Source organism: Streptomyces sp. NPDC002889, assembly GCF_042888425.1.
GTDB lineage: Bacteria > Actinomycetota > Actinomycetes > Streptomycetales > Streptomycetaceae > Streptomyces.
The window spans coordinates 114,395-203,466 of the sequence record NZ_JBIAPT010000016.1 but is presented as its reverse complement, the minus strand read 5'-3'; the positions used below and the strand labels follow the sequence as shown (position 1 = coordinate 203,466).

Here is an 89,072-nt window from a genome sequence, read left to right as displayed (position 1 = left end):
GGGTTCCGGGTGGAGCCGGGTGAGATCGAGGCGGTGCTGGCAAGGCACGGGAGCGTCGGTCAGGTCGCGGTGATCGTCCGGGAGGACCGGCCCGGCGACAAACGCCTCGTCGCCTACATCGTCCCCGTCGGCAAGGTCGACGACGGCCTCGGGCATACGCTGCGGGAGTACGTGGCCGAGAGGTTGCCCGATCACATGGTGCCGGCTTCCGTCGTGGTGCTGGACTCGCTGCCGGTCACGGTCAACGGAAAGCTGAACCGGGCTGCTCTGCCAGCCCCCGATCTCGAGGGCCTGGGCGGCCGGGCTCCCTCATCACCCCTCGAAGAGGCGCTGTGCGGGCTGTTCGGCGAGGTGCTGGGCCTGGAATCGGTGGGCGCCGACATCTCGTTCTTCGAACTGGGCGGTGACTCGCTGCTGGCGATGAAGCTGATCGCCAGGATTCAGACGGTGCTCGACACCGAGGTGAGCATCCGGGCGCTCTTCACCGGACCGACCGTCGAGGCGGTGGCACGATCGCTGAGCGGCGGCACCGGCGCCGACGACATCGGCCTGATCCTGCCGCTCAGGACGGAGGGCGAACAGCCGCCTCTGTTCTGCATCCACCCGAGCTCGGGACTGAGTTGGTGCTACACCGATCTCGTCGGACACCTTCCGCCCGATCGTCCGGTCTACGGTCTGCAGGCACGCGGCTACGGCGCCGACGAGCCTCTGCCGAAGACGCTGGAGGAACTGGCCGCAGACTACGTCGAGCAGATACGCGCCATCCAGCCCACGGGGCCGTACCACCTGCTCGGCTGGTCCTTCGGCGGAACCACCGCGCACGCCATGGCGACCCACATCCAGGAACAGGGTGAGGAAGTCGCCCTCCTGGCCGTCCTCGACGGCTACCCCCTCCACGCGGAAGCGCCCGAAGGCGGTCCCCACACCCAGAAGCGGGCGAAGGTCCGGGTTCTCTCCGAGATCCGCAGGATCAACGACAACAACGTCCAGCTGCTGAAGACCTTCACACCGCGCCCCTTCCATGGTGACCTGCTGCTTTTCGTCGCTGCGGAAGGGCGGCCGGACCACTCGCCCGCGGCTGCGGCTCCGGACAGCTGGACCCCGTACATCAAGGGAAACATGGACAGTTTCCAGATCAATTCCGATCATGATGGAATGCTGTCGGCGAAACCTGTGACGGAGATTGGACGCCTGGTTTCCGAAAGGCTGCGGGAGCAATAGAGAATTGTCAGAGCCAGGAACTCAGCGGGAGATCAAATGGAAGACACAGTGGGCTTGGTCGAAGGCCGGGATACCGGTCGTGGAAGACGGGTGAGCAGGGTCGGCATTCTGGCCGTCGCCGTTGTGGCCGCGGGATTAATGACCGGGGCCTGCTCGGATGGCTCGTCCGCCAGGAACGAGACCGCCCCGAGCAAGCCGGCGTCACCATCCGAGGACAACCCGAAGAGGGCCAAGGCTCAGGCCTTTGTCGACTGCCTGCGGAAGAACGGCGTGCCGAACTTCCCCGACCCCCAGCCCAACGGAGCGATCCTGCTCGACTCGAACGGCGGGATCAACGTCGAGGGAGCGGAGTACAAGAAGGCGGAAGCGTCCTGTAAGTCGCTGGCGCCCGCGGGTGGACACGCGCCCCCGCCGCCCGGTAGCCAGACCGCCGACCTGAAGAAGTACGTCACGTGCATGCGGGACAACGGCCAGCCGAAGTTCCCCGACCCCGTCAAGGGCGGCTTCGGCGGGGTCGACACCAGCACGCCCGCGTTCAAGGCCGCGCACAAGGCCTGCGAGAAGTTCTCACCCCCCGGTGCGCCCCCTCCGGGGAGCTAGCAACCCCTCCCGGAAGCCGGTGACGCCGAGGCGCCGGGTACTGACCTGTCGGCCTCGTAAGGCCCCGGTCCACCGCACTGACCCAGTGCGGTGGACCGGGGTCTTTTCGTCTGCCCAAATCCCCCTGAATGCTCGCCCGGAGAAGTGAAACCTTGGCGAAACCGCTGCTCTCGTAGAAAGGACACATGCCGGAGATCCAGCGAGCAATGGAGACGAAGATGGTAGTGACCGCCATCCATGGCGCCGACGGGAAAGCGGAGCGGAAAAGGCGTCTGCGCCGGAGCAGCGCGATGGCCGCCCTGCTGATGAGCGTCGCGCTGGTCGCCGGGGCCTGCTCCAGCAGCGACGAACCCGAGAAGGCCGTGGCGGACGTACCCGGGAAGACGTCCGAGACTCCCAAGGCCACAGGGAAGGCCGACGTCCTGGCCTATGCCAAGTGCATGCGCAAGAACGGCATGCCCGACTTCCCGGACCCGCAGCCCGGAGGCGGCCTCGGCCTGCCGCCCGGGACGGACCCCAACTCGCCCGAGTTCAAAAAGGTCGAGGACAAGTGCAAGCACCTCATGGGCGGCGACCAGGAAAAGGTGAACGGGGACGACAGCTGGTCCGCGGAGGACAAGCTCAAGTACTCCAAGTGCATGCGTGAGAACGGCGTGCCGAAGTTCCCGGACGCCGACGCGAACGGCGGCTGGAAGTTCCCGGAGAGCGGCGGCGACGTCGATCCTCAGTCGCCCCAGTTCAAGAAGGCAGAAAAGGCATGCGAGAAGTACCAGCCGCAGAACGTGCAGAGGACGGGCCCCAGGAGCGGTTCGTGAGTGCTTCGCAGACTCTTGAGGAAGAGGAGGCGGCCGCTGCCGGCCCTTCCGAGGACAAGGTCGCTCGTCCGCGTCCCCGGCGGCGCGGACGGACTGTGGCGATCACCCTGGCAGTCCTGGTGGCGGCAGGTGTGGGGGTCGTCATCGCCGATCCGTTCGGCGCCCGGCCCAAGGACACCACGATCGCGAGCAGCGTCCCGACCGGGCTGGCCAAGGTGACCAAGGGGACTCTGTCCGCCCGGACCCTGGAGAACGGGACGCTGGGCTACGCAGGCGACTACCAGGTGGTCAACAAAGCCAGCGGAACGGTCACCAAGTTGCCCGGCGTAGGTCAGGTGATCAAGCAGGGCAAGGTGCTCTACCGAGTCGACGGGAAACCGGTGATCCTGCTCCACGGCGCCTATGTGCCGGTCTACCGGGCCCTGTCCTGGGGGACCGAGGGCGCTGATGTGAAGCAACTGAACGCCGCACTGGTCGCCCTCGGATACGCCACCAAGGACGAACTCGACCCCGATTCGGACTACTTCGGCCGGCAGACCTACAACGCTCTCGTGGAACTGCAGGACGACGTGGGCCTCGAGGAGACAGGAGATCTGCCCCTCGGCCAGGCCGTGTTCCTGCCGGCCAAGGAGATCAGGGTCACCAAGGTCACGGCGGTACCCGGCGGCACGGTGGCGGGTGGCGCGAGCGTGATGCAGGCATCCTCCACCGACCGTGAGGTCACCGTCGAACTGAGCGCGAGCCAGCAGGCCGATGTGGCGGTCGGCGACAAGGTGACCATCACCTTGCCCACCGACAAGACCACCGAGGGCGTCGTGTCGGTGGTGGGCAAGGTGGCGACGAAGGGGACGAGCAGCACGACCATCGATGTCCGGATCAGGCCGCTGAAGCCGAAGGAGACCGGCCAGCTCGATCAGGCGCCCGTACAGGTGTCCATCGTGACGGAGACCGTGAAGGACGTGCTGTCGGTGCCGGTGAACTCGCTGCTGGCACTGGCCGGCGGCGGATATGCGGTCGAGGTCGTCGAGGACGCCGGCGACCACCGACTGGTCGCGGTGAAGCCGGGGTTGTTCGACGACGCCGCGGGCAAGGTCGAGGTGACCGGCACCGGTCTGACGGTCAACCAGAGCATCGTGGTGCCGTCCTCATGACCGAAGTGGAGACGCAGACACGGGTGGCCGGCGGCCGGCAGCTGGGTGAGCCGGTCCTGCAGCTGGACAACGTGAGCAAGGTCTATCCCGGAGTGACGCCGGTGGTGGCGATGGACCGGGCCAGCTTCACCATTCGCCGGGGCGACCTGGTGGCGATCGTGGGCCCGTCGGGGTCGGGCAAGACGACCCTTCTGCAGGTGATGGGCACCCTGGACCGTCCCACATCAGGGACGGTCAAAATCGTCGGCGAGGACGTCGCCAAGATGTCGGACTACGCCTTGGCGGGACTGCGGGCCACTCGGATCGGTTTCGTGTTCCAGCAGTTCTTCCTGGCCGAGCACGCCACGGCTCTGGAGAATGTCGCCGACGGGATGTTGTACTCCGGTGTCAGGCACGGTGCCCGGATGAAGGCCGCGGCCGACGCGCTGGCCCGGGTCGGGCTCGCGCACCGGGTCGACCACCGGCCGCCCCAACTGTCGGGAGGCGAACGGCAACGAGTCGCGATCGCCCGGGCCCTGGTCGGGAACCCGGCGATCGTGCTGGCCGACGAACCCACCGGCAACCTCGACAGCGTCTCCGGAGCCGCGATCTTCAAGCTGCTCAAGGACCTCAATGCCGAGGGCACCACCATCATCATGATCACGCACGACCGTGAGCTGGCCGCACGGCTGCCCCGCCGCATCGAGGTTCTCGACGGCCGCATCGTCGCCGACGTCACCGCCGAGGAGCAGCCCTTGGACACCGAAAGGCATCTGCCATGACGACCATGGCTCCCGGCCGGCTGCATCCGGCCGACATGGCCCGGACCGCCGGCGTGGGGTTGCGCACCCGGCGGATGCGGGCCGCCCTGTCAGCGCTCGGCATCTCGATCGGCGTCGCCGCGATGGTGGCGGTGATGGGGTTGTCCGCCTCGTCCCAGGCCGGCCTGCTGGCCGAGATCGACAAACTGGGCACCAACCTGCTGACCGTGACCCCGGGCCAGCTGCTGGGCGGCGGGGACGCCAAACTCCCCTACGACGCTCCCAAGATGATCGCTCGGATCGGACCGGTGGAGACGGTCCAGAGCACCGGCAAGACCAAGGCCAACGCCTTTCGCACCCCGTACATCAACAGCATCAACACCAACGCGATCACGGTGAACGCCGCCACCTTGGACCTGCCCGCAGCGGTGCGTACGAGCGTTGCCCGGGGCCAGTACCTCAACGCCGCCACGGCTGAGCAGCCGGTCGCCGTGCTCGGCTCGGCCGCCGCCAGGCGTCTGGGCATCGCCAAGATCCATCCGGGCGCACGCATCTGGGTCGGCGGACAGTGGTTCTACATCGCGGGGGTCCTGAACTCGGCGACCCTGGCGCCCGAGCTCGACTCCTCGGTGCTGGTCGGCTACCCGGCCGCGCAGAAGTACCTGCACTTCGACGGTCACCCGTCCATGGTCTATGTGCGGACCGACCAGGACCAGGTCAACGAAGTCCGCAACGTACTGGCCGCGACGGCCAATCCGGCGAGAGCGAGCGAGGTCGATGTCAGTCAGCCTTCGGCCGCTCTCGTGGCCCGTGCCGCCACGCAGTCCGCGCTGAACGGACTGTTCCTCGGGCTCGGGGCGGTGGCGCTGCTCGTCGGCGGCATCGGAGTCGCCAACACCATGGTCATCTCCGTCCTCGAACGACGCTCCGAGATCGGGCTGAGGCGCGCCCTCGGGGCGACCAAGGGAAACATCCGCCTGCAGTTCCTGTCCGAAGCGGTCCTGCTCGCCGCGATGGGCGGTGTGGTCGGGGTGGCTCTGGGAGCCCTCGCCACGACCGTCTACGCCCACATCAAGGGCTGGGCCACCGTAGTGCCGGTGCTCGCCTGGGGAGGGGGACTCGGCGCGGCAGTCGCCATCGGGGCCATCGCCGGCCTGCTTCCCGCACTGCGTGCGGCCCGTATGCAGCCCACGGAAGCTCTCAGAACCACATAGCGTCGGACTGCCCGGCAACGCGGAGACGGAGTCTCGCGGGGCCGGGCATCGGCATGCCCAGGTGTCCAACTGCCGATATCAGCCGGTTGGGAGCCGGCGACGCCAGGCTCCCGCGGGGCGATCGTTCGTGTCGCCCACGGCCGATACTCCCCCGAAACCGCCGTTCCCGTAGACAGTCGCGTACCGAGAATCGGAACGTGGAGGAAGACATGCATCGCGTACTTTGCCTTTTCGTCCTGGGTGCCGCTATTTTGGCGAGCGGCTGCTCCAGCAGCTCACCCGGCGTACCTGGGCAGCGGAACAGTCCTCCTGCCTCGACTTCGCCCGGAGGCCCGGCAATTGATCCGGTCGCCTATTCCGAGTGCATGCGTTCGCACGGAGTGCCGAACTTCCCTGACCCGGACGACTTCGGTGGCTTTCAGATCGGATCCGAAGCCGGTATCGACCCTCAATCGCCGCAGTACCGGGCAGCATACGAAGCATGTGAACGTCCCGCCTAGAATGCGGACGTTGCGGTGCACCCAGGTTACCCGGAGTGGACGACGCGTTGGTGGGCACATGCAGCGAATACTCCTCGGATGATTTCCCATGTGATGGTCGCTCGAGGGATGTTAACTTCGGATAAGGGCCGAACGGCGGGCATTTGAGTGTGACTCATGGGAGCTGAACTCCTCGCCGGCCGCTTCGAATTCTTCACTTACCCGAGGAGTCCTGTGTTGTCAGCAGCCCCGGTACCACCGTTAGCCCCTCACTCACTGCTCGTCTTTCTGCTTCAGGTTGCCGTACTCCTTCTCTCGGCCATCGTCCTCGGCCGGCTGGCCGGACGCTTCGGTATGCCGGCCATCGTGGGCGAACTGACCGCGGGCGTGCTTCTCGGCCCCTCGCTGTTCGGGTGGCTGGCGCCGGAGGCCGCGGGATGGCTGTTGCCGTCCAACCCCGCGCAGGCCCATCTGCTCGACGCAGTCGGGCAGATCGCCGTACTGTTGCTGGTCGGACTCACCGGCATCGAGCTGGACTTCACCATGCTGCGCCGCCGCGGCAGCACCGCGCTGCGGGTCAGCCTGTCCGGACTCATCATCCCGCTCGCGCTCGGTATCGCCGTCGGCTACCCGCTGGCGAAGCTCCTCTACACCGGTACGGCCGACACGACGGTCTTCGCGCTCTTCCTGGGCGTGGCCATGTGCGTCAGCGCGATCCCGGTCATCGCCAAGACACTGATGGACATGAACCTGATCCATCGCGACGTGGGCCAGTTGACCCTCGTGGCGGGCATGGTCGACGACGCCTTCGGCTGGTTCATGCTGTCGGTGGTCTCCGCGATGGCCGTCGGCGGGCTGACCACGGGCAAGGTCGTCATGGCGCTCGTCTGGCTCCTGCTCGTCGTGCTGATGGCGGTGGTGGTGGGCCGGCCCCTCGTCCGGACCGCCCTGCGGTGGAGCAACGGATCCGAGGAGCGTACGGTCGCAACGGCCGCCGCAATGATCCTTCTCGCCGCGGCCGGCACACAGTCCCTCGGGCTCGAAGCGGTCTTCGGGGCCTTCGTCTGCGGCGCCCTCATCGGCTCCAGCGGTGAGTTCGCCCAGGCCCGGACCGCCTCGCTGCGCACGGTCGTCCTCGCCTTCCTCGCCCCGCTCTTCTTCGCGACCGCCGGCCTGCGGGTCGATCTCAGGGCACTGTCCGACCCCAAGGTGCTCGCCGCGGCCGGGATCGTGCTGACGGTCGCGATCGTCGGCAAGTTCGCCGGCGCCTACCTCGGAGCGCGGCTGAGCCGGCTCAGCAAATGGGAGGCGCTGGCGCTCGGCGCCGGGATGAACGCCCGAGGCGTCATCGAGGTGATCGTGGCGATGGTCGGCCTGCGGCTGGGCATCCTCGACACCGGCACCTACACGATCATCGTCCTCGTCGCTGTCGTGACCTCGGTCATGGCGCCGCCGCTGCTGCGCGTGGCCATGAAGCGCGTCGAGTACACCGAGGAGGAGCAACTGCGCTTGCATGCGCGAGCCGAGAACGCGGCACCGCGCGAGAAGACGGCCCACGTTCCCGTACGGAGCGAGTGAGAGGGCGGGCCGCGGGGTGGAGGCCCGAAAGTACACGTCGGCGTCGGCGGGTTCTATGTCCCAGAGCGGTCGGCCGAACCAGGTCCTGCCGAGGCCCGAACCCGGACAGTACGTCGGTCTCGAACCGCTAGCTCCTCAACCGGCGCGGTCGCCCAGTGCGCACGCAGGTCCCGAAGGAGGAGGAGCCCCCGGGCCACAAGGGAGGGACCCAGCAGAGCTCAAGAGAACTCACGGGATGTCGCACATCAAGCCGTGGCGCTCTTGTACTGGCCGAGATGGCGGAAGCGGCCACCGGACGCCTGGAAAAGATGCAGCCCGTCCACGTTGTAGGGGGTGCTCGATGCCGTGTAGTGCAGCCGTTTGGTGATCCCCCGGTAATCGGTGTCGCGCAGCCGCTCGACGATCGCCCCCCGTTCTGCGCGGGATGCGCCCAGTGTCGTCATGGCACGGGCGACGAAGTGCGTCGCGTCGTACGCCTCGGCGGAGTACCAGGGCGGGGCGGCGCCGTCGAAGCGTTTGCGGTAGGCAGTGACGAACGACCGCGCTGCCGCCACGCGGGTCGGATCGAGGAAGGCGGTGGAGAAGACCCATCCCTCGCCCGCGTCGCCCGCCGAGGTGAGGAAGCGGGGGTCGAGGGCGCGCTGAGTGGCCAACCGTGTACCGGAATAGCCGGCGGATCGCAGCTCACGGGCCAGCTTCGCGGCGCGCGCATACCCTCCCGCGAACACCACGGCGTCCGCTCCCGAGTCGGTCAGCGTCTCGGCGAGGGCACGGAAGTCGTCGGCTGCGTCGTCCTTGGCGGCGACGGTGCGCCGGGTTGTGGTGTGCTGCCCGGATCGCATGGCCTCACCGATGCGTCTGCAGATCTCCCAACTGAAGCCGCCCTCGGCCGCGTCGTCGATCAGCACCGCCTTGCGTGCCTGGGCCGTGCGGACGAGGTAGGCGATGATGGGATCCGCCAGGGTGCCGTTGGACGGGCGGGTGGCCGCGTACACACGGTAGGTGATGGTGGACACGTCGTCGAGTCCGACCGACACGGAGACCATGGGGAGCAGCGCCTGCTGGTACAGGCCGAGGACGGCCTTCGCACAGGCATCGGTGGTCGGCCCGATCACCGCGCGGACCCGGTCGTCGGCCGCCAGTTGCCGCGCGACCCGTGCCGCCCGGGTCGTGTCGCCCGCGTCGTCGTGCACCTGGAGGGCCAGCTCGAAGCCGTGGTCGGCGCGGGAGTTGAGGTGTTCGACGGCGAGCCGGACGCCGTTCTCCTGCGCGCGGCCCACCGTCCGGTGGCTTCCGCTCAGATCGGCGTGCAGGGCGACGATCAGCCGCGGAAGCCGGGTGCGACTTCCCAGCGTCGAGGCGCGGCCGGGGCGATCCGCGGTCCACCAGGCCGCCGTTCCGCCCGCCGCCAGGACCCCGAGGGCCGAGCCCAGCATCAGGAAGCGGCGTCGCGTGGAGCCCTTCGGCCCCTCCACGCCGGGTACCGGATCGTCGCCTGGCCGCGCACCGGCCGCCGTCGGCCCGGAGACCTCGGTCGCCTCGACGGCCGGCAGGGCAAGGACGGCGGCCGAACGGCGCGCGATCAGACGGGTGAGCGACTCCGGCAACCAGCCCCCGCTCTCACCCTCGCGGTCCCGGCCGTGGGGCTCCGCCCCGCCCAGGGCCCGCCGCATCTCAGCCACCGTGGGGCGGGAGCCCGGGTCCTTCCCCAGGCAGTCCCGCAGCAGCGGCAGCAGTGCCGCCGGAACGCCGTCCAGGTCCGGCTCGTCGTGGACCGTACGCACCAGCACTTCGGCCGCAGACCCCCGGCCGAAGGGGCGTTCGCCCGTCACGGCGAACGCCAGCAGACAGCCGAGCGAAAAGACGTCACTGGCCGGCCCGATCTCCCTGCCCCTTCCCTGGGCCTGTTCGGGGGAGAGGAACCCGGGGGAACCGACCACCATCCCGCTGGCGGTGAGCGCGGTGTCCTCCGGCGTTCGGGCGATACCGAAGTCGATCATTCGCGGTCCGTCGACCGCGAGCAGCACATTGCCGGGCTTGACGTCCCGGTGCACCAGACCCGCCCCGTGCACGGCGTCCAGTGCCTCGGCGAGACGGGCTCCCAGAAACCGGACCGGGTCGTGCGGCAGCGGCCCGCACTCCTCGACCGCCTCCGCCAGCGAGGGGCCCGGCACGAATGCCGTGGCGAGCCACGGCGACTGCGCGTCCGGGTCCGCCTCGAGCAGCGGCACCACCCAGGGGTTGGAGACCCGGCCCGCTGTCTCCACCTCACGGCGGAAACGGGCACGGAAGCCCGGGTCGTCCGCGTGCGCGGCGCGGATGACCTTCAGCGCGGCGAGCGAACCTCCGGTGGAGCGGGCCAGATACACCACACCCATGCCGCCCGCGCCCAGCCTGCGCAGCAGCCGGTAGCCCGCGATCCTGACCGGGTCGGCGCCGCGCAACGGCTCCATCAGCGCGCCATCAGGTGGACACCTGGTACGGCGCTGTGCCCTGGTACCGGAACCGGCCGCCGGTGACCTTCCACAGAAAGACCCCGCTGCCGTCGACGACCAGGGCCCCGGTCTTCTTGTCGAACGCGAAGTTCTTCGTGATCCCCTTGTACGTGGCCGAGCGGAGCGCCGTCGTCAGATTCTTGCGGGTGACGCCCTTGGCGGGCAGCGTGCTCAGAGTCTTCGCTGCCAGGCGGGCCACGTCGTAGGCCTCGACGGCATACCGCTCCGGCTCGGCACCGAAACGCTTGCGGTACGCGGCCGCGAACGCCTTGGCCTGGGGAGCCACGGAGGAGTCCATGACGGGGGCGACGATCACCCAGCCCTCGGCCGCGTCCCCGGCAGCGGACAGGAACCGGGGGTCGAGCACCCCCTGGGCGGCGGTCCGGGCCCCCGGGAAGTCACGGTTCTTCAGCTCCCGGGCCAGCAGCGCGGCCCGGTCGTGGTAGCCGGCGAAGACCACGGAGTCCGCGCCGCCGGCGAGAAGGGCGTCGAGGGTCGGCCCGAAGTCGGTCCGCAACGCGCTGACCACCTTCGGCACGGCCGGCTGTCTGTCGTCCCGCAGGACCTGGCTGAGTGTGCTGCTGATCTCCCAGGCATACGCGTCCGCCGCCCGGTCGTCGACGATCCCGATCGTGCGCGACTTCGCGGTGCCGCGCAGATACACGCTGAGGTAGAGCGGCAGGATCGTGTCCGTCACCCGGGCGTGGAGGAGGGACCGGCTGCCCATCGCCCGCAGCACGGTGGCGCCGGGCGACACCGCGATGAGGGGCAGCAGCGCGGCGTCGTACGTCGAGAGCGAGGCCTGGGCGGTCGCGTCCGTGGTGGGACCGATCACGGCCAGGACGGAACGGTCGGCGACCAGCTGCTTGGCCACAGCGGGCGCCTTGGCCGGATCGCCGCCGTCGTCCACGGTCTTCACGGCGAGAGTGAAGGGCCTGTCCTCACGGGAGTTGAACTCGTCGACCGCGAGCCGCAGCCCCCTCTCCTGAGCCCGGCCGACCAGCCTCTGATCACCGGTCAGGTCGGCGTGCAGCCCGATGGTGTGCGAGGGCCGGGCGCCCGTCGAGGCCGAGCCGGAGCCGTCGCCCCTGTTCTCGCCGTCACCGGAAAGCGCCGCCCGGGCGGCCAGGCCACCCCCGACCGTGACAGCCGTTACGCCACCGGCCAGAAGGAGGAAGCGGCGTCTGCCGAGGGCGCGGCTCTGCGGTGGGGGAACCGGCGCGGCTGCGCCGTCCGCCGCACCGGAGGCGCTTGCCGCGGGGACGACCTCGGTGTCTTCGATGCCGGGCAGCGCGAGCCCGGCAGCCGACCGTTCGGCGATCAGCCGGATCAACGGCTCGGGCAACCAGGCGGCTTCGTCGCCGGGGACGTGGCCCTCAGGCGCATGGTCGGCGTCGCCCTGAGGCATCGGACGGGTCGCACCGGGCCCGCCCGAGGACTGAGGACGCACCCGCAGGGCCTCCCGTGGGTCGGGAGGCGAGACGCCCGGCCCGGGAAGGAGGGGGGTGGTGGACGGGTCCGCCCCGGGTACGCCGTCCTGCTCCGAGCCGGCCTGCACCACGCCGTCCTGGCCGGAAGCGGCGGCAGGGCTGCAAGCGGTGGAGGCGGCCGAGTCGGGCCCGGGGGCGGCGATCGCGAGGCCCTCCGACAGCCCCTCGGCCGTGGGCCGTAGGGACGGGTCCTTCTCCAGGCAACCGCCCACCACCTCGGCGAGCTCCTCCGGAACACCCTCCAGATCCGGCGCGTCGTGCACCGCGCGGAACAGCAGCGCGTCGAGTGAGCCGGTACCGAACGGAGGGCGGCCGGTGGCAGCGTAGGCCAGGACGCAGCCCAACGAGAAGATGTCGGCGGCCGGTCCCAGGTCCTGCCCGCCCTGGGCCTGTTCCGGTGACAGGAAGCCGGGGGTGCCGACCACGATGCCGGTCGACGTGAGCGCGGTGTCCTGCGGATCGCGGGCCACACCGAAGTCGATCAGCCGTGGTCCGTCGAGCGCCAGCAGCACATTGCCCGGCTTGACGTCCCGGTGCACGAGACCGACGGCGTGGAGGTCCCGCAGCGCCTGAGCGAGCCGGGCGCCCAGCACCCGGAGGCTCCGCGGGGGCAACGGCCCATGCGCGGCAACGGCTTCACCGAGCGAAGGCCCCGGCACGAAAGTGGTGGCCAGCCAGGGCGCCGCCGCCTCGGGGTCCGCGTCCACCAGGGCTGCCACCCACGGGCTGGTCATCCGGCGGGCCGTATCGACCTCGCGCCGGAACCGCTCCCGGAAGTCGGCGTCCTCGGCGTACTCGGCCTGGATCACCTTCAGCGCGACCAGTGATCCGCCGGCCGAGCGTGCCAGGTACACCACACCCATGCCGCCCGCGCCGAGTCGCCCGAGCAGCCGATGGTCCGCCAGCTTGGCCGGGTCGGACGTACGGAGGGCTTCCATCACTTCCCCTTCAACTGCTGCTGGATGCGCGTCAGCATCTGCGCCAGGGCGCCGGCGCCCAGTTGATCGAGTTCCGGCTGGGTGTACCCCTTCGCGCCGGTCACGGAGACGGCCACGACGACCGTGCCGAGCCGGGCAACCGTCCACCGGTACGGCTGGATGCCGCCGCCTTTCTCGACGTACGCGCCGTCTTCGAGTACGTAGTCGTCGGCGTACTGCTGCTCGCGGGCGCCGAAGGCGGTGCCGAGCGACATCAGGCCCGTGATACGCTCGTCGGTCCGGGGCTGCTGTTCAGGGCAGCGCAGAACTTCCTCGAGGGTGGTGCTCAGCTGTTCGTCGGCGCCGAGGACGGAGGCGTGCACGGTGGCCGTGGCTGTCACCTTGACGGTGCCCTTGCCTCCAGCACCGGGCAGTCGGCTGTACCGGGACACGCTGGCCAGTACCCCGTGGGGGAGCCTCTCCCGCTGCCAGCGGCAGCTGCCGTCCAGCACGGCCCACGTACCCGGAGTGCTCTTGGCCGGATTCTGGGCGACGAAGCCCCGGCCCCAGTCGCTCGGGGCGAGCACGACGGAGTCGACCAGTCTTCGCGCGTCCTTCGAGGTCCTGGGGACAAGCGCGGCGTCGGGTGTGAAGCCGGAAGCGGCGTTCGAGCCATCCGAAGGGGTTGCCCCGGTTCCCGGCGAGGCGCTGTGTGAGGGCGACCCGGTCTGCCGGGAAGCCCGGCCGTCCGCCGTGCCCGCCCCCTTGGTCGAACCTCCGGAACCGCCCGCACAGCCGGCCAGCAGACTCCCCGCCACCAGAAGGGCCACCCAACTCCCCAGCACGCCTCGGGCGTTGCTTTTCACTCAGTCCCCCGAAACCGCTCGCGTCGTCCGACTCCCCGAACGTAGACGGCTGAGAGGGAAGCAGCCTCAGTAGAAACACGTAACCGGTTACGTATTCCTCTGCGAGACGGCACTCGACGACCCATCAACCACGCCCGTCCGAGGGGAGGGGCACTGTTGGCCGTTCCGGCACCGTGCGGGACGACCGAAGCCGGGGGCGCAGCGTGTCTCGGACCGTACTCACACGGCACGTCGCCGGGGGCTCGGACCACCCGCCGACAGGGGCGGTCACCAGCAGGCAGCACCCGTCCCTGTCCCCGCTGACGGCCATCGGCTGTGATCGTCGGCGAACTCCGACGCCGGTCCAGGACCTCTGCCCGGTAACGATCCGGAAGCCTGTCCACATCGGTGACGTCCGGGCCCTTCTCCGCCTGTGTCTGCAGCTGGTACGCGGCCGACAACCGGGCCGGCCCCCGCTCGTGGGAGGCGCTCAGCCGACCCGTCGGGCGCGGGACCACGACCTCGTGTGATCACTCACGATCCGGCTCCCAGCCCTATGCGGGTCATGAGGCCCGCCAGCGCCGAGCGGGACGGTACGGAGGCCTTGCGGTAGATCGCAGACAGGTGCGTTTCGACTGTGCGCCGACTGAGGTGGAGCCGGGCGGCGATGTCCTGGTTGCTCAGGCCTTCCGCCACCAGTCCCGCCACCTCGAGCTCACGCGGCGTCAGTTCTGCCAGCTCCGCCGGAACTGCCGGCGTCTCCGCCATCACCTGAGGGCGGATCAACTCGGCCAGGTCCACGAGCAGGCGTGCGCCGCCGCCGACGGCGATCCGGTGGGCGCGGTGCCACATCGCGGCGGCGCGCGGGCCCTGACCGGCGCGCTGCACCAAGGGCGCCGCACGCAGCAGGGAGTATGCCTCCCACAGGGGCTGGCCGCAGCGGGCGTATTCCTGTGTGGCCGCGTCGAGGAGGCGTACGGCCTTGCCGGTGTCGCCGCGGTGCTCGGCCAGCGCGGCGTCGGCTCGCAGCGCGGCTGCGCGCTGACCGCGGAGGCCGAGCCGGTTGGCCTCGCGCGCCGCCTGTGCAGCCCAGCGTCCGGCCTGTTCGATGTCACCGGCGGCGAGGGCCGCGTTGGCGAGGGTGTCCAGCTGGCCCGGCCGGACCGACGGTTGCAACAGGGGAAGTCCGGGGCCCCCGCCGGCCGTCATGATGGCCTCCTGGGCGCGGTGCGGGTCGCCGCTCACGTACGTCGCGTGCCCGAGCATGCACCAGGCCAGGGCGGACCACCAGCCCTTGCTCCCGCTGGTTGCTGCGACGGCCTCTTCACCGGTGGTCAGGGCGCTGTCGTCCCCCAGCGGACGGGCCAGCAGCAGCACCAGCGTCTTGATGGCGAGAGTGAACGCCAGGAGGTCACGGCTGCCCGCGGCCCGCGCGATGGACTCCGCTTCCTCGGCCGCCTCCAGCGCGGACGGCAGGCGGCAGGTGGTGAGGTGGACGAAGGCCCTGCTCGTCAGCAGGTGCGGCAGGACATGGAGCTGTCCACTGCGGCGGGCGATGTCGAGGCCCCGGGTGATGTGCCGTTCGGCGTCGGTGTAGCGCTCCAGCAGGGTTTCGGCCCAGGCCAGCCAGACCAGCGACTCGCACAGATCCGTGAGGCCGGGGTCCGTCAGCGCGTCCGCGAGTCGGCAGGCGGCGTCCGCGAACCGGGCGGCCGCTTCCGTCTCGCCCTCGTAGGCCTCTCCCAGGGCCGCCAGGGCCAGGGCCGCCGCTTCACCCGTGGGGTCGTCGTCGGAGCGTGCGACGGCGACGGCTTGTGCCACGTCCGCGCGTACCTCGGGATAGGACGCGGTCAGCAGGGCGGACATGCCGAGGGCGAGCCTCAGCGAGACCGCTTGGCCGGGGGACGGGCCCGGATGGCGGGACAGCTCCCGGCGCAGCAGGGCGGTGGCCTCCGGGGAATGGCCGAGGTGCCGTTCCATGACGGCGCACTGGGCGATGGCCTCCGTACGCAGTTCGGGATGGTCCTTGCCCGATGCCTCGATCAGGGTGTGCAGCAGGTCCCGGCTCTCCCTGAGGTTCCCGCTGACGCCGAGCGCACGGGCACGCGCCAGGACGAGTTCGCCGCGCCGACGGGTGTGGGCGGGTGTGTCCGGCATGCGTCTGAGGACGACGTCCAGCAGGTGGGCGGCGGTGGCCGGCGCGGTCGACGCGAACTGCGCAGCGGCTTCGCTCAGTACGGCCGCGGCCTTGGGATCCCAGTCGGTCAGCGACCGTTCGACATGGTGAGCCCGCTCGGTGGCGGGAGCACCGTTGCGGGCCAGTTCCTGCGCGGTGCGGCGATGGACCTCGGCACGGCGGTGCGGGGCGATGTTCTCGTAGACCAGTGCCCGCACCAGCGGGTGGCGCAAGGCCCACCGGCCGCCCGGCCCGGCGCGCAGCACATCGCGCACCGCCAGAGCGCCGGTCTGGTCCTCCACGTATCGGACCGGGAGCCCGGTCGCCACGGCCAGCATGGCGGACGTGGCATGGTCGCCGAGCGCCGCCACCGCTTCGACGATGCAGTTCTGCGGCTCGGTCAGCGTGGTCAGTTCGTCGAGCAGCAGCGCCGCGAGCCCGCTGGGCACGCCGACCGCGTCTGTGGCGTCGGCATGGGCGGTGATGCTCCGCAGCGGCGCCCCGTTGCGGTACGCGTGCAACAGCGACAGCAGGTACAGAGGGTTGCCCTCGCTGGCGGCGTACAGCTGCTTGGCGTGGTCCTCGGGAACGTCACATGCCAGCGTCCGGATGGACTCCTGCTCGGGAAGCGGCTTCAGGGCGACGTGCAGCACGGCACCGCTGTCGGCACCGCGCGCCAGCGCCGCGATCAAGGACGTCGGTGTCTGCCGGGAACGCCGCGCCACGACCAGGAGGACCCGGCTGTGCGCCGGGTGCCGGATCAGGTGGTCCACGAGTTCGCGTGACGCGGGATCCGCCCAGTGCAGGTCGTCGATGGCCAGCACCAGGCCGCGCTCGCCCAGGCGCGCGAAGAACGCGGCGATCGCACGATGCGTCCCGAAGCGGGCAGCGGCGCCTCCGTGGGACGCGTCGCCCGGCAGGTGCCGGATGTCGTACAGCACCGATGCCGCTTCGGCGAGGGCTGGATCGGCGGCCGGTGGGCCGGGAGCAGCATCGGCGAGCGCGTCGGTGAACGCCTGGAAGGGAACGTGCTGTTCGTACTCCGTCGCCCGGCCGCGCAACACCGTGAAACCGGCCTGCTGAGCCCGGGCGCACGCTTCGCCGAGCAACCGGCTCTTGCCGATGCCGGGCTCACCGGCGATGTCGACGACCGCGGGCACTCCCGGCTGCCCCAGTCCGGCGAGCACGGTGTCCAGCTGTGCGAGTTCGGCGGATCTGCCCACCAGTGCTGCGTTCGCGCCCCCCACCGGCACACTTCCCCCTGTTCAACGATTCCTGTCCCCACCGACCACCCTACGGTCAGGCGCTGACACGCATGAGCCGCAGGGTGGCCGAAAGCCGAAACCCTGCTCATCGTGTTCGGATGCATCGCATACATCGCCCTGATGGGTTCACCGGGTTGTTGGGCGTTGGCGCGGGTGCTGGAGGAAGGCGATGAGAGCGGCTGTGAGTTCGGCGGGTGCGTCTTCTTGGACGAGATGGCCAGCACCGGCGATTGGCTCAAGTCGCGCGCCCGGGATGCGGGCAGCGAGCTCGCGTCCCTTTGCCACGGGAATCCAGGTGTCGTCCTGGCCCCAGCACACCAGTGTCGGGATGCTGATCTCGCCGTACCGGTCCTGCACCTCGTCGGTGCAGAGCTGGTCGGCCTGGGCGATCTGCCGGTAGAAGGCCGCCTGGCCGGGGTCGCCGAGCCAGGGCTGGACGAGCCGGTCGAGGACTGCCGGGTGCAGGCCGGGGCTGCTGGCCGAACTCATGTACTCGCGTACCAGTGCGTGGTGCAGTGTGGGCGGCAGTTGCTCGAAGACCTCTGAGTGCTCGCCGACAAGCCGGAAGAACGGGGACCCCCACGGCGCCAGAGCAACCGGGTCGACCAGAGCGAGCGCGCGGTAGCGGGCGCCGTGCAGCAGATGCGCCCGCAAGGAGACGGCACCGCCGAAGTCGTGGGCGACCACCAGGGGTTCCTCCAGGCCCCAGTGTGCCAGTAGCTCGGTGAAGACCCTGCCCTGAGCAGCCAGGGAGACATCCTGGCCGGCGGACTTCTCCGATGTCCCGTAACCGGGCATGTCCCACACGAATACCTGGTGATGGCGGGCGAGTGATCGGGCGACAGCGCGCCAGACATACGAGGAGAAGGGTGTGCCGTGGAGGAGCACGACCGGGTCCTGGCCGGGTTGTCCGAGACTCTCCCAGCGGACGTCGCCCGACGTGCTGCGGAATGTCTCGGCCAGCTGCCATTTACTCACGGGTGCTGTTCCTCTCGGTTGTGCCTCCGGCCCAAGCGGGATGATCAAGCCGGGTTCGGTCCGGACACCGTCACAGGTCTCGCGCCGTGCCCGGACAGGCGGGCGCGCTCGCGGCGTTGGGCGGCCAAGCCACCACCCGCCCGCGCACTACACCCTGTGCAGGCCGTGTGCTCGGGACACGGGCGTCTGGCTCTCACCGCTGCCTCCCCCGGGTCTGCCGCGGGGGGCAGGAGGGTGATCGTCCGTCAAGCTCCGTTGTCAGTGCCTCCCCATAGTGTGGAGACATCACTCGGGGAGCCTCGGAGAAGGAGCAGAAACGTGTCCGCCAACAAGATCCAGCACAAGGTGAATCACGTCGCGCTGGTAGTGGACTGTTCGGGTTCCATGCATCAGCACCAGAGTCAACTCATCCGTGTCGTGGACGAGTTCGTGGCAGGCTTGAAGGCCGAGTCGGACAGCCTCGGTCATGAGACCCGGATCAGCCTCTATTCCTTCGACCATAAGGTGGAGAACCTGGTCTGGGACATGGACGTGAAGCATCTGCCGTCCATGCGGGGGCTGTACAAGGTCAACAATGGCGCTACCGCCCTCATCGAAGCCTCTCTGAAGTCACTGGACGACCTGGGCCACATCTGGGAGGCGTACGGCGAGCACAGTTTCCTCCAGATCGTGGTGACGGATGGCGAGGAGAACGCCTCCGGCGGCGACAGACGGCACGACGGCGACATGGCCATCCTCGGCCCCTGGCTCGACAAGATCGCGGCGAAGATGGGCGCGCTTCCGGGCCACTGGACTTCCGCGATCCTCGTTCCGAACTCCCTGGCGAAGCGAACCGCCCAGAACTACGGCTTCCCGGCCGGAAACATCGCCATCTGGGATGCGGATTCCCAGGAGGGTGTCGAGGAGGCGATCGGTACCGTGCGCGCTGCCGCCACCAGCTTCCTCCGTGGTCGCGAGCAGGGCGTGCGCGGCACGAAGAACCTGTTCGCGGTCGGCCAGGACATATCGGTCGACGACGTGCGGGCGAACCTCGAACCGGTCCCGGCCGACAAATATCGGCTCCTGAAGGTCGACACGGAGGTCGAGATTCGATCCTTCGTCGATTCGCATCCGGGCGTGACGTACGAACGCGGGTCGTGCTACTACCAGCTGGGCACCCGGGTTCAGGTTCAGCCCGACAAGGAAGTCATCGTGGTCGAGAAGGACACTGACCGTGCATACACGGGCGACGCGGCACGCAGTCTTCTGTTCGGCACGGGTATCCAGGGGACCGTCTCCGTGAAGGCGGGGCGTAATCCCAAGTTGGAGGTATACGTGCAGAGTCGTTCGGTGAACAGAAAGCTCAAGCCTAAGACGCGTCTGCTCATCATGCTCTGAAATTCACGAGAAGGGCGTAGAGCAGGTGGTCCAGGACCAGTTGCGAAGGGTCGGGGACCTAACCCGATGTCGGTTCCGCGAGCACGGTCGTGCACGGCCTGGCCGCCCTGGCGGAGATCAAGACAATCGCCGCGATCACCACGAGCGGCACCAACGGAACCGGCTGTCCATGTGTCCCCCCAGCTCGCCGAGGTAGGCAGTGGCGGGGAGCACTAACAATCCAGCACATGCTGTGTCGTCTGTTTCCGTTACGCAGCGCAGCCGCGCGCTCGTGAAGGTGACCGTGTTCGCCGACATGGGCGGTGCCGGGTGTGGGCGGGGCCTTGTCGCGCCGCGCTGCGCATTCTCCCCAGGAGTCGGGAGAGGGTGCTGGAGGGCCTTCGCCAGAGCTAAGTTGATCAAGTGGATCAGGTTGCTGTCTACAACCAGTCGCGCTTCTTGAAGATGAGGTAGAGGCTGAAGCAGACGACCGCCATCAGCAGGATTGCGAAGGGGTACCCGCCCGCCCACTTGAGTTCGGGCATGTCTTCGAAGTTCATGCCGTAAATGGTTCCAACGAGTGTGGGAGCAAAGAGAATCGCCGCCCACGAGGAGATCTTCTTGATCTCCTCGTTCTGCTCGAAGCCCGCCTCCGCCATCGCCCGCATCTCTTCGTTCTGCTGCTGCGTCACCAGCGTCGCGTTGACCGTCAGGATGTCCGCCAGTGCCTGGCGGAAGCCGTCCACCCGTTCGCTCGTGTGCGTCACGTGGTCCGCCACGTCACGCAGGTAGCGCTGGAGTTCCTCGTCCGTGCCGTACTTGGCGAAGCCCGCCATCAGGCCGTGGAGCATCGCGACCAGAGGGCGGGTGGAGCGCTGGAACTCCACCATTTCGCGGGCCAGTTCGTAGATGCGGCGCGAGACCGCCGGGTCGCCGCCGAAGACCTGGGTCTCGATTTCGTCGATGTCGTTCTGGACGCCCGCGACGACCGGGGCGTAGCCGTCGACGACGGCGTCGAGGATCGCGTAGAGCACCGCCTCGGGGCCGAGCGCGAGGAGTTCGGGGGTCTCCTCCATGCGCCGGCGGACGGCCGACAGGTCGGGGGCCGCCCCGTGGCGGACCGTGATGACGAAGTCCCTGCCGACGAACACATGCAGTTCGCCGAAGTCGACCTCCTCCTGCGCGTCGAGGTAGCGGGCCGCGCGCAGCACCACGAACAGGGTGTCGCCGTAGCGTTCCAGCTTCGGGCGCTGGTGCGCCTCCAGGGCATCCTCGATGGCCAGCTCGTGAAGGTCGAACTCGGCGGCGAGGGAGTGCAGTTCGGACTCCGTCGGGCGGTGCACCCCGATCCAGGCCATACCGTCCGGGTACTCGCGCAGCTGGCGGTAGGTCTCCGCCAGCGAGTCGGGGGTCGCGACACGGCGGCCGTCGCGGTACAGCGCCGCCTCGACGACGCTGCCCTGCTCCTTGTGCACCGCCCCGGATCCCGGCTCCTGAGCGGCCGGAGGTGTGGGCAGCTGAGGTGCGCGTGGTGCGGGGCGCTGGCGCCAGTGGTGCCGCTTCGGGGGCCGTGGCATCGCGGACCTCGCCTCCCACCTCGGAAAACTGCTGCTTGCGGAACGTCGCAGGCAGGATATCCGGGTCCTGGGCCCGAACTTACCGGGTACCTTCAGGACAGAGCCTGTCCGCAAGGCTGAGTAGCGTACGCAGCATGGCGACGAAGACGACCCACCCCGTCCTGAGCAACCGTGCACTCAACCGCGCCACGCTGGCGCGTCAGCTCCTGCTGCGCCGCGCTCCCCGGTCCGAGATGTCCGTGGCCGGCGCCGTCGAGCATCTGGTCGGCCTCCAGGCACAGAACGTCAAGCCGCCGTACTACGCGCTCGCCGCGCGGCTCGACGCATTCGACCCCCAGGAGCTCTCCGCGCTGATGGAGTCCCGCGATGTCGCCCGGATCGTCACCCTGCGTTCCACCATCCACACACACACCGCCGAGGACTGTCTCGCCCTGCGGCCCTTTGCCCAGGCGGGCGGTCCCGACCGGGAGCTGAGGCTGTTCCGCGGTCGCCTGGACAGCGTCGATCTCGACCGGCTCGCCGCGTACAGCCGGGAGCTCGTCGAGGAACGCCCCCGCCCGGTCAAGGAGCTCCGGGAGGCCCTGCTCAAGGAGTGGCCCGGCACCGACCCGCTCGCGCTCACCGTCGCCGCGCGCTGCATGCTGCCGCTCGTTCAGGTCACTCCGCGCGGGCTGTGGGGCAGGAGCGGCCAGGTCACGCTGACCACCGCCGAGCGGTGGTTCAGCCGTCCGCAGGCGCCCGCCCCGGAGCCGGATGCGATGGTACGGCGCTATCTTGCCGCGTTCGGGCCGGCCTCGGTGCAGGACATGCAGACCTGGTCCGGGCTGACCCGGCTGCGGGACGCCTTCGAGAGACTGCGCCCCGAGCTCGTCACCTTCCGGAACGAGAAGGGCGTCGAGCTGTTCGACCTCCCCGAGGCGCCCCGGCCCGACGCCGACACCCCGGCCCCGCCCCGCTTCCTCCCCGAGTTCGACAATCTGCTGCTCTCGCACGCCGACCGCAGCCGGGTGGCGGCGCCGGACGTCAAGTCCCGTACATGGAAGGGAAACCAGGCCTACCGCGTTTTCCTCTTCGACGGCTTCCTCGGCGGGCTCTGGCTGCTGGAGGAGACCAAGGACCGCGCGGTGCTCACCATCCAGCCGTTCCTGCGGCTCACGGGTGCGCAGCGCTCGGCCGTGGCCGAGGAAGGGGAGGCCATGCTCGCCACCATGACCTCGGCCACCACCCGCGAGGTGCGGTTCGCGGAGTTCGCCGCATAGCGCTCGAGGGCTCGGCGCGCGGGGCTGCCGGCTCGGTAGACCGGGCAGCTCACCGCCGGCGCATCCCGACGGGTGCCACGGCTGGTCCGGCGGTCCGGCAGGCCGTGCGCGTACGCAGTCGGGCGGGGCAGCCCAGCGAACGCGGTAGCCCTGCACCGGGCGCGCGGCTCAGGGCAGCAGCCCCGCCCGCCGCGCCGCCGCCACCGCCCCCGTACGCGTGTGCGCGCCCAACTTGCGCATGGCCGAGCTCAGATAGGCCTTGACCGTCTCGGGCTTCAGACCCAGCCGCTCCGCCGCCGTCGCGTTCGTCGCCCCGCCGGCGACAGTGGCCAGCACGTCCAGCTCCCGCGGCGCCAGTGCCGCGACCGGATCGCGGTCGCGCGTACCGCCGGGAGAACCCGCCGCCGCCAGCCGTTCGCACAGGGCCAGCAACTCGGCGCGCAGCGCCCTGTCGGCGATCCGCGGCGCCAGCGCGCGCAGCTCGCCGTGCACCTCACGGACGTCCTCCAGGACTCCCGTACCACCGGCGACCGGCTCGCGGGCCGCGGCCAGCAGCCGTTGTACCTCGTCCCGTACCACCAGGGACTGCTCCAGGTCCCGTGCGACGGCCACGGCGGCGTCCAGGGTGCGCTCGCCCAGCGGGACCGGGGTACGCAGCGCCCCGTACAGCACACCCCGCACCCTGTGCCGTACGACGACAGGCACGGCAACCACCGAGCGCAGGCCCTCTGTCGCGACGGCGGCGTCGTATTCGTGGCTGATGTGCCGCGCCGACGGATAGTCGGTCACCGCGCACGGCCGGGCCAGCGCGATCGACTTGCCGCCCAGCCCGTTGCCCGGGCAGATGGCGAGGCCACGCAGCGCGCCCGTTCCCGCCCCGTGGAGCTCGGCGATGCGCAGGGGCCGGCCGTCCTGCAGCAGCCCGCCGAACGCCACGGGCAGACCGGTGGTCCGCCGCAGCCGCAGCAGCGCCGCCCGCATCTCCACCGCTTCGTCGGCTCCGCTCACGCGTTGATCCTCCTGCCGGTACCGATCGCTACCCGCTCGGGGTGACACAAGCACCCCCGTACGGGGGTAGTGAGACCTGCGTCACCGATTACACGATGTCGAATGCCGGTCCCGCAATGAGGAGGACATATGACGTCTGGCAGCGCGACGGAGAGGTTCCGGGCCGCGCGGGACTTCCTGCTGCAGCACCGGGAGGACTACGCGGCGGCGTACGAGGGCTTCGCCTGGCCGCGGCTGGAGTACTTCAACTGGGCGCTCGACTGGTTCGACGTCATCGCCGAGGGCAACGACAGTCCGGCGCTGCAGATCGTCGAGGAGGACGGCCCCCGCTCCCGGTTCTCCTTCGCCGAGATGTCCACCCGCTCGAATCAGGCCGCCACCTGGCTGCGTGCCCAGGGCGTGCGCGCGGGCGACCGGATCCTGGTCATGCTCGGCAACCAGGTCGAGCTGTGGGAGACCGCCCTCGCCGCGATGAAGCTGCGCGCCGTCATGATCCCCGCCACCCCGCTGCTCGGTCCGGCCGACCTCCGTGACCGGGTCGACCGCGGCCGGGTGCGCCATGTGATCGTGCGCGGCGAGGACGTGGCCAAGTTCGACGAGGTGCCCGGTGACTACACCCGGATCGTCGTCGTCGGCGGCGAGCGGCCCGAGGGCTGGCTGCCGTACGAGGACGTGTACGCGAGCCCCGGCACCTTCGAGCCCGACGGGCGGACCCGCGCCGAGGACCCGCTGATGCTCTACTTCACCTCCGGCACCACGGCCCGGCCCAAGCTGGTCGAGCACACCCATGTCTCGTACCCCGTGGGCCATCTGGCGACGATGTACTGGATCGGTCTGAAGCCCGGCGATGTGCATCTGAACATCTCCTCGCCCGGCTGGGCCAAGCACGCCTGGTCGAACCTCTTCGCCCCGTGGAACGCCGAGGCCTGCGTCTTCATCCACAACTACACGCGGTTCGACGCGGCCCGGCTGATGGCGGAGATGGACCGCGCGGGAGTCACCAGCTTCTGTGCGCCACCGACCGTGTGGCGGATGCTGATCCAGGCGGACCTCAGCATGCTCGCCACCCGCCCGCGCGAGGTCGTCGCGGCCGGAGAACCGCTCAACCCCGAGGTCATCGAGACCGTACGGCGCGAGTGGGGTCTGACGATCCGCGACGGTTTCGGGCAGACCGAGACGGCGGTACAGGTCTCCAACAGCCCAGGCCAGCTGCTCAAGGCGGGCTCGATGGGCCGGCCGAGCCCCGGCTACAGGGTCGAGCTCCTCGACCCCGTCACCGGGCAGCCGGGCGCGGACGAGGGGGAGATCTCCCTCGACCTGTCCGCAGCCCCGGTCGGGCTGATGACCGGCTACCACGGCGATCCGGAGCGTACGGCCGAGGCGATGGCCGGCGGGTACTACCGCACCGGCGACATCGGCGCACGCGACGCCGACGGGTACATCACCTACATCGGGCGCTCCGACGACGTGTTCAAGGCATCCGACTACAAGATCTCGCCGTTCGAGCTGGAGAGCGCGCTGCTGGAGCACGAGGCGGTCGCGGAGGCTGCCGTGGTGCCCGCGCCGGATCCGGTGCGCCTCGCGGTGCCGAAGGCGTACATCGTGCTCGCCGAGGGCTGGGAGCCGGGCCCCGACACGGCGAAGCTGATCTTCGCGCACTCGCGGGCGGTGCTGGCACCGTACAAGCGCATCCGCAGGCTGGAGTTCTCGCAGCTGCCCAAGACCGTCTCCGGCAAGATCCGCCGGATCGAGCTGCGCGAGCTCACGGCACGGGGCTCGGCAACCGAGTACAACGAGGGGGACCTGCGATGACGACCCTTTCCTACGCGCACGGCACCGGCGCGACGGAGCTGCTCGGCGACACCATCGGGCGCAACCTCGACCGGACGGTCGCCGCATGGCCGGACCGCGAAGCGCTGGTGGACGTTCCCTCGGGGCGGCGATGGACGTACGCCGAGTTCGGCGCGGCCGTCGACGAGCTGGCGCGGGCCCTGATCGCGAGCGGTGTCGCCAAGGGCGAGCGGGTCGGCATCTGGGCGGTCAACTGCCCCGAGTGGGTACTGGTCCAGTACGCGACCGCCCGCGTCGGCGCGATCATGGTGAACATCAACCCGGCCTACCGGGCCCATGAGCTCGAGTACGTACTCAACCAGGCCGGGATCTCAACTCTCGTCGCCTCGCTCGCGCACAGGACGAGCGACTACCGGGCCATGGTGGAGCAGGTGCGCGAGAGGTGCCCGGCGCTGCGGGAGAGCGTCTACATCGGCGACCGGAGCTGGGACGAGCTTCTCGCGCGCGGTGCGGCCGGACCACAGGAGCAGGTGGCGGCCCGCGAGGCATCGCTCTCCTGCGACGACGCGGTCAACATCCAGTACACCTCGGGCACCACCGGCTTTCCGAAGGGAGCCACCCTCTCCCATCACAACATCCTCAACAACGGCTATTTCGTGGGGGAGTCGATCGCCTACTCGGAACAGGACCGGGTCTGCATCCCGGTCCCGTTCTACCACTGCTTCGGCATGGTGATGGGAAACCTGGCGGCCACCTCGCACGGCGCCTGCATGGTCATTCCGGCACCGTCCTTCGACCCGGCGGCGACGCTGCGCGCCGTCCAGCAGGAGCGCTGCACCTCCCTGTACGGCGTACCGACGATGTTCATCGCCGAGCTGAACCTCCCCGACTTCACCATGTACGACCTGAGTTCGCTGCGCACCGGCATCATGGCGGGCTCACCGTGCCCGGTGGAGGTGATGAAGCGAGTGGTCGCCGAGATGAACATGGCGGAGGTGTCCATCTGTTACGGCATGACCGAGACCTCGCCGGTCTCCACCCAGACGCGGCGCGACGACGACCTGGAACGCCGCACCGGCACGGTGGGCAGGGTGCTTCCGCACGTCGAGGTCAAGGTGACGGACCCGGTGACGGGTGTGACGCTGCCCCGCGGCGAGGCGGGCGAGCTGTGCACCCGCGGCTACAGCGTGATGCTCGGCTACTGGGAGGAGCCGCAGAAGACCGCGGAGGCGGTCGACGCGGGCCGCTGGATGCACACCGGCGATCTGGCGGTGATGCGCGAGGACGGCTGTGTGCAGATCGTCGGCCGGATCAAGGACATGATCATCAGAGGTGGGGAGAACATCTACCCGCGCGAGATCGAGGAGTTCCTGTACTCCCACCCCAAGATCGCCGACGTCCAGGTGGTCGGCGTGCCCGACGAGCGGTACGGCGAGGAGATCCTCGCCTGCGTGATCCCGCGCGACCCGTCGGACCCGCCGACGCTGGAGGACATCACCGCGTACTGCCGCGAGCAGCTTGCCCACTACAAGATCCCGCGCGGGCTGGAGATCCTGGACATTTTCCCGATGACGGTCAGCGGCAAGGTCAGAAAGGTGGAACTGCGCAGCCGGTACGGCCCCGGGAGCGGGGAAGGCCGCGGCACGCCCTAACTGCCCGAGCCGCCGCCGCAGCCGTGGATGTCGGTGCCGGTGGATCCGCTGCCGGAGGCGCTGTTGAACACGGCGAAGCCGGTGTTCCGGCTGCCGCCGCCGAGCAGCCCGCCGTCCCGCGCGAAGTGGGGGACATGCAGCGTCAGCGCCCGGTCCCCGTACAGGGCCACGGACATCAGGACGCGCTGCTCGCCGGGCCTGCCCCGCAGCGGCCGCTCCTCCACGGGGTGTCCCTCGCGCAGGGCGACCAGTAGCCGGCGGGCCGCGCGGGTCTGCCGCGGCACCGCCCACAAGGCGGCGGCGACCACCACGGGGACCGCTGAAATCCCCAGCTTGAGGGGCGGGTCGGTGGCGGTCGCCGGGGTGAGGAGCAGTCCGGCCGTGATCGTGACGGGTACGGCGCAGAGCAGGATGCGGGACATCCGCCAGCGGGCGTTCGTGCGCAGCAGTCCGGCGGCGGCGCACTCGTCGCGCAGCGAGTTGAGCGCCTTCTGCACGCGCGCCGTGCTCACGAGCATCCGCACGCCCAGCGGTCGGCGCAGTGAGGTGTGCACGGCGAGCTGCAAGCGGTCGCGTACGGCGACGGGTGCCCAGCCGTCGGTCCGTAGCGTCCCGTGCCGCCCGGTGGTGACGACGCCGCGCTGCTGGAGCGCGACGAGGGCCACGACCACGGCTGCGCGGCGGCCGCCGCGCAGCAGGGCGACCGACTGCGCTCCGGGTGCGGCACAGGGTGTCGGCGTACCCGGCCGCAGCACCGCCGCGGCCACCGCCAGACACACCGCTGCCGCGCCGATGAACCACCACATGTCCAGGGGCATTGCGCCCACCTCCCCCCGAGCCGCGCCCATGCCGTGCAGATGTTGTGCCCGGCCGGGGGCGGGTGCGAAGCACAAAGGGGAAGGTTCAGAGCTTTATTTGAGCCTTGGACCGGTTCGCGGCGGTACGCGCCGAGCTCGCGCCCCCGAGCATCAGGCGCCGACGGAGATCAGGTCGTCCGCCGGGCCGTTCACCGGCTGGGGGCAGCCGGTGAGGTCAAGGACGAACAGCGGGATACCGAGGGCGTCGGCGCGGGTCCGGGCGTCGTCCGCGTAGCCCGCGAGCGAGAAGAAGACGCTTGCCGCCGAGGCGCTCAGCCCGTTCAGCCACAGGCACTCGATGTCGCGCAGGGTGGCGGGGCGGGTGGACGATTCGACCTGGGCGACCAGACCTGGTCCGCGCAGATCCATGCCGGAGGCGGGCCTGACGTCCGGCTGGACCACATCGCGGAAGCCCAGCCACTTCAGATAGAAGGCGGCCGCTGTGACCGCGTCGCGTGCCGTGCGGATGGTGACCGGCCGGAAGGAGGGACGACGGGCCGCGACGGCCGTGCGGGGCAGCGGTATGTGGGTGGGGCCGTCGGCCGGATCCCGGCGTTCGGCGGGCCCGGGCGGTGGTGGCGCGGACGGGGAGGCCGGGACGGGGGGCGCGCCGGCCGGCCGGACCCGTATGCGGAGCACGGTCCCGCAGGAGCAGCCGAGCTCGGGCTGGGGCCACTGGTCCTGACGGTCGCACTCAAGGCAGCGCACGGTCACCCAGTCGTCCGTCCAGGTGCGGTGCGTGATCGGCTCGGGGGGAGCGTCGCGCAGCAGCGGGGGTGCGAGCGGGGCGCCGCACGCGCACGGGAAGACGGGCGGCGCGTAGAGGTGGTCCCGGCGGCACGCAGGGCAGCGCACCGGCACGCTCTCGATCATCATGGCCCCTCCCCACCGCTCTCTCCGGGCTGCGGTCCATCGTCCATCAACGGCGGGGACTTGGCGAGGCACTTCGGGGACTCGGCCGGTTCCCCCTCCCGCTCCGGTCCTGACGGTCCGCCCCTGCCTTGACGCCGTACCGGCGGCGTCCTACATTTCTTTCCGTATAGCAGAATTGAATTTCCGTATCCCGGAATCAGTTGGAATCGAAGCTCTCAGGTGGCGCGACAGAGCCCGATCCGCCAGGCCGAAGCAGGAGCACCCCATGCCTCGTATGACCGCCGCCCGCGCGGCTGTTGAGATCCTCAAGCGTGAAGGCGTCACCCGCGCGTTCGGTGTGCCGGGCGCGGCGATCAACCCCTTCTACAAGGCCCTCCAGGCCAGTGGCGGCATCGATCACACGCTCGCCCGCCATGTCGAGGGCGCGTCCCACATGGCCGAGGGCTACACCCGGGCCGCCGCCGGCAACATCGGGGTCTGCATCGGCACCTCGGGCCCGGCCGGCACCGACATGATCACCGGCCTGTACTCGGCGATCGGTGACTCGATTCCGATCCTGTGCATCACCGGCCAGGCCCCGACCTCCGTAATCCACAAGGAGGACTTCCAGGCCGTCGACATCGCCTCGATCGCGGGGCCGGTCACCAAGGCCGCGACGACGGTCCTGGAGGCCGCGCAGGTCCCCGGCGTGTTCCAGCAGGCGTTCCATCTGATGCGCTCGGGCCGCCCCGGGCCGGTCCTCATCGACCTGCCGATCGACGTCCAGCTCACCGAGATCGACTTCGACCCGGACACGTACCAGCCGCTGCCGCTCTTCAAGCCGTCCGCGACGCGCGCCCAGATCGAGAAGGCGATCTCCTTCCTCCTCGAGTCGCAGCGCCCGCTGATCGTCGCAGGCGGCGGCGTCATCAACGCCGACGCCTGCGAACTGCTGGTCGAATTCGCCGAGCTCACCGGCACCCCGGTCGTCCCGACCCTGATGGGCTGGGGCACCATCCCGGACGACCACGAGCTGTACGCCGGCATGGTCGGACTGCAGACCTCGCACCGCTACGGCAACGCGAACTTCCTCGAGTCCGACTTCGTCCTCGGCATCGGCAACCGCTGGGCCAACCGTCACACCGGTTACAAGCTGGACGTCTACACCAAGGGGCGGAAGTTCGTCCACGTCGACATCGAGCCCACCCAGATCGGCAGGATCTTCGCCCCCGACTACGGCATCGCCTCCGACGCCAAGGCCGCGCTGGAGCTGTTCGTCGAGGTCGCCCGCGAGCTCAAGGCCGCCGGGAGGCTACCCGACCGCAGCACGTGGGTCGCCGCCACCAACGAGCGCAGGGCGACGCTGCAGCGCCGTACACACTTCGACCATGTGCCGCTCAAGCCGCAGCGCGTCTACGAGGAGATGAACCGAGCGTTCGGCCCCGAGACCCGGTACGTCACCACCATCGGCCTCTCCCAGATCGCCGGCGCGCAGATGCTGCACGTCTACCGGCCGCGCCACTGGATCAACTGCGGCCAGGCCGGCCCCCTCGGCTGGACCATCCCCGCCGCACTCGGTGTCGCCACGGCCGACCCCGAGTCCCCGGTGGTCGCCCTGTCCGGGGATTACGACTTCCAGTTCATGATCGAGGAACTGGCCGTCGGCGCGCAGCACCGGATCCCGTACGTCCACGTCCTGGTGAACAACTCCTACCTGGGCCTGATCCGCCAGGCGCAGCTCGGCCTGGACATCGACTACCAGGTCACCCTGGAGTTCGAGAACATCAATGCCCCGGAGCTCGGCGTCTACGGCGTGGACCACGTCAAGGTCGTCGAGGGACTGGGCTGCAAGGCGATCCGGGTCACCGAGCCGGACCAGCTGTTGCCGGCGTTCGAGCAGGCGAAGAAGCTCGCCGCCGCGTACCGGGTCCCGGTGGTGGTCGAGGCGATCCTGGAGCGGGTCACCAACATCTCGATGAGCACGACGGCGGACATCAGCAACGTCGTGGAGTTCGAGGAGCTCGCGACCGAGCCCGGCCACGCGCCCACGGCGATCAAGCCGCTCACGGTCTGACGCACAACGCGGACGGAGGGCCGGTCGACCCGAGAGGGCAACCGCCCCTCCGGCGTGGTCACGTGAGCTGAGTCGAGGTGCTCGTCTGCAATGGCCTCGTCGCCAACGCGGCACGGAAACGGGGCCGTTGAGCGTTCCGGGGGGCGGGTGCAGGGTGCGCAGTACAGAGCCTCGCTCCCGGCGATCAGCGGGCTCATGGCCTTCCGCGGCTGAGGGTGTCCGGCCGCATGCGGCAGCGAACGCGCATGCTCGCCGGTCAGCCGCGCGGCGGCGGTGTGACGGACAAGGGTGACTGGTGGGCCAGCGATGTCTGTGCAACATCATTAAGATTCCCACCAGTTGAACGCCGAAGAGGCGCTGCCACCCGGGGGACTCCTGTGCGATCTGTGAATCGGCCCACCACGTACTTGATGCTCGCGTCCGCCACCATGACCGTGCTTGCGGGGTGCACCAACAGTTCTTCCGGAGAAGAGGGACAGCCGGCGCCGCCGACGACCGGCCCCAGCGCGAAAGCGTTCGATCCTCCGCTCACGTTCGGCAGGGACGTCGAGCTGGAGCGCGAGGAGGAGGAGCAGACACGGGACGTCGGCTTGCGCGGCCGCACCGCCTATGTGCTCGAGGACACCGCTCTTGACGCCTACGACACCAGGACCGGACGGAAGCTCTGGTCCGTCTCGGACCCGGAGACTTTCGACACCGGCGCAACACAGCGCACTGCCGACAAGGAGTCGGCCCCGCTGGTCTTCGTGGAGCAGGGCCGGCACACCGTCGTGCTCTTCGCTTTTCAGAACACCACACAGGGCACCGGTACCGGCGTCAGCCGGACGTCTGTCCATCTGCGTGCCGTGGACGCGGACACAGGCAAGGTGTCGTGGACTGCGGAGCTGCCGGTGCCGGCCGCGAAGGACGTCGGCATCTCCTCCCAGGCCGTCGTCGGCGCGGACGGGGAAACCGCCGTCGTCGCCGTCCGCACGACCTCCAGCGACCCACACGACGACACCAGCACTGCCATCACCTACGGCGTCGACCTGAATACACACCGGGTCACATGGGAGCAGAAGGACTTCGAGGCCGCGGCGGTCGACAGCGGGGGCGTCGTCGGAGCGCAGATTCCCGACACTGCCGAGGTCGACTCCGAAGGCTGGGTCGCTACGGACGACGCACCCATCGCTCTCGTGGGCCGTAGCGTCGCCGACGGAGCCGTCCGCTGGAAGGATCCCCGCGAACTGTTCGGGCTCAAGGTCGAGCGGGTGGGAGGCGGCCTGTTCAGGGCACGGGTCAACGTGGAATTCAAGGAGCACCCGGCCGACTACCAGCTGCTCGATGTGAGCACGGGCAGGCTTCCGGCCGGAATGACCGCGGGGAGCTTGGCCGCGCTCGACGGCGAATGCGTCCACGACCAGCGCTCGGTCGTCGTGTGCGCCGGCGAGAGCGTAATGAACGCATGGGACACCCGCAGGCACAAGATGCTCTGGACACTCTCCGAGGACGACGCCTCGCGCAACGTTCCCACGCTACTCACCGCCTGGCACGGAGCCGTCTACGCCTGGAACGACGACAACGCAGGCTATGTCGTCCTGGATGGCACGACCGGCAAGGACCGCGGGACCTTCGAGGGCGCACACGTGTACCTCGTGAACGAGTACGGCGGCCTCGATGTGGGTCTCACCGCCTATCCGGCGACCGGCTGACATTCCTCGACCCAACCCGCGGGCAGGCGGCGGCCCTCCCGTGGGGAGGACGGGAGGGACGGCGCGCCAACCGGGCGTCGCCGCAGCGGGCCGGGGTGCGCACAGCATGCAGGTGATCCGGGCACCGGGGATAGAGGCGTGACCGAAGAACGTCGGCATATGCGCGAGTGCCCGCCCCTGACGGCGGGGCGGGCACGGTACCTGACCTGATGTCAGGATGGCCGGAGGAGGCTTCCTATCCCTGCTCCCAGGGCCAGACCGCGTTCCGTCCGGCGTCCAGCAGCGGGATCATCGCGAACGCCGAGTCCGTCAGCCCGCCCATCGCGTGCCGGTTCCCGCCGCCCGACGGCATCGCCCCCGCCTTGTAGCCGGCCATGTTCCACATGTACACCGGCACATGCTGCGGAACGAGGTCGTCGATCCGGGTCTCGGGCATGCCGCCCCACTGAGCCCCGTGGCAGTTCGACGGCAGCCAGCCGGGGCGAGTCTGCTCGTCGGTGACGATGACGACCCGGTCGTGCCGGTCATAGTGCTGCTTGACCGCGGACGGGATGTCGGTGCCGCTGATCTGCCCGAACCGCTCGATCAGCCGCAGCACGCTGCCTCCCTTGGGGACGTCCATCGCCTTGCTGGTCATACCGAACTCGACCAGCGTGGGCGCGGCCGCGCGCGCCGCCAGGGCCGAACCGAACACCGCGGCCTGCTCGGCGAGCGGGATGTCCGACCGGTTCGCGGTCGAGTAGCCGTAGCCCGGGAACATGCTCGGGGAGCGGTCGACCAGGATCAGCGTCCGCCCGGGCAGAGCGGGCACGTTCGCCAGCGCGTGCCCGAGCGCCTGCTCCAGCGCGTGCGCCCACCGCAGCGACGGAGCGTGCTTGTACGCCGCCCAGAACCGGAACGGGAACACCCGCGAGCGGCGCACCTCCTCCGCGTCCGAGATCTTCGAGGCGACCCGCGCCGCGACCTCGTCGGAGACACCGGCCTCGTCGAAGTTCCGCAGGTTCCGGATGAGCGCCATGAGGCCCATCGACGGAATGACGGCCTCCCATGCCGCGGCGTCCATCGGACCCTGCAGCCAGCCGGCCAGAGCCTCCCACGTCATGCCGGCGTCCTGGGGCAGGCCGCGGTCGAGCAGCAGCCCACGGCGGTCCGCGACCGGCACACTCATGAGCGCGGCGCGCTGCCGCAGCATCACCAGCCGTGCGGGGATGTCCTCGCCGTTGCCGTGGCGGCGGTCGAGAGCGTGGCGGAAGAGGTCGCCCTGCCAGGGCCTGTCCGGGGCGGGCGACGCGTGCACGAGGTTGAGGACGTCGCCGAACCGGTAGCCCTTGGAGTCGGTGTCGTACTTGAGGAGGCTGTTGTGCGCGAGGAAGCCGTCGGCAATGAACGTCCGCGCAGACGTACTCATCGTGACGTTCTCGCGCATGCCCAGCGGTTCCACCGCTGTCACATTCGCCCAACTGGATCCGGGCGCGACATGCGGGCCCTTTGATACAAGGTCCCCATCGACCCACAGCCGGTCCCGAGACAGCCGTATCGGCTGCACCGTGCCGAGTAGCCGCATGGCCTCGTATCGACCGCCAAGGATCTTGAGTACCTCCTTCGTGTGTCGATTCCCCTTGGGCTCGTACTGCTGGATTGAGAACTGAAAACCGAGGTGCTTGAGGATCACCTTCGAGTGCTCCAGCGTCGGGCCCACGTTCTGGCCGACTCCGACGGACTTGTGATTGATGTAGCCCTCGCCGTCAAGGTATCCGGCGAGCCAGCCGGCCTCATACGAGTAGTCCACCGCCCAGGGCGCCCCGAAGAAGACGAGCTTGTCCGCTACCTTCAGATCACCGGCACGTCGCCACTCCCGGTTCCGGGAGTTGTTCGTCACAACGAACATGTGGTCAACCGATACGGATGTCTCGCCGCGATCCGTGACGACCTTGACCGTCTCCAGCATGGCGTTCCGTGTCGCTGTCACCACGGAGACTCGCATCTTGGCCGACTGCCCCTTGCCTTTCCCGCGCACCTCTTCGTCGAAGCCCACGAGTTCGTCACCAACGAGGAGCTCACCAGCTCGAACCCATGTCAGGTCCCGCTTGAGCACGAGCGTGTCAGGGGTGACGCAGCGTTCGCTGTACAGCCGCCGTACGGCGTCGGCGATGCCGCGCTTCACCGGCTTCGGGATGTTCCGGCCGTAGCGCGAGGTCCAGTAGCCCAGGAGCTCGCCCGGCTCGTCGGCACGCTGCAGGACCGAAGCGATGACCTGCCGTGAGTGGCCGTGCGCCGCACGTGTGAGCCGCTCCGCGGTGAACTCGGCCGCGCCGACGAGCGCCGCGGTGCGCATGTTCCCCTCGCCGCGCAGCCACTTCAGCAGGCCGGCGGTCCACTCGGGATCCTCGATCGCGAGCCGGCGGACGAGACCCTCGAAGCGGTCGTCACGCTCGGCGCCCTTCTCGTAGAAGGTGTCGACGCCGACGAGGTTGGACACGGCGAGAAGGAAGAGTTCGCTCTTGGCATCCCGGAGATGCCCGGTCGCGCCCTCGTAGGTCGGCGTGGTCCGCCCGGTCGTGGTCACGGGCGAGCCACCGGCGGGGCGGGTGGTGCGGGTGTTGAAGCGTGCCACGGAAGGATCCCTCGTAATGGAGGGGAGGCTCAGCATGGGGGCGCCCGAGATCGAGGTCGGCGACGGAGACATGGATGCTGGGCCGCTGCACCGCAGTCCGGCCGGAGCCGGACCGCCGGGATTCGAACCCGGGTCCTCTTTTTGACAGAAAGAAGTATCCGCTGCCTGCGCACCGGGCGCCCCGATGCTGTGCCTCCCGAGATCAAGGACGGCCTGCGGCGCGATTCACCCAAAGAAGTAGCCGCCGGCCTGCGCACCGGGAGGTGCGAGATTGTGAAGTTGTGCGCCCAGAGGTCAAGTTCGGTGCAGGTACGTAAGGTGCTCTGCCGATTGAGCTACGGCAGCCTTTCGGCGCCGGTGGGACTCGAACCCACAACCACCCCATTAACAGTGGAAGTAACCCGCTCCTTCGCACCTGGGCACCGTCACCGTAACCGTGAAGTCCGTTCGTGCGCACGTGAGTTTTGACTGACGGGGCCCATGACGTTGCTGCCGCCCGACGGTGCGAGGCCGGCGTGCCGGAACGTTCGCGCCGCCGGGCGGGATCCGTGGGGTCCCGGGGACCGCGGCGGGGCGATGGGCTCTCCGGCCGGCCCTTCCTTCATGTCAGGAAAGGGGCGGGGAGGCCCGAACCACCGCACTGGCTCGCACGCCGCCGCGGTCCTCCAGGTGTCCTCGCCGCAGGCCGTCGTTCATGCGGCCGACGGTTCGGACGGCGTACGGAAGGCGGACCTTCCGGTCGACTCCCGTACGCGGCCAGGGCGTTGCATGATGCTGCTGCCCGAGAGCTCAGTCCTCGCGCAGGGCCCGGACCGCCTCCTCCACGCGCTTGCCGTAGTCGGCGTCCGCGGCGTGGAAGTGGGCCAGGTTCTTCTCGATCACGTCGTCGCGGGTGACCTGGGACAGGCCGCCGGCGATGTTCGCGACCAGACGCTGCTTCTCCTCCTGCGACATCAGACGGTAGAGCTCGCCTGCCTGGAAGAAGTGGTCGTCCTTGACGTGTTCAGGCGCGGGGTGGGTGCCCGTCCAGCCGTGGACGGCCAGTGGGGCCGACAGTGCGGAGTCCGTCTGGGCCGGGCCCGCGTACGAGTTGGGCTCGTAGTTCTTCTCATGGCGCGAGCCGTTGCGTGTGGCCATGAAGCCGTCGCGCCCGTAGTTCTCGGCAGATCCGCCCGGCACGGCCCTGGGCGCGTTGACCGGCAGGTGGGTGTGGTTCACACCGAGGCGGTAGCGATGGGCGTCCGCGTACGCGAACAGCCGGCCCTGGAGCATCCTGTCCGGCGAAGGGCCGATGCCGGGAACGAAGTTGTTGGGCGAGAACGCGGCCTGCTCGACCTCGGCGAAGACATTGTCCGGGTTGCGGTCGAGGACCAGGCGGCCCACGCGCTGCAGCGGGTAGTCGCTGTGCGGCCACACCTTTGTCAGGTCGAACGGGTTGAAGCGGTATTCCGCGGCCTCGGCCGCCGGCATGATCTGGACGTACAGGGTCCAGGACGGGTTCACCCCGCGCTCGATGGCCTGGAGCAGGTCCGTCTGGTGCGAGTCGGCGTCGCTGCCGACCACTTCGGCGGCCTGCTCGGACGACAGGCAGCGGATGCCCTGGTTGGTCTTGAAGTGGTACTTCACGAAGAAGGCCGCGCCGGCCGCGTTCGTCCACTGGTAGGTGTGGGAGCCGTAGCCGTTCATATGCCGGTACGAGGCGGGGATGCCGCGGTCGCCCATCAGCCAGGTGATCTGGTGCGTCGCCTCGGGGGCGTGCGCCCAGAAGTCCCAGACGTTGTCAGGCTCCTGCTTGCCCGTGAAGGGGTCGCGCTTCTGCGAGTGGATGAAGTCGGGGAACTTGATCGGGTCCTTGATGAAGAACACCGGGGTGTTGTTGCCGACGAGGTCGTAGTTGCCCTCTTCGGTGTAGAACTTCAGCGCGAAGCCCCGGGGGTCGCGCACCGCGTCGGCGCCGCCGAGTGAGTCGGCCACGGTCGAGAAACGCAGGAACGTCTCGGTCCGCCTGCCCAGCGCGGAGAGGAAGTCCGCCTCGGTGAAGCCGGTGACGTCGTCGGTCACTTCGAAGTATCCGTACGCGCCGCTGCCGCGCGCGTGCACCACGCGCTCCGGAATACGCTCACGGTTGAAGCGGGCGAGCTTCTCCAGCAGGTGCTGGTCCTGCAGGAGGAGCGGGCCCCCGACGCCGGCGGTGGCGGAGTTCTGGTTGTCGGCGACAGGGGCGCCGGACTCGGTCGTGAGCACGCGCTTCGACATCGTGGCCTTCCGTACGGGAGTTGCACTGGTGACGGTCCGAGGAGCGTAGATACGCCCCAGAGGAAACGTCAACAGTTTGTTGAAGTTGAGAGATGGGGTTCCGGCCGGCGCCGACGCCTGGGCGCGACAGGACAGGTGTCGGCGCCGGCACCGACCGGAAGCTTGCCGGGGCCTTGCACGGCCCGGGCCTTACCGGGGCCCTGGTTGGCCAGCGCCTTGCCCGGTCCGTGTAGGCCGGGGCGGGGGCCGTCGGTGGTTGCTGCCCGGTGGTGGGTTTCCATGGGGCAGGCCACGGGGCCGGGGTTGACCAGGGTCTTGCCCGGGCCGGGGCGGGGGCGTTGGTGGTTGCTGTTCGGTGGTGGGTTTCCATGGGGCAGGCCCACGGGTGGCGCCAGGTCAGACCTGGGTGCCGGAGAGGCGCTCGACGGAACGGAGCAGGGCGGAGTGGTCCAGGCCGCCGTCGCCCTGGGCGCGGAGGGAGGCGACCAGTTGGGCGACGACCGCTCCGACGGGCAGGGCGGCGCCGACGTTGCGGGCGGCGTCGGTGACGATGCCCATGTCCTTGTGGTGCAGGTCGATCCGGAAGCCGGGCGTGAAGTCCCGGTTCAGGAAGTTGTCCTTCTTACGGGTCAGCACCGTGGAGCCGGCCAGGCCGCCGTTCAGGACGTCCAGTGCGGCCTGGAGGTTCACGCCGGACTTCTCCAGGAAGACCACGGCCTCGGCACACGCCTGGATGTTGACCGCCACGATCAGCTGGTTGGCGGCCTTCACCGTCTGGCCGGAGCCGTGCGGGCCGCACAGCACGATGGTCCTGCCGAGGGCCTCGAGGATCGGCAGGGCGCTGTCGAAGTCGGACTGCTCGCCGCCGACCATGATGGACAGCACCGCCTCGATGGCACCGGCCTCACCGCCGGAGACGGGGGCGTCGAGCACCCGGATTCCCTTGTCGGCCGCGACCTTCGCCAGGTCGATCGAGGTCTGCGGGGTGATCGATGACATGTCGATCAGCAGCGCGCCGGACTTCGCGTTGTCCAGGATTCCGTCGGGGCCGTAGGCGATGGCCTCGACCTGGGGCGACGCGGGCACCATCGTGATCACCACATCGGCGTCCTTGACCGCCTCCGCGAGGGAGGGGGCCGCGGTGCCGCCGGCCGCGGCGAGGCGGTCCAGCTTGTCCTGCTCCAGGGTGTAGCCGGTGACGGAGTAGCCCGCCTTCAGCAGGTTCTCGGACATCGGGGAGCCCATGATGCCGAGGCCGATCCACGCAATCCTGGGTTGGGTCGGGTGGGGCGAATCCACACGGGCCGGGCGGGCGGGGTCTGCGTGGGTGCTCATGAGGGTGCCTTCCTAACGGCATCAATACGTCAGCGAGTTCAGCGAGACCGGCGGGCCGCGCGGGCCTGGGCGGGCAGCCACTCGAACGACTCGGCGCTCGGACGGTCGCCGGCCTTGTACTCCAGGCCGACCCAGCCGCCGTAACCGGCCTTCATCAGCTCGTCGAGGAGCTGCTCCAGCGGGAGCGAGCCGGTGCCGGGAGCGCCCCGGCCCGGGTTGTCCGCGATCTGGACGTGGCCGGTCTTGTCGGCGTACGCCGCGATGACCTGGCTGACGTCCTCGCCGTTCATCGACAGGTGGTAGATGTCCAGCAGGAACTTCGCGTTCCCGAGGCCCGTCGCCGCGTTCACCCTGTCGACGACCTCGATCGCGGCCGGGGCGCTGACCAGTGGGTACAGCGGCGACTCCGGCTTGTTCAGCGTCTCGACCAGCAGGATCGCCCCGATGCGGTCGGCCGCGCGGGCCGCGAGCGCGAGGTTTTCCAGGGCGAGGGCGTCCTGGATCTGTGGGTCGAGGCCGTCGACGCGGTTGCCGTACAGCGCGTTCAGCGCCCTGCAGCCCACCGATGCGGCGAAGTCCGCGGCCACCTCGATGTTGGCGCGGAAGCGGTCGGACTCCTCGCCGGGTACCGAGAGCGCGCCGCGGTCGGGGCCCGGCAGCCGCCCGGCGTAGAGGTTCAGGCCCACCAGCTGGGTTCCCGCGTCATCGAGTGCCTGCCTGAGTGCGTCGAGTTCGGCCTGAGGCGGGGTGGGGGTCTCGGCCCAGGGCCACCACAGCTCGACCGCCGTGAAGCCTGCCGCCGCGGCTGCGGCGGGGCGCCGAAGGAGCGGGAGTTCGGTGAAGAGGATCGAGAGGTTCACGTCGAAGCGCTGGTCCGTGACTGCGTCTTCCGGGAAGCGGGCCATGAGGGCTGCGCGCTCCTTCCGTATTGCGGAAGTTAGTTTCTGCCTGATGGAAGACTGCCCGGGCGGGGCTGACCTGTCAAGGCCGGCAGACAAAAAAGGGCGCCTCCCGTGCCGGGACAGATGGCCTGCTCAACAGGCTTCTGCCGTCCCGGCACGGGAGGCGCCGCGCGGATACGCGCGCTACGGCTACAGCGCGTCCACCGCGCTCACCTTCCAGCCGTCGGAGGTGCGGGTCATCGTCATCCGCACCCGGTTCAGATCGACACGTGGCCCCGTGACCTGCGTGCTCGTGGTCACCTGGTTGACGAAGAGCAGCACGACCGCCTTGTCCGCAGACGCCGACACCACCGAGGCGGCAGGTGCGCCCCCGGCCGGCGGCTTCACCACCGTCGCCTTGACCACCCCGTGGTACTTGGCCGCGGTCGGTGCGACCACCGCCTTGGTGGTCCGGCCGTACTCGTCACGGAACGAGCCGGTCAGATGGCCGCGCGCCGCGGCGAAGTCCCGCTCCAGCCGCCGGTAGTCGTACGAGAGCACGGACGGCGCCGCCTGCTGCGCCGCGGCCAGCGCCTGCACCCGCGCCGCGTCCGTACGCCGTCCGTCCACGTACTTCCACCCGAGCACAGCGGCCGCGGCCAGCATCGCCGTCACCAGTACGGCCAGCGCGACGCAGAACCGTCCACGCCGCCGGGCCCGAGCCGCTCCGGCCACAGGCTCCCCGGCCTGCAGAACCGGCCCGGCGTGCTGCTCCTCAGGCCGTCGCCCCTGGTCCGCGTCGTCGGGCGCCTCCAGCGGCACCGCCGCCCGCTCCACCCGGTCCGGTCGTTCCACCGTCACCACATCGGGGACCGCGACCGGCCCCGTACTCACGTCGGTGCCCCGCTCCGCCACGCCGACGGGCATCCCCGTTCCGGGCCCGACACGTTCCGTGCGCTTGGCCGCCGCACGGGCGGCCGCGGCCATGGAACGGCGGCCGGGAGATGCGACGCCGGAGCCTCGTCCAGTCGGGTTCGCCACGGTCCTGCTCCTCACTGCTGGTGTCACTGGTGTCTGCTCGGGCGCGCCGTCAGCCGACGAACTCGACGGCGGACGTCAGCCAGCGGCCGCGTTCGAGTACGAGATCGAGCTGCAGGCGATAGGTGCGGGCCTGGCCCTCGGGGGCGGCGGTGTTGGTCACCTTGCTGTCGGCGACCACGAGCACGCGCGCCGTGCGCTCGTCGGCACGCGTGATGCCCGCCTCGAGCACCTGCCCCTGCGACACCGACTTGTTGGCCGCGACCAGCTTCGTCAACTCGGCCGTCTGCGCCGCGAACTGCTCCTTGAACTCACCGGTGGCGCCCCCCAGCACATTTGCGCTGTCCTTCTCGTAGCGCCGGTAGTCGAGCGAGGTGAAGTTCAGCGCGGACTGCCGGGCCGCGGCCAGGATCTCCTGGTGCCGGTGCGCCGCGGCCCGCTGCTCGTACACCTGGACACAGAGCCAGCCGCTCAGCGCCGTCGTCACGACCGTCGCCACCGCGAGCATCGCCGGCAGTGCCCTGCCGCGCCGCGCGGCGGCCGAGGTCCTCGTACCGAGCAGACGCAGCCACCGGGTCAGGCGCGCGAGGATGCTCCCGTTCATGCCATGGGTCCAACGAGCAGCCATTGCCACGAGTCCTTTCCGAGCAGGCTCTGTTCGCCGCCCGTCGAGCCGATCTCGACGAGCGTTCCGTCCGGGCCGGCGACGATGCCGGTCTCCGGGTCGTACGGGGTGACATACGAGGCGCGGCCCGCGCCCGAGCCCGTGGAGGCACCGGGTGCGTTCTGGGCGCCGCGGACCGAGGTGGCGCTGCCGCGCGGGGCGGTGCAGCGCGCGTTCGTGTTCGCGGGGCGCCGGGATGTGTCCGAGGGGTCGCGCCGCTGGGTGCCGTATCCCTGGCGGCACGGCGGCGGATCGTCGGCGCCGGTGACCATGCCGAAGTGGGTGGTCCCGTCGCCCGGGATCACGGTGGAGCTGCCGGCGACGACCACCGGGAAGGTGACCAGGGCCTGCTCCACACCCGGCAGCCGTGCCACCGTGATCTGGCCGCCGCTGATCAGGTTGCCGAGCAGCACGGGCAGATGGGTCTTGTTCGCCTTGAGCAGCGAGTTCACCTCGTACGCGGCCGACGGGGTCGAGTCGACCAGCCTGCGCAGGTCGCCGTCGCTCGATTTCAACTCCGCGGTCAGGGCGGCCAGATCATGCGAGAACGACGTGATCGCCGACCCCTTGTCGGCCTGTGTCTTCAAGACCGTGCGCGAGTCCTCGATCAGCGACGTGGTCTGAGGCAGGGAGGCCGACGCCGACTCCACCAGGTTGTTGCCGGAGTCCACCAGCCGGCTCAGATGCGGGCCGGTGCCGGCGAAGGCCTTGCCGAGCTCGTCGACCGTGATCCGCAGATCGTCCTTGCCGACGGACTTGACCAGCCGGTCCAGACCGAGCACGAGATCCGTGGTCGGCAGCGGCACCCGTGTGTCGGCTCGGGCGATCACGCTGCCCTCGTCCAGATATGGGCGGCCGCTGCCGCGCGGCTGCAGATCGACGTACTGCTCGCCGACCGCCGAACGGTTCGCCACCACCGCGAGCGTGTCTGCGGGTATCCGTTCCCCGTCCTCGATGTCCAGCATCGCCGAGACCCCGTCGGCGCCGGCCAGCCGCAGCTCACCGACCCGGCCGACCGGAACCCCGCGATAGGTGACCTCGGCGCCGGGGAAGATGCCTCCGGACTCGGCGAACTCCGCGCGCACGGTGTAGCCGCGGTCGAGGAGCAGATCCGCCAGGCCCGTGTAGCGGGCGCCGACGTACGACACGCCGACGGCGGTGACCGCGGCGAACGCGAGCAACTGGGCCTTGACCGTACGAGTGATCACGGTTGCATCCCCTTCAGCAGGAGCTCGGCGAGAGCGAGATCGACCCCGGCCGGGAAGCGGTCGCCGTCCTTGTCCGGGCTTCCGTAGGCGGCGTAACTGCCGGTGCACACCGGCGGGCACAGAGGAGCCTCACCACCGGACGGCGCCGAGGGTGATCCGGGTGACCGCGGCGCCCCCGGGCCCTGCGGCAGCCCGGTGGGCAGCGGGACGCCCGGTACGTCGGGCAGCTCCGGAACGTCCGGCACCTTCGGCGGCTCGGGCACATCCGGTGCGCCCGGCTTCTCCGGCGGCTTGTCCGCGAGGTTGCCGTAGACGCTCGCCAGGTCGAGATCGGCGGTGATCGAGAGATTGACGTAGTCGCCCTTGATGGCGTCCGTCACATTGCGCGGGAACGGATAGGTCGTCATCAGCTCCAGCGCGTTGGGCAGATCGTTGCCCGCCTTGTTCAACTGCTTCAGGATCGGCTGGAGATGGCGCAGATTGGCGACCACGTCGGCCCGTGAGCCGTTGACCACCTTGGTGCCCGTCGTGCCGAGCTTCGACAGCGAGGTGAGCATCGCGGTCAGATTGCGCCGCTGGTCGGCCAGCACCTTCAGGGCGCCCGGCATGGTGTCGACCGCCGTGGCGATGGTCTTCTTCTCCTTGGCGAGCCGCTTGGACAGCCGGTCGATCCCTTCGAGTGCGCGCACGATCTCCTTGCGCTGCCCGTCGAGCCCGCCCAGGAAGGTGTCCAGCTCGGTGAGCAGGGACTTCACCCGGTTCTCACGGCCCTCCAGAGCCTTGTTCAGCTCCACGGTGATCGTCTTCAGCTGGGCGACCCCGCCGCCGTTGAGCAGCGCCGACAGCGCGGAGAGCACCTCCTCGATCTCCGGGTTGCGTCCGCTGCGGGCCAGCGGGATCCGGTCGCCGTCGGCGAGCTGGCCGGCGGGGGCCGTGTCCACCGGGGCGGACAGTGCCACGTACTTCTCGCCGAGCATGCTGGTCTGGCGCAGCTCGGCGATCGCGTTGCCCGGCAGCCGCACCGTGCCGTCGACCCGCAGCCGTACCCGCGCGTGCCAGCCGGCCAGCTCGACCTTCTCGACCGAACCCACCGTGACGTTGTTGACCTTCACGGCCGACTGCGGCACCAGGTCGAGTACGTCCCGGAACTCGACAGTGACGCGGTACGCGTCACTGTCGGTGGCCGCGCCGCCCGGCAGCCCCACCTCGTACAGGCCGTTGAACTCGCAGCCGGTGAGCACCACCGAGCCCAGCGCCGTCCACACGGCCGCCGCCCTGCCCCTGCGCAGCGCAGTCATGACGCCCTTGCTCCTCATGCCCCGGCCTCCAGGATTCCGCCGAGCGTCCGGTCGACCGGTCCGGTGCCCGACACCGGTGCGGTGTGCGGCAGTTCGGGCAGGGTGTCGAAGAGCTCGTCGAGCTCCTTGCAGTCGGGGTTCCTGCCCCCGGCGTCCCCGGTCGTGCGCAGCAGCGAGCACAGCAGCGCGGCCGGATCCTGGGACTGCTCGAGGTTGTTACGGGTGTCGAGCGTCCCGGACGAGGGGTTGTAGGCGTTCTGCAGATTGGACAGTCCGGCCGGTGCGACCTCCAGCAGTTCCGCCAGGGCCGCCCGCTGGGTGACCAGCACCTTGGTGACCTTGCTGAGCCCCTTCACGTCGGACGTCAGGGCCTTCTTGTTGTTCCGTACGAACGTGGACACATCGCCGAGCGCCTTGCCGAGGTGGCGCAGCGCGGCGGCCAGGTCCTTGCGTTCCCCGGCGAGCTGGTCGGCCACCTCGGCGAGACTGTCGTTGAACGACCGGACGTTCTTGTCGTCGGCGGCCAGCGCCGCGGTGAACACCTGCAGATTCCGTACGGTGCCGAACAGGTCCTTCCGGCCGTCCGACAAGGTGGTGACCGCGAGCGACAGGTCCTCGACCGTCTGGTGGAGCTTCTCGCCCTGGCCGCCGAGGTTGTCCGCGCTCACCCCGAGCAGCCGGGACAGCGAACCGTCTGCGTTGGCCCCTTGGGGGCCGAACGCCTCGGCCGTGGTGTGCAGACTGTCGAAGACCCGGTCGAGCTCGACCGGCACGGCCGTACGGCTCTCGGGGATGACCGCACCGTCCTCCATCGCGGGCCCGCCGCGGTAGACGGGCAGCAGCTGTAGGTAACGGTCGCTGACGACCGAGGAGTTGATGATCGCGGCCTGGGCGTCGGCGGGGATCCTGCGACCCGAGTCGTACTCCAGCTCCACCCGCACCCTGCGGCCCTGCGGAGTGATCTCCTTGACCTCGCCGACACGGACCCCGAGGACGCGCACGTCCGAGCCGGGGTGGATGCCGACGGTGCGGGGGAAGTAGGCCGTGACCCGGACCGGCGTCGAGCGGGGCCACAGGACGACCGCCGTCGTGCCCGCGACGAGGGCGAACACCACGGCAAGTGCCACGCGCCTGGTGGCTGTGCCGCGTATCTTCGACCGAAAGCGGCTCATCACGAACCTCCCTTCCGCGGGACCACCGGGGCGGCGACCATGTTCTGGATGTAGCTGTCGAACCACCGGCCGTTGCCGAGGGTGTTGGTGAAGACCCGCACATAGGGCGCGAGCAGCTGGACGCTGCGGTCCAGGCTCGCCTGGTTGCGTTCGAGCATGGCGACCACCTGATTGAGGCCCTTGAGCGCCGGGCCGATCTCCTTCTCGTTGTCCTCGACCAGACCGGACAGCTGGATGCCGAGTGCGGCCGAGCTCTTGAGCAGCGAGTGGATGGCCGCCCGCCGCGCGGCTATCTCCTTGAACAGCTTGTCGCCGTCCTTGATCAGCGCGGAGAACTCGCCCGAGCGCTCCGACAGCACACCGGTCACCCCGTTGGCGTGATCGAGGAGTTCGCGCAGCGCCTGGTCTCGGGAGGCCACCGTCCGGGAGATCTTCGACAGCCCCTTGATGGACTGCCGGACCTCGTCCGGGGAGTCCTCGAACGTGGCGGAGATCGTGTCCATGGCCTTGGCCAGCCCGTCCGTGTCGACCTTCTCCGTGGTCGTCGTCAGATCGCTGAACGCCGCCACGACGTCGTACGCCGGAACCGTCCGGTTCAGCGGGATCTCACTGCCCGCCGCCAGTTGCCCCGGGCCCTTCGGCTGCAGCGCCAGGTACTTGGCCCCCAGGATCGTCTTGACCCTGATGGCCGCCCCGGTCCTGGTGCCGAAGTCCGGCTCCCCCTTGACCCGGAAGGTCACCTTCACATGGTCACCGTCCAGGTCGACCTCGTCGACCTTGCCGACCTTGACCCCGGCGATCCGTACCTCGTCCCCGGGCTTGAGCCCGCCCGCCTCGGAGAACGCCGCGCTGTAGGTCTCGCCGTCGCCGATCAACGGCAGGCCGTCGGCGTTGAACGCGGCCACGGCGAGCAGCGCGAGCGTGGTGACGCCCACGGCTCCGATGACCACAGGATTTCTCTCGCGGAACGGAATCATGAGCACCTCGCCCGGGCGACATGGAGCTCGGGGGTGATGACATCCCGGGTCTTCGGAAGCACGATCCGGCCGTCGAAGTCGCAGAGGTAGAAGTTGAACCAGGAGCCGTACGAGGCGGTCCCCGTCAGCTTGTCGAGCTTGTTCGGCAGCCGTTTCAGCACGCCCTCCACGGTCTTCTCGTTGTCGTTGAGCGTGCCGGTGAGCTCGGTCAGCTCGGCGATGTCGTCGCGGAGCGCCGGCCGGGCGTCCTCGAGCAGACCCGAGGTGGCCTCGGTCAGCCCGTCGATGCCCGCCAGGGACGCACCGATGGGCTTGCGGTCGGCGGACAGCCCGGAGATCAGCCGCTGCAGCTGCTTGAGCAGCCCGGAGAAGCGGGCGTCCCGCTTGTCCAGGGTCTGCAGCACCGTGTTGAGGTTGTCGATCACGGACCCGATCAGCTCGTCACGGTCGGCGAGCGTCGTGGTGAGCGACGCGGTGTGCGCGAGCAGGCTGTTGACCGTCCCGCCCTCGCCCTGGAGGGTCTTGACGATCTCAGTGGCGAGCTGGTTGACGTCCTTGGGGCTCAGCGCGGCGAACAGCGGCTTGAAGCCGCCGAGGAGCGCGTTGAGGTCCAGCGCCGGCTTCGTGCGGGACAGCGGGATCACCCCGCCGGGCCTCAGCCGCGTGCCGTCGCCCGCGCCCTCGGTCAGCGCGACATAGCGCGAACCCACCAGGCTGCGGTAGCGGATGACCGCGCCGGTGCTGGTCAGCAGCGGCCGGTCACGGCGGACCGTGAACGTCACCTCGGCCAGCGTGCGGTCCTTGATCGCGATGTCCTGCACCTCGCCGACCCGGACACCGGCCACCCGGATGTCGTCGCCCTCCTCCAGGCTGGTCACATCGCTGAACACCGCCCGGTAGGTGTCCTCGGCAGCGAACGAGACGTTCACGATGGTCGCCGCGAGCAGCGCGGTGGCCAGCACCGTCACCACCCCGAACAGGCTGAACTTGATCAGCGGAGCGGCCGTGTCAGTGGCGCGTGTCGTCCTCATGCGACGCTCACCGCCGTTCCGCGGGCCATCGGACCGAACAGCAGCGTCGCGACCGCGGGCACCCGGTCGGCCGGCACCCCGAGGACCGGGGCCACGAGGGAGCCGACGGCCCGCTGCTCGGCCGCGGTGGCCGACACCCCGGCCCCGCCGGGCGGGCCGCTCGCCGCTGTATGCGACGTACCGTCGTCGAGACGGATGTCCGGTGCGGGCACAGGGGGGCTGGGCAGACCTCTGCAATCGGGTCCTGAGCGCTCTGCATAGCGCGGTTCCTCACCGGGTCGGTACGCGGGTCGCGGGCGGACGAATTCGAGCGTGATACGCATCTGGCCGCCCCTGAACGCCTCTTCGGAAGCCTTCTCCTGCTTCACCAGGCCGTCGAGCAGGCACGGGTACTCGGGGGAGTAGCGGGCGAACAGCGCGAGCGTGGGCCGTGAGACACGGCCGAGCGTGATCAGCCGGTCGCCGTTCTCGTCGAAGAACTCCTCGGCGGTGCCGGCGACCGTGGTGGTGGCTTTGAGGCCCTCGGCCAGCCGGTCCCGCTGCTCGACGAGAGTGCGGCTGGTGGTGACGGAGTTGCGCAGGATCCGCATCAGATCGGGCGCGGCATCCCCGTACACCTCCGCCACATCGGCGAAGCGCGCGATGTCCTCCTTCAGGGACGGCATATGGGGATTCAGTTCGCGCAAGTAGCGTTCGACGCGGGTCAGATTGGCGCCGATACGGTCGCCGCGCCCCTCCAGCGCGGTGGCGAACGCGGTCAGCGTGGCGTTGAGTTCCGCGGGCCGCACGGTGCGCAGCAGCGGCAGCAGGTCGTTCAGCAGCTGCTGCACCTCGATGCCCACCGTGGTGCGGTCCTGGGTGATCACATCACCGGCCCGGATGTGCCGCCCCGCGGCCCCACGGGGCGGAACCAGATCGACGAACTTCTCGCCGAACAGCGTCTTGGGCAGCAGCCGGGCGTGCACATCGGCCGGGATACGGGAGACATGCTGCGGCTTCAGCGCGATGTCGACCGTCGCCTTGCGCCCGTCGGCCCGCACCGCTCGCACCTCGCCCACCAGCAGCCCGCGCAGCTTCACATCCGCCCGCGGGTCCAGCTGGTTGCCGAGCGTGTCAGCCTCCAGCGTGATCCGTACGACCGAGGTGAACACCTGCTGGTACACGGCCACCGACAGCGACAGCAGCAGCGCCATGACCACGAGGAAGGCGATGCCGTACAGCCGCAGCCGGGTGCTGCGCGCCACGGCCGATGACAAGGCCGGTCCTGGAATGCGCATCGGCACTACCCCGCAATCCGTACAGTCGTGTTGGCGCCCCAGATCGCCAGGCTGAGGAAGAAGTCGAGGATGTTGACGGCGACGATGGAGGTGCGCACCGCGCGGCCCACCGCGACACCGACACCGGCCGGGCCGCCGCTCGCGTAGTAGCCGTAGTAGCAGTGGACCAGGATGATCACGACGGCGAAGACGATCACCTTGCCGAAGGACCACAGCACGTCGACCGGCGGCAGATACTGCTGGAAGTAGTGGTCGTAGGTGCCGGTGGACTGCCCGTAGTAGCCGGTGGTGATGGTCCGCGCCGCGAAGTACGACGACAGCAGTCCGATCACATAGAGCGGGATCACGGCCACAAAGCCGGCGATCATCCGGGTGGTCACCAGGAACGGCAGCGAGGGAACGCCCATCACTTCCAGCGCGTCGGTCTCCTCGCTGATCCGCATCGCGCCCAGCTGGGCGGTGAACCCGGCGCCCACCGTCGCGGACAGGGCAAGTCCCGCCACCAGCGGCGCGATCTCACGGGTGTTGAAGTACGCCGAGAGGAACGCCACGAAGTTCGAGGTGCCCAGCTGGTTCAGCGCCGCGTACCCCTGCAGACCGACCTCGGTACCGGTGAAGAACGACAGGAAGGCGATCACGCCGACCGTGCCGCCGACGACGGCCAGCGCCCCGCGGCCGAAGCTCACCTCCGCGAGCAGCCGCAGGGTCTCCTTCTTGTAGCGGCGCAGCGTCCGCCCGGTCCACGCCAGGGAGCGTCCGTAGAAGGTCAGCTGGGTGCCCAGCTCCTCGAGCCGGTCCAGCACAAGACGATTCATGAGCGGCATGCGTCAACCCCTCTGCGGAACGACTTGGAAGTACGCCGCCGTCATCACGAAGTTCGTCACGAACAGCAACATGAAAGTGATCACCACCGACTGGTTCACCGCGTCGCCCACGCCCTTCGGGCCGCCCTTGGCGGTCAGGCCCTTGTAGGAGGCGACGATCGCGGCGATCGCACCGAACACCAGGGCTTTCAGTTCGGCTGCCCACAGGTCCGACAGCTGGGCGAGGGTGGTGAAGGAGGCCAGATAGGCGCCGGGCGTGCCGTTCTGCAGGATCACGTTGAAGAAGTAGCCGCCGGCCACGCCGACCACCGACACCAGCCCGTTGAGCAGGACCGCCACCAGCATCGTGGCCAGCACCCTCGGCACCACGAGCCGGTGGATCGGGTCGATGCCGAGCACCTGCATGGCGTCGATCTCCTCGCGGATCTTGCGCGCCCCGAGGTCGGCGCAGATCGCCGTGCCGCCCGCGCCCGCGATCAGCAGTGCGGTGACGATCGGGGAGGCCTCCCTCAGGACGGCCAGCACCGAAGCCGCGCCCGAGAACGACTGGGCGCCCAACTGCCGGGTCAGGCTGCCGATCTGCAGGGCGATGACCGCTCCGAACGGAATGGACACCAGGGCGGTCGGCAGGATCGTGACGCTCGCGATGAACCAGGCCTGCTGGATGAACTCCCGTGCCTGGAAAGGACGTTTGGGTATCGTCCGCAGGACGTCCAGTCCCATTGCGAACAGGCTGCCCGTATGCCTCAGCGCTCCGGTGGGCGACAGGCTCATGACCCCAGCACCTTTCCGCGCACCGCGGCCCGCACCTGGCGCAGCGACTCCCGTTCGGCGATGGCCTCCCAGCGCGGTGGCCGGGTGATCCCCGCACTGGGCAGCAGGCGCGGCGTCAGGTCGGGTAGGCCCGCCGGAGCGGGATCCGCGTCCTTGCCGAGCTGGGCCAGCTCCTGCTCGACCTGGGCCGCGTCCTTCTCCTCAGCCATCCCGATCGGACCCTGCATCCGGCCGTTGAGGAACTGCCGTACGACCGGCTCGTCGCTGGTCAGCAGCTTCTCCCGGGGGCCGAACATCACCAGCTCACGCCTGAACAGGAGCCCGATGTTGTCCGGGATCTGCCGCGCCGACGCGATGTCGTGGGTGACGATCAGGAAGGTCGCGTCGATCTGGGCGTTGAGGTCGACGATCAGCTGGTTGAGATAGGCCACCCGCACCGGGTCGAGCCCCGAGTCGGGCTCGTCGAAGAGAATGATCTCCGGGTCGAGCACCAGGGCGCGGGCGAGACCGGCCCGTTTGCGCATACCGCCGGATATCTCGCCGGGCAGTTTCTCCTCGGCGCCGATCAGTCCGACCATGTCCATCTTCTCGAGCACGATCCGTCTGATCTCGCTCTCCGGCTTGCGGGTGTGCTCCCGCAGCGGGAAGGCGATGTTGTCGTAGAGGTTCATGGACCCGAACAGCGCGCCGTCCTGGAACAGCACGCCGAACAGCTTCCGCACCTCGTACAGGTCGTGTTCGCGCAGGGTGGTGATGTCCGTGCCCGCGATCCGGATCGACCCGCGTTCGGGCTTCAGCAGCCCGACGAGCGTCTTGAGGAACACCGACTTGCCCGTGCCCGAAGGGCCGAGCATCACCGAGACCTCACCGGCGGGCAGCGTCAGTGAAACGTCCTGCCAGATGACCTGGTGACCGAAGGACTTGGTCAGTCCCTCCACACAGATCTCGACACCCATCCGGTTCACCCTTCAGCCGTGGAGCAGCTCCGACATCTGCTCTACGGGGAGGGCGGAGCCGTCCGTCGCTGAGGGGCAAAGATTTTTTACGGAGGTTTCTTACGGGCGTGACACCGACGTCACGTCCGGGCCTTCTGCGTCCGTTCCCTGCACGGGCAGGTCCTTCACCGGCAGGTTCTCCGCGGGGAGGTCCTGCGCGGGAAGGTCCTTCACAGGGAGCGACGGCAGCGACGGCGAGGGCAGGTCGGGCACGCCCGGCACGGGAACCTTCGGCACGGCCACCGGCACTTCGGGGACGTCGGGTACGGCCGGAGCGTCCAGCGGCAGCGGGGGCAGCGACACGTCGCGAAGGAGCGGCGGCACGAGCATGGGGCCGGCGGAACGCTGTCCGGAGTCCGGCGTCCCGCCGGGGGCGTCGGCGGAGGGATGCGCCGATGGCTCCCCGTCCGCATTGTGCGCATCCGCGGCCTGTGAGACCGCGGGGGACGCGGGACGCGGCGACGCGGGCCCGTCCCCGTCGTGCACGTACGGCAGCATCAGGCCCGCGAACGCCAGCGTCGCCGCGGTCGAGGCCACTGCCACCGCCTGGGCGTTGCCGCCCTGCGGGCGACCCCGCCCGATCAGCCACAGCCCCAGGGCGAGCGTGGCGGCCAGCGAATTGCGCAGTGTCCGGCGGGCCCGCGCCAGCAGCGACTCGACCGTCCGGTAGCTCAGCCCCATCTTCGTGGCGACCTGGCCGACGTCCAGATCCTCGGCCTTCAGCCACAGCGCCTCGGCCTGGCGGGCCGGCAGCTCATCGCTCCGGCGCGCCAGCCACCTCGCCTCGGCCCGGTCGCAGACCGCCTCCTCCACCGGCACCGGGACCGGCGCGAGCAGCCTGGGGCTGCTGCGCACCTCGGTCTCGCGGTTGACCTGCCGGTAGCGGTCCACGCACAGCCGCATCGTCACCGTCGTCAGCCAGGCACCCAGCCGTTCCTCGTCCAGATGAGGGTTCTCCGCGGCACGGAGCATCGCCTCGTGCACGGCGTCCTCGGCGTCCTCCAGGCTCATGGACCTGCGGCGGGCCACCTTGAGCAGCTGCTCGCGGTGGGCCCACGCGCGCTGCCACCGCTCGTGAGCCGCTTGCGTGTCCGACGTCATGAGGGCCCCTTCGCTCTCACCCGGCCGGACTCGGTGCTTGCCCGGCGCGGGGGAGATTACCGCCCGGTAGCGGGGGTTGTGGAGGGGGAGGCGCGCAACGATTGCGTTCCGTTGCTGGTCAGCGCATCGACGCCGGGGAGCTCTGCGAGGGGTTCCGGGACCGGGAGCACCGGCGCACCGGGCTCGGCGTCGTCGTCCGCTCCCTGTGGACGCTCGGAGGGCGAAGGCGGTGACGAGGGCGAAGAAGAGGGAGCGGCGGCGGGCCCACGGTCCCGCTCGCCGGGGCGCTCCGGGGCCGCGGAGGAGGCTGCCCCCCGCTGAGTGTGCGCCGGTTTCGGCTCCGCGCGGGGGGCCGGTCCGGAGCCCTGGTCCGGCACGACCCGGTGGCCGTCGAGGTAGTAGGCGAACCAGGCCCTGACCGTGTGCAGATACGCGGTGGAGTGGTTGTAGCCGAGGATCGCGCGGTCCAGGTCCGCCGCGTCGGACAGATCCCGCCCGCCGGCGCACAGGTACCGTCCGGCCGCGAGGGCCGCGTCGAAGATGTTGCCCGGATCGCTGCGGCCGTCGCCGTTGCCGTCGACGCCCCACGTGGCCCAGGTCGACGGGATGAACTGCATCGGGCCGACGGCACGGTCGTACGCGGTGTCCCCGTCGTACATCCCGCCGTCGGTGTCCCTGATCGCGGCGAATCCGTTGCCGTCCAGGCGCGGGCCGAGGATCGGGGTCAGCGTCGTACCGTCCGCGCTCACCCGCCCGCCGCGCGCCTGCCCCGACTCCACCTGGCCGATCGCGGCCAGCAGCTGCCAGCGCAGCCCGCAGCCCGGCCGGCTGCCAGCGAGTTCGTCCTCGGCCGCCCGGTAGGCGGCGAACACGGTCTCGGGCAGTGTGCCGCCGACCTCCGCACCGGTGCCCTCCGCGCCCTTCGAGCCGCCGTCCGTCCGGGGCTGGCGAAGCGGCGGAAGCTCGGTGCGGTAGACGGTGTCACCGGAGACGCTCGGCGCCGTCGGGGCCGGATGCTCCGCCGGGGCCGCGGCGGATGCCGCAGGCTCCGGCGCCTGCGAAGCGGTCAGTGCCGCCATGGCCGCCGTAACGATCGCTGTCGCCTTGACACCCCTGCGTGTGCGCCCTGTCATGATGCAGACCCCTCCCGGCGCCGCTGCTCCGCGGCGCTTCTTCACCTGCTCTACGCGGCACCCGCCCGGTTCCGTCGCACGAAGTGGGACTTTTTCCGGAGCAGGTGAGGACTCCTCGGGGAACGGGAGGGCCGAAACCGGTGCGCGAGGGCGCGGATAACGTGGGGGCATGGTGCGACTGAGAGTGGAGTTCACGACCGAGCCGTTCGACCTGGACGAGCCGCCGGCGCATGCGCTGGCCGTCCGGGAGGTCGTACAGAGCGCGGATCTGGACGCGGTGGACGTCGGTCCCTTCGGCAACACGGCCGAGGGCGGTGCCGAGGAGGTGCTCGGCGCGGTCGACGCGCTGCTGCGCAAGGCTCTGGAAGCCGGGGCCACCCGGGTCTCCCTGCAGGTCAACGTCCTGGAGGGAGAGGGATGACCGGGCCCGCCGACCACGCCCTCGCCGAGGCGGTCAAGCCGCTCGTGGACGCCATGGGCGGCGTGCTGCTCGCCCCCGGTGAGGCCCGCGAGGACGACGTCATACTCAGTTGGGAGGGCGAGGAGGTCCTCGCCGTACGCCTCCCGCAGCTTGCGGACTCCCTCGACCACATCCTGGCGGCGCTGGAGCGGCAGCACGGCAAGCCGCTCGCCGAGCTGGACCGCAAGACGAAGCAGTCCGTCGTACGGACGCTCGAGGCACGGGGCGCGTTCTCCGTGCGGCACGGCGTCGAGACGGTCGCCGGCGCGCTCGGTGTCAGCCGTTTCACCGTCTACAACTACCTGAACAGGGAGAACGCGGCGAAGGGCGAGTAGTCGCTCGCCCCGGAGTGCCACCCTCCGTATCCTCGGCGGCAGCTCCTGCGCCGCTGATTTTTCAACAAAGTGTTGACGTGTGGCCGCGAAAGGGCGTTAGCTGGCCACAGCCCGTCCGACGCACAGCGCGCAGAACAGCCACGGAGGCTCCCGTGACGACGAGTTCACAGCACCCTCCACGGGAGGTCCCCGAACCCCCGGCGGGACTCTCCCGGTTCAACGCCTTCGATGACAGCGTGGCCCGGGCCGCCCTGCGCGAGGTGTGTGCCAGTACGGCGTGGGTGAACAAGCTGCTCGCCCAGCGTCCCTACGCCACCGTGGAAGCCCTCTTCCTCGCCGGTGACGCAGCCATGGCCGGGCTGGGCGCGGACGATCTGGCCGAGGCGATGGCAGGGCACCCGCCGATCGGGCGCCCCAAGCCCGGGGACCCGACCTCCTCACGCGAGCAGAGCGGGATGGCCGGGGCGTCCGAGGAGCTGAAGGCCGAGATGCTCGAGCTGAACCTGACCTACCAGGACACGTTCGGGCATGTCTTCCTGATCTGCGCCACCGGCCGGACCGGTGAGCAGATGCGGGACGCGGTCCGCGAGCGGATCGGGAACACGCCGGAGCAGGAGCGGGAGATTGTCCGCACCGAGCTGGGCAAGATCAACCGCATCCGGCTGACCCGTCTCGTAGCGGGCTCGTAGGGACTCGTGGAGGAAGAGAACGCATGAGCACGGAAACCACCGCCTCGGTGTCCACGCACATTCTGGACACCAGCATCGGACGCCCCGCCGAGGGTGTCGCCGTCTCGCTCACGGCCCGCAGCGGCCCGGACGCGCAGTGGGTGGCACTCGGCGGCTCCGCGACCGACGCGGACGGGCGGTGCAAGGACCTGCCGGCGCTGCCGGAAGGAACGACCCATGTACGTCTCGACTTCGAGACCGAGGCGTACTTGGTGGGACAGCACAGCACGCAAGCCGAGGCGCAGCAGGACGCCCCCCGCGTAAGGGACAGCGGTGCGTTCTTCCCGGAGGTGGCGATCACGTTCGCCGTCGTGCCGGGCGAGCACTACCACGTACCGCTGCTGCTCAACCCGTTCGGCTACTCCGTTTACCGAGGGAGCTAGCAGACACATGACAGCCCATTCCCATCACCCCCGCCCTGTGATGCTCGGCCAGAACCAGTACGGCAAAGCAGAGAACCGCGTCGTCAGGATCACGCGGGACGGCGCCACCCACCACATCAAGGACCTGAACGTCTCGGTCGCCCTCTCCGGCGACATGGAGGACGTGCACTACTCCGGTTCCAATGCCAACGTCCTGCCGACCGACACCACCAAGAACACGGTGTACGCGTTCGCCAAGGAGCACGGCATCGAGTCCGCCGAGCAGTTCGGCATCCATCTGGCCCGCCACTTCGTCACCTCGCAGGAGCCGATCCGCCAGGCTCGCATCCGCATCGAGGAGTACGCCTGGGAGCGCATCGAGACCTCCGACAACAACTCCAAGTTCATCGGAGCCGACGAGGTCAAGCACTCCTTCGTACGCAAGGGCCAGGAGATCCGCACCACCCAGATCACCTTCGACGGCGACACGTGGCAGGTCATCTCCGGTCTGAAGGACCTCACCGTCCTGAATTCGACGAACTCCGAGTTCTGGGGGTACGTCAAGGACAAGTACACGACCCTGAAGGAAGCGTACGACCGCATCCTGGCCACCGAGGTCGCCGCCCAGTGGCGCTACAACTGGACCAGCGACGAGGACCGGATGCCCCACTGGGACAAGTCCTACGACCAGGCCAGGAAGCACATGCTCCAGGCCTTCGCCGAGACCTACTCCCTCTCCTTGCAGCAGACCCTCTATCAGATGGGTTCGCGCATCATCGACAGCCGCAGCGAGATCGACGAGATCCGTTTCTCCCTGCCGAACAAGCACCACTTCCTGGTGGACCTCGAGCCGTTCGGGCTGAAGAACGACAATGAGGTCTACTTCGCGGCCGACCGCCCCTACGGTCTCATCGAGGCGACCGTTCTGCGGGACGGCACCGAACCGCAGATCCCGGTCGACATGACCAACCTGTAGGCCCCTGCCGCACCCCCGACGCGTGCGCCGGCGTCAGGTCCCAGGGGGAGAGCGGGGGCATCTGCGCAACAACGTCAGACGCGGACCCGGTCGTCACCCCGCTCGACCCCCGGGTCCGTCCACCACATGGGAAGAACGAGGACCCGCCATGGCGGCTTCGCGCATCGTCATCGAGAACTGTGCCATCGCGACCGTGGACGCGAACGACACCGAGTACGCCTGTGGCCACCTCGTCGTCGCGGACAACCGGATCGAGTCGGTCGGAGCGGGCGACGCCCCCGCGGACCTGGAGAACGTGGTCCGCCGGATCGACGGCACGGGCCACCTGGTCACCCCGGGCCTGATCAACACACACCACCACTTCTACCAGTGGATCACCCGGGGCCTGGCCACCGACCACAACCTCTTCGACTGGCTGGTGGCCCTCTACCCGACCTGGGCGCGCATCGACGAGCCGATGGCCCGCGCCGCGGCACGGGGCTCCCTGGCCATGATGGCGCGCGGCGGCGTCACCACCGCAATGGACCACCACTACGTCTACCCCCGGGGCGCGGGCGACCTGTCGGGCGCGATCATCGGCGCGGCAAGTGACATGGGCGTACGGTTCACCCTCGCCCGGGGCTCCATGGACCGAGGCAGGTCCGACGGCGGCCTGCCGCCCGACTTCGCCGTCGAGACCCTCGACGGCGCGCTCGCCGCGACCGAGGAGACCATCGACAAGCACCACGACCCCTCCTTCGACGCGATGACACAGATCGCCGTGGCGCCCTGCTCCCCCTTCTCCGTCTCCACCGAACTGATGCGGCAAGGTGCCGAGTTGGCGCGCCGCAAGGGCGTGCGGCTGCACACCCACGGCTCGGAGACCGTCGAAGAGGAGGAGTTCTGCAAGGAGCTCTTCGGGAAGGGCCCGACCGACTACTTCGAGTCGACCGGCTGGCTCGGCCCGGACGTGTGGATGGCCCATTGCGTCCATATGAACGACTCCGACATCGCCGCCTTCGCCCGTACCGGCACCGGCGTCGCCCACTGCCCCTCCTCCAACGCCCGCCTCGCCGCCGGTATCGCCCGCGTCCCCGACATGCTGAAGGCCGGAGTCCCGGTCGGCCTCGGTGTCGACGGCACGGCCTCCAACGAGTCCGGCGAGCTGCACACCGAACTGCGCAACGCGCTCCTGATCAACCGCCTCGGGCCCCACCGCGAAGCCGCCCTGAACGCCCGCCAGGCGCTGCGCCTGGGCACGTACGGCGGAGCGCAGGTCCTCGGCCGCGCGGACCAGATCGGTTCCCTGGAGCCCGGGAAGCTCGCCGACCTGGTGCTGTGGAACCTGGACACCCTGGCCCACTCCACCATCGCCGACCCGGTCGTCGCCCTCGTCTTCGGCGCGGCGGCTCCCGTCACGCTCTCGCTCGTCAACGGCAGGACCGTCGTCGAGGCGGGCCGCCTGGCCACAGTGGACGAGGACGCCATCGCCCGCTCCGCGCGGGACGAGGCACGGCGTCTGGCGAGGATCGCCGCCGAGGGCTGACCTTTCAGCGTCCGGTCGAGGGGGACGGCCCTCGACCGGCGGCCATGGACCCGAGCGGGGTCCATGGCGACTGTCACCGGGGGGTGCGTACCGAAGACGTGCGCATCCTCCGGTGGTGGTGACTCGTGAAACCACCACCGCGTACCGGGCATCAGCTGCACTCACCGCACCACCTCCTTGACACCCGCGTTCACCGCCGACGTGCAACCGACCGGAGGACCCACCGTGGCCGCCCGAACCCCGACCACCGAGGCACAGGACCGGAAGCATCCGGTCGACGAGAAACTGCCCCCTCTCAAGATGTTCACCAGCGGTCTGCAGCATGTGGCCGCCATGTACCCGGGAGTTGTGGCCCCGCCGATGATCGTGGGGCCCGCCGTGGGCCTCGGTGCCAGGGACACCGCCTTCCTCGTGGGCGCGAGCCTGTTCACCGCCGGCATCGCGACCCTGCTCCAGACCCTCGGGTTCTGGCGGGTCGGAGCCAGGCTCCCGTTCGTCAACGGCGTCTCCTTCGCCGGAGTGACCCCGATGATCGCCATCGGCAAGGACCGCGGCCACGACGGAGTCGCCGTCATCCTCGGCGCGATCATCGTCGCCGGCGTGCTGGGGTTCGTCCTCACCCCGTACTTCTCCGGACTCGTCCGATTCTTCCCGCCCGTCGTCACCGGCACCGTCATCACCCTGATCGGCGTCTCGCTGCTGCCGGTCGCCTTCACCTGGTCCCAGGGCGGCAACCCCGGCGCCGGCGACTACGGCGCGATGAAGAACATCGGCATGGCGGCCGTCACCCTGGTGATCGTGCTGATCCTGCGCAGACTGCTGCGCGGCTTCCTCCAGCAGATCGCCATCCTGCTCGGCCTGGTGGCGGGCACTGTCATCGCCGTGCCGCTGGACATGGCGAACCTCGAGGGCGTCACGGGCGCCGGACTCGTCGGTTTCCCGGCGCCGTTCCACTTCGGAGTACCGCAGTTCGAGATCGCCGCGATCGTGTCGATGTGCGTCGTGATGGTGGTCTGCATGACCGAGTCGACGGCCGACATGCTGGCGCTCGGCAGGATCGTGGGCCGGCCGGCGGACGAGCGGACCATCGAGGGCGGACTGCGCGCCGACACCCTCGGCAGCGCCGTCAGCCCGCTGTTCAACGGCTTCATGTGCAGCGCGTTCGCGCAGAACATCGGCCTCGTCGCGATGACCAAGGTACGGAGCCGATTCGTCGTCGCCACAGGCGGAGGCATCCTGCTCCTCCTGGGCCTGTGCCCGGTCGCCGCCTCGGTGATCGCGCTCGTACCGCTGCCGGTGCTCGGCGGCGCGGGCATCGTCCTGTTCGGCTCGGTCGCCGCCAGTGGCATCCAGACGCTGGCCACGGCCGCCCTGGAGAAGGGCGAGAACGCGCTCATCGTGGCGGTCGCCCTGGGTATCGGCCTGATCCCCATCGCCGCGCCGGAGTTCTACCATGCGTTCCCCAAGAGCCTGCTGGTGGTGCTGGATTCGGGCATCTCCACCGGGTGCGTCGTGGCGATCCTGCTGAACCTGGCCTTCAACCACCTGGGTGGGAAGGGGCGTTCGCCACAGGACCAGGCGGTGCGCGAGGGCGGGATTCCGGCGCCGTCCACCGCCCACTGAGAGGATCGAATCTCCCGGGCACGGCGCTGGACCAGGCGCGGCGCGCGGCGGGCGGTCGGGCGTGTGGTGCTGCTGCCGCGGCACGGAAGTGCGTGACCCGGCGGCAGCACCGAGATGGATCAGCGGGCAGGGTCGAGAACGACCTTGAGGACGCCGTCGGCGCGGCTGTCGAACAGTTTGTACGCCGCGGTGCCCTCGGAGAGGGCGAACCGGTGGGAGACCACGACCTCCGGCGTTATCCGTCCGGCCTGGGTGAGGGCGATCAGGGCAGGGAGTTCGTAATGAGTCGAGCACAGTCCGATGGCGAACTCCAACTCCTTGACCTGGGCCATTCCCATGTGGATGGGGAACGCCTTGTTATGGCTGACCCCGATGACGCTGACCCGGCCGGCCTGCCGGACGGCTTTGAGGGCGAGCTGGATGGTGGCGTCCGAGCCCACGGCCTCTATCACGGCGTCCGGTCCGCGTCCTGCGGTCATCTCCCGTACGGCCGTCCGTGCGTCCTCGCCCTCGACCGGCTCGACGCCCAGGGTGGCGGCGAAGGCGCGGCGCTCCGCGACCAGGTCTGCGCCCAGCACGCGGGCGGCGCCCATGGCGAAGGCGGATTGGGCGGCCATGAGGCCGACCGGCCCGAGACCGATGACCAGGACCGTTTCGCCGGGCTGGATGCGGGCGCGGCGGCAGCCGTACCAGGCCGTAGGGGCGTTGTCTGTCAGGACGACGGCGGCATCGTCGGAGATGCCTTCGGGCAAGTGCACCAGGTTGACCTCGGCGTGGGGCACCGCCAGGGCCTGGGCCTGACTGCCCGGAAGCTGCGGGCTCACTCCGTAGCACAGGTCCGTCGGGGCCTGGGCGCGCTCGCACCTGCCGGTGAGCCCCCTCGCACACGTTCTGCACAGGGTGCAGCCGACCGAGGCGGGAACCAGGACCCGGTCGCCGGGCTTGAAGCGGGTGACCTGGTCGCCGGTGTCGACGACCACGCCGACGCACTCGTGTCCCGGGGTGTAGCCGATCTCCGGACTGAACCCGTTGCCGTCGTAGATGTGCAGGTCGCTGCCGCAGATACCGGCCGTGGTGACCTGGACGACCGCGTCGGTGGGGCTGGTGACGGCCGGGTCGGGAACGTCCCCGTAACGGATGTCGTGGCGGCCGTGGAAAGTCAGTGCCTTCACTGGATTCCTCCATCCAGGCGCAGGGTGGCGCCGGTTGCATCGATCCGGTCGGGTCGCCGCTGGAAGTCGGGGTCGGTCTCGAAGTCCAAGGACATGGATGGGGCTCCCACGTGCATCAAGGTATTTGCATTAGCATTTAATGCGACCGTATCACTTTGTCGTGATGGCGCTACCATGGGCATCCGTGACAGCACATGAGACGCCCGAACCGGCCACGTCGCCCCGGAGCCGGGAGCCCCGGGACACCCGCGGCACACTCATCCGCGCCGCCGAGCAGCTGTTCGCGGCGAAGGGCGTCGACGGTGTCTCGCTCAGCGAGATCAAACGGGCCGCCGGCCAGCGCAACGCGATGGCCCTGCAGTACCACTTCGGCGACCGGGCTGGTCTGCTGCGGGCCGTACTCGACAAACACACCCCTGCGGTGGACGCCCGCCGGGAGGTGTTGCTGCAGCAGTACGAGGACGGCGGCACCGTTGATCTTCGCTCCCTCGCTGCCGCCCTGGTGCTGCCGGCCGCCGCGAAACTCGCCGACCCCGACGGCGGCCGCGAGTTCCTGCAGATCGTGGCCGAACTGCTCAACCGGCCCGAACCCCTGGTGGAGCTCGTCGTGCCGAACGAGGGGTCGAGCATCTACGCCTGGCGGCGCCTGGTGGAGCCTCTGCTGCGTCCCGAGTCGACCACGGTGCTCCACACCCGTTTCACCGCCCTGCGCTTCTGCCATGCCGAACTCGCGGCCCGTGCCGCGGCCCGCCCTCGTGGGGACGACCGGCTGTTCACGAGCCGACTGATCGACCTGGTCACCGCACTGCTGGCCGCACCGGTGTCCGAGCAGACCGCACGACTGCTGCGAGAGCGAGACGTGAAGGGCCGGACCGGTCAGCAGGCCCCGGCCGGCTGACCGGTGCGGTCCCTCCAGCCGATCAGCGCGGCGCCCGGCACCGTGGAGCGCCCGCGCTGCTTTCCCCAGGACCGAAGCGTGCGGGCCGCCGCCTGTCCTCTCGGCCCACCTACCGCCGCAAGGCAACCGGCTCGCCGGGAGCCTCAGGCTGCCCCTGACGCGTGCCTACCCTCGAGGACCTCGCTGTGCCGGCTCTCGAGCAACGTGGTGCAGGTAGCTGAACGGGTGCTCCTTCTTCGCCTGGGACAGTGGGCGGACTTCGCGGGTGGCGACATTGAACGCAATTCTGCCGGCCACCCCGGCAACCCAGCCCAGATCAGGAACAATCACGGCAGCTGCGACAGCCGCGGCAACTCCGACGGTGACCGAGATGGATCTGCCTACCCATGTCATGCGGCTGCTCCTCGCCGCTGACTCATAGGCCTTGTGCGCCTTCGTCAACTCCAGCCGCATCCGTTGCAGGACATCGGCAGGGTGCTCCCAGTTGCGGCGGAGGTCGCCGAGCATGGTCCGGGTGTCGTCTGTCAGGCGTTGCCGCTCGTCGTCATAGCGGTCAGGGAAAGCCACGACCTCCGAGGTCGGGGTCCCGGTGCCGGGACGGGCAGAAGTGGTGGGCCATGATCGGCCGGACAGGGCCTGGTCAGGGCATCAGGCCGGCGAGGGGTTCGGTTCCGTCGATGAAGGCGCGGGCCAGGTCGGACAGGCGACGGTTGTGCGCACGGGCGTAGCTGCGCAGTGCGGTGAAGGCCTGTTCCATGTCGATGCCCTGGCGTTCGGCGAGTTTGCCTTTGGCCTGCTCGATCAGCACACGACTGTGCAACGCGGTCTGCAGCTGCTCGTTCAGGACACTGCTGCGGTGGGTGGAGCGTTGCTGCAGCAGACTGATGGTGGCGACGTCGGCCAGGGCTTGTGCGATGGGCGTGCCGACCGGGTCGAAGGGGCCGGGGTCGGCGCGGAACAGGTTCAGTGCGCCGACGACCTCGTCCCGCAGGCGCATCGGCAGGGCCTGGACCGCTGCGAACCCACTGAGGTGGGCCGCTGCGGCGAAGCGCGGCCAGCGGTCGGCCTCCGTGCTCAGGTCGGGGACGGTCACGGGTGCGCCGGTGCGGAAGCACTCCAGGCAGGGGCCTTCGTCGTTCTGGAGCTGGAAGAGCTCCAGCAGGCGTACTTGTTCGTCGGAGGCGGCCATCACGCGCAGTTCGCCGTCCAGGTCCGCGAGCAGCACACCGGACGCGCTGGCGCCGAGCATGCCCACACAGCGATCGGTCAGCAGGCGCAGGAAGTCGATCAGGTCGAAGTCGGCGACGAGGTTGTCCGCCAACTCGACAAAAGTTTTGGCAAGGAGCTGCTCATTCATCGTGCCACCCTCTGTCGAAACTACTCCCGCCGGGGAGGGGCGGGAAGCGCAGCACGTTCATCGGTCGGCACCGGCGTCAGGCATCATCGTCGGCCCGATCCGCGTCCGTGTCCGTCTCCGGGTGGAAGCAGAGCCGGCGGGCCACCACGTCGGCAGCCACCTCGGCCAGCCGCCGTCCGTGGGCATAGGCGTGGGCGCGCAGCCGAATGAACGCCTCCTCGATGCCGACTCCGAGCTGCACGGTGAGCATGCCGGTGGCCTGGTCGATCTCGGCCCGGTACGGCGCATCGGACTCTTCGATCCGCGCATCGAGCAGAACCATTGTCGCCGTGTCGGCGAAAGCCATTGCATCGGCCAACTCCTCGGCGTCCAGCTCGACAGGCACGCTGGAGTACAGGTCGAGAACTCCGGGGCTGATCGCCCCGATCTGCAGAGGGATCGCGAAGACCGCCCCCGCTCCGGCCTCCAGGGCCGTATCGGCGAACACGCGCCAGCGGCCCTGCGCTTCACCTGTCCGCAGATCGGGTGCCAGAACGGCCGAGCCGAGGGCGAAGGCATCCACGCACGGGCCCTCACCAAGGGTGAGTTGCAGTTCCTCCAGCTGCTCGCTGATGTCGTCGGTGCTGCACAGCGGGTGACTGGCCGCGGTACGGGACATCGCGGACACCCCGGCCCCGCCGATCGGCAGGGCTGCCACCGCGGCGGTGCACACATCCACCACGCCGACCCGGGCACCACGCAGGGCTGCTTGTTCGGCCACGAGCACCTGGATCCGGGCCGACCGGCTATGAGGCATCACCCGGGCCACCGGGTCCAGGCATGGCGAGCAAGTTCGTCCAGTCTCATGGTCGTTCGCTCCCGAGGGGAAGAACAAGGGCACGGAACACGATGGGGCCGGCCGGCTTACGGACCTCTCCGACGTCTTTCCAGCCCCAGGACCGGAAGGCGGCGAGGGACGGATGGTCGGCCTGATCCACCAGGGTGGCGCCGAGCGACGCCTGGTGGTCGGTGAGCAGCCGTTGCTGCAGCCGACGGGCGATGTCATCGTCCTGCTCGGGCGCAGCGACCAAGATCTTGGTGACAGCGAAGACGTTGCCGGACTCGGTGAGCTGCTCAATGCTGGGCGGGAGTGTCCCGTCGAACCCGTGCCACCACAAACCGTCGCTCCTCACGGGGAATCCGAAGGCGCATCCCACCAGGGAAGTTGCCTCCGCGATCACCATGGCGAACCCCGGCCGCCGGATGTCGCCGGTGACGTGGTGCAGGAAGTCCTCCCGGCTGCGGGTGCGGTACTCCTCGCTGGGCGTCAGGTCCGAGGACCCGACGTACAGATCCGCCAGATCCTCACACAACTCCTCGGCTTGCCCCCGGTTCACCCGACGCAGACGCACGGCATCCATGGACGACGACTCACCGCGGCCGGCTTCTTGAGGTTGCCTCTGCCGGGACCAGGCCATCACCGCCCACCGCCTGCGAGGGCAGGTGCGACCGGAGCAGGCCAATGCGGTGAGGTCGGATCGGTTGGGACGAGGCCGCCCCGGAGAGGAGGCGCCGGGTGTCCGGACGGCAGGCCGAGGAGCAGGGCACCGCAGCCGGTGAGGTCGACGAGCCTGGCCACCAGCGGTGACGGGTGGTGAAGTCGGAGGGATCCTCCGGCCGCGGAGGTCTGCTGTGATGCGTGGAGGAAGGCGTTGAGGCCGCTGCAGTCGCAGAAGGTGACGGTGGTGAGGTCGATGTCGATGGTGCGGATGCCGTCCCGCAGGCACTCCTCCAGCGATCCGCGCACCAGCGGGGCCGTGTCGAGGTCGATCTCACCGGCCAGGGTGATCAGCGCCCGGCTCTCTCGGTCGTGCCGGTAGAGGTTCAGTTGCGGTAGGGACATGGCGCCTCGGTTCGGGAGACCAGCCGGGCAGTGGATGAGGGGGTGCCGGACTTCCGGCTCCTCCTGGTGCGCTACCGGGAGGGACGTACTGTTGGCGGAGGCGGGCGTAAGGCCGGGACCGGCAGCCTGTGTACCAGGACAGGGGACCCACCTGGTTCCCTCCAGGGGATGCGCCGGGTGACCGGACGGAAGAGCCGCTGCTCACAGCCATCGGTGTTGAGCAACAGCATGCCGCCGGGGTCTGGGACGTCCACGCAGCAGCCTAGTCCTCGGACCGGTCCGAGGGACGGCCGAATCCCCGCATCTCAGGGACCGGACACTGTCCTGGAGGCGGCAACGCTTGCCCGTCTCCGCGGCTCGCCACGTCCTCGATCCCGGGTCAGGGCGCAAGGTTTCGCGGGTGGGACGAGGCCTGGCGCGGGTTACCTGTGGCCATGGGCGGATCGGCCTGCGCCACGGAGGGCGAAGCCGATTATCCAGACGGCCAGGAATACGACCGCGACGTACCACAGGATCAGCATCGGGAAGCCGAACACGCTCAGAGCCAGCAGGAGAAGAAGTATCCAGAGAAGCATGGCCAGGCCTTCGGGTCGCGGAAGTTTTCGTGCGTTCCGCGGGGTCCCGGCGAAGCGGAGGGAGGAGGACTTCGCCCGGAGAGTCCGAAGCGTCATAGGCCTGCGCCCTCGTCGTCAGTCAACGCCGAGTGGAGACTCCTGTCAACGGGGTGGGTCTGCTGGGCAGTTGTGCTACGGCGGTTGGGGCCGTCGGTGTCGACGGAGCCTCGGCGATTGCCGCCGGCTCCTTGGCCGGTGGCAGGACGCGGTCCTCCCACCAGGACAGGCCCATCACAGTGCCGAGCAGGACGAAGGGGACTGCAGCCGGAACGATCAGCGCGTACATGTGTACCGCCAGATGTCAGAGACGTGCGACGCGGCGGGCAGCGGAAACGGTGCCCGCATGGGGCGCATCGAGGCTGTGCCGGAATCGCGTAGCGACGGCGAGCACGGGAACGGCCACGCTCGCGACGAGACAGGTCCGGCATCGATGCGCAAGGTGCGCCCTCGAAGGAGCGCGGTAACTTCTCGCCGCTGCCGGGGGCTTGGGCCGCACCATGCACGCTAGTCGCCTCCACATCTCCTGAACAGGTGTCAAGTGGCCATTTGGGTCCTGGCGTTATGCGCTGACGTGGGGTGCTATCCGCAGCCTTTGGGCAGGGCTACGCTGTTCGGTGAGGCCCCGGTCCCCGGCAGCGATGCCCTGTTCCGCTCCGGGAAGGCCTGCCATGTTCGTCCTGCTTCTCATCTTCATCGTGGCCTTGCTCGGTCTCGGCTTCCTCGACCCCGCATGGTGGGTGGCCGCGGCCGTACTCGTCTTCGGCCTCGTCCACTACGGCCGCGGTGGTGCCGGGGGCCGGAGCCGTGACGGCGATTCCGAGTACCGGGACTACCGGGACCACCGGGATCGTCAGGACCGCTGGGACCGCCGCTACAGCCAGCAGCGCCGGGGCCGCTGGAATCGTCAGGACCGTCGGGACCGTCGGGACCGCGAGGATGGTTGGTGACCGATGGGATGGCTCCGTATCCAGGGGCTCCGGGGACGCTGGGGCGGGTATCGCGAGAGCGTACGGCCGGGGCGCCCGGGGGCAGCAGTCCCCCGGGCGCCCCGGCCTTTCGCCTTTCGCCGACCCAGCAGCGTCAGTCGATATGGAAGCTGTCCCCGTACACCTCCCAGTCCAGCGGTGTGTTCAGGCCCAGGTTGCCGTTGGCGAGGAAGACCCGCTGCGCGGTGTCGACACGGCTGGTGTCCTCGTGCGCCTCCTCCTGCTTCATCGCCCACACGCGGGCGTCGAGGAACGCGTGCAGATACGCCCGCTCGTCGCCGCCCTGGGCCGGCGGCCTGGCCTTGGCCAGTGCCTTGCGCCGGATGTTGCCGAAGCTGGTGCTGTCGCCGCCGTCGCCGTGCATCACGATGGCGTCGTAGTAGATGAACTGCCCGAGCACACCGATGCCGTCCCGCTTGCCCCGGTTCACCGCAGGGTCGAAGTAGACACGGTCACGTTCGTCGTTCTGGGCCTTCTTGAACGCGGAGTCCTGGGCGGCCCGCTTCCAGTCGCGGGTGAAGTTCGGGTCGAGTCCCTCGTGCGAGTCGCTGCCGTCGACCTCGCGCAGTGCGGGCAGGTACTTCGCCAGTACGTTGTCGGGCCTGCGCTGCGTGTACAGCTCGACGAGGTCGAGCATGTCGCCGGTTCCTGAGCAGAAGCCGATGATTCCGGCGGTGTAGCCGCGGCCGTCGCCGATGTCCTCGATGTACTTGTACTGGGCCTTCCAGTCCAGCGAGGAGTTCTCCGCGCTGGAGACGAGTTGCATGGCGATGTCCTTCTTCACCGGGTCGTCCAGCCCGACAGCCGCCGGGGCGGCCGCGGCCGTCGGCCGGTCGCCGTGCCGGTCGGCGGACGTCGTGCCGAACGCCGTTGCCGGTACGGCGACCAGCGCCAGTCCGAGCAGCACACGCGGGAGAAACCTGAGCGGACGAGTGGTGCGCTTGTGGGGGGCGGGCACCTTGCCTCCATGGGGGGAGTACGTCGAACGTGCTCTGTTAGGAAACTTTCCTACCAGAGTCCGGAGAGTCGCGTACACCCCTGTGCGCGAAGAGAGTTGAGGCGCCCTTCGGGCTACTCGGCGTCGATCCTGTAGCTGTCGCCGTAGACCTTCCAGCGCAGCGGCGGTTCGAGGCCGAAGTTGCCCTCCCGGACGAACACACGCTGGGCGGTCTCGATGCGGCTGGTGTCCGAGTGCGAGGGTTCGCGGCGGATCGCGTCGACGCGTGCGTCGAGGAAGGCGTTCAGATACGCCGCCTCGTCACCACCCTGCGCGGGCGGTTCGGCGTTGCGCAGCGCGGTGTTCCGCATCGACCGGAACCCGACCGTCTGCTTGCCGTCGGCGCTGCCGTGCATCACATACGCGTCGTAGTAGATGAACTGCCCCAGCGCACCCAGGCCGTCCCGCTGGGCCTGCCGGACCGCGGGCGTGAAGTACGCCCGGTCGCGTACCGCGTCCTGCGCCGCCCGGAACGCGGCGTCGGACGCCGCGGCCCGTGCCCACGCATCCGTGAACGGCCGGCCGAGCCCCTCGTGCGAGTCGCTGCCGTTGACCGCGCGCAACGCCGGCAGGAACGGCGCGAGCCCGTTGCCCGGACGCTCCTTCGTGTACGCCTCCACCACGGCGAGCATGTCGCCGGTTCCTGAGCAGAAGCCGATGATTCCGGCGGTGTAGCCGCGGCCGTCGCCGATGTCCTCGATGTACTTGTACTGGGCCTTCCAGTCCAGCGAGGAGTTCTCCGCGCTGGAGACGAGCTGCATGGCGATGTCCTTCTTCGCCGGGTCGTTCAGGCCCTGGCCGCCGGCCTTCCTGCCCTTCCCGTCCTGCCCCGCGTGTCCGCCGTCCGCGCAGGCGGTGGTGACGACGAGGGCGAACGCCAGCACGATGGCGCGCAGCATCCCGTGGAAGGAGGTCATGCCGCGTGCTTCCCTTCCAGCGACAGCGCGCCGCAGATTGCTGCGGCAGCCGACGACCTGCCGCTCTTCTCCGCCACGCCGGCCGTGTCGCTGGTGCACGCCGTGGGGCCGTCCGGCAGACAGACGGCCGCCGGGACGCTCCATGCGGACCTGCGACACACCATGCGATTCCCCTCGACGCCGGTCGGGGCCGATCGCCCGCCCGAAGTCTAGAGACGGCCGAGCCGCCCGCCAGGTTCCCGGTCGGGCGACACGGCCGCCGCGTTCGTCCTGTTCAGCCGGTGGCCGCCGTTCAGCGCCCTCCCCGCGGATCCACCCGGGCAACACGATGCCCGGCTGGGCGTCGACCACGTACGGCCGACCGGCGTCGGGTGGCATCGCCGAGTCGCGCGCGGACGGGGAGGGGAAGCATCGGGCGGCCCGGCACGCGGCCCCTTCAGAGGAGTTCGGCGCTGCTCGCCGGCTCCTGGCGCGGCTGGTTGTTGATGCGGTGCCGCTCGATGGACGAGCGGCGGTAGACCTCTTCGCGCACGCGCTGGATCTCGCCGATGGGCCGGTGGTCCTCGCGGGTGCGCCACGGCGTGATCGACGTGCCGTCCGCCGCCGTGAGGTTGTCCTCGCCGCCGATGTCCTGGCGCGGGACGTCGATGCGGGCGACCGTCACCCAGGGCGAGAGCTGCTCCGGCCATTCGAGCGAGGTGTTGTCGACGGGCATCCGCCCCAGGTCGGTGTTGAGTTGCACCTGCAGTTCGAAGGCGTGGTCGCGCTCACCGGCCTCCGCCACGAGCGTGTTGCGGAAGGCCTCGCCGTCCGCGCGCACATCGACCTCGAGGTGGGTGACAGGGGAGAGAGGGACCGTGCGGATCTTGGCGATGTGGTCGCCGTACCGGAAGGCGCCCATGCTGTTGTACGTGTACGAGAGCAGGTTGCGGCGCTGCACCTGGGTGAACGAGAGCATCGCGAACAACTCGTCCCACAGCCACTCGTCGGCACTCGCCAGCGTCCCGCGGCGGGTGAGGAACTCGCCCATCCAGGACTTGCGCCGCGCCGGGTTCACCAGGGCGTCCGGCAGTTCCGCGAAGAGCTCTTCGATGACCATGTAGTCGTAGGCGGTGTTGGCGAAGAACACGGTGTTGTTGATCAGGTTGAGGTCGAACGTGGTGGCCTCGGCCTCGTCGGTGAGCAGAGAGGTGCCGGGGACGCCGAACATCTTGATGCCCATGCCGCAGGCCGCGCCCAGCAATGAGTCGGCGCGCAGATGCCCGAGTCCGTTGGAGTAGCGCACGACCGCGTCGTACGTGGCGGGGGTGGCGAAGATCCCCTGCGCGTACGGTGCCGACACCTCACCGACCGTGACCGTTGCCTTCACCAGGCCGTAGGTCTTCCCGTGGGCGGTCCTGACCGCGCGCCCCACGTCCTGCCGCTGCACGGACTCGCGGGTGCGGCGGGCCACATTGCTGACGACCTCGTCCAGTTCCTGCTGGTAGCCCGGGCGTTCGACGGGTGTGTAGTCCTCGTACCTGACGAAGTCCATCGCAGCTCTCCCTTGTGCTCGCTGTTGCCGCTCTCTCTTTCCCGAGAAACATAGCGCACGATTCAATCGTGCACGATGTAACTGGATGTGATGATCCCCACGAGAATCCTGAGCAAGTGATCTCAGCTCGGGCGGGGTGGATGGGGCGACCCGGTCGGACTCGGCCCGTAGGTCGGCCAAGGGGCCGGCCGGTCAGCCGAGCCGGTCGGTCAGCGCGCGCAGCCGGTCCCGCAGCTGCTCCGCGTCCCCGGCGGTGAGCCCGTAGATGCGCCCCATCGAGCCCGGCACTCCTTCGGCGCGCTCCTTGAGCGCCCGGCCCTTCCCGGTCGCCTCCACCGTCACCAGCCGTTCGTCCTCCGCCTGCCGCTCCCGCAGCAGCAGCCCCGCCGCCTCCAGCCGCTTGAGCAGCGGCGACAGCGTGCCGTAGTCGAGCCCCAGCACCGCCCCCAGCTCCTTCATCGGAACGGGTCCGCGCTCCCACACCGCGAGCATCACCAGATACTGCGGATACGTGAGCCCCAGCTCGGCCAGCACCGGCCGGTACGCCGCCGTCACCGCTCGCGACGCCGAGTACAGCGCGAAGCACAGCTGGTCGTCGAGGGTCATGGACGCGGCCGGGTTCTGGTTGTCTGCCATGCCCCCATTCTCACTCGCCCCTACCGGGGCCCCGGCGTGGGATCCCAGGCCATCAGGTTGCTGAACAGCTCCGCCTGCTCGACGGCGTCGTCCAGCGCGTGATGGGTGTGCCGCCGCCGGGACAGCAGCTCGCGCGGCATCGTGCCCTTGGCGACGGCGCGCAGCGGGAGCCGGGCCTTGGTCGCGTACAGGGTCTTCATGTCCATACAGCCGGAGTGCCCGAAGGGGCTCGCGCCGGTGAAACGGATCAGATACCAGTACAGGAAGGTCCAGTCGTAGGACGCCGGGTAGCCGCTCATCACGGGCTGCGCGCCGACCGCCACTTCGCGCACCCAGGCGCTGAACTCGGCCATGGCAACAGCCGGTTCGCTGCCCTCGCGGACGAGCCGGTCCCGGTCGAGACCGCTCACCGCCAGCGCCTGTGGGACGAAGTCGTCACTGATGGGGCGCAGTTCGCGGTAGAAGGTGTGCGCCTCGGGGTCGGCGGGGACGTACCTGTCGGCGTCCTGCCGGCCGGCCACGGCGGCGCCGAGGCTGATCATCGAATAGGGGCCGGGGATCGGGCCGTCGGCCTCGATGTCGACGGAGATGTAGAGACTGGGTTTGACGGTTCGTGCCATGGCGCGAGCATGGCAGGACGAACGGCCTCCGATCACCTGATTTTGACGGCCTCCGGGCCCCGGGCCGCCACGAGTGGACCGTGGTGACCCGCGTACCCGCCCGCCGTCACGCGCCCCGCGCTGTCCAGTCCGGACGACGCCCGCTCAGCCCGACGACCCGGTCCAGCAGCGGCGCGCTCTCGGCCACGGCCACGACCGGGCCGAACATCCCGCCACGCGCCGGGTCGTCCGCGGAGGGCGCCATCAGCGCGTACGACACCTCGAGGCTCGCCTCGTCCGGGGCATACTCCTGGCCGGTCGCGCGGGCCAGATCCCACCCGTGGACGAGCAGCTCGTTGAGGGCCACCCGGCCGGCGATCGCCGCGGGGAAGGTGATGCCGCCGGCCTGGGTGTCGCCCTCCCAGGCCCCCGGCGCACGCCAGGCCGCGACCAACTCGTCCAGCAGCCGCGGCAGTCTCGTACGCCAGTCGTCGTCCAGTACCCACTTCACGGTGCCCGGGTCGGTGTTCGTCGCCGGACCGGAATCCTTGCGCGCGGCGTCTCGGAAGGCCGACGACAGACCGACGACATGGGCGAGCAGCTCCCGTACCGCGTACCGCGGACAGGGCGTCGGATCCTCGAGGCGGGCATCGTCGACCCCCGCGGCCAGCCGCGCCATCCCGGCAGCCACCTGTCCCAGATCCGGCGTGTCCCTCGTGTTCGTCTCCATGACCACCAGACTTACCCCGCCGCCGAAACTCATCGGTCCCCCGTTCGGGCTACCCCGACGTGGCTGGACCCGCCCGCCGGGCCTGCCGCTCATACGCTCACCAGGTGATCAGTACCGCTGCCCTGAACACCGGACACGCCGACTTCCTCGCCTGGGCCGAGAAGGAGCGCGGCACCGCCCTGCCCGCACGCGCCGTCGATGCCGTGCTCACCCTCCTCGCCCTGCGCGGGGCGGACCGCAGAACGGGCGTGCCCGAGCCGACACCTCAGCTGGTGCGCAGTGTGCTGCACAAGGACCTGCCCGTGCTGCTCTGTGCCACGGCCGCCGAACGCGACGCCCTGTCCGACATCCTCCGTGTGCTCGCCGACCGGGTCAGAACGGCCGGCCGGCTGAACGCCAAGCGCCACGCCCGGCTGCTCGCCGCGATCGACGAGGCGCTGCCGGAATTCCGCGCGGCGATGGACGACCCGTGGAATCTGACCTGGCCGCGCTGGTACGCATCGCTGCTGCGGGCGGACGGTGTCGACGCGGACGACCCCGACGCCGTACGGGCCTGGCTCACGGAACACCAACGCACACCGCACGCGGAGCGCTCCCCACTCCCCGAGCCGCTGCAGCGCCCGGACCTCAGTGCCCGGACCTTCGCGGCGCGCGCCGAGCTCGCGCAGGCGCTGCTGGGGGCCTTCGCCCGCGACGCGGCAGGGGCGAGCCCGGCAGGCGCCCTGCTCCCCGCCCCGCCGCTCGAGGCCGACCGCCCGGACGAGGCGCTCGCCGAGCACCTGGACGGCATCGCCTCCGAGCTGACCGACCGCTGGACCGCAGCCGGCCTCAGCGAGGCGTTCGCGGGCCCGCACGCGAACCTGGCGCCCGGGCCCGAGGCCCTGCCGCACTTCGCCCTCGCGGACCGGCTGCTCGACGATCACCTCGACTACTACGGCAGCTCCTCCGTCCCGCTGCCGCCCCCGCCCGCACTGCCCGATCCCGCCGACATCCGGGTCCTGCTCCACGCGGCCCCGATCCCGGCGACACTGGCGGCGGGCGGCGACGACGATCTGCACGACCTCGCCGAGCGCTGCGGCTTCCCCGAACCCGCCACGACGGTCTGGAACGAGGGCACCCCGCAGGAGCTGACCGAACTCGGCGCCGACATCCTGGCGGCGGTCGTCGAGGCCATGCCCGCCCCCGAGGACCCGGACCAGCGCTACCTCCTCGACGGGGCGCACATTCTCTACACCCTGTACGAGCGGGGCAGCACGCCCGACTCCGTGGTGCGCAAGGCCGCCGACGTCTCCGACGGGAACATCGCCCCGGAACTCGAGGACGACCCCGTCGCCGTCCCCACCGCGCAGCCCGCCGCCTACGAGCTGCCGCCCCTGCCGGAACTCTCCGCCCTCATCGGCAGGCCCGACCTGACCGAGACGGAACGTGCCGAACTGGACACCCAGGCGCAGGCCCTGGCCGGCACCGTCGACCGGCTCACCGGGACCGGCTGCGTCTTCCGCGCGGGCGACACGTACGGGCTCACACCGCTCGGCAGCGCCGTGATGCGCCATCTGCTGACCGTGGGCCACTGCGTGGCCCCCGACCCCGAGACGGTCGCCACCTGGGACGCCACGGACACCATCGCCGCGATCGCCAACTGGCCGACCCGTATCGCGGCCGCGACCGTCACGCGCTGGACGGCAGACCGAGGCGGCACCGACGCTGCCTGGGCCGGACTCCTCGACGCGGTCTCCGCCGCCAAGTCCGCGGACTTCCACAACACGCGGACGGCAGAGCTCTTCGGCCACCTCGACCACGCCGGCATCCCCACATCGGTCCTTCGCGCTGCCCTCACCGACCCGGTGACAGGCGCCTACGCCCTGCGCACGCTCCTTGCCCGCGGCGAACAGGCCCCGGAAGGCGACGTGCCCCTCAACGCCCGGGCGACGCTGCTCCTCGACGACCTGGACCAGCGCTGGATCGACGACATGCGTGCCTACATGGCCGCGGCGGCCGAGGAACGCGACCTCGAGCCGCTCCCCACGGCGCTGCTCGACGCGTTCGACGAGGTGGCCGCTACCTGGCCGGGTGGCGCCGTGCCCCTCGTCACGGCCCTCGCCGATGCGAACCCGGCCGCCGCGGTCCGCGTCCTGGAGGACCTGCACGACCGCCACCCGGACGGCCGGGTCAGGGGCGCGGCGGCCCACGAAGTGAAGGCGGCGAGGCGGGCGGAGGGGCGTCGCCACGGGTGAACGCCCGTCCTCGGCAGTTCCGGGGGCGGCGTTCGCCCCACACGCGGCGGACGCTGCCCGACTGCCATCGGAACGGCCCGGCCACGGGCGTGCTGCATCGGGCAACAGCACGCCCTACCAGGACGTTTCGCGCACACTCGCCCGGTCCACGGGCACGGTCGTCGCCGTGATCTCCGAGCGGTGCCTGCTGCCCTCGAAAGTGACCGTCAGCGTGTCCGGGGAGCTCTGTGTGGTGCTTGCCGTGAAGCCCTGGTTCGGCACCGCCGAGATGAGGCACACCCCGCCGCTTCCGTAGCGCACGGTGACCTTCCCGCCTTGCGACGAGACGGTGTGCACGCCCGAGCCTCCCTGCTCGCAGCCCTGGCCCTGGTTCGCCCCGGACGGCTCGTCCGGTGGGGGAGGGGTCGTGCGGTCCGTCTTAGTCGGTGATGCCGTACGAGGCTTCCCGGCCGTCCTGGACGGTGTCGGTGACGGCGTGCGCGCGCTCTTGGTGGGCGTGGGGCTCAGGGAAGGACTGGGGCGTGCCGTCGCCGAGGAGTGCGGAGAGGCGGCGAAGTCCTTCGGCGCCGACTGCGCGACCGGAGCGGTCGGTCTGGTCGATCCCACCACGAAGTGGACGGTGATCATGACAGCCGTGACGCTGGCTGCCGTGCACGACAGCCAGATGAGCAGGTAACGCAGGAGGCGGGGCACGACACCATAGTGGCGGACCGGCTAACGTGCCTGCTCATGGCCTCCGTACTTGTCGTCGAGGACGACCCTGTGATCCGTGCCGCGCTGATCGAGGTGCTCACCGCTCACGGCTACGCGGTCAAGACCGCTCACCAGGGTTTCGAGGCGCTGCGCGAGATCACCCAGAGCCCGCCGGACGTCGTGGTGCTCGACCTCGGGCTGCCCGATCTGGACGGTCTCGACGTGCTGCGCATGATCCGGGGCATCTCACGAGTACCTGTGCTGGTCGCCACGGCGCGCGACGACGACACGGAGATCATCAGGCTTCTCAACGCCGGAGCGGACGACTACATGGTCAAGCCCTTCTCGGGCGGCCAGCTCGCCGCCCGGATCGCCGCGGTACTGCGGCGATCCGTCCCCGCCGGCGACCTCGACCGGCCGCCGGTCGTGCAGGTCGCGGACCTCAGGATCGATCCACTGGCCCGCACCGCGCACCTCAACGACCGCGAGCTGGCTCTGACCCGGCGGGAGTTCGACCTGCTCGCCTACCTCGCCGCCAACGCCGACCAGGTCATCTCCCGCAAACGGATACTCGCCGAGGTCTGGCAGCAGCCGTATCTGGAGGATCAGACGGTGGACGTCCATCTCTCGGCACTGCGCAGGAAACTGGGTGAAAAAGCGTCCCGTCCCCGCTATCTGCACACCGTGCGCGGTATCGGGATCAAACTGGTCACCTCCCCATGAGGCGCGCTCTCGCGGGGATCGCGCTGGCCGTGACCACGATGGTCGCCCTGTCCTTCCTCATACCCCTCGCCCTGCTGGTGCGCGAACAGGCCCGGGACCGGGTGACCACCACCGCCGAGCAGAGAGCGGCCGCTCTCTCGCCGGTCCTCGCCCTGACCACGCGGCAGGCCGACGTACAGCAGGCGGTGGCCGAACTGGGCTCGCAGGACCAGCTGGCCGTACGCCTCCCGGACGGAGGGCTCGTCGGCACTCCGCACGCCCCGCGGGAAGCGCTCGACCGCGCGGTGCGAAAGCGCGAGACGCTCGCCATGGACACCGCGGACGGATGGGTCTATCTCCAGCCCGTGGTACTCGCAGAGGACCGGGTGGCTGTCGTCGAGGCGTATGTGCCCGGGGCGGACCTGACGCGGGGGGTGTGGGCCTCGTGGGGCGTCATGTCGCTGCTGGCGATCGGCCTGGTGAGTGGATCGGTACTGGTCGCCGACCGGCTGGGCGCCCGGGTGGTCCGTTCCTCCCGGAGCCTGTCGAGCGCCTCGCTGGCGCTGGGGTCGGGGGACCTCGACGTACGGGTGGAACCGGACGGGCCACCGGAACTGAAGGAGGCCGGGGTGGCGTTCAACACCATGGCCGACCGGGTGGTGGAACTGCTGGCGATCGAGAGAGAGATGGTCGCGGACCTGTCGCATCGGCTCAGAACCCCGTTGACCGCGCTGTATCTGGAAGCGGACCTGATGAGCGGTTCACCCGGTGCCCGGCGGATCACCGGGGCCGTCGCGCAGCTGGAGAGCGAGCTGGACTCGATCATCACCGCCGCCCGCACCCCGCTGGCCGCAGGCCAGGCCGCCGGCACCGCGACGGCGAGGCCGAGCGAGGTCACCGAAGTGGTTGCACTGCGGCTCGACTTCTGGTCGGTGCTCGCCGCCCAGCAGGACCGGCCGTGCGAACGCTCCTTCACCCCGCGGCCGACGCCCGTGCAGTTCCCGGAGGACGACCTCGCCGCCGTCGTCGACGCCCTGATCGGCAACGTCTTCCGGCACACCCCGCAGGGCACGGCCTTCGCCGTACGAGTGGAGCGCGCCGACCGGCACGTGCTGGTGACGGTGGATGACGCGGGACCCGGCGTCGCCGACCCGGACGCGGCGCTCACCCGCGGAGTCAGCGTCGGCGGGTCCACCGGCCTCGGACTGGACATCGTGGCCCGGGCCGCCCGCGCCGCCGACGGGGAGATGCAGATCACCCGCGCCCCCATGGGCGGGGCGCGGGTGCAGGTGGCGTTTGCGCTGGCAGCCGCCGACCGGTGACAGGGCCTACCGGCCCGGTGATGGACGCACCTCCGGTGGCAGGGCCTGCCTCCGGTGGCTGACCCGCGCGCGGTTAGCGGCCCTACCGGCCGGCGACACGGCTCAGGGGCTGATCCGGCTAACGGCTCGCCCCGAAGTCCTGCGTCCACCACGGACCGCCGTCACCGAAGTGCACGCCTATGCCTATCTCCTTGAAGGAGCAGTTGAGTATGTTGGCCCGGTGGCCGGGGCTCTTCATCCACGCGTCCATGACCGACGCCGCATCGGACTGGCCCCGCGCTATGTTCTCGCCCAGCGTCGACCATGCGTAGCCGGCGGCTTCCACCCGGCTGGTCATGGTCGAGCCGTCGGGGCCGGTGTGGGACATGACGCCGCTGTCGGCCATGACATCGCTGTAGTCGTCCGCGGCTTCGGTCAGCCGCGCGTTGGAGGTCAAAGGCGAGCAACCGGCCGACCCGCGCTCCTTGTTGACGAGTGAGAGCACCTGGGCTTCGGCGCCGTTCGAGGAGCTGCCGGAGCCACTGCCACTGCCGGAGCCGCTCGAGCCGCCGGACCCGGACCCCGACCCGCCGCCGGACGCCGGACGGCCGGCCCCACCCGTGCCGCTCGCACTCTGCGCCTTCGTCTTCGCCGCGGCCGTGGGGCTCGCCGAACGCTTCGGCTTGGCCGAGCCGGTGGCGCTCGGGCTCGGTGAGGCAGATGGGCTCGGGCTCACCGACGGCGAGGGCAGGGGCGACGCGCTGTCCGCGGCATCGTCGTCCGCCGAGCCGGGTACGGCGTCCGCGGCGTTCGACTCCACCTGGTCCGCCGGGCCGTTGTCGCCTTCTCCGCCCACGGCAAGAGTCACTCCGACGCCCGCCGTGACGGTGATCACGCCCAGCGCCAGAACGATGTTGCGTACCCGCGGCCCGCCCTTGGAACGGGCATGGGAGCGGGACCCTGATCGAGCGGCTCTGTGTGAACTCATACGTACGGCACCTCGGGGAGAAGTCGGTCGAACAAGCAAGATCCCGGCGGACGCGACCGCGCCCACCGGGATGTTGTGGGGGGTGTGACGTGAGCCTAAGCCGGAACGGACCCCGGAAGGCTGCCCGGAAGGGGTTCTTCAAGAAGCCATAAGAAAGCCATGAGGCTGCGGCAAGGTACGCCCGGAACGGCGGCCCCCGGGGTTGATGCGGAGCGGGACCTGTGCCATATAGGTCTGGACCATTGCCTGCCGTCCGCGGAGGTCCGACCGTGCAACGTCCCCCCACCACCGTCACGTTGGTCTGCTCGGCGGTGCTCCTTCTTGCCGCGTGCGGCGGCAACGAGGACACCGAACGCCCCTCGACGCCCGCCGGAGTCACCGCCCGGGCGGGCAGCGCCACTTCCGTTCATGTCATGTGGAACCAGTCCTCCGACAACAAGGGGGTCACGGGTTACGAGGTCTACGAACAGGGAGACAAGGTCATGTCCCTTCCCGCCACCCAGCAGATGGTGGACATCGACCGGCTGACACCGAGGACCGTGTACAGCTTCACAGTCCGGGCGCGCGATGCCGCCGGGAATCTCTCCGAACCGAGCGCGGCGATATCGGTCACCACCCCGGAAGCGACACCGGACGACCGCAAGGCGCCCACCCGTCCGGCGAATCTGAGCGGCCGGGCGCAGGGGAGCAGGGCCGTGACCCTGACCTGGGCGCGGTCGACCGACGACATCCGTGTCACCGCGTACGACATCTACCAGGAGGACTCCCGCATCCACAGCGTGTCTGGTACGCAGACGTCGGCACGCGTGACCGGCCTGCGGCCGGGCACCGTCTACACCTTCACCGTCCGTGCCCGCGACGCCGCGGAGAACTCGTCCCCCGACAGTCCGGCCCTCGACCTCACGACCGCGTCCGCCCCCGGCGAGGGGCCCAGCACCGCTCCCACCGGCCTGACCGCGACCGCCCGCAAGGGGACCATCGAGCTGTCGTGGACGCCACCGGACTCGGGTGCCCCGGTCAAGGAGCACCAACTCTTCCTGAACGGCGCGTTGGCCACGACCATCGTCTGGGGCGCCGAGCCGCCCACGGGGACGGCGACGTACACGATGACGGTCACCGACGAACCCGGCACCCGTTACAGCATCAAACTCCGCGCCAAGCTCCCTGACGGCAAGTGGGGCGACTTCTCGGCGCAGCGGACGGTGGTGGTCGTCTGAGCGGTCCGGGCGGCGGCCGGCGTGGCCGCTCATCGAGATCGTGTACGCGGATTCCGGTGCGGCCGGAATCCGCGTACACGATCGGGCCGCGGCGGGACCTCTCCCGGATACGCCGCGGCCGGCCACGGCGAGGCGCAGGTGGAAGCATGCCCGTGCCGCACGGCGTTCGCGACGAGCTCGGCCGCGATCAGCGTGACCGTCTAGTTGGCGGTGGAGTCGTACGGGTGGCCCCACTCGTGCAGCCGGTGCGACACGAGTCGCCGAGCGAGTCGGGCGCCGCGCGGTGTCGAGGTGAACCGCATAGTGAACTCGTGAGTGGTGGCGGGGTCGTGAACGAGTACTGCGGGCGGGGCGGTTGCTGGCTTCGTGCGGCTAACGCTGCTGCTCGACGGGCAGGTTGACCAGGGCAGACGCGCGGACGCACTACCGTTGTACGTCGATGGGAGTTCCATGTGTGCGTGTGTCGGCCGCGATGGCCCATACCGGGCCGGCCTCCCGGTTTCCACGCCGCGGCACACCGCGCCCCCTGACGTTGGTCGGGAACAAAACCACTTCGGGCCGTAGTTTCGCTGGTCATGACGATCAAGCAGGAGGTCCTGCGCTACACCGCCTTCTCCAGCGACCCTGAGGGGGGCAACCCCGCCGGGGTCGTCCTCGACGCTTCCGGGCTCGACGACGCCGACATGCTCTCCATCGCCGCCGACCTCGGGTACAGCGAGTCCGCGTTCCTGTCCGCGCCGCCCGAGGGGCTCGGCGGCGAGCCCGGACGGGCGTTCACGATCCGGTACTTCAGCCCCAAGGCAGAGGTGCCGTTCTGCGGGCACGCCACGGTCGCCACCGCCATTGCCCTCGGCGAGCGCATCGGGGCCGGCGACCTCGTGTTCGCGACGCGTGCGGGGACGGTGCCGGTGACAGTGAGCGAAGAGGGCGGGGCGCTGCGGGCCACACTCACCACGGTCGAGCCGCACAGCGAGGACATCGCGGACGCCGACCTCGCCGAGGCGCTGGCCGCGCTGGACTGGCCGGCCGCCGATCTGGATCCCGCGCTGCCGCCCCGTATCGCCTTCGCCGGCGCCCGGCATCTGGTGCTCGCCGCGGCGAGCCGGGAGCGGCTGGCGGATCTGGCGTACGACTTCGAACGCCTCGAAGCCCTGATGCGCCGGCTCGATCTGACCACGGTGCAGCTGGTGTGGCAGGAGTCGGAGAACGTCTTCCATGTGCGCGACCCGTTCCCGGTGGGTGGCGTCATCGAGGACCCGGCGACGGGCGCCGCGGCCGGAGCGTTCGGCGCATACACACGCGAACTCGGCCTCGTCCCCGAGGCAGCGGTGCTCACCCTCCACCAAGGCGAGGACATGGGCCGCCCGGGCGTGCTGACCGTGGAACTGCGCGAGGGGGACAAGCGCGTGCGAGTGAGCGGGACGGGCGCCCGGATCACCTGACCCCGACCGGCCGCCAGGTCTCGACACACACCCGGAAAACCGGATGATCTCCCTGCCCGGCGGCTGTTACGGTCGCCGAGCGCGGGGCGGCTCCCGAGTGTGCTTCCTTCTCACTTCTTCTGATGAATCAGCGTGCTCACTTCCCGCCCCGCGCAACACCCGGTCATCCGGGAAGGGGGAGAAGGAGACTTGTCCAGCGCCACCACAGTCACAGGTCGTACCACCATGGCCCGCTCACGGGCCCTCGCCACCGTGCTCCTGTCGCGCCGTGGAACCGTGTATCTACCGACACCGGCCGTCGTCTCGGATCCGGCCGGCGACAGCGGAGCAGCACTGCTCGAGGCCGACCTCGTCGACCGGGGCTACCTGTTGGCCCCGCCGCTGCGCGCCGCGCTTGCCGCGCTCGACGCACGGGCCATGGGCGCGGTGGGCCGGGCACTGCTCCACGACATCGACAGCGCCCTCGGCGCCGACCGACCGCACGTGCCCCTGCTGCGCGACTTCCCGGACAGCACCCCGCACAACACCTACGCGCACTACGTCGCCCGCGTGCTCACCGTGCTGTTCCAGCACCCGGAGCAGCCGTGTGTGCTGTGCGGCACGGTGGACTCCGTCGTGCCCGTATCGCCGTGCGCCCACCTGGTGTGCGGTGCGTGCTTCGACGGCGCCGACTTCTCGGCGTGCCCCGTGTGCGAGCGCCGTATCGACCCCTCCGACCCGTTCCTGCGCCCCGAGCGCCCGCGCCGGCAGCTGTTCCGCCGCACCGCGGTGCCCGCGCGACTGCGTCTCCTGTCCTACGGCGGTGATCTCACGGCCCGCCAGGCCGACGCAGCCCTCGAACTGAACACGCTGCTTGCCCGCACCGGCGCCCTCAGCCCCCAGGACAGCGACGACCTGGAAGCGCTGCTGGCGGCCAGGCCCCGCGACGACCTCGACCGGCTGCCCGTCACCGTGCCCGGCCGGGAGACGAAGGCCCGCCTCGTTGCCTGGCTGCTCGCCGACCCCGCAGCCTTCCCGGCCACCCTTCCCGTTGCGGCCGAGCTCATCGACACGGCCACCGATGTGCTGCGCGTGCTCGCGGTGCGTTCCGGCGGAGACGCCGGACTCGTCGAGATCCCCCGCTTCGCCGCAGTGCCCCGGGCCCTGCGCCGCGCCCTGCTGTCCGCCCTCGACACGCTCGACCCCGCACAGGCGGCCCAGGACATGCGGCGGTACCGGCGGGCCTGGATCCACGCGGCCGAACGCCTGCACCCCTTCGAGCACGCGGACCGGTTCCCGCGCGCAGCTCTCGCCTTCGCCGCGCTGCGCGGCACCCGGCTCGGCGACGACGCCTTGTCCGCCACCCTGCGTACGGCCGCGGAAACCGTCGACGGCATCGACCTCACCAGCCGGATGGTGACGGCGTACAGCTGGAGCGGCCGGGTCGAGGCCGCCCTCGCGGCCCGCGACCTCGCCGGGGCGCTCACGCTGCTCGAGCAGCGACCGGGTGAACTCGTCCGGCGCCTCGACCACCTGCTGCGCCTGATCGACGAAGGGGACGAGGACGGCTCCCACCCCGTCGTCCCGACACTGGAGCGCGTGGCTGCGCGGGTGGCCCCGGCCGTCCTGCTGTCCGCGCTCGGTGCCATCCGCACCCGCGACCGGGAGCAGGTGGCACGGGTGTTCTTCCCAAAGGGCGCGGCGGCGAGGACCCATGTGGCCGACGACAACAGGCCGGCGCTGCCTGCCCCCCTTGTGCGGACCGTGGTCGACGCGCTGACGGCGGAGATGCTGCGCAGGGCGGGGCAGGCGGCACCCGTGGACGTCGCGGTCGTCGACTCCGCGCTGGACGGTCTCGTCGCGCCGTTCACCGAACGGACCGCATCCCGAGCCCTGGTGACCCTGCCGCGCGGCAGCGAACTCGCCGTACCGGACGGCCGGTCACTGCGCCTGTTCCTGCACTGGATGGAGAGCCCCACCTCGGGTACGACCGACCTGGACCTGTCGGCCGCGATGTTCGACGCCCACTGGCGGCACCTCGGAGAGTGCGCCTACACCAGCCTGCGGTACGCGGACCGGGCCGCGGTGCACTCCGGTGATCTCCAGAGTGCGCCGCCTCCGCTCGGCGCCGGCGAGTTCGTGGACCTCGACCTGGAACGGCTCGACGCAGCCGGGGTGCGCTACGTCGTCGCCGTCGTCCACTCGTACAACAACGTCCCCTTCGGTGACCTGGCGGAAGCCTTCGCCGGGCTCATGCTGCGGGACCAACCAGGCAACCGGGGGCCGGTGTTCGACCCGCGCTCCGTCGAGCAGCGCTTCGACCTCACCGGCAGCAGCCGCGCCTGCGTGCCGCTGCTCCTCGACGTACAGGCGCGCACCATGCGCTGGCTCGACGTCGTCAAGGGAGTCACCGGTACGCATCACGCGGTGTGGCGGCACGCGAACGCGCTGGCCACCCTCGCGCACCGGCTGACGGACCTGTTCGCCTCGGGCGTGCGCGTCGGCCTCGGCGAGCTCGCGGTGTGGCAGGCCGCGGCCCGAGCGGCCACGGTCGTGCTGCGCCACACGGACGGCTCGCAGAGCGTGTACCGGCGCAGGGACGGCGAGGACGTGGCCGGCTTCGCCGCCCGGATCGGCTCGCCGGACACGGACGCCCACGCGGGCTTCGACGGTGACGAGGTGTCGAATGAACCGCGACTGGCGTACCTGCTCCGAGGCGACCTGGAACTGCCCGACGGGAGCGAGGTGTTCGCACTGTACCCGCTGGGCCAGGATGCCGCCCGGGTGCGCCTGCTCGCTGTCGCGGACATGGTCACGGCCCTCGGCCCCAGGTGATCAGTGACAGAGCAGGCGGCCGACGGAGTTCGTCTACCTGCGGCTTTCCAGCTTCTGGACTGCGGAGGTCCCGCGTTGATGGCGCAAGGTCCCGCAAAGGACTGCCATGGGCGCAGGCGTTGCGAGCACCTCGCTTGGCCGGCCTGTTGGCCAGCCATGTACCACGTGCGTCAAGGAGCGGGGTGACGCCAACTGGGCGGCCAGGTCCGGTCGCGGGACACGGCAACGCCTGGAACCCCCAGGCTGCTGCGTGCGCGCCACCCTTCACTCGCCTACCCCCGCCCGTATCGGTCTTCCCCGGATTCCCCGGCAGGTCCCACGTTCCCAGACCGGGAACCGGCCGTGACGCGAGCGTCGACGGATGTCCTTTGACACGGAAGATAGTCGGACCCGGTTCCCTGACCTGCGTGGACTGGATTGGTTGCCTGATTGACGACGTCCGGTCGGGCGACTTGGGCCGAACAGCACCGGCTGCACACCGAAGGTGACGGCGGCGAGAACTGGGGCGGCATGGGGCCGGAGGGGCAGGAACGGATCAACGACACCTCCGTCGGCAGTGCCACCGGCACTGACTACGAGCGCCAGGACCTGAACAGCGCCGCCGAACGCAGGGCGGTCCTTACCGAAGTCGAGAAGTCGGTGGCGCAGGGGCACCCGGTGCCTGTCGACGTCTCGGGCGAGAAGGGCGCCCACGCGATGACCATCATCGCCCAGGAGGGTGACATGCTTCAGGTGTACAACCCCTGGGGTTCGACCACCTGGGTCAGCGAGGACGACTTCATCAACGGCCACATGGGCAAGGCTTCCAAAAGTGAACTCCCCAACGCGTACAGCGTCTATCTTCCGCGGTAGCAGGGGCGGTGCCGCGATCGCGGCGGCCGCGCTCCTCGCTCTCGCCACGGGCTGCGGCTCGGGCACCGACGAACCGGCCGGCGGCTCCACGAGCCATCCCACGAGCACCGCGAGCCGCCCGGTGAAGGACACCAGCATCACTGCCGAGCCAGGCGAGCGCTTCACGCTCACCGTCGACCAGAACGCCTCCACCCGCGAGTACTGGTACCTGGTCGACCCCGAGCCCGACAGCTCCGTGCTGGTCAGCCGCGGCCAGGACTACGCGTCGGACTCCGGCGACGAGCCGGTGGCCGGTGCAGGCGGCCGGCTCACCTTCACCTTCGAGGCCAAGGGCAAGGGGACCACCCGGTTCACGCTGCTGCACTGCACTTTCACCACCTGCCAGGGCAACACCTCCACCCTGCCCCCCGAGACGACTGGACCCTCAGCCACCCCGACCACGGGGGCGACCACCCCCTCCCAGGCACCCGAGCGCATCACCTACACCGTCACCGTCGACTGAGCCGCAGCGGACAAGTCGGATGAGACGAGACACCCGAGGCCCCGCCATGAACGAAGACGCCCCGTACCCGCCGGACCGCACGGACGACGAGCTGGCCCGGCTCGACATCACCGTCCTGCTGCGTTACGGCCTCGCCGCTGAGCCCGGCACCCGGCGCACCGCCCTGTTCGGCGACGGCGCCGCGGCCGCAGCCGTCATCCTCGACCGCCTCGGCACCGAGCCGCGCTCGGTTGCCTTCCTCGCCGACACGGTGCGCGCCGGCGGACTCGCCCGTGCCGCGGAGCTGCCCGAGCCCCTGCCCCGCCGGGAGGCGGCCGTCCGCGTACGGGAGTGGCTGCGGGCCGGCACCGAACTCGTGGGCGGGACCGCCGCCGACGACACCGCGGCCACCTGGCTGCGCGCCGTCGCGACCATCATCGAACTGAAGCAGCTGACCCGGGCGCGGGGCCGGAGTACGTGATCGAGTAGCCGATCCGAGTACGGCGGCGGGTGTGACGCAGTACGCCGTCCCGGCTTGCTGACCTGATGACCGCCGCGGCGCCGACGGTATCCAGGTCGGTTGCCGGCGGACGACCGAGCTGCCCTGCGTGGGATCGTTTACGTGCTTTGCAAGGGCGTGAGCTGGGCGGATGTCCCCTCCGAGAGGATCGGCTGCAGCGGGGTCACCGCCTGGCGGCGGTTGAGGGACTGGACCGAGGCCGGTGTCTGGCCTCGTCTGCACGAGGTCCTTCTGGCGGAATTGCGGGCGGCCGGTCTGCTGGACATGGATGACGCGGCGGTGGACGGCTCGCATGTTCGGGCTCTCAAAGGGGGGCTCACACCGGACCTTCGCCGGTCGACCGCCAACATCCGGGCAGCAAGCACCACCTGATCACCGATCGGCACGGAACACCGCTGGCGATCTCGCTGACCGGCGGAAACCGTCATGACGTCACCCAGCTGATGCCGCTGCTGGACGCGATACCTCCGCATTCGCGGAGTCCGAGGTCGTCCGCGTCACCGGCCGGGCCGGCTGTTCGCCGACCGCGGCTACGACTACGACAAGTACCGCCGTCTTCTCCAGGCGCGCGGCATCACACCGAAGATCGCACGGAAGGGCACAGCCCACGGCTCTGGCCCCGGCAAGACCCGCTGGGTCGTCGAGCGGACCTTCGCCTGGCTCCACCAGTTCAAACGCCTGCGGATCCGCTGCGAGATACGCGCCGACTTCACCTCCGCCTGCTCCAACTCGCCTGCAGCGTCATCTGCTTGAGACGACTCCGGACCTCATTCCGAAATGATCAGTTGGTGAGTGCTCCAGAACTCTCCTGAGTACGGTTACTCATGCGTCGCGCAATGCTGACGCCTACCGTCACATGCATGTTCAAGAGCCTTGTATCTAGAGCCCGGGCATACAGGCGGTCCGTCCTGTATGCCGTCACAGGGCTGGTGATGGTGGCGCTGCTGGGCGTTGCCGTGGTGGCGGGGAACGTTGTGTGGGACGGCGCGCCGTATCCTTCGGCCGACCCCAACGCGGTCGCGCAACGGCTCAAGGCCCGGTCCGACGAGGTGTACGACAGCTTTGCGCTGCCCGAAGAGTACGCCGCGGACTCGGGCAGGGTCGATACCGGCGCCTGTTACTACCGCGGGCTGAGGAGCATCGCCCACATTGACGAGGCACGAAGCGACGTCCGCAGCTTCGGTCTCGATTGGAGCGTGCCCGACGTCCCCGAAGCCACAGCCCGAGACGCGCAGCGGCGCGTGCGCCAGCAGCTGGTGCAGAAGGGTTGGAAACTCGCCCACGAAGGCGACCGTGCAGGCGCAGCCTTCCGCCAACTGGGCTTCCGATTCGAAAACCCGAAAGGCGGCGACCAGGTCGACGTGCGGTGGAACAACTCGACCACGACTCTGTTCATCAGCGTCTACGCCCCCTGTGGGCAGGTTCCCGACGAGTTCGTGGAGTCCGACTGGTCTGAGGCGGACTGGCACCCGAAGGAGCGACCCGCTGGGCTTTGAAGGGTCCCTCCCGCCCCTGAGGGATGGGAAGCGACTCGTCACTCGGCTGGATTCGTTGGCCAAGCGGCTGACTTCATTGTCAAAGGACAACGGACGCGCAGGGCCGCCACTCCTCCTGAGCCCATCGCTCATTTCGTCACCCCGTGCTTCGCATTTCGTCGCTTCAGAGCCTCGGGGGGCGCACAGGTCACGGCAGCCGGAGGCGCGGGTGTGCGCGGCGGCGCAGGACGGTCCGGCTCGTGCAACTCGCTCCGCAGCGGCAGTGGCACTCCTGGACCAAGGCTGGCGGACTGGCAGCGAACCAGCGGCCTGTGGGACCCGGCCGGTGAGCACCGATCCCGCACGACGCGGCGGATCGGCATTGCCGCCCCCTTCGGCAGCGTGCTCACCGTCTGGATGAACTCGGCGGGGTGGCCGACCGTCGTCGCGAGCGCGGTGGTCGCGGGTACCGGCCTCGCCCTGTGGCTCCGCTCCTGGGAGCTTCGGACCCGCACCGCCCGCGGCGCCGCCCTGTGGCTCCAAGTGGAATCGTTCCGGCGGTTCATGGCCGACTCGTTCCCGCACCTGTCCGGTGAGACGACCGACGACAACCAGCTGGAGCTGTACACCGCGTGGGCGGTGGCAGTGGGCGAGGAATCCAGCTGGCAGCAGGCGGTCACCGCGTCGATGGCGGCACCCGCCGCCACCGGCGCCGTCCGCCGCTCGACCGCGCCGGCACGGTACGGCCCGGCGATGGCGGTGGGCCTGATCGCCGCCGCGGCGGTCTCCGGGAACACCCCTCTCCTCCAGCGGCTCCAGCGGCACCGGCGACTCCGACGGAGGGGTCGGCGGCGGCGAAGGTGGTGGCGGCGGAGGTTCATGGTGACCTTTGGCCGGCCGACCATGTGACTGGTTCATGTGTCCGGGTCGTTGATGTGGGCATGGGGCGGGGTGGTCTCACGGATGCGGACCAGGGGGAAGGAGCCTCTCAGGCCCAGACGACCTTGATCACAGCGTGGCCCGCTGAAGCCGCATGCTGGTAGAAGGCCTGCAGATCGAGATAGTGCGGGAGGTAGAAATCCTTCATCTGGACGTCGTTCCACCCGTTGATCCGCCCGTAGAGCTGCGTTCCAGCCGCCTTCCAGAGCGAGTCGAACGCTGTCTGCAGGAACTCCGCCGCCGCGTGGACCTGGTTCGGGTCGAGGATCAAGAAGCCCAGATCGACATGATTCGGGTCCTCTATGTGGCGCCCGCCGTAGATCGGCAAGGTGCTCCGCTCGCGTGGGTCGTCGCCGTCGTCAGTTCCTTTGGTGAAAAGGTCGTTGACGTGAGTGAAGGCCTCGATGGAGGTGCTGATTCCGGATGCGTACTCGTCACTGTGCTTGTCCCAGGCCGCGAGCATGAACTCGGTCAACCAGCCGAAGTCCTCCCGGATCGTGTCGATCGGGACGGCGCGGAAGTGCATGTGGATGCTCACGGGGTTTGTCCTTGCTGCTGACGGTCGCCTCTTCGTGCGCGGGGAATTTATCCCGTGTCACTGACAGGGGACCGCTGTCCGGGGTTCGCAGGGCGGCTGACTCCGGAAACGGAGAAGAGGCCGATTGCGGGGCCAGCGCGAACTGCCGTCAACAGTGGCCCTTGCCCGTCGCGGCGCCGTTGAGGTTTCGGCGGAGGTGAACAACAGGGCGATCTCGGAGCCCTGGGTCGCCTGACGAGGACCGGCCTGTTCAGGCGGCCACGTCACACCTCCGCTGCGAGGATCGTCGGTCGCAGGCTTCCGGGGTGGTGCTGTCAGGGCCGCCAGATCTCATGCACTTTGGCGACTTGACCGTCAGTCATCGTGAGCTCGAAATGCTTGCTGTCCCACCAACCGTGCTCGGTGAGTCGGTCGGCCAGCTCCTCCAGACTGACATCTTTGCCCGTGGCCGGGTCGACGTTGTAGTCACCGGACAGCTGGTTGATGTTGATACGAGCGTCGAGTGCAAGCTGAACGTCGACGGGTGGCAGCGCTCGGTGGGCGTTGTCGTGCCGGGCGGTGAGCCTGGTTGGGGGACAGGCCGGTCCGCTCTGCCCCGTGCAGGCGGCGTGGGCCGCTGCTGAGGGCCGTCGGCGGCTTGCTGTCATGGTGCGGCCGGCGTCGCTCCGGGGGCGGTGGGCAGACCGTATTCCTGGCGTTCGGCGTCGGTCGGGGGACGGAAGACGCGGGTGCGTGCGAGAGCAATGAGCTGCTCGGCGGTGTCGTAGCGCCACACCGTGGCGACGCCCTCTTCCCCGGCCGTCACGATCTGAGTCCCGTCGGGCGAGAACTCCGCCCAGATCAGGCCCGCGGGGTGCGGCAGATCGGTGAGCCGGGCGCCGTCGGCGGCGTCCCATACCCGGGCCACTCCGTCCGCCGAGGCGGTCACCATGCGGCTGCCGTCGGGCGAGTAGGCGACTGAACCCATCCGGTACCCCTGGCCGTCCAGGGTGAACAGTGCCTGCCCGCTCACCGCGTCCCAGACGCGCGCGGTGCCGTCGTACGAGGCACCGGCGACGCGCCGCCCGTCCGGTGAGAAGGTGGCGGCCGCGACGGTGTCGGTGTGGCCGGTCAGCGTGAGCAGCCGCCGGCCGTCGGCGGCGTCCCAGACACACACCGTGCAGTCGCCCATGGCCGACACGACGCGCGTGCCGTCAGGGGACCAGGCCGTGCAGAGCACGGACTTGTCGTCGTCCGCGCGAATGCCGACGCGTTCGGTTCCGCTGTCGGCGGTCCAGATCTTGATGCTGCCGAACGGGAAGCCGCCCATGCCCCGTCCGCCCGCGCAGGAGGCCACCAGGGCTCCGTCGGGCGAGAACGCGACGGACTGCACGGGGCAGTCGTGGCCCCACAGCGCGGAGACGCGCGCGCCGTCGGCGGCGTTCCATACGCCGGCTGTGTAGTCCGCCGAGGCGGTGGCGATCCAGGAGGCGTCGGGCGAGAAGGTCGCGAACATCACGGTGTCGTGGTGTGTCGCGGCCGTGAGCAGCCGTGCGCCGCTCGCCGCGTCCCACACCGTCGCGGTGCGGCCGGAGGCGGTGACGATGAGGCGGCCGTCGGGCGAGTAGCGCGCGCAGTACACGGGGGCGTCGTGCGGGATCCTGAGACGGACGCCCTGCTGCGCGGTGTGCCACAGCCGCACCATCCCGTCCTCGCCCCCGGTGGCGATCTGCCGGCCGTCGGGCGAGAAGGCGGCCGTGAGCACCGCGCACCCGTGGACGCCCAGGGCGAACAACTGCCGGCCGGGGTCGGCCGCGTCCAGCAACCTGGCGGTTCCGTCCTGGGCGGCGGCCACGATCCGGGTGCCGTCGGGGGAGAAGCGGGCGCAGTAGACCGCGCCCGCGCCC

At 70.0% G+C, this 89,072-nt stretch carries 77 protein-coding genes and 1 pseudogene (1 of these 78 cut by a window edge); 35 read left to right on the top strand and 43 right to left on the bottom strand.

The features are described 5' to 3' along the window. The 7 genes from ACFYWI_RS24610 to ACFYWI_RS24580 form a co-directional block, all read left to right on the top strand. On the top strand, positions 1 to 1,221 hold a 1,221-nt coding region (locus tag ACFYWI_RS24610), incomplete at its 5' end, for an alpha/beta fold hydrolase (protein WP_389236379.1). A gap of 90 nt (positions 1,222 to 1,311) precedes the next feature. Beyond that, positions 1,312 to 1,821, top strand: coding sequence for a hypothetical protein (locus tag ACFYWI_RS24605; RefSeq protein WP_389236377.1), 510 nt, complete (start codon positions 1,312 to 1,314; stop codon positions 1,819 to 1,821). 206 nt (positions 1,822 to 2,027) lie between these two features. Then, the gene (locus ACFYWI_RS24600; protein ID WP_389236375.1) at positions 2,028 to 2,636 is read left to right on the top strand and encodes a hypothetical protein; all 609 of its coding nucleotides are present in this window, start codon (positions 2,028 to 2,030) and stop codon (positions 2,634 to 2,636) included. Continuing rightward, positions 2,633 to 3,787: a peptidoglycan-binding protein gene (locus ACFYWI_RS24595; RefSeq protein WP_389236373.1), complete on the top strand. Its 1,155-nt coding sequence runs from the start codon at positions 2,633 to 2,635 to the stop codon at positions 3,785 to 3,787. The genes ACFYWI_RS24600 and ACFYWI_RS24595 overlap by 4 nt, the downstream gene beginning before the upstream one ends. After that, on the top strand, positions 3,784 to 4,548 hold the full coding sequence (locus ACFYWI_RS24590; RefSeq protein ID WP_389236371.1) for an ABC transporter ATP-binding protein: 765 nt from the start codon (positions 3,784 to 3,786) through the stop codon (positions 4,546 to 4,548). The genes ACFYWI_RS24595 and ACFYWI_RS24590 overlap by 4 nt, the downstream gene beginning before the upstream one ends. Beyond that, positions 4,545 to 5,741 carry an ABC transporter permease gene (locus tag ACFYWI_RS24585; RefSeq protein WP_389236369.1) on the top strand — a complete coding sequence of 399 codons (1,197 nt, stop codon included), beginning with the start codon at positions 4,545 to 4,547 and terminating at the stop codon, positions 5,739 to 5,741. Before ACFYWI_RS24590 ends, ACFYWI_RS24585 begins: the two co-directional genes overlap by 4 nt. Before the next feature lie 713 nt (positions 5,742 to 6,454). Next, positions 6,455 to 7,798, top strand: a complete 1,344-nt coding sequence (locus ACFYWI_RS24580) for a cation:proton antiporter (protein WP_389236367.1) — start codon at positions 6,455 to 6,457, stop codon at positions 7,796 to 7,798. 245 nt (positions 7,799 to 8,043) lie between these two features. Here ACFYWI_RS24580 and ACFYWI_RS24575 read toward each other — a convergent pair whose 3' ends face one another. From ACFYWI_RS24575 to ACFYWI_RS24555, 5 genes are all read right to left on the bottom strand, one after another. Beyond that, on the bottom strand, positions 8,044 to 10,251 hold the full coding sequence (locus ACFYWI_RS24575) for a bifunctional serine/threonine-protein kinase/ABC transporter substrate-binding protein (RefSeq protein WP_389236365.1): 2,208 nt from the start codon (positions 10,249 to 10,251) through the stop codon (positions 8,044 to 8,046). A gap of 10 nt (positions 10,252 to 10,261) precedes the next feature. Beyond that, on the bottom strand, positions 10,262 to 12,721 hold the full coding sequence (locus ACFYWI_RS24570) for an ABC transporter substrate-binding protein (RefSeq protein WP_389236363.1): 2,460 nt from the start codon (positions 12,719 to 12,721) through the stop codon (positions 10,262 to 10,264). Beyond that, complete coding sequence (locus ACFYWI_RS24565; RefSeq protein WP_389236361.1) at positions 12,721 to 13,530, bottom strand: hypothetical protein; 810 nt, start codon at positions 13,528 to 13,530, stop codon at positions 12,721 to 12,723. The genes ACFYWI_RS24570 and ACFYWI_RS24565 overlap by 1 nt, the downstream gene beginning before the upstream one ends. Positions 13,531 to 14,079: 549 nt before the next feature. Beyond that, a complete protein-coding gene (locus ACFYWI_RS24560) occupies positions 14,080 to 16,968 on the bottom strand; it encodes a helix-turn-helix transcriptional regulator (RefSeq protein WP_389236359.1) in 2,889 nt (962 codons plus the stop codon). A gap of 144 nt (positions 16,969 to 17,112) precedes the next feature. Continuing rightward, entirely contained in the window at positions 17,113 to 17,964 is an 852-nt protein-coding gene (locus ACFYWI_RS24555; RefSeq protein ID WP_389236357.1) for an alpha/beta fold hydrolase, read from the bottom strand. A 318-nt stretch (positions 17,965 to 18,282) separates the two neighbouring features. Here ACFYWI_RS24555 and ACFYWI_RS24550 point away from each other — a divergent pair, with 318 nt between their 5' ends. Then, on the top strand, positions 18,283 to 19,341 hold the full coding sequence (locus ACFYWI_RS24550; RefSeq protein ID WP_362681348.1) for a vWA domain-containing protein: 1,059 nt from the start codon (positions 18,283 to 18,285) through the stop codon (positions 19,339 to 19,341). 419 nt (positions 19,342 to 19,760) lie between these two features. Here the strand turns inward: ACFYWI_RS24550 and ACFYWI_RS24545 are convergent, their stop codons facing one another. Further along, positions 19,761 to 20,897, bottom strand: coding sequence for a magnesium and cobalt transport protein CorA (locus ACFYWI_RS24545; RefSeq protein WP_389236354.1), 1,137 nt, complete (start codon positions 20,895 to 20,897; stop codon positions 19,761 to 19,763). A gap of 134 nt (positions 20,898 to 21,031) precedes the next feature. Between ACFYWI_RS24545 and ACFYWI_RS24540 the strand changes: the two genes are divergently transcribed. Further along, the gene (locus tag ACFYWI_RS24540; RefSeq protein ID WP_389236352.1) at positions 21,032 to 22,156 is read left to right on the top strand and encodes a winged helix DNA-binding domain-containing protein; all 1,125 of its coding nucleotides are present in this window, start codon (positions 21,032 to 21,034) and stop codon (positions 22,154 to 22,156) included. A gap of 168 nt (positions 22,157 to 22,324) precedes the next feature. On the opposite strand, the gene ACFYWI_RS24535 is transcribed toward ACFYWI_RS24540, so the two are convergent. After that, the gene (locus tag ACFYWI_RS24535; RefSeq protein WP_389236408.1) at positions 22,325 to 23,137 is read right to left on the bottom strand and encodes a LuxR C-terminal-related transcriptional regulator; all 813 of its coding nucleotides are present in this window, start codon (positions 23,135 to 23,137) and stop codon (positions 22,325 to 22,327) included. A 156-nt stretch (positions 23,138 to 23,293) separates the two neighbouring features. On the opposite strand from ACFYWI_RS24535, the gene ACFYWI_RS24530 reads away from it, so the two are divergent. Both ACFYWI_RS24530 and ACFYWI_RS24525 read left to right on the top strand, forming a co-directional pair. Further along, entirely contained in the window at positions 23,294 to 24,976 is a 1,683-nt protein-coding gene (locus tag ACFYWI_RS24530) for an AMP-binding protein (RefSeq protein ID WP_389236350.1), read from the top strand. Next, positions 24,973 to 26,607: an AMP-binding protein gene (locus tag ACFYWI_RS24525; protein WP_389236348.1), complete on the top strand. Its 1,635-nt coding sequence runs from the start codon at positions 24,973 to 24,975 to the stop codon at positions 26,605 to 26,607. The genes ACFYWI_RS24530 and ACFYWI_RS24525 overlap by 4 nt, the downstream gene beginning before the upstream one ends. Here ACFYWI_RS24525 and ACFYWI_RS24520 read toward each other — a convergent pair. Both ACFYWI_RS24520 and ACFYWI_RS24515 read right to left on the bottom strand, forming a co-directional pair. Further along, positions 26,604 to 27,425, bottom strand: coding sequence for a TIGR04222 domain-containing membrane protein (locus tag ACFYWI_RS24520; protein WP_389236346.1), 822 nt, complete (start codon positions 27,423 to 27,425; stop codon positions 26,604 to 26,606). The genes ACFYWI_RS24525 and ACFYWI_RS24520 overlap by 4 nt on opposite strands. A 150-nt stretch (positions 27,426 to 27,575) precedes the next feature. Next, the gene (locus ACFYWI_RS24515) at positions 27,576 to 28,334 is read right to left on the bottom strand and encodes a hypothetical protein (RefSeq protein WP_389236406.1); all 759 of its coding nucleotides are present in this window, start codon (positions 28,332 to 28,334) and stop codon (positions 27,576 to 27,578) included. Positions 28,335 to 28,602: 268 nt separating this feature from the next. On the opposite strand from ACFYWI_RS24515, the gene gcl reads away from it, so the two are divergent. Together gcl and ACFYWI_RS24505 are read left to right on the top strand one after the other, a co-directional pair. Then, complete coding sequence (gcl, locus tag ACFYWI_RS24510; protein ID WP_389236344.1) at positions 28,603 to 30,390, top strand: glyoxylate carboligase; 1,788 nt, start codon at positions 28,603 to 28,605, stop codon at positions 30,388 to 30,390. A 428-nt stretch (positions 30,391 to 30,818) separates the two neighbouring features. Beyond that, on the top strand, positions 30,819 to 32,081 hold the full coding sequence (locus tag ACFYWI_RS24505; RefSeq protein ID WP_389236341.1) for a hypothetical protein: 1,263 nt from the start codon (positions 30,819 to 30,821) through the stop codon (positions 32,079 to 32,081). A gap of 235 nt (positions 32,082 to 32,316) precedes the next feature. Here ACFYWI_RS24505 and ACFYWI_RS24500 read toward each other — a convergent pair whose 3' ends face one another. The 17 genes from ACFYWI_RS24500 to ACFYWI_RS24420 form a co-directional block, all read right to left on the bottom strand. Further along, positions 32,317 to 34,695, bottom strand: a complete 2,379-nt coding sequence (locus ACFYWI_RS24500) for a TROVE domain-containing protein (RefSeq protein WP_389236339.1) — start codon at positions 34,693 to 34,695, stop codon at positions 32,317 to 32,319. 789 nt (positions 34,696 to 35,484) lie between these two features. Beyond that, positions 35,485 to 36,951 carry a catalase gene (locus tag ACFYWI_RS24495; protein ID WP_389236337.1) on the bottom strand — a complete coding sequence of 489 codons (1,467 nt, stop codon included), beginning with the start codon at positions 36,949 to 36,951 and terminating at the stop codon, positions 35,485 to 35,487. A gap of 396 nt (positions 36,952 to 37,347) precedes the next feature. Further along, positions 37,348 to 38,286: a 2-hydroxy-3-oxopropionate reductase gene (locus ACFYWI_RS24490; protein ID WP_389236335.1), complete on the bottom strand. Its 939-nt coding sequence runs from the start codon at positions 38,284 to 38,286 to the stop codon at positions 37,348 to 37,350. Positions 38,287 to 38,324: 38 nt separating this feature from the next. Then, positions 38,325 to 39,191 carry a TIM barrel protein gene (locus ACFYWI_RS24485; RefSeq protein WP_389236333.1) on the bottom strand — a complete coding sequence of 289 codons (867 nt, stop codon included), beginning with the start codon at positions 39,189 to 39,191 and terminating at the stop codon, positions 38,325 to 38,327. Positions 39,192 to 39,377: 186 nt separating this feature from the next. Beyond that, the gene (locus ACFYWI_RS24480; RefSeq protein WP_389236331.1) at positions 39,378 to 40,208 is read right to left on the bottom strand and encodes a hypothetical protein; all 831 of its coding nucleotides are present in this window, start codon (positions 40,206 to 40,208) and stop codon (positions 39,378 to 39,380) included. Positions 40,209 to 40,257: 49 nt separating this feature from the next. Beyond that, complete coding sequence (locus ACFYWI_RS24475; protein WP_389236404.1) at positions 40,258 to 40,713, bottom strand: hypothetical protein; 456 nt, start codon at positions 40,711 to 40,713, stop codon at positions 40,258 to 40,260. A gap of 92 nt (positions 40,714 to 40,805) precedes the next feature. Beyond that, entirely contained in the window at positions 40,806 to 42,077 is a 1,272-nt protein-coding gene (locus ACFYWI_RS24470) for an MCE family protein (protein WP_389236329.1), read from the bottom strand. After that, a complete protein-coding gene (locus ACFYWI_RS24465) occupies positions 42,074 to 43,375 on the bottom strand; it encodes an MCE family protein (protein ID WP_389236327.1) in 1,302 nt (433 codons plus the stop codon). Before ACFYWI_RS24465 ends, ACFYWI_RS24470 begins: the two co-directional genes overlap by 4 nt. Positions 43,376 to 43,389: 14 nt before the next feature. Further along, complete coding sequence (locus tag ACFYWI_RS24460) at positions 43,390 to 44,547, bottom strand: MCE family protein (RefSeq protein WP_389236325.1); 1,158 nt, start codon at positions 44,545 to 44,547, stop codon at positions 43,390 to 43,392. Continuing rightward, a complete protein-coding gene (locus tag ACFYWI_RS24455; protein WP_389236323.1) occupies positions 44,547 to 45,524 on the bottom strand; it encodes an MCE family protein in 978 nt (325 codons plus the stop codon). The genes ACFYWI_RS24460 and ACFYWI_RS24455 overlap by 1 nt, the downstream gene beginning before the upstream one ends. Then, the gene (locus ACFYWI_RS24450) at positions 45,521 to 46,555 is read right to left on the bottom strand and encodes an MCE family protein (protein ID WP_389236321.1); all 1,035 of its coding nucleotides are present in this window, start codon (positions 46,553 to 46,555) and stop codon (positions 45,521 to 45,523) included. Before ACFYWI_RS24450 ends, ACFYWI_RS24455 begins: the two co-directional genes overlap by 4 nt. Further along, positions 46,552 to 47,832, bottom strand: coding sequence for an MCE family protein (locus ACFYWI_RS24445; protein ID WP_389236319.1), 1,281 nt, complete (start codon positions 47,830 to 47,832; stop codon positions 46,552 to 46,554). The genes ACFYWI_RS24450 and ACFYWI_RS24445 overlap by 4 nt, the downstream gene beginning before the upstream one ends. Positions 47,833 to 47,837: 5 nt before the next feature. Beyond that, complete coding sequence (locus ACFYWI_RS24440) at positions 47,838 to 48,656, bottom strand: MlaE family ABC transporter permease (RefSeq protein WP_389236317.1); 819 nt, start codon at positions 48,654 to 48,656, stop codon at positions 47,838 to 47,840. Positions 48,657 to 48,659: 3 nt separating this feature from the next. Next, positions 48,660 to 49,430, bottom strand: a complete 771-nt coding sequence (locus ACFYWI_RS24435; RefSeq protein WP_389236315.1) for an MlaE family ABC transporter permease — start codon at positions 49,428 to 49,430, stop codon at positions 48,660 to 48,662. Continuing rightward, positions 49,427 to 50,386 carry an ABC transporter ATP-binding protein gene (locus ACFYWI_RS24430; protein WP_389236313.1) on the bottom strand — a complete coding sequence of 320 codons (960 nt, stop codon included), beginning with the start codon at positions 50,384 to 50,386 and terminating at the stop codon, positions 49,427 to 49,429. Before ACFYWI_RS24430 ends, ACFYWI_RS24435 begins: the two co-directional genes overlap by 4 nt. A gap of 99 nt (positions 50,387 to 50,485) precedes the next feature. Beyond that, entirely contained in the window at positions 50,486 to 51,526 is a 1,041-nt protein-coding gene (locus ACFYWI_RS24425) for an RNA polymerase sigma factor (RefSeq protein WP_389236310.1), read from the bottom strand. Between the two features lie 56 nt (positions 51,527 to 51,582). Beyond that, a complete protein-coding gene (locus tag ACFYWI_RS24420) occupies positions 51,583 to 52,659 on the bottom strand; it encodes a lytic transglycosylase domain-containing protein (RefSeq protein WP_389236307.1) in 1,077 nt (358 codons plus the stop codon). A 172-nt stretch (positions 52,660 to 52,831) separates the two neighbouring features. On the opposite strand from ACFYWI_RS24420, the gene ACFYWI_RS24415 reads away from it, so the two are divergent. The 7 genes from ACFYWI_RS24415 to ACFYWI_RS24385 all read left to right on the top strand — a co-directional run bounded on the left by ACFYWI_RS24415 (position 52,832) and on the right by ACFYWI_RS24385 (position 58,668). After that, the gene (locus ACFYWI_RS24415) at positions 52,832 to 53,080 is read left to right on the top strand and encodes a hypothetical protein (protein WP_389236402.1); all 249 of its coding nucleotides are present in this window, start codon (positions 52,832 to 52,834) and stop codon (positions 53,078 to 53,080) included. Further along, positions 53,077 to 53,454, top strand: a complete 378-nt coding sequence (locus ACFYWI_RS24410) for a helix-turn-helix domain-containing protein (RefSeq protein ID WP_389236305.1) — start codon at positions 53,077 to 53,079, stop codon at positions 53,452 to 53,454. The genes ACFYWI_RS24415 and ACFYWI_RS24410 overlap by 4 nt, the downstream gene beginning before the upstream one ends. A gap of 152 nt (positions 53,455 to 53,606) precedes the next feature. Beyond that, positions 53,607 to 54,143: a 2-oxo-4-hydroxy-4-carboxy-5-ureidoimidazoline decarboxylase gene (uraD, locus tag ACFYWI_RS24405; protein ID WP_389236303.1), complete on the top strand. Its 537-nt coding sequence runs from the start codon at positions 53,607 to 53,609 to the stop codon at positions 54,141 to 54,143. A 23-nt stretch (positions 54,144 to 54,166) separates the two neighbouring features. Continuing rightward, entirely contained in the window at positions 54,167 to 54,565 is a 399-nt protein-coding gene (gene uraH / locus ACFYWI_RS24400; protein ID WP_389236301.1) for a hydroxyisourate hydrolase, read from the top strand. Positions 54,566 to 54,572: 7 nt separating this feature from the next. Next, complete coding sequence (gene pucL, locus ACFYWI_RS24395) at positions 54,573 to 55,520, top strand: factor-independent urate hydroxylase (protein ID WP_389236299.1); 948 nt, start codon at positions 54,573 to 54,575, stop codon at positions 55,518 to 55,520. Between the two features lie 148 nt (positions 55,521 to 55,668). Then, positions 55,669 to 57,045: an 8-oxoguanine deaminase gene (locus ACFYWI_RS24390; RefSeq protein ID WP_389236297.1), complete on the top strand. Its 1,377-nt coding sequence runs from the start codon at positions 55,669 to 55,671 to the stop codon at positions 57,043 to 57,045. Between the two features lie 225 nt (positions 57,046 to 57,270). Beyond that, entirely contained in the window at positions 57,271 to 58,668 is a 1,398-nt protein-coding gene (locus ACFYWI_RS24385) for a nucleobase:cation symporter-2 family protein (RefSeq protein WP_389236295.1), read from the top strand. Positions 58,669 to 58,787: 119 nt separating this feature from the next. Here the strand turns inward: ACFYWI_RS24385 and ACFYWI_RS24380 are convergent, their stop codons facing one another. Continuing rightward, positions 58,788 to 59,840 carry an alcohol dehydrogenase catalytic domain-containing protein gene (locus ACFYWI_RS24380; protein WP_389236293.1) on the bottom strand — a complete coding sequence of 351 codons (1,053 nt, stop codon included), beginning with the start codon at positions 59,838 to 59,840 and terminating at the stop codon, positions 58,788 to 58,790. A 184-nt stretch (positions 59,841 to 60,024) separates the two neighbouring features. Between ACFYWI_RS24380 and ACFYWI_RS24375 the strand changes: the two genes are divergently transcribed. After that, positions 60,025 to 60,738: a TetR/AcrR family transcriptional regulator gene (locus ACFYWI_RS24375; protein ID WP_389236291.1), complete on the top strand. Its 714-nt coding sequence runs from the start codon at positions 60,025 to 60,027 to the stop codon at positions 60,736 to 60,738. Positions 60,739 to 60,903: 165 nt separating this feature from the next. On the opposite strand, the gene ACFYWI_RS24370 is transcribed toward ACFYWI_RS24375, so the two are convergent. From ACFYWI_RS24370 to ACFYWI_RS24350, 5 genes are all read right to left on the bottom strand, one after another. Next, positions 60,904 to 61,305 carry a hypothetical protein gene (locus ACFYWI_RS24370; protein ID WP_389236289.1) on the bottom strand — a complete coding sequence of 134 codons (402 nt, stop codon included), beginning with the start codon at positions 61,303 to 61,305 and terminating at the stop codon, positions 60,904 to 60,906. A 73-nt stretch (positions 61,306 to 61,378) separates the two neighbouring features. Further along, positions 61,379 to 62,095 (bottom strand): GAF and ANTAR domain-containing protein, encoded by a 717-nt coding sequence (locus ACFYWI_RS24365; protein ID WP_389236287.1) that lies wholly within the window; start codon positions 62,093 to 62,095, stop codon positions 61,379 to 61,381. A gap of 76 nt (positions 62,096 to 62,171) precedes the next feature. Continuing rightward, positions 62,172 to 62,855, bottom strand: coding sequence for an ANTAR domain-containing protein (locus ACFYWI_RS24360; protein ID WP_389236285.1), 684 nt, complete (start codon positions 62,853 to 62,855; stop codon positions 62,172 to 62,174). Between the two features lie 82 nt (positions 62,856 to 62,937). After that, entirely contained in the window at positions 62,938 to 63,495 is a 558-nt protein-coding gene (locus tag ACFYWI_RS24355) for a hypothetical protein (protein ID WP_389236283.1), read from the bottom strand. Positions 63,496 to 63,551: 56 nt separating this feature from the next. After that, positions 63,552 to 63,977, bottom strand: coding sequence for an STAS domain-containing protein (locus ACFYWI_RS24350; RefSeq protein ID WP_389236281.1), 426 nt, complete (start codon positions 63,975 to 63,977; stop codon positions 63,552 to 63,554). Positions 63,978 to 65,259: 1,282 nt separating this feature from the next. On the opposite strand from ACFYWI_RS24350, the gene ACFYWI_RS24345 reads away from it, so the two are divergent. Next, positions 65,260 to 65,538, top strand: coding sequence for a hypothetical protein (locus tag ACFYWI_RS24345; RefSeq protein WP_389236279.1), 279 nt, complete (start codon positions 65,260 to 65,262; stop codon positions 65,536 to 65,538). A gap of 133 nt (positions 65,539 to 65,671) precedes the next feature. On the opposite strand, the gene ACFYWI_RS24340 is transcribed toward ACFYWI_RS24345, so the two are convergent. The 6 genes from ACFYWI_RS24340 to ACFYWI_RS24315 form a co-directional block, all read right to left on the bottom strand. After that, positions 65,672 to 66,535: a chitosanase gene (locus ACFYWI_RS24340; protein ID WP_389236277.1), complete on the bottom strand. Its 864-nt coding sequence runs from the start codon at positions 66,533 to 66,535 to the stop codon at positions 65,672 to 65,674. A 113-nt stretch (positions 66,536 to 66,648) separates the two neighbouring features. Further along, a complete protein-coding gene (locus ACFYWI_RS24335) occupies positions 66,649 to 67,491 on the bottom strand; it encodes a chitosanase (RefSeq protein ID WP_389236275.1) in 843 nt (280 codons plus the stop codon). 436 nt (positions 67,492 to 67,927) lie between these two features. Beyond that, positions 67,928 to 69,025, bottom strand: a complete 1,098-nt coding sequence (locus ACFYWI_RS24330; RefSeq protein ID WP_389236273.1) for a catalase family protein — start codon at positions 69,023 to 69,025, stop codon at positions 67,928 to 67,930. 192 nt (positions 69,026 to 69,217) lie between these two features. Next, positions 69,218 to 69,661, bottom strand: coding sequence for a MarR family winged helix-turn-helix transcriptional regulator (locus ACFYWI_RS24325; RefSeq protein ID WP_389236271.1), 444 nt, complete (start codon positions 69,659 to 69,661; stop codon positions 69,218 to 69,220). A 20-nt stretch (positions 69,662 to 69,681) separates the two neighbouring features. After that, positions 69,682 to 70,281, bottom strand: a complete 600-nt coding sequence (locus tag ACFYWI_RS24320; RefSeq protein ID WP_389236269.1) for an exonuclease domain-containing protein — start codon at positions 70,279 to 70,281, stop codon at positions 69,682 to 69,684. Between the two features lie 106 nt (positions 70,282 to 70,387). Next, complete coding sequence (locus ACFYWI_RS24315; protein WP_389236267.1) at positions 70,388 to 70,990, bottom strand: TIGR03086 family metal-binding protein; 603 nt, start codon at positions 70,988 to 70,990, stop codon at positions 70,388 to 70,390. 104 nt (positions 70,991 to 71,094) lie between these two features. Between ACFYWI_RS24315 and ACFYWI_RS24310 the strand changes: the two genes are divergently transcribed. Then, complete coding sequence (locus ACFYWI_RS24310) at positions 71,095 to 73,224, top strand: hypothetical protein (RefSeq protein ID WP_389236266.1); 2,130 nt, start codon at positions 71,095 to 71,097, stop codon at positions 73,222 to 73,224. Between the two features lie 114 nt (positions 73,225 to 73,338). On the opposite strand, the gene ACFYWI_RS24305 is transcribed toward ACFYWI_RS24310, so the two are convergent. Next, positions 73,339 to 73,560 carry a hypothetical protein gene (locus ACFYWI_RS24305; RefSeq protein ID WP_389236264.1) on the bottom strand — a complete coding sequence of 74 codons (222 nt, stop codon included), beginning with the start codon at positions 73,558 to 73,560 and terminating at the stop codon, positions 73,339 to 73,341. A 70-nt stretch (positions 73,561 to 73,630) separates the two neighbouring features. On the opposite strand from ACFYWI_RS24305, the gene ACFYWI_RS24300 reads away from it, so the two are divergent. Genes ACFYWI_RS24300 through ACFYWI_RS24290 form a run of 3 tightly spaced genes read left to right on the top strand, consistent with a single transcriptional unit; the run spans position 73,631 to position 75,941 of the window. Then, complete coding sequence (locus tag ACFYWI_RS24300; protein WP_389236262.1) at positions 73,631 to 73,900, top strand: hypothetical protein; 270 nt, start codon at positions 73,631 to 73,633, stop codon at positions 73,898 to 73,900. 53 nt (positions 73,901 to 73,953) lie between these two features. Next, positions 73,954 to 74,640: a response regulator transcription factor gene (locus tag ACFYWI_RS24295; RefSeq protein ID WP_389236260.1), complete on the top strand. Its 687-nt coding sequence runs from the start codon at positions 73,954 to 73,956 to the stop codon at positions 74,638 to 74,640. Further along, a complete protein-coding gene (locus ACFYWI_RS24290) occupies positions 74,637 to 75,941 on the top strand; it encodes a sensor histidine kinase (RefSeq protein ID WP_389236258.1) in 1,305 nt (434 codons plus the stop codon). Before ACFYWI_RS24295 ends, ACFYWI_RS24290 begins: the two co-directional genes overlap by 4 nt. Positions 75,942 to 76,059: 118 nt before the next feature. On the opposite strand, the gene ACFYWI_RS24285 is transcribed toward ACFYWI_RS24290, so the two are convergent. Continuing rightward, entirely contained in the window at positions 76,060 to 76,908 is an 849-nt protein-coding gene (locus ACFYWI_RS24285; RefSeq protein WP_389236256.1) for a CAP domain-containing protein, read from the bottom strand. A gap of 269 nt (positions 76,909 to 77,177) precedes the next feature. On the opposite strand from ACFYWI_RS24285, the gene ACFYWI_RS24280 reads away from it, so the two are divergent. The 9 genes and pseudogenes from ACFYWI_RS24280 (at position 77,178) to ACFYWI_RS24240 (ending at position 86,618) form a co-directional block, all read left to right on the top strand. After that, the gene (locus tag ACFYWI_RS24280) at positions 77,178 to 78,125 is read left to right on the top strand and encodes a fibronectin type III domain-containing protein (protein ID WP_389236254.1); all 948 of its coding nucleotides are present in this window, start codon (positions 77,178 to 77,180) and stop codon (positions 78,123 to 78,125) included. Between the two features lie 575 nt (positions 78,126 to 78,700). After that, on the top strand, positions 78,701 to 79,567 hold the full coding sequence (locus tag ACFYWI_RS24275; RefSeq protein ID WP_389236252.1) for a PhzF family phenazine biosynthesis protein: 867 nt from the start codon (positions 78,701 to 78,703) through the stop codon (positions 79,565 to 79,567). Positions 79,568 to 79,756: 189 nt separating this feature from the next. Further along, positions 79,757 to 82,381 (top strand): MXAN_6230/SCO0854 family RING domain-containing protein, encoded by a 2,625-nt coding sequence (locus tag ACFYWI_RS24270; RefSeq protein WP_389236250.1) that lies wholly within the window; start codon positions 79,757 to 79,759, stop codon positions 82,379 to 82,381. A 429-nt stretch (positions 82,382 to 82,810) separates the two neighbouring features. Further along, complete coding sequence (locus ACFYWI_RS24265) at positions 82,811 to 83,233, top strand: hypothetical protein (RefSeq protein ID WP_389236248.1); 423 nt, start codon at positions 82,811 to 82,813, stop codon at positions 83,231 to 83,233. Then, complete coding sequence (locus ACFYWI_RS24260; RefSeq protein WP_389236246.1) at positions 83,193 to 83,735, top strand: protease inhibitor I42 family protein; 543 nt, start codon at positions 83,193 to 83,195, stop codon at positions 83,733 to 83,735. The genes ACFYWI_RS24265 and ACFYWI_RS24260 overlap by 41 nt, the downstream gene beginning before the upstream one ends. A gap of 46 nt (positions 83,736 to 83,781) precedes the next feature. Beyond that, positions 83,782 to 84,195 carry a hypothetical protein gene (locus ACFYWI_RS24255; protein WP_389236244.1) on the top strand — a complete coding sequence of 138 codons (414 nt, stop codon included), beginning with the start codon at positions 83,782 to 83,784 and terminating at the stop codon, positions 84,193 to 84,195. 72 nt (positions 84,196 to 84,267) lie between these two features. Continuing rightward, positions 84,268 to 85,046: pseudogene (locus tag ACFYWI_RS24250) on the top strand (IS5 family transposase); the annotation flags it as partial. A 48-nt stretch (positions 85,047 to 85,094) separates the two neighbouring features. After that, positions 85,095 to 85,730 (top strand): hypothetical protein, encoded by a 636-nt coding sequence (locus tag ACFYWI_RS24245; RefSeq protein ID WP_389236242.1) that lies wholly within the window; start codon positions 85,095 to 85,097, stop codon positions 85,728 to 85,730. Positions 85,731 to 85,940: 210 nt separating this feature from the next. Beyond that, entirely contained in the window at positions 85,941 to 86,618 is a 678-nt protein-coding gene (locus ACFYWI_RS24240) for a DUF2207 family protein (RefSeq protein ID WP_389236240.1), read from the top strand. Between the two features lie 79 nt (positions 86,619 to 86,697). Here the strand turns inward: ACFYWI_RS24240 and ACFYWI_RS24235 are convergent, their stop codons facing one another. The 3 genes from ACFYWI_RS24235 to ACFYWI_RS24225 form a co-directional block, all read right to left on the bottom strand. Then, positions 86,698 to 87,186, bottom strand: a complete 489-nt coding sequence (locus ACFYWI_RS24235) for a DUF1877 family protein (protein ID WP_389236238.1) — start codon at positions 87,184 to 87,186, stop codon at positions 86,698 to 86,700. 314 nt (positions 87,187 to 87,500) lie between these two features. Beyond that, complete coding sequence (locus ACFYWI_RS24230; RefSeq protein WP_389236236.1) at positions 87,501 to 87,833, bottom strand: hypothetical protein; 333 nt, start codon at positions 87,831 to 87,833, stop codon at positions 87,501 to 87,503. Beyond that, a protein-coding gene (locus tag ACFYWI_RS24225; RefSeq protein WP_389236234.1) for a TIR domain-containing protein crosses the window boundary here: on the bottom strand, positions 87,830 to 89,072 show its 3' end. It continues 2,612 nt past the right edge of the window; 1,243 of the gene's 3,855 nt are visible here — the last part of the coding sequence; its start codon lies beyond the right edge, outside the window; the stop codon is at positions 87,830 to 87,832. Before ACFYWI_RS24225 ends, ACFYWI_RS24230 begins: the two co-directional genes overlap by 4 nt.

Coding starts and splice junctions, on each gene's coding strand:
- ACFYWI_RS24485 (WP_389236333.1), bottom strand. CDS start 39,191: ATGGCCCGCTTCCCGGAAGACGCAGTCACGGACCAGCGCTTCGACGTG.
- ACFYWI_RS24295 (WP_389236260.1), top strand. CDS start 73,954: ATGGCCTCCGTACTTGTCGTCGAGGACGACCCTGTGATCCGTGCCGCG.
- ACFYWI_RS24365 (WP_389236287.1), bottom strand. CDS start 62,095: ATGAATGAGCAGCTCCTTGCCAAAACTTTTGTCGAGTTGGCGGACAAC.
- ACFYWI_RS24455 (WP_389236323.1), bottom strand. CDS start 45,524: ATGATTCCGTTCCGCGAGAGAAATCCTGTGGTCATCGGAGCCGTGGGC.
- ACFYWI_RS24335 (WP_389236275.1), bottom strand. CDS start 67,491: ATGACCTCCTTCCACGGGATGCTGCGCGCCATCGTGCTGGCGTTCGCC.
- ACFYWI_RS24425 (WP_389236310.1), bottom strand. CDS start 51,526: ATGACGTCGGACACGCAAGCGGCTCACGAGCGGTGGCAGCGCGCGTGG.
- ACFYWI_RS24420 (WP_389236307.1), bottom strand. CDS start 52,659: ATGACAGGGCGCACACGCAGGGGTGTCAAGGCGACAGCGATCGTTACG.
- ACFYWI_RS24540 (WP_389236352.1), top strand. CDS start 21,032: ATGGCGACGAAGACGACCCACCCCGTCCTGAGCAACCGTGCACTCAAC.
- ACFYWI_RS24545 (WP_389236354.1), bottom strand. CDS start 20,897: ATGCCACGGCCCCCGAAGCGGCACCACTGGCGCCAGCGCCCCGCACCA.
- ACFYWI_RS24460 (WP_389236325.1), bottom strand. CDS start 44,547: ATGAGCCGCTTTCGGTCGAAGATACGCGGCACAGCCACCAGGCGCGTG.
- ACFYWI_RS24325 (WP_389236271.1), bottom strand. CDS start 69,661: ATGGCAGACAACCAGAACCCGGCCGCGTCCATGACCCTCGACGACCAG.
- ACFYWI_RS24575 (WP_389236365.1), bottom strand. CDS start 10,251: ATGGAGCCGTTGCGCGGCGCCGACCCGGTCAGGATCGCGGGCTACCGG.
- ACFYWI_RS24345 (WP_389236279.1), top strand. CDS start 65,260: ATGTTCGTCCTGCTTCTCATCTTCATCGTGGCCTTGCTCGGTCTCGGC.
- ACFYWI_RS24450 (WP_389236321.1), bottom strand. CDS start 46,555: ATGAGGACGACACGCGCCACTGACACGGCCGCTCCGCTGATCAAGTTC.
- gcl (WP_389236344.1), top strand. CDS start 28,603: ATGCCTCGTATGACCGCCGCCCGCGCGGCTGTTGAGATCCTCAAGCGT.
- ACFYWI_RS24525 (WP_389236348.1), top strand. CDS start 24,973: ATGACGACCCTTTCCTACGCGCACGGCACCGGCGCGACGGAGCTGCTC.
- ACFYWI_RS24570 (WP_389236363.1), bottom strand. CDS start 12,721: ATGGAAGCCCTCCGTACGTCCGACCCGGCCAAGCTGGCGGACCATCGG.
- ACFYWI_RS24330 (WP_389236273.1), bottom strand. CDS start 69,025: ATGGACTTCGTCAGGTACGAGGACTACACACCCGTCGAACGCCCGGGC.
- ACFYWI_RS24475 (WP_389236404.1), bottom strand. CDS start 40,713: ATGCTCGCGGTGGCGACGGTCGTGACGACGGCGCTGAGCGGCTGGCTC.
- ACFYWI_RS24505 (WP_389236341.1), top strand. CDS start 30,819: ATGACCGTGCTTGCGGGGTGCACCAACAGTTCTTCCGGAGAAGAGGGA.
- ACFYWI_RS24530 (WP_389236350.1), top strand. CDS start 23,294: ATGACGTCTGGCAGCGCGACGGAGAGGTTCCGGGCCGCGCGGGACTTC.
- ACFYWI_RS24355 (WP_389236283.1), bottom strand. CDS start 63,495: ATGGATGCCGTGCGTCTGCGTCGGGTGAACCGGGGGCAAGCCGAGGAG.
- ACFYWI_RS24465 (WP_389236327.1), bottom strand. CDS start 43,375: ATGACTGCGCTGCGCAGGGGCAGGGCGGCGGCCGTGTGGACGGCGCTG.
- ACFYWI_RS24320 (WP_389236269.1), bottom strand. CDS start 70,281: ATGGCACGAACCGTCAAACCCAGTCTCTACATCTCCGTCGACATCGAG.
- ACFYWI_RS24410 (WP_389236305.1), top strand. CDS start 53,077: ATGACCGGGCCCGCCGACCACGCCCTCGCCGAGGCGGTCAAGCCGCTC.
- ACFYWI_RS24430 (WP_389236313.1), bottom strand. CDS start 50,386: ATGGGTGTCGAGATCTGTGTGGAGGGACTGACCAAGTCCTTCGGTCAC.
- ACFYWI_RS24275 (WP_389236252.1), top strand. CDS start 78,701: ATGACGATCAAGCAGGAGGTCCTGCGCTACACCGCCTTCTCCAGCGAC.
- ACFYWI_RS24590 (WP_389236371.1), top strand. CDS start 3,784: ATGACCGAAGTGGAGACGCAGACACGGGTGGCCGGCGGCCGGCAGCTG.
- ACFYWI_RS24445 (WP_389236319.1), bottom strand. CDS start 47,832: ATGCGCATTCCAGGACCGGCCTTGTCATCGGCCGTGGCGCGCAGCACC.
- ACFYWI_RS24255 (WP_389236244.1), top strand. CDS start 83,782: ATGAACGAAGACGCCCCGTACCCGCCGGACCGCACGGACGACGAGCTG.
- ACFYWI_RS24520 (WP_389236346.1), bottom strand. CDS start 27,425: ATGCCCCTGGACATGTGGTGGTTCATCGGCGCGGCAGCGGTGTGTCTG.
- ACFYWI_RS24245 (WP_389236242.1), top strand. CDS start 85,095: ATGTTCAAGAGCCTTGTATCTAGAGCCCGGGCATACAGGCGGTCCGTC.
- ACFYWI_RS24285 (WP_389236256.1), bottom strand. CDS start 76,908: ATGAGTTCACACAGAGCCGCTCGATCAGGGTCCCGCTCCCATGCCCGT.
- ACFYWI_RS24495 (WP_389236337.1), bottom strand. CDS start 36,951: ATGTCGAAGCGCGTGCTCACGACCGAGTCCGGCGCCCCTGTCGCCGAC.
- ACFYWI_RS24350 (WP_389236281.1), bottom strand. CDS start 63,977: ATGTCCCTACCGCAACTGAACCTCTACCGGCACGACCGAGAGAGCCGG.
- uraH (WP_389236301.1), top strand. CDS start 54,167: ATGAGCACGGAAACCACCGCCTCGGTGTCCACGCACATTCTGGACACC.
- ACFYWI_RS24490 (WP_389236335.1), bottom strand. CDS start 38,286: ATGAGCACCCACGCAGACCCCGCCCGCCCGGCCCGTGTGGATTCGCCC.
- ACFYWI_RS24585 (WP_389236369.1), top strand. CDS start 4,545: ATGACGACCATGGCTCCCGGCCGGCTGCATCCGGCCGACATGGCCCGG.
- ACFYWI_RS24290 (WP_389236258.1), top strand. CDS start 74,637: ATGAGGCGCGCTCTCGCGGGGATCGCGCTGGCCGTGACCACGATGGTC.
- ACFYWI_RS24230 (WP_389236236.1), bottom strand. CDS start 87,833: ATGACAGCAAGCCGCCGACGGCCCTCAGCAGCGGCCCACGCCGCCTGC.
- ACFYWI_RS24535 (WP_389236408.1), bottom strand. CDS start 23,137: ATGCGGGCGGCGCTGCTGCGGCTGCGGCGGACCACCGGTCTGCCCGTG.
- ACFYWI_RS24390 (WP_389236297.1), top strand. CDS start 55,669: ATGGCGGCTTCGCGCATCGTCATCGAGAACTGTGCCATCGCGACCGTG.
- ACFYWI_RS24435 (WP_389236315.1), bottom strand. CDS start 49,430: ATGAGCCTGTCGCCCACCGGAGCGCTGAGGCATACGGGCAGCCTGTTC.
- pucL (WP_389236299.1), top strand. CDS start 54,573: ATGACAGCCCATTCCCATCACCCCCGCCCTGTGATGCTCGGCCAGAAC.
- ACFYWI_RS24315 (WP_389236267.1), bottom strand. CDS start 70,990: ATGGAGACGAACACGAGGGACACGCCGGATCTGGGACAGGTGGCTGCC.
- ACFYWI_RS24600 (WP_389236375.1), top strand. CDS start 2,028: ATGGAGACGAAGATGGTAGTGACCGCCATCCATGGCGCCGACGGGAAA.
- ACFYWI_RS24440 (WP_389236317.1), bottom strand. CDS start 48,656: ATGCCGCTCATGAATCGTCTTGTGCTGGACCGGCTCGAGGAGCTGGGC.